This window comes from Streptomyces sp. NPDC090025, from assembly GCF_044748125.1.
Lineage (GTDB): Bacteria > Actinomycetota > Actinomycetes > Streptomycetales > Streptomycetaceae > Streptomyces.
Map to the genome: position 1 here is coordinate 73,388 of NZ_JBIVFL010000007.1, position 110,065 is coordinate 183,452.

Genomic DNA, 110,065 nt, shown 5'->3' on the forward strand with positions numbered 1-110,065 from the left:
GTACTGATCATCCCGATCGGACACCGACGTTGGCGAGGAGGCCCGGACCATGGCCGGAGAGCCGCAGGACGACTGCCTGTTCTGCAAGATCGTGAAGGGTGAGGTCCCGGCGACGATCGTGCGCGAGACGGCGACGACGGTCGCCTTCCGCGACATCAACCCGCAGGCGCCCACCCACGTCCTCGTCATCCCGCGGGCGCACTTCCCGGACGCCGCCTCGCTGGCCGCCGGTGACCCGGCCGCCGCGGCGGACGTGCTGCGCGAGGCCGGGGAGGTCGCGGCGGCGGAGGGCGTCGACGAGAGCGGCTACCGGATCGTCCTCAACACCGGCGCGGGCGCCGGTCAGACCGTCTTCCACGCGCACGCGCACGTCCTGGGCGGGCGCGGCCTCAACTGGCCGCCCGGCTAGCCGGTCCGGGCCGGGTCCCCGCCCAGGGGCGGAGCCCGGTCGGCACCTGAACGGAGTTGTTCCCCTTGTCCGTACGCGAACTGGTCGTCCTCGGCACGGCCAGCCAGGTCCCGACCCGGCACCGCAACCACAACGGCTACCTGCTGCGCTGGGACGGCCAGGGCATCCTCTTCGACCCGGGCGAGGGCACCCAGCGCCAGATGCTCCGCGCCGGCGTCGCCGCGCACGACCTCAACCGCATCTGCGTCACGCACTTCCACGGGGACCACTCGCTGGGCCTGGCCGGGGTGATCCAGCGGATCAACCTCGACCAGGTCCCGCACCCGGTCACCGCGCACTACCCGGCGAGCGGCCAGCGCTTCTTCGACCGCCTGCGGTACGCCACCGCCTACCGCGAGACCGTCCAGCTGACCGAGGCCCCGGTCGCCGCCGACGGCCCGCTCGCCGTCGACCCCAGCTACACCCTGGAGGCCCGGCGCCTCTCCCACCCCGTCGAGTCCTTCGGCTACCGCCTGGTCGAACCCGACGGCCGCCGCATGCTCCCCGAACTCCTCGCCGCGCGCGGCGTCACCGGCCCCGACGTGGGCCGCCTCCAGCGGGAGGGCGCCGTCGGCGACGTCCGCCTGGAGGACGTGAGCGAGGTGCGGCGGGGGCAGCGGTTCGCCTTCGTCATGGACACCCGGCTGTGCGACGGCGTGTACGGGCTCGCCGAGGGCGCCGACATGCTCGTCATCGAGTCCACCTTCCTCGACGAGGACGTCCAGCTCGCCGTCGACCACGGCCACCTGACGGCGGGCCAGGCGGCCGGGGTGGCCCGGGAGGCCGGCGTCCGCCACCTGGTGCTGACGCACTTCTCGCAGCGGTACGGGGACCCGGAGGAGTTCGCGCGGCAGGCGCGGGGGGCGGGGTTCGAGGGGGAGCTGACGGTGGCGTCGGATTTGGCGCGGGTGGGGTTGCCGCGGCGGTGAGGGGGGTTGGGGCCGGTCTTTGAGGGGTGCGGGTGGTGGGTGCGGGGTGCGCCTGCGGCGGGCCTTCCCCCACCCCGCCCCTTCCCGAAACCGGGGCTCTGCCCCGGGCCCCGGGCGGCGGGGCTGCGCCCCGGCCGTGGGGCTTGCGAGGGTGCCCGCCTGGCCCCCGGCCTCCGGGCCGGGTGCGTCGCCCGGGCCCTCGTATTCGGGGCCCGCACCGTGCCGGGGGCTGCGCCTCCCCCGCGGGTGGGCTTGAGCGGGCACCCGCCAAGCGCCTGGGCCCCGGCCTCCGGCTCCCGGCCGGGCCCTGGCCCTTCGGGCCCTGGCCCTTCGGGCCCTCGGGCGCCCGCCAGGGGCGCCCCGCCCCGGGGTCTGGGGGCTTGCCCCCAGTTTCGGGAAGGGGCGGGGTGGGGAAAGGGCCCGCCGCAGGCGCGCCCCGCCCCCCCACCCGCACCCACCACTCGCCCCGCACCCCCTACTGCCGCCCCCCACCCCGCGCCAGCCGGAACGACGACCTCGTCATCCGCAGGCGCGCCGCCCGCCCCAGCGTCACCGGGGCGATCGGCTGTTCCGGGGCGCCCAGGTCCGGGATCGGGCTGAGGAGTGGGGCTGTGGTGGAGGCCAGGAGGGCCGTCGGGGCGCCGCCGCGGCGGCGGGTGGTGCCGGGGACCAGGGGGCGGCCGGAGGTGTGGCGGGCGACGGCCGTCATCGGGGCGGCGACCAGCAACAGGAGGGCGCAGAGGGTGACGCCCATGCCGGGGTAGCCGACCGCCTCGGAGAGGAGACTGCCGGTGAGCGGGCCGCAGGCCACGCCGAGGGAGGACGCCGAGCCGACCAGGACGGCCCACCGGCCGCGCGGGTCGAGCGAGGCGGCCAGGCCCAGCAGGTAGGAGAGCACGACGGGGTACACCGCGTTCCAGGCGATCTCACCGGTCGCGAACGCCGTCGCGTCCTCCGCCGCCGAACTCAGCAGCACGCACCCCGCGATGAGCACCGTGCCCACCCCGATCGGCACCGCGCGCCCCAGCCGCGCGCCCAGCGCCCCCGCGCCGATCACGCCGACCAGGCCCGCGCCGAGCGCGACGGCGAAGACCAGCCCGAGGGCCACCTCGGTCAGCCCCGCCTGGGTGAGGCCGATGCGCCCGCTGACGCCCCACAGCGCGTTCTGCGCCATCGACCAGAGGAACAGGGTCCCGGCCAGGACCGCGCCGGGGCGCGCGTGGGGGAGCGGGGAGGGGGCGGGCGTGGCCGCGGGGGCGACGGTGAGGTCGCGGATCGCGGAAGCGTCCGGCAGCCAAGCCGTCAGCGGCGCCACGAGCACCGCCGCGCCCGCGATCGCCGCGAACGGCAGCGCGTGGCCGCCGCCCAGGTGCGGCAGGGTCAGGTACAGGGCGCCCGCCGCCGCCGACACGGACAGCAGGCCGAGCGACGCGGCCCGGTGCGGGTCGGGGCGGCCCGCGATGCCCGCGGCGGCGACCGCCGTGGCCGTACCGGAGCCGAAGCCGCCGACGATCGCGCCCGCCACGACCAGCGGGACGGTGTCGGACGCCGCGGCGGTGCCGTAGCCGAGGAGCATCAGGAGGAGGCCGAGCCGGGCCGCCCGGCGCGGGCCGATCCGGTCCACCCGGGCGGCGAGCGCGAAGCCCGCCGACGCCGAGCCGAGCAGCAGGATCGAGCCGACCAGACCGGCCTGGGCCGGACCGAGGCCGAGGCCGGCGGAGAGCCGCCCGACGACGGTCGGCAGCAGGTACGGGGCGAGGTATCCGGCCGTGAAGAGGGCGACCAGGGAGACGAGTGCCCCCAGGGCACGCGAAGGGCGCGGCGACATGGGCGTTCCAGGGACTGAACAGGGAAATGAGATGGGCGCCCGATGAACCACGGGGTCGCGGCACCATGTGTATCAAGCGACGGACGGGGCGGAGAAGGCGCTATCCCCCGATTCGCCCTGTGATCTGGGTCACTATTAGTCTGGAAGTGGTTTGCGGTTGGATCTGCTGGGTACCCGAGGCGAACTCGTCGCGTCTCACCGGCCGCTGTCCGCCCCTTCGGGCACACTGTCCGCACCGCACCACTCGTGCACCCACGCACCGCGCACCACCCGCACCACCGCACCACGACCGGGGAGCTGCCGTGACCGAACGCGACGACGTCGTCGACCCCCTGCTGCGGCTGCGCGAGCCCACCGACCCCGAGTGCGACGTGTTCCTCACCGGCACCGTCTTCCTCGACATCATCTTCACCGGGCTCGACAGCGCTCCCGTGCGCGGCACCGAGTCCTGGGCCCGGGGCATGGGTTCGAGCCCCGGCGGCGTCGCCAACATGGCCACCGCGCTCGCCCGGCTCGGCCTGCGCACCTCGCTGGCCGCCGCCTTCGGTGACGACCACTACGGCGAGTACTGCTGGGACGCCCTCGAACAGGGCGAGGGCATCGACCTCTCGCTGTCCAGGACCGTCGCCGGCTGGCACTCCCCGGTCACCGTCTCGATGGCCTACGAGGGCGAGCGCACGATGGTCTCGCACGGCCACGCCGCCCCGCCCGCCGAGGCCGAGGACGCGGCCCCGCCCGCCTACCCGCCGCACGCCCGCGCCGCCGTCGCCTCCCTGGTGCCGGGCCACGGCGAGGAATGGGTCGCCCGGGCCGCCAGGTCGGGCGCCAAGGTGTTCGCCGACGTCGGCTGGGACGACACCGGCCGCTGGGACCTCGCCGGGCTCACCGACCTGGAGCACTGCGAGGCGTTCCTGCCGAACGCCGCCGAGGCCATGCGCTACACCCGTACCGAATGCCCCAGGGCCGCCGCCCGGGCGCTCGCCGACAAGGTCCGCTACGCCGTCGTCACCCTCGGTTCCGAGGGCGCCTACGCCGTCGACGGCGCCACCGGCGAGACCGCCGAGGTCCCCGCCATCCAGGTCTCCGCGCTCGACCCGACCGGCGCCGGTGACGTCTTCGTCGCCGGATTCGTCACCGGCACCCTCGCCGACTGGCCGCTCGCCGACCGGCTCGCGTTCGCCGGACTGACCGCCGCCCTCTCCGTACAGGAGTTCGGCGGTTCGCTGTCCGCGCCGACCTGGGGCGAGATCGCCGCCTGGTGGCAGCACGTCCAGGGGCACGAGTGCCAGGACCCGGCCGCCCTGCGTGCCCGCTATGCCTTCCTGGAGCGGCTGCTGCCCGTACCGGCCCGCCCCTGGCCGCCCCGCCGGGCCGTCCCCACCATCGGCTTCCGGCCCGCCCCGACGCCCTGACGCCCGCCCCCGGGACGCCCTCCCGTACCGCCCGCCAAAAAGCATTCAGCGTTGTCGGGGTCGAGTCGTAGGCTTGGAAGCCGAGAGGTTGTCGAGCAGCGAGAACCCCGCAACGGGAGGTATGTGCAGGCCCAGTGCCGGCCCATGACTCAGACACCCACAGCCCGCGATGGAGCGCCCCGCGACGGGGCGCCGGGACAGGCCCGCGCCCACTTCACCGTCCCCGCCAAGCACCCGATGGTGACCGTTCTCGGTTCCGGTGACGCACTGCTGCGCGTGATCGAGCGGTCCTTCCCCGACGCGGACATCCACGTCCGGGGCAACCAGGTCAGCGCGGTCGGCGAAGCGGCGGAAGTCGCGCTGATCCAGCGCCTGTTCGACGAGATGATGCTGGTGCTCCGCACCGGTCAGCCGATGACGGAGGACGCAGTGGAACGCTCGATCGCCATGCTCAGGGCGAGCGAGAACGGCAACGCGGAGGACGGCGAGGGCGAGACCCCCGCCGAGGTGCTCACGCAGAACATCCTCTCCAGCCGCGGTCGCACGATCCGCCCCAAGACCCTCAACCAGAAGCGCTATGTCGACGCCATCGACAAGCACACGATCGTCTTCGGCATCGGCCCCGCCGGCACCGGAAAGACCTATCTGGCCATGGCCAAGGCGGTCCAGGCCCTGCAGTCCAAGCAGGTCACCCGGATCATCCTGACCCGGCCCGCGGTCGAGGCCGGTGAGCGGCTCGGCTTCCTGCCCGGCACGCTCTACGAGAAGATCGACCCCTACCTGCGCCCGCTCTACGACGCCCTGCACGACATGCTCGACCCCGACTCCATCCCCAAGCTGATGGCCAGTGGGACGATCGAGGTCGCGCCGCTGGCGTACATGCGCGGACGCACGCTCAACGACGCCTTCATCATCCTCGACGAGGCGCAGAACACGAGCCCCGAGCAGATGAAGATGTTCCTCACCCGCCTCGGCTTCGACTCGAAGATCGTCATCACCGGTGACGTCACCCAGGTCGACCTGCCGAACGGGACGAAGAGCGGTCTGCGCCAGGTCCAGGACATCCTGGAGGGGGTCGACGACGTGCACTTCTCGCGGCTCACGTCCCACGATGTCGTACGGCACAAGCTCGTCGGCCGTATCGTCGACGCGTACGAGAAGTACGACAGCGCCAACGCCCGCGCCGACGAGCAGCAGCGCACCGGCCGCAAACGGAAGTAGAAGCAGCAGCACATGTCGATCGACGTCAACAACGAGTCCGGAACCGAGGTCGACGAGCAGGCGATCCTCGACATCGCCCGCTACGCGCTCGCGCGGATGCGCATCCACCCGCTCTCCGAGCTCTCGGTGATCGTCATCGACGCCGACGCCATGGAGCAGCTCCACATCCAGTGGATGGACCTGCCGGGCCCGACGGACGTCATGTCCTTCCCGATGGACGAGCTGCGTCCGCCGGCGAAGGACGACGAGGAGCCGCCGCAGGGGCTCCTCGGCGACATCGTGCTCTGCCCCGAGGTCGCCAAGAGGCAGGGCGACGAGGCCCCGACGCAGCACTCCATGGACGAGGAGCTCCAGCTCCTCACCGTCCACGGAGTGCTGCACCTCCTCGGCTACGACCACGAGGAGCCGGACGAGAAGGCCGAGATGTTCGGCCTGCAGGCCGCCATCGTGGACGGCTGGCGCGCGGAGAAGGGCCTCACCGGCCCGTCCCCGGCGCCGACCGTCTCCTGACCCGCCCCGGCCGGTCGCCGTCATGAACGCACAACTGATCCTCGGCGCGGTCGCCCTGGTCGTCGTCGCCTGGCTCGCCGCCTGCGCCGAGGCCGGCATCGCCCGCGTCTCCAGCTTCCGCGCCGCCGAGGCCGTCCGCTCCGGGCGGCGCGGCGCCGAGAAGCTGGCCCAGGTCGCCGCCGACCCCACCCGCTATCTCAACGTGGCGCTCCTCGTGCGCGTCGCCTGCGAGATGGCGGCCGGGGTCCTCGTCACCTACGCCTGCCTCGAAGCCTTCCCGGAGACCTGGGAGGCGCTGCTCGTCGCCATCGCCGTCATGGTGCTCGTGTCGTACGTCGCCGTAGGCGTCTCGCCGCGCACCATCGGCCGCCAGCACCCGCTGAACACGGCGACCGCCGCCGCGTACGTGCTGCTGCCGCTGGCCCGGATCATGGGCCCCATCCCGCAGCTGCTCATCCTCATCGGCAACGCGCTCACCCCCGGCAAGGGCTTCCGCAAGGGCCCGTTCGCCTCCGAGGCCGAGCTGCGCGCGATGGTCGACCTCGCCGAGCAGGAGTCCCTGATCGAGGACGACGAGCGCCGCATGGTGCACTCCGTCTTCGAGCTCGGCGACACCCTGGTGCGCGAGGTCATGGTGCCGCGCACCGACCTGATCTGCATCGAGCGCTACAAGACCGTCCGTCAGGCCCTCACCCTCGCGCTGCGCTCCGGCTTCTCGCGCATCCCGGTGACCGGGGAGAACGAGGACGACATCGTCGGCATCGTGTATCTGAAGGACCTGGTCCGCAAGACCCACATCAACCGGGACGCCGAGGCCGACCTGGTGTCCACCGCGATGCGCCCGGCGGCCTTCGTGCCCGACACGAAGAACGCCGGTGACCTGCTGCGCGAGATGCAGCAGGAGCGCAACCACGTCGCCGTCGTCATCGACGAGTACGGCGGCACGGCCGGGATCGTCACCATCGAGGACATCCTGGAGGAGATCGTCGGCGAGATCACCGACGAGTACGACCGGGAGCTGCCGCCCGTCGTGACGCTCGGCGAGGACCGCTACCGGGTCACCGCCCGGCTCGACATCGGCGACCTCGGCGAGCTCTACGGCTTCGGCCCCGACGAGTACGACGACGAGGACGTGGAGACCGTCGGCGGGCTGCTCGCCAAGGCCCTCGGCCGGGTGCCGATCGCCGGGGCCAAGGCCGTCGTCGAACTGCCGGACGGCCGGACCCTGCGGCTCACCGCCGAGTCCACGGCCGGCCGCCGCAACAAGATCGTCACCGTGCTCGTCGAGCCCCTGACGAAGACCGACGGACCGGACGACACCCCCGGGGAGCGTGCCGAAAGATGACGCCCGAGCAGCTGCGCGCGTTCTGCCTGGACTTCAACGACGCGAGCGAGGAGTTCCCGTTCGGTCCCGAGGTCTCGGTCTTCAAGGTGGCGGGGAAGGTGTTCGCGCTGTCCTGGCTGGACGCCCGGCCGCTGCGGATCAATCTCAAGTGCGACCCCGATGACGCCGTACGGCTGCGCGAGGAGCATCCCGCGATCACCCCCGGCTATCACATGAACAAGCGGCACTGGAACACGGTGGTCGTGGGAGAGCTCCCGGACCGGATGGTCCGGGAGCTCGTCGAGGACTCGTACGACCTCGTCGTGGCGGGTCTGCCGAAGGCGGTACGGCTCCGCCTCGACCGGCCCTGAGGGCGCCGCCACCCCTGGGGCGCCGGCGGCCCTGAGCCACCGGCCGCCCCGGGTCACCTGCGGCGCAGCCCCAGGGCCACCACGACGCCCGCGCCCAGCAGGATCGCCGCGTCGAGGGCGAGGACCGTGCGGACACCCCCGTACAGGCTCCCGCCCGTCGTCGCGAGCACCCCGAGCAGCGGGATGCCGATGGTGATGCCGACCTGCTGGGTGGTGGTCACCAGACCGGTGGCCAGACCCTGCTCCTCGTCCGGCACACCGGAGGTGACGGTCACGCCGTACGCGATGATCGCGCCCAGGTGGCACATCGAGGCCAGCGAGACGAAGACGGCGGCGATGATCGCGCCCGAGGTGGCGCCGATGCCCAGGATCGCCGCCGTGAGCAGCCCCTGCCCGAACAGTGAGACCACCAGGGTGCGGCGGGCGCCGAAGCGGCCGATCACCTTCGGGGCGAACGAACCGGCGAGCACCGACAGGACGCCCTGGACACCGAAGACCAGACCGGTGAGGAAGCCCGACAGGCCCAGCGTCTCCTGCAGGTACAGGGTCAGGACGAACACGACCGTCGACATCATGGAGAAGGTGACGAGACCGCCCAGGTTGCCGAAGGCGACCGTGCGCCGCTTCAGCATCGGCAGCGACACCAGCGGCGCGGCGCTGCGGGACTCCACGATCACGAACGCGGTCAGCAGGGCCACCCCCGCGACCAGCGTCACCAGGACGTCCGCGCCGCCGAAACCGCGCTCGGCCGCCGTCGACAGGGCGTAGATCAGCGAGAGCAGACCGCCGGTGACGGTCACCGCGCCCGGCACGTCCAGCTTCGGGCGCTCCGGAGTGCGGGACTCCGGCAGCAGACCCGGCGCCAGCGGCAGCACGATCACGCTGAACAGGGTGAGCAGCGCCATCGTGGAACGCCAGCCCAGGGCGTCGGTCATGACCCCGCCGAGGACCATGCCGACCGTGAAGCCCAGCGACAGCAGCGTGCCGGAGATGCCGAGCGCCCGGTCGCGCTGCGGGCCCTCGGGGAAGGTCGTGGTCAGCAGCGACATGCCGGTCGGCACGATCATCGCCGCGCCCAGGCCCTGCAGGGCGCGCCCGGTGAGGAAGGAGGCCGGGTCCCAGGCGAGGGTGGCGAGCAGCGAGGCCGCGCCGAACAGCGCGAGGCCGGTCAGGAACAGCTTCTTGCGTCCGTACAGGTCGCCGATCCGGCCGGCGAGCAGCAGGAAGCCGCCGGACGGCAGGGCGAAGGCGGTGACCGCCCACTGCAGGGCGGCCGGGCTGAGGCCGAGGTCGGCGCCGAGCACCGGCAGCGCCACGTTCAGGACGGAGAAGTCGAGCGCCACCATGAACTGGGCGGCGCACAGCACGATCAGGATCAGCCGGGCCCGGCCGGTGAGCGCGGGCGGAGCCGGAGCCGGAGCGGGAGAAGGCGCGGGAGCGGGGGACGGGGAGTTCTGCGGGGCGGCCGGGGGTGCGGCCTGGGAGGACACGGTTGCCATGGCCACGACTCTGCTGGCCCGGGAACAACCGTGGGGAGCGGGAACTTATCCTGTTGGTCGTACCACCAGGCATCCAGGGGGAGGAAGCACGTGGCCACCGCGCTTGAGAGCACCGACGCCAAGAGCCACCGACTGGCCGAGCTCCGCGAGTTCCTGATGAGCCGCCGGGCCCGGGTCAGCCCGGCCGAGGCGGGCCTCCCGGACGGCGGCGCCCGGCGCCGCACCCCGGGCCTGCGGCGCGAGGAGGTCGCCGTGCTCGCGGGGGTCGGGGCCTCCTGGTACCAGTGGCTGGAGCAGGGCCGCGACATCACCGTGTCGCCGCAGGTCCTCGACTCGGTGGCGCGGGTGCTGCGGCTCAGCCCGGCCGAGCGGCGCCATCTGTACGCCCTGGCGGGGCTCAACCCGCCCGCGCCGGAGACCGACCCGAAGGCCCGCGACATGTGCGACGGGCTGCGGCGGCTGATCGACGCGTGGATGCCGTTCCCCGCGCACATCATGGACGTGTACTGGAACACGGTGCTCTACAACGACGCGGCGGCGCTGGTGTTCGGGATGCGCCCCGAGACCGTCCAGAACTGCCTGATCTCCTTCTTCACCGACGAGCTCTACCGCTCCCGGATGACCAGTTGGGAGGAGCTGGCGCCGAAGGTGGTCGCCCAGTTCCGGTCCGCCTGCTCGGAGCGCCCCGACGACGAGGGCTTCCGGGCGGTCGTCGAGGAGGCGCGGGAGGCCAGCGAGGAGTTCGCCGAGCTGTGGGAGCGCCGGGACATCCTGCCGGGCGGCCAGAACCGCAAGGAGATGGAGCACCCGCTGGCCGGGACGCTGGTCGTCGAGGCCACCCAACTGCGCGTCCCCGCCCGCCCCGACCTGGTCATCGTGATGCACACGCCGCTGGCGGAGGCGGACACGGCGGCGAAGCTGGAATGGCTGGTCACGCCGGAGGCGCGGCGCGGGGCGATGTACCCGGTGGCGGGCTGACCGTCCGCCGCTCCGGAGATCTTGGCTGTCACTCGCGCCGGATATCCTCCGGCGGCCCGGTCGTTCGCTCGCGCGTTCGTACGGGTGTCCTGTTCGATGTCCCCATCTCCCAGAGGCACTTCACCATGCGCACTCGCATCACCCGCGGCCTCGCCGCGGCCCTCGCCGTCCCCGCCCTCGCGCTGACCGCCGCCTGCGGCGGCTCCGACGGGGCCAAGGACGACACCAAGCCGAAGGCCCCGGCGGGCACGACCGCGGCCGGGACGCCGTCGGCCGCGCCGACCACCAGCGCCGCGCCCGAGGCCACCGGGCCGCTGACGGCCGCCCAGATGAAGGGTGCCCTGCTCGAGCTGAAGGACCTGCCGTCCGGCTGGAAGGGCAGCGCCCACGCCTCCGCCGAGTTCGCGGTCAAGGCCGACAAGGCGGAGTGCCGGCCGCTCGCCGAGGCGCTCAGCGCGAAGATCCCCGGGGCCACGACGGGACCGTCCGCCGACTTCGCACTCGGCAACAACGCGTCCGAACTCAGCGAGTCCATCCAGACCTTCGGCTCCGCCGCCGACGCCACCGCCTTCACCGAGAAGCTGTCCGCCGCGCTCGACTCCTGCACCAGCTTCACCGCCGACCAGGACGGCACCTCGATGAAGACCGGCGTCGAGAAGCTGACCGCCCCGAAGACCGCCGAGGAGGCCATCGCGGTCCGGCTGAAGCTGGCCGTCGCGCCCGGCGTCACGGTCGAGCCGACCGTCCTCGTCGCCCGCCAGGGCAGCGGTCTGATCCGGGTCCTGCACCTCGCCGACAGCGCCAAGGCGAAGGGCGACTTCGACGCGTTCGCGAAGCTCGCGGGCGACAAGCTGGCGAAGGCCGCCGCCCAGGGCTGACCGGACCCCGCCCCGGCCCGGCCCGGGCCCGACCGGACCCCGGCCTATCCTCGGATCATGACACTCAACCGCGAGCACGACGACCTCGGCGCCGAGGACCTCAAGATCATCACGCTGGCCCGCAGCGCCCGCGCCCGCAACGGGGTGCCGGAGGGCGCGGCGGTGCGCGACGAGACCGGCCGGACCTATGTCGCCGGGACCGTGGCCCTGGAGTCGCTCAAGCTCAGCGCGCTGCAGACCGCGGTCGCCATGGCCGTGGCCAGCGGCGCCCAGTCCCTGGAGGCCGCCGCCGTGGTCTCCACCGCCGAGGCCGCGTCGGACGCGGACCGCGCGGCGGTACGGGACCTGGGCGGCCCCGAGACCCCGGTGCTGCTCGCGGGCACCGACGGGCGGCTGCGCTCCGCGGTCACCGCGGGCTGAGCGGTCGGACGACGGCGCCACACCGCGAAGGAGCGGCCGGGGCGGGGGCCGGGATCGAGTGATCCGGCCATCCCCGGGCGGATGAGACACCGGGCCCGGTGCGTGAGACGCGCGCCGGGCCCTTCCCGTACCCCCGTGCGAGGACCCTGGGCACGGCACTTGTGCTCTTGTGAAGAATGCGCATCAATAAGCAGCGACCGGTCCGACGGACCGTCAGATCTCCGCCGTTCTCGCGGAGTCCGCTTGACGCAGCGTCCGCACCCCTGCGTTCTGCATCGGAATCGGAAGGGGTACGACCTCATGAGAAGCAGAAGCAGCTTAGGGATCGTCGCGGTGCTGTCCGGAGCGCTCGCCGCCGCCGGGCTCGCCTTCGCGCCGGGGGCCGCCGCCGTCTCGCCGGGCACGGCGACGGCGACGTACGACTGTGGTTCCTGGGGTGGTGGCGGCGCCACGCTCACCGCCACCCAGAGCGGCACCGCCGCCACGATCACCATCACCTCCGCGGTGAAGACCCCGATCGCGGTCGGCGCCGACCAGATCAACTCCACCTTGACCCTGGCCAAGGCGGGCGGCGGCACCCGGGTGTTCAGCGGCAAGAAGAACCCGGCGCTCGCCGCCAACCAGTCCGTCACCATGGGCCCGCTGAGCGGCACCGTCGCCTCCGGCGACAGCCTCAACTCGTACTTCGCGGGCACCGCGCTCAAGATGGTGATCTTCGGTGTCACGGTGAACTGCGACGCGCTCACCTCGCAGTCCCCCGGCCCCTTCGTGTTCAGCTGATCCGCACCCTCCCGCACGGCCGACCGGCATCGCCACTGGCGGTGCCGGTCGCTGTCGTGAGCTGGGCAAATACCGACATCTACTGATCTTGACAGTATCTGATGGGTCATCAGTCGATGGATTTCGATTCCATTGACTTCTCATCGCCCGCGCCCGTCAATGGCGCCCTCTCATCCCTCAGGAGGGGGCCCACATGGCACTCGCACGCAGCCGCGCGGCGGCCCGAAGACGGCGCCGCTGGACCGCCGGCCTCGGCGCCACCGCGCTCGCGCTCACCGTGGGCGGGGCGTTCGCCGCCCCGGCCGGAGCGCTCTCCACCGCCTCCCAGGCCGTGGAGTTCCAGACCCACTGCATTCCGCCGCCGATCGCCGGGATCCCGCCCATCGACGGCACCACCACGGCCCAGATCACGGTCGACAAGACCGCGCCCAAGGTCGGCGAGACGGTCACGGTCACCTACACGGTCACCAAGCCCGCCGCGTCCAACCCGGTGGACCTCGCCCTCCCGGCCGACATCATGACCCCCAGCGGCAAGGTCGCCCTCACCGGCGCCCAGACCGGCTCGGTCACCGTCACCGGCGAGAAGAAGAACCCGCCGGTCCCCGGCAAGGGCTCCTTCCCGGCCTTCTCCATGAAGGGCACCTTCACGGTCACGTCACCCGGTGCGATCAACCTCTCGCCCGGTGACTACAACATCCACACCAGCTACATCATGGAGCTGGACACCCCCTGCACCGTGACCAACCCGCCCGCGCCCGTCTCCGAGACGGTCACCGCGGCGGCCCAGCCCGGCGCCAACGAGCGGTCCCTCCAGCTCGACAACGCGTCCGGCGCCCCCGGCGTCCGGGTCACCGTCTCGGGCAGCAAGTTCACCCCGCTCACCGAGGTCACCGTCGTCGGCCGGGCCGGTGCCGCCGAGACCGCCGACAAGATGACGGTCACCACGGACAGCGAGGGCGGCTTCGCCGCGCGCCTGAAGGTCAACGACAAGGCGACCTCCGGGATCGTGGCGTACGAGGGCGCGGCCTGGGACCCGGAGAAGGGCGCGGGACCCGTCGCGTACCAGGTCATCGACGACACCCCGACACCGCCGAACAGCCAGAAGATCTCGGCCTCGGTCAAGGCGGGCGAACTGTCGATGACCCAGGCCGGTGACGCCGTGCAGCTCTCGGCGGTCGACTTCGGCCAGGGCGGGGCGGCCACCGGCGCGCTCCAGACGGTGACCGTCAAGGACTTCCGCGGCGGCCCCGCGGGCTGGTCCCTGACCGGCAAGGTCACCGACTTCACCGGCCCGGCGGGCGCGTCCATCGGCGCCGGGAAGTTCAGCTGGACCCCGGCCTGCACCACCAAGGCCGGCAGCCCGAGCACCTGCGTCCCCGGCACGGCCGGGACCGTCGGCGGCACCGGCGCGACCCTCGCGTCGACCTCCAACGGCACCGTCACCGGTGGTGAGTTCACCGTCGACGCGGGTCTCTCGCTGGACGTCCCGGCGTTCAGCGCGCCCGGCTCGTACGCGGGTGTGCTCACGCTGACGCTGTCCTGACCGTGTCCTGACCACGCGCAAGAGAACCGAGCCAAAGGGGTCCGCACCCGTGCCGCGCAAGCCGTACGTCCTCCTGCGACTGCGATCCACCCGATCCACCCGATCCACCCGAACCATCCGAACCATCCGGTTCACCCTTGGCCTCCTGGCCGCCGTGCTGCTGCTCGGCGTCCAGGGGGCTCCCCCCGTCTCCGCGGCCGAGAACGGCGAGTGGGCCGTCTACCCGGCCGCCTCACGGCTCGGCAGCCGCCCGTACTTCTACCTCTCGGCCGATCCCGGCACGACCGTCACCGACAAGGTCACCGTCACCAACAAGACCGCCGCCCCGCTGACCTTCCTGCTCTACGGCGCCGACGCCTACAACACCGAACGCGACGGCGGCTTCGCCGTCCGCACCCGGCAGGAGAAGCAGACCGGCGCCGGAGCCTGGATCAAGCCCGCCCAGGACAAGGTGACCGTGCCGCCCCGGTCCGCCGTCACCGTCCCGTACACCCTCACCGTCCCCGACGACGCCGAGCCCGGCGACCACCCCGGCGCCGTCGTCGCCCTCGACGAGCGGATCGCCAAGGGCGCGGCCGGTGACGTGGCCCTCGGCGTGCAGCGCGCCGTCGGCGCCCGCGTCTACCTGCGGGTCGGCGGCCCCACCGTCCCGGCGCTCTCCGTCGAGGACGTCACCCTCAGCCAGGACCGGCCCCTCGTCCCCGGAGCCGGATCCAGCACCGCCGTCGTCTCCTACACCCTCTACAACCGGGGCAACGTCGCCCTCGACCCCCGGGTCGCCCTCAAGGCCGAGGGGCTGTTCGGCCGCACCCTGCTCAGCCGCGACCTGGACCGGCTGCCGTCGGAGCTGCTGCCCCGGCAGAAGATCCGGCTGACCGCCCGCTGGAACGGTTCTCCGCAGCTCGACTGGGGCAAGGTGACGCTCACCGTCAGCGCCAAGGACGTCCGCGAATCGGCCGGGGTCTCGTTCGTCGCACTGCCCTGGCTGCCCCTGCTCGTGGTCGTCCTCGGGGGCGTCGCGGGGCTGCTCGGACTGCGCGTCCGCAGACGCCGCAGTGCCGAAGGCGGACACTGAGTACGTGAGGCGGGCGCTCATCGGGGACAATGGCCCCCATGAGCGTTCGCACTTCTGCCACCGATGAGAACACCGCCCCCCACCGGGCGGGATTCGCCTGCTTCGTCGGGCGCCCCAACGCGGGCAAGTCCACCCTCACGAACGCTCTCGTCGGACAGAAGGTGGCGATCACCTCCAACCGGCCGCAGACCACCCGGCACACCGTCCGCGGCATCGTGCACCGCCCGGACGCGCAGCTGATCCTGGTCGACACCCCCGGGCTCCACAAGCCGCGCACCCTGCTCGGCGAGCGCCTCAACGACGTCGTCCGCACCACCTGGGCCGAGGTCGACGTGATCGGCTTCTGCCTGCCCGCCGACCAGAAGCTCGGCCCCGGCGACCGCTTCATCGCCAAGGAGCTCGCCGAGGTCCGCAAGACCCCCAAGGTCGCCATCGTCACCAAGACCGACCTGGTCGACTCCAAGGCCCTCGCCGAGCAGCTGATCGCCATCGACCAGCTCGGCAAGGAGCTGGGCATCGAATGGGCGCAGATCGTGCCGGTCTCCGCCGTCGGCAACAAGCAGGTCCAGCTCGTCGCCGACCTGCTCATCCCGCTGCTCCCGGAGTCCCCGCCGCTCTACCCGGAGGGCGACCTCACCGACGAGCCCGAGATGGTCATGGTCGCCGAGCTGATCCGCGAGGCCGCCCTGGAAGGCGTACGGGACGAGCTGCCGCACTCCATCGCGGTCGTCGTGGAGGAGATGCTGCCGCGCGAGAACCGCCCGGCGGACCGGCCGCTGCTCGACATCCACGCCAACGTGTACATCGAGCGGCCCAGCCAGAAGGGCATCATCATCGGCCCCAAGGGCAAGCGCCTGAAGGAGGTCGGGATGAAGTCCCGCAAGCACATCGAGGCGCTGCTCGGGACCCCGGTCTTCCTCGACCTCCACGTGAAGGTCGCGAAGGACTGGCAGCGGGACCCCAAGCAGCTCCGCAAGCTCGGCTTCTGAGCCCCGGCGGCCGGTGCCCGGCTCACCGGGCTCGGCTCACCAGGTCCGGTAGGCGGTGAAGGGGCTCGGTGTGCCGTCGCCCCACCGGGCGGCGACGAACAGGCCGTCGAACCGGAACAGGCCCGTCAGCCCGTCGTTGTCGCCGCCGGTCTCGCTGTCGAAGGTGCGCTCGTCGACCCGCTCACCGGTGGCCGCGTCATAGACGTACAGCTCGTCGAGCCCCTTCCGGGACGTGGTGACGGCGGACACCCGCCCACCGCCCGCGTGCAGGCCGGTGATCTCCCGCCATGGGCCGAAGGACTCCGAGGCCCACACCCGCTTCCCGTTCGCCAGGTCGAACGCGGTGACGCCCACGGAACCGGTGAACAGCTTCCCGTCGGCGACGACCGGCGGACGGGCACTGATGCGGTCGATCTCGGCCCGGACCCGGCCGTCCGCGCCGAAGACCAGATAGCCGTTCACGCCCTGCCCCACGGGCTCGCCGACGTCGAGCACGGTCGGCTCGGCGGAGACGAAGGACAGGCTCGCGTTCGCGGCGACGGGCCGCCGGGCACCGAGCGGGACGACCCATCGGGCCGAGCCGTCGGCCGGGCGGAAGGCTGCCAGTTTCGCCTCGTCCGGGCAGGCGAGGGCGGCGAGCACCCGCTCCCGCGTGACGGCGACCCCACGGGGGTGGCAGCCCTTCGGCACGGCGGCCCGCCAGCGCGGCGCGCCGGTGCGCAGATCGAAGGCGCGCACCCCCGTGCCTTCGCCCGCGGCTCCGATCGTGCCTTCGCCCGTGCCTTCGCCCGTGCCTTCGCCCGTGCCTCCGTCCGTGCCGTCCTCCGCCGGATCGTCGCGGAGCACGGCCAGACCCGCCCCGGCGGCGAGCACGTCGACCTCGTCCTTCGGGTCGGTGGCACCGGCCCGGCGCTCGGTCCGCCACAGCTCGCGGCCGTCCTTCAGATCGATCGCCGCGACGGTGGCGCAGCCCTTGCCGCTCCCGGCACCGCTCCTGCCGGTGCCGCCGCCCGCCATGAGACCGATCAGCGCGACGCCGTCGGCGACCTCGGAGCCGGTGGCGCAGATCTCGGCCCGCCCGGGCACCGCGTACTCCCAGCGACGCTCGCCCGTCCTGGCGTCGAAGGCGGTGACGGCGTCGAAGCGGCTGCGGACGACGGTGTCACCGACGGTCCAGGCCGCGTTGCCGTAGGCGGCGGCGGCCCGGTCGGCCGGGGCGTCCCAGACGCGTTCCATCCCGTCGCCCGGCAGATTGCCCGTGTCGGAGGCGACGCACGAGGCGACGCCCCCGACGAGAGCGAGCGGCACACCGATCAGGACCGACAGCGCGAGCGCCCGGCGGCCCGCCCGTTGCCGGGGCCGGGGCCGGGGCCGGGGTCGTGCGGTCTCGGCCGAGCCTGTCGTCATGCGGATCCCCACCCCCTGCTCGAAGCGTTCGAAGCCTCGTCAGCGTAGGGGATCACCGGTCGTCGGCCCGTGCCCGGCCGGGCCGGGGCCCCGCGCTACGCGCCCTCCTTGAGGAGCCGCGTCACCAGCGCCCGCTGCGCGTCCGTCAGGTCCGGGTCGCAGCAGTGGACCGTACGGTCGTCGACGGTGATCTCGTACGAGAAGCCGTCGGGCACCCCCCGGCCCGCCGGAGCCGCCGGGCCCGCGAGCACGTCGCCCGCCAGGGCGTGCCACTCGCCGGCGTCCTCGCGGCCCGTCGTGTCGACCTCCGCCGACCGCGCAAGGCCCGCGAAGCCGCCGGTGCGCCGCACCCGGATACGCATCTCAGGAAGCCCGCACGCCGACGAGCGACCACGCCTTGAGGACGGCGGCGAGCTCGGCGGCGTCGCCGTAGCGGGCCCGGGCGGCGGTCGCCGTGGCCGTCGCGAACTCGGTGAACCGGGCCTCCTCCGACAGCGTCCCGGCCGTCAGCACGTCGTACCAGATCTGCCCGGCCCGCTCCCACGCGTTCCCGCCCAGCTCGGTCGCGAGCAGGTAGAAGGCGTGGTTGGGGATGCCCGAGTTGATGTGCACGCCGCCGTTGTCGGAGCTCGTACGGACGTAGTCGTCCATCGTCGCGGGCTGCGGGTCCTTGCCGAGGACGTCGTCGTCGTACGCCGTGCCCGGCTCCTTCATGGAGCGCAGCGCCACCGCCCGGTCCACGGCCGGGCCGAGCAGCCCCGCGCCGATCAGCCAGTCGGCCTGGTCGGCGGTCTGGCCGAGCGCGTACTGCTTCACCAGCGAGCCGAAGACGTCGGAGACGGACTCGTTGAGCGCGCCGGACTGACCGAAGTAGGCGAGGTTCGCGGTGTGCTGGGTGACGCCGTGGGCCAGCTCGTGGCCGATCACGTCGACCGGCAGCGTGAAGTCGAGGAACAGCTCGCCGTCCCCGTCGCCGAACACCATCTGCTCGCCGTTCCAGAAGGCGTTGTCGTACTTCTCGTCGAAGTGGACGCTGGCGAGCAGCGGCATCCCGGCGCCGTCGATCGAGTCCCGGCCGTACGCCTTCAGGAAGAAGTCGAAGGTGGCGCCGAGCCCCGCGTAGGCCCGGTTCGCCGTGTTGTCGTCGATCGCCGCCCCGCCCTCCTCGCGCACCCGCACGCCGGGCAGCTCGGTGCCGTGCCGCGCGTCGTACACCGTGCGGTGCGGCTTGCCCGGCGCGGGGGAGTCAGGACCGGCTTCCGCGCCCGGAGCGGCGGCCCTGGCGGTGCGCAGCTCCTGGTCGACGGCGATGGTGCGCGCGGCGGCCGCCGCGAAGGCCGGGTTGTCGGACTCGGCGAGCCGCTTCAGGATGTGCGGCGGGACGATCGCGCAGTGGACGGGGACGATGCCGCCGTGAACGGGACGCGGACGGCGCGGTGACGTGTGGGGAGTCATCCCTGCAATGTGGCACTGCGTGGTGCCGGTGTCACGAGCGGCGACCAGGATTGGCGAAATGGAGTGATGGGTCACCTTTCGGACTTGACGGGTGGGCCGTCCCGCATACTGAAACGGGACGTCCGCCTCCGCCGGGCCTCGGCTACAGTGACGCACATCATGCGTTTCGGGCTGCTTCTCCTTAGCTGCCGCGGCGAGGGCCTGTAGTCGTAGGCCGACCCCCTCCCCGCGGGTTTCGGTGTTGCGTTCGACAGTCGGCCGTCCCCCCTGAGGACCCGAGGAGCCCTACGCATGTCCCAGTCACCCTTCGTCAACCGCCCGACACCCGTCACCACCGCGACGCACCTCCAGCAGCCGTCCGGGATGCCGGTCCACAAGTACGGGCAGTACGAGGCCGTCGAGATCCCCGACCGCACCTGGCCCGAGCGCCGCATCACCAAGGCGCCCCGCTGGCTCTCCACCGACCTGCGCGACGGCAACCAGGCGCTGATCGACCCGATGAGCCCGGCTCGCAAGCGCGAGATGTTCGACCTGCTGGTACGCCTGGGCTACAAGGAGATCGAGGTCGGCTTCCCGTCCTCCGGCGAGACCGACTTCGCCTTCGTCCGCTCGATCATCGAAGAGGGCGCGATCCCGGACGACGTCACCATCTCCGTGCTGACCCAGGCCCGCGAGGACCTGATCGAGCGGACCGTGGAGTCGCTGGTCGGCGCCAAGCGCGCCACCGTCCACCTCTACAACGCGACCGCCCCGACCTTCCGCCGGGTCGTCTTCCGCGGCTCGAAGGACGACATCAAGCAGATCGCGGTCGACGGCACCCGGCTGGTGATGGAGTACGCGGAGAAGCTGCTGGGCCCGGAGACCACCTTCGGCTACCAGTACAGCCCCGAGATCTTCACCGACACCGAGCTGGACTTCGCCCTGGAGGTCTGCGAGGCCGTCTGTGACGTCTGGCAGCCGTCCGAGGGCCGCGAGATCATTCTCAACCTGCCCGCCACCGTGGAGCGTTCGACGCCGTCCACGCACGCGGACCGCTTCGAGTGGATGTCCCGCAACCTGACCCGGCGCGCGTACGTGTGCCTGTCGGTGCACCCGCACAACGACCGCGGCACCGCCGTCGCCGCCGCCGAGCTGGCGATCATGGCCGGCGCCGACCGCATCGAGGGCTGCCTGTTCGGGCAGGGCGAGCGGACCGGCAACGTCGACCTGGTCACCCTGGGCATGAACCTGTTCAGCCAGGGCGTCGACCCGCAGATCGACTTCTCGCAGATCGACGAGATCCGCCGGACCAGCGAGTACTGCAACCAGATGGAGGTCCACCCGCGCCACCCCTACGCGGGCGACCTGGTCTACACCGCCTTCTCCGGCTCCCACCAGGACGCCATCAAGAAGGGCTTCGACGCCATGGAGGCGGACGCCGCCGCCCAGGGCAAGACGGTCGACGAGATCGAGTGGGCGGTGCCCTACCTGCCGATCGACCCGAAGGACGTCGGCCGCTCGTACGAGGCGGTCATCCGGGTCAACTCGCAGTCCGGCAAGGGCGGCATCGCGTACGTCCTGAAGAACGACCACAAGCTGGACCTGCCGCGCCGGATGCAGATCGAGTTCTCCCGGATCATCCAGGCGAAGACCGACGCCGAGGGCGGCGAGGTCACCCCGAAGGCCATCTGGTCGGTCTTCCAGGACGAGTACCTGCCGAACCCGGACAACGCCTGGGGCCGCATCCAGCTGCGCTCGGGCCAGTCCACCTCGGACACCGACGGCACCGACACCCTGAAGGTCGAGGCGGTCGTCGACGGCGTCGACACCGTCCTGACCGGCTCCGGCAACGGCCCGATCTCCGCCTTCTTCGCCGCGCTGCAGGCGATCGGCGTGGACGCCCGCCTGCTGGACTACCAGGAGCACACGATGAGCGAGGGCGCCTCCGCGCAGGCCGCCTCGTACATCGAGTGCGCCATCGACGGCAAGGTCCTGTGGGGCATCGGCATCGACGCCAACACCACTCGCGCGTCCCTGAAGGCGGTCGTCTCGGCGGTCAACCGCGCCGCCCGCTGACGATTTCCTCGCCGCTGCCCCGCACCCTTCCGAGGGTGCGGGGCAGCGGTGCGTTGTGAGGTGCGTCACCCGGCCGGGCCGTTTCATGTTCCCTTAAGGAAGATCCTCCGGACATGCCGGAATCAGCGGTAAATCAGGTGAGTTGACGGCACATCAGGGCCGGGGAGAAAGTCGGCTCGTCCACTCGGACACCACCCTCTTCGCTCCTCTCCGACCTGGAGTTCCGCATGCGCATGCGCACGCCCGCTGCCGTGGCCGCCGTCCTCGCAGTGACCGGGGCAGCCCTCGTCTGGGCCCCCACCGCCTCCGCCACCGGCGCCACGGGCGCGTGCGACACCAACCCGCTGGGCATAGCCGGCCACTACGCCGAGTTCGTCGAGCGGAACTCCACCCGGCACTCCGACTCCGAGGGCGCAGTCGCCGTCGGCGGCGACGCCACCTTCGGCGACCCGGTGGCCCACTCCGGCTTCTCCATCGGCAGCCGCCTCACCGCGGGCGAGCTCGCCGCCCTCCCCGGCGGCCACAGCCTCGTCGTCGGCGGCACCCTCTTCGCCAACCAGGTCGTCCTCGACAAGGGCACCGGCATCGCGGGCAAGGTCGTCGACCGGTCCACCAAGGGCGCCGGCTTCGGCGTCGACGGTGACAAGGTGAAGCAGGGCGCCTCCCCGATCGACTTCGGCAAGGAGTTCGCCTCCCTGCGCGCCCTCTCCAGCGGCTGGGCCGCCGTCCAGCCCAACGGCTCCGTCGGCCGCTCCACCGACTACCAGGGCCTGATGCTCACCGGCACCGACCCCAAGCTGAACGTCTTCGCCGTCGACGCCGCCGACCTGCAGAAGGCCGGAGCCGTCTCCATCAAGGTCCCCACCGGTTCCTCCACGCTCGTCAACGTGCTGGGCGGCTCCTACGACATGAGCACCGCGCCTACGTACGGCGTCTACCTCTGGGACGAGGCCAAGGGCGGCCTGGTGATGGACGACTACGCCGCGGGCAGTGCCTCCTTCAAGAGCGTCCGCTCCAAGCTGCTGTGGAACTTCCCGCAGGCCGAGAGCGTGAAGAAGAACTACACCTCCTGGCCCGGCACGATCTTCGCCCCGCGCGCCACCGTCGAGATGGGCGGCCCGGGCGTCGGACCCGGTCACGTCAACGGCTCCGTGGTGGCCGAAAACCTGCGTACGGTGCCCGGCGCCGAGACCCACCAGATGAACTTCACCGGCTGCCTGCCCACCGGCACCACCCCGGACAAGCCCCCGGTCACCCCCGAGCCGCCGAAGCCCACCCCCACGGACGTGCCGACCAAGCCCGCCACCCCCGGTACCCCCAGCACCCCCGCCACCCCCACGAGCCCCACCAGTCCCAGCGCACCGGAACCGTCGTCCCCGGCCACTTCCTCGCCCTCGCCGTCCTCCTCCGGCTCCGCCGCCGTCCCCGCGCCGTCACCGTCGTCCACCCCGGAGGGTGATCTCGCCACCACCGGCTCGACCTTCGGACCTGGCGCGATGGGCATCGCCGGAGCGGCCGTCCTGCTCGGCGGCGGCTTCCTGGCCTTCGCGAAGCTGCGCAAGCGGGCCTCCTGAGGCCCTCGGCGGCCCGGCGGGTCTCGGCCAGATCGGCGACGTTCTCCTGACGAGGTGCTGACGCCGCATCATCGATGTGGCTAACATCACGCCAACCCGGCAAGGAAGCCGGGCCGTGCAGGGAGGTGCGGCGTGCGGTCAGTGCGGAAGTCTCATGAGCGCGGCTGGGTTCTCTGTGGAATCCGCACCTCCTGGAACACGATCGGCGACGGCGAGTTCTTCTGCGAGGAGTGCGGCGGCGACCGCAACTACCGCCGTCGCACCGGCCGCCGCAGGTTCGCCCTCCTCGGCGTCCCGGTGCTGCCGCGGGGCCACGCGGGCCCGGTCGTGGAGTGCGCGGCCTGCCACAGCCACTTCGGTACGGACGTGCTCGCCCGCCCGACCACGAGCCGGTTCTCCGGGATGCTGCGCGACGCCGTCCACACGGTGGCCCTCGCCGTCCTCGCGGCCGGCGGCACCGGCTCCCGTACCGCCGTGGACACGGCCGTCACGGGCGTCAGGGCGGCGGGCTTCGCCGACTGCACCGCGCTCCAGCTGGTCGAGCTGGTGGAGGCGCTGGCGGCCGACACCGGGCGCTTCCTGCCGGACATCAGCAGCGGGGGAGCGGCGCTCGCCATCGAGCTGCACGAGGCCCTGGAGCCGCTGTCGCCGCACCTGGCCGGATCGGGCCGCGAATCGATCCTGCTCCAGGGCGCCCGGATCGCGCTCGCCGACGGCCCGTACAGCCCGGCCGAGCGGGAGGTCCTGACGACGGTGGGGAACGCGCTGGCGCTCTGTCCCGACGACACGGCACGGCTGCTCGCGACGGCGCGGAAGGTCGGCTGACCGGACCGCGAAACGTGAGGGGCGGGGCCCTGGGACCGGATCATCCGGTCCCAGGGCCCCGCCCCTTCGGTCTGTGTCTGTCTGTCTGTGTCCTCGGCTGCGTCAGGCGAGCTCGACGCCGCTCGCGCGCAGCATGTCCTCGCGCTCGACGATCTTCACGCGCTCGCGGCCCTGCGGCTCGCCCAGCGCCTTCTCGGCGGCGTCGAGGGCGTACCAGCCCTCCCACGTCGTGTACGTGATGCCGCGGGCCTCGAGGAAGGCCACGACCGCGGCCTCGTCCGGGGTCTCCGGGGTGAGCAGCCGCCCGTGGGCGTGGTCGTCCAGGAGGTTGGCCACGGTCTCGTTGGCGTCGCCCTTGGTGTGGCCGATGAGGCCGACGGGGCCGCGCCGGATCCAGCCGGTGACGTAGGTGGAGGCCATGTGGTCGCCGTTCTCCTCGACGACCCGGCCGCCCTGGTCCGGGACGGTGCCGCTGACGGCGTCCCAGGGGAGCTTGGGCAGCTCGTCGGAGAGGTAGCCGACGGCGCGGTAGACGGCCTGGACGTCCCAGTCGGTGGTCTGTCCGGTGCCCTTGACATTGCCGGTGCCGTCCAGCTCGGTGCGCTCGGTGCGCAGGCCGACGACCTGGCCGTCGGCGCCGAGGATCTCGACGGGCGACTCGAAGAAGTGCAGGAACAGCTTGTGCGGGCGGTCGCCGACGTCGCGGATCGCCCAGTTCTCCAGGGTCTTGGCGACCATGTCGGTCTGCTTGTTCTTGCGGCGCTCGGCGATCGAGCCGTCGTCGTAGTCGATGTCCTCGGGGTTGACGATGACCTCGATGTTCGGCGAGTGGTCGAGCTCGCGCAGCTCCATCGGGCTGAACTTGGCCTGCGCGGGGCCGCGGCGGCCGAAGACGTGGATCTCGACGGCCTTGTTGGCCTTGAGGCCGTCGTAGACGTTCGCCGGGATCTCGGTCGGCAGCAGCTCGTCGGCGGTCTTGGCGAGGATCCGGGAGATGTCGAGGGCGACGTTGCCGACACCGAGCACGGCGACCTTCTCGGCCTCCAGGGGCCAGGTGCGGGGCACGTCGGGGTGGCCGTCGTACCAGGAGGCGAAGTCGGCGGCGCCGTAGGAGCCGTCGAGCTCGACGCCCGGGATGCGGAGCTCGCGGTCGGCCATCGCGCCGGTGGAGAAGACCACGGCGTCGTAGAACTCGCGCAGGTCGTCGAGGTGCACGTCGGTGCCGTAGTCGATGTTGCCGAAGAGGCGGACCTGAGGCTTGTCGAGGACCTGGTGGAGGGCGGTGATGATGCCCTTGATGCGCGGGTGGTCGGGTGCGACGCCGTAGCGGATGAGCCCGAAGGGCGCGGGCATCCGCTCGAAGATGTCGATGGACACGCCCGGTTCGGCGGCGGCCTCGGACTTCAGCAGCGCATCAGCGGCGTAGATCCCGGCGGGGCCGGCGCCGACGATCGCGACCCGGAGGGGGCGGGGCATGACGGGTTTCCCTTCGCAAGCGACATCGCGGCGAGGGGTCGCCGCACTTAGGTCACCCTAAATAATCCGCCACGCGAAGCGGTACCCGCCCCCGGTCTATGACCCCATAAGGCCAACTTATGACATCTCAAAGTGGAACCTGGGGTGCTGTTTCAGTGTAGGCGGGCCCCCGGGCGGGCTGCTGGGCGGGCTGGCTATGCGGCCTGGCTCAGCCGGTCGCCGGTGAGGGCGGTGAAGACCGTCCAGACCACCATCACCAGGCCGCAGAGCGCACAGAAGAGGATGAGCGAGCCCACCGCGAGATCGAAGCGGCGCGCGCCCGGATCCTTGTGGGGGTAGGCGTCGGTCGGATCGCCCGGGTCGTGGCTGACCTTGACGTACGGGGCGGAGCTCAGGTGCGGCACGGCGCGGGTGGTGCCCGCCGGGTCGGTGAAGAGGTACGTCCCCGAGCTGGTGGCCGGCCGGGCGAGGACGGTGGTGCCGTGCTTCATCAGGTGCCGCTCGTGGTTCCACGCGCCCAGGGTGGGCACGGCGATCCACAGGCCGACGATGGTGATGCCGCCGATCGGCACGAGGAGGGCGATGCCGGCGGCGTCGCCGGCGAAGCCGATGAGCACGGACGCGGCGACGACCGCTCCGGCGAAGCCGAGCATCCACCGCGTGACGCGACGCATGAACCTCTGGCTCCAGGTCGCCCCGCGGGACCGCACGAAGGCGAGGGCGGCTCCGTCGACCTCGGTGCCCGGCTCCGTGTCCGTGGCGAGTTCCGTGAGCAGGGCGTTCACGCCGTCCGCGAGGGCGGTCGCGCGGGGATCGGTCACGTCGTCGAGCCGGTGGAGCACGGGCTCCGCGCCCGCCCGGGCCCGCAGCTCGATGATGAGACAACGCTCCTCGGCGCGGACGCGGGCCATCGCGGCGAAGGGGATGGTGACCTCTTCGTGGGGGCGCTCCAGGATCAGTCCGTCGGAGACGGGCACCACGACGGCGCCCTCGTTCCCCTGGACTATCGGCAGGGCGGAAATGATCGACATGGGGGTGACATTAAGGCGCGCCGATGGAGTCCGGGTGGCCTTGGGGAGGCGCGAGGAAGATCGTCGACCATGGTTACTCCTGGACAGGTGTCCATGTATGGTGGACACCTGTCCATGATGCGTGTGTGATGTACGAGGGTGGGAGAACCCGATGGAGACGACCGCGAACGTTCTGGTGGGCCTGGTGGCCGCGCTGCACGTCTACTTCCTGGTCCTGGAGATGTTCCTGTGGCAGAAGAGGCCCGGTCGCAAGCTCTCCGGCTTCGACGCCGAACTCGCCCGCGCCACCGCCCCGCTCGCCGCCAACCAGGGCCTCTACAACGGCTTCCTCGCCGCAGGACTCGTCTGGGGCCTCGCCGCCGCCGACCCCACGGGCCACCGCGCCCTGATCTTCTTCCTGAGCTGCGTCGTCATCGCCGGCGTCTACGGCGGCCTCACCGCCAACCGCCGCATCCTCGTCGCCCAGGCCGTCCCCGGAGCACTCGCCCTCGGCGCCGTTATGCTGGCCGGATGACCAGCGCGCCCGCCGACCCCCGAGCCGCGCGGACCCGGGCCAAGCTCACCGGGGCGCTGCTCGCCGAGTGCGCCGACCGGCCGCTGGCCGAGGTCAGCGTCGCGGCGGTGGTCCGCCGGGCGGCCGTCGGCCGCGCCACCTTCTATCTGCACTACGCCGATCTGGAAGCGCTCGCGGTGGACGCGTGCGCGGAGGTCGTACGGGAAGCGGTCGACGCCCTGCACGCCTGGCGCGGCACCCCGGACCCCGCGGCCCCGCCCCCGGCGCTGCTCGCCTTCTTCGACCGCATCGCCGCCCAGGCCCCGCTCCACCGCGAACTCCTCGCCCCGGGCGGCGCGGGCCCACTGGGCCGTGTCCTCCACCACGACCTCCGCACCCGCAGCCGCACCGAACGCGCCCTGGCGGGTGCCCCGGAACCGGACCTCATCGCCTCGGCGGTGGCGGCGACCTTCGCGGCGATCCTGGCGGACTGGCTGCACGGCCTGATCGAGGGAGGGCCGGAGGAGATCGCGGGCAAGGTGTGGCGGGTCCTGATCAATGTGCACCGGACGCCGCTGGGCGGGGGTTCCGGGCCCGGGGCGTGAGCACGCGGTGTCAGACGCTTCGGCTCCGCCGCTTGGTCCTGGCGCGGACCCGCTCGCGCAGTTCGGCCTGGTAGAAGGCGGACTTGGCGCCGCCGAGCGCCATGGACTCGCAGATGTCCGCCACCGTCTCGGCGTCGTCGGCGTCTCCCGTGAGTCCGATCTCGAGCAGCCGCCAGAACCCCTCCTGGACCTGGCGCCGGCACTCCTCCTCGGGTCCCGCATCGCAACCCGACACGAACCACAAGGTCTGCAACAGCACCCCACGGGCCAGCGGCGAGAGTTCGCCGGCCAAGGCGGCCATGATCACGCCGACCGTCGGCGGCGTGCAGTCGAACGCGGTGGAGCACTCCTCGACATGGCCTTCGAGCGTGTACCCGATCATGTCCCGGGCCTCCACCGCCGTGATGATCGTTTCGATCATCAGCGGTATGTGCTCGGCGGAGCCCCCGCACCCGCAGGCCAGCGACACCCAATCGACCCGCCGCAGCTCCGCGCGGACCAGCTCACTGACCACCACTCGGACTGCCTTCCCGACCTCATGACCACAGCTCACCGTGCTCCGCCGCGCCCAAACTCCGCCCGCGCGGCCCGAGCCTGCCATCCACCCGCGTCACCCGTCACGCGAGTTCACTCCCGGCCCGGCATGTCGGGGGCGTTGGGTGCCTGTGGCACGCTGCGGCTCATGGATGACGAACTGGTCAGCACACAGACGCCGCAGCGTCGCCTCACCGATCCGGAGGAGGCTCTCGCGCTGCTGGAGCGTGCTGTGCCCGGACTGACCGAGTTGCGTCGGCCGACGCGTGCCGTGATCGACTGGGCCGGTTTCGAGGACGGCCTGGGCACCCGGCTTCCTTCTGATTTCAAGTGCCTCGCGGAGTGGTATCCGATCTTCGACATCGGGGGCTTCCTTCTGGTCCGGCTCCCTGAGCCGGGTGCGGAAGACCGCATTCTGCAGGGCACTCGTGACACCCTTTCCGTGCTTGCCACCGCCTGGCTGGAACCCGGTCTCGGCTTCCAGGTCCACCCGGCTCCTGGTGGGCTGCTCCCCTGGGGGGAGTCGTGCGACAGTGACAAGTTCATGTGGAGTACGACGGGCCCGTCTCCGGAGGACTGGGTCGTCACGGTCGCTACACGCGGCGGGGCGTGGTGGCACTACGGTGGCGGTGCCGTCCAGTTCCTCGCCGAGTACTGCACCGGGGCCTTGGAGCCCTGGGACTTGCCACTGATCGACCTGGAAGTCCTCCCCAGCTGATCCGCGCTCGTGGGAGGCCATCGTGAAGCGACGCGCTCGTCCGGGAGCGCCCTTGAGGCGGTGGTGGAGGGGCCACACTCGGAGAGAGGGCGGCCGGATCGGAACGCCCACCGGCAGCGCTCATGAACCGGGCCCGGACTCCGGCCGTACGAGCGCCCAGACCTGGTACTCGTCGTCCCCGTCCCGCAGCGGCGCCTGCTCACGGAACCCGAGGCGGTGCGGCACGGCCGCGCTCGCGCGGTTGGCGGGCTCGTGGACGACGAGGAGCCGCCGTACCCCCGGCAACAGAAAACCCAGCGGGATCAACGCCCGCGCCGCCCGCGTCGCCAGGCCCTTGCCGGTGGCCGCCGGGTGCAGCCAGTACCCGATCTCGTACGCGTCGGGCGGCGTGTCCTCGTGCTGGTACAGCCCACAGCTCCCGACGATCGCCCCGCCGACCACGATCGCGTACGTGAACCCCGCCCCCTTCTCCCACAGCTCCTCCCGCACCGAGAGGAAGCTCGCCGTCCCGTCCGGACCGTGGTCCTCGGCCCATTCCATCCACGGCCGCAGGTGCTCCACCGACTCGTCGATGACCCGGTTCAACTCCGGGAAGTCGGCGGGCCACTCGAACCGGCGCAGCAGCAGCTCGTCATCGACCTCGACGACGTACGGCGGGACGGACGCGGGTGCGTCGGGGGCGTTCGTCATCCTTATCCCTTCAGACCACCGACGAAGGCGGCCCAGGCGGCGGCGGGCACGAGGAGGGCGGGCCCGGGGTTCTTGCTGTCCCGCACGGGCACGACACCGGGGACGCCGTCGAGAACTTCGACGCAGTCACCGCCCTGGCTGTTGCTGTAGGAGCTCTTGCGCCAGGCCGCGCCGACGAAGTCGTACGAGACTTCGACGCAGTCGCCGCCGTCGCCGTCGCTGTAGGAGCTCTTGAACCAGTGGGCGTTGGTCAGGTCGTACCCGCGCATCGTCTGTAGTCCTCCGCCGCCGACTCGATCAGGGCCAGGGACGCCTCTGGCGACAAGGCGGCGACCCTGAGCAGATCGTAGGCGCGCTGCGTCTGCTGCACCACAGCCGGATCGTCAAGGAGGGTTCCCGAAAACTCCGTCTCTGTGTAGGCCGTTGGAGGCTGGTCCGCGAACTCCATCAGCTTGAGGGTTCCGGTCATCCAGGCGTGTGCTCCCGCGCTGCGCGGCAGCACCGTCAACAGAATGCGTCGATCGCGGATCAGCCTCGCGATGTGGTCGAGCTGTGCAGCTATGACCGACGGGCCGCCGATGGGGGTCAGTACAGCGTTCTCGTGCAGGATTGCCCAGTACTCGGGCGCTGTAGGGTGCATGAGGATTGCGGCTCGCTTGATCCGTGAGGTGACCTTCTCGTCGAGGTACTTCTCCGTCGCGAGTGGGTTGCCGCCGAGCGTCACTGCGCGCGCGTACTCCGGTGTCTGCAGCAGTCCCGGGATGACCAGTGGAGCGAACTCGCAGAGCTTCGTCGCGATCGTTTCGAGCCGCGCGACCTCGTTGAAATAGACGGCGTACGGCGAGCAGTCGATCAGCTTTCGCCACGTCCGTTCGAAAATGCCGCCGGTTTCCAGCACCGTGTCGATTCGCTGCGCCACGTCCAGCTGCGGCTTCCTGATCCCATGCTCGAACAAGCCGATATACGTCCCCGACACGAACACCAGTCTCCCCAGCTCGGCCTGGGTGAGTCCGGCCGCCTCCCGGTGGTCCTTCAGCAGGTCGCCGAAGAACTCCCAGGCTTCCTGTCGTTCGGTCTTGGCCATGGATTAACTCCCGAACACCACAACGTAGTTGTTGGCCTTACGCGTCTGCCGATTCTACGGAGCCGCCTCCATCCTGGACGCGGAACCCAGGAAATGGATTCGGAAAGGATCGCGTTGGTGAAAGAAGAGAACATGCGGCCGCTGGAAACGGATGAGGCGCGAGAGGCGGTGAGGGAATTGCGCGACGCGCTCGGGCGGGCCGGAATCCGCTTGCCCTCGCTCGGGCTCGACGTGGTCACCCTCGCCGCCGAGCCTTCTCGGCCGCTGATCGAGCTGGGGTGCTGCACGGCGGCGACGGCGCGGTTGCTCGCCGTCGCGCTCGGGTTCGCGCCCGCGGCAGGAGACTGACCGAAGGGGGACGCGAATGAAACCGCCCATCGGGGCATACGTCGTCGAGATCACGACCGGGAAGGTCGGCACCGTGATGGGGCACGAGGGGCCCTATCTCCAGCTCCGGCCGATCGGCGGCGGGCGTGAGTGGGACTGCGAGCCGGACGGGGTGCGGGTCGCCACGGTCGCCGAGCGGCTGAGCGCGGCGACGGCGCACGTGAACGCCCGGAGCCGGGGCGAGGTGCCCTGAAGCGCTGAGCGGCCGGGGCGCCGGGCCCGGCCCCGTACCGCTTCGGTCCCGGGGCGCCGGGCCCGGCCCCGTACACCCGATGGTTCCGCCCGCTCCGCGTCCCGCTTCCGGGGCGCGGGGCGGGTCTGTCGGTGCCGTACGCGAGAATGGGACGCATGAGTCTGTTCCGCGACGACGGCATCGTGCTGCGCACCCAGAAGCTGGGTGAAGCGGACCGCATCATCACGCTCCTCACGCGCGGGCACGGGCGGGTGCGCGCCGTCGCGCGCGGGGTGCGGCGGACGAAGTCGAAGTTCGGGGCGCGGCTCGAACCGTTCTCGCACGTGGACGTGCAGTTCTTCGCTCGCGGGAGTGAGCTGGTGGGCCGCGGTCTGCCGCTGTGCACGCAGAGCGAGACCATCGCCGCGTACGGCAGCGGCATCGTCACGGACTACGCCCGCTACACGGCCGGTACGGCGATGCTGGAGACGGCGGAACGGTTCACCGATCACGAGGGCGAGCCCGCGGTGCAGCAGTATCTGCTGCTCGTGGGCGGGCTGCGGACGCTCGCGCGCGGTGAGCACGCGCCGCACCTCATCCTGGACGCGTTCCTGCTGCGCTCGCTCGCGGTGAACGGGTACGCGCCGAGCTTCCAGGACTGTGCAAAATGCGGTCTTCCCGGCCCGAACCGGTTCTTTTCGGTCGCGGCGGGCGGAGTCATATGCGGGGACTGCCGGGTGCCCGGAAGCGTCGTACCCTCTGCGGAGGCCGTAGGGCTGCTCAGCGCGCTGCTCACCGGCGACTGGGCGACGGCGGACGCCTGCGAGCCGCGTCACGTGCGGGAAGGCAGCGGCCTCGTGTCGGCCTATCTGCACTGGCACCTGGAACGCGGGCTGCGCTCGCTGCGGTACGTAGAGAAGAGCTAGGAGATCCATCGACCATGGCCATCGCACGACGCGGAATCCTCGGACGGCAGCGCCGGGAGTACAAGGTTCCGGAGATCCACCCGTCCGGCGCGCGCCCGCCGAAGCTCCCCGCCGAGCTGGTGCCGAACCACGTCGCCTGCGTGATGGACGGCAACGGCCGCTGGGCCAAGGAGCGCGGCCTGCCGCGTACCGAGGGGCACAAGGTCGGCGAGGGCGTGGTGCTCGACGTGCTCAAGGGCTGCCTGGAGATCGGCGTCAAGAACCTCTCCCTCTACGCCTTCTCCACGGAGAACTGGAAGCGCTCTCCCGAGGAGGTCCGCTTCCTCATGAACTTCAACCGTGACGTCATCCGCCGCCGCCGTGACGAGATGGACGAGCTCGGCATCCGGATCCGCTGGGTCGGGCGGATGCCGAAGATGTGGAAGTCGGTCGTCCAGGAGCTCCAGGTCGCCCAGGAGCAGACCAAGGACAACGACGCGATGACGCTGTACTTCTGCGTCAACTACGGCGGCCGGGCCGAGGTCGCGGACGCCGCGAAGCGGATCGCCGAGGAGGTCGCGGCCGGTCGGCTCGACCCGGCGAAGGTCAACGAGAAGACCTTCCAGAAGTACCTGTACTACCCGGACATGCCGGACGTCGATCTCTTCCTGCGGCCGAGCGGTGAGCAGCGCACGTCCAACTACCTGATCTGGCAGAGCAGCTACGCGGAGATGATCTTCCAGGACGTGCTGTGGCCCGACTTCGACCGCCGTGACCTGTGGCGCGCGTGCGTCGAGTACGCCTCGCGCGACCGCCGCTTCGGCGGGGTGGACCCGGCGGACCTCGCCGTCCTCGACAAGCGGTGACCACCGCCGCTGCCTGACGGGCAACGGGCAAGGGGCAACGGGCAAGGGAGAGGGCCCGCACCGGATGTCTCGGTGCGGGCCCTCTCCCGTATCGCCGTATCGCCGTGTCGCCGTGTCGCGTGCCGCCGTGTCGCGTACCGCGTATGTCAGGTCACTTCGCGGCGGCGCAGTCCGCGCAGGTGCCGAAGATCTCCACGGTGTGCGCCACGTTCACGAAGCCGTGCTCGGCCGCGATCGTCTCGGCCCACTGCTCCACCGCCGGGCCCTCGACCTCGACGGCCTTGCCGCAGACGCGGCACACCAGATGGTGGTGGTGGTCGCCGGTCGAGCAGCGGCGGTAGACGGTCTCGCCGTCGCTGGTGCGCAGCGCGTCGACCTCGCCCGCCTCGGCGAGGGACTGCAGGGTGCGGTAGACGGTGGTCAGACCCACGGAGTCGCCGCGGTGCTTGAGCATGTCGTGCAGTTCCTGGGCGCTGCGGAACTCGTCCACCTCGCTCAGCGCCGCCGACACCGCGGCCCGCTGCTTGGTCGAGCGGCCGCGTACGGGGGGTCCTGCCGTTGGCACGGGGGCCTCCTTGATTGCTTGTCTGCCCCCGCCATTCTGCCAGCCCCCCGTCCCCCCGGAGCCTCCCCGACATCTCCCGGATGTCTCCAGGACGTCCGGGGAGCCGGTCTCCCGCCTCAGACGCTCACGTCGTCCGTGGCGCGGCGCGTCGCCGGCACCGTCGCGTCGCAGGCCGCCGCCGCGACCTCCGCCGCCCGCGCGCGGCGCCGGGCGATCGGGGTCGCGAGCGCCGTGAGGGCGATGAAGACGGCGATCGCGAGGAGCACGATCGTCGCGCCCGGCGGCACGTCCTGGTAGTAGGAGGTGACGGTGCCGGACAGGGTGACGCCGGTGCCGATGACGACCGCGAGCGCGAAGGTCGTACGGAACGAGCGCGACAGCTGCTGCGCGGCCGCGACCGGCACCACCATCAGGGCGCTGACCAGGAGCAGGCCGACCACGCGCATGGCGACGGTGACGGTGACGGCGGCGGTGACCGCGATCAGCAGGTTCAGGGCGCGCACCGGGAGACCGGTGACCCGGGCGAAGTCCTCGTCCTGGCTGACCGCGAAGAGCTGACGGCGCAGTCCGACGGTGACCAGGACGACGAACGCGGCCAGGATGCCGATCGCCGTGACGTCCTCGGCGGAGACCGTGGAGAGCGAGCCGAAGAGGAACGAGTTGAGGTTGGCGTTGGAGCCGGTGTCGGAGAGGTTGATCAGCAGGACACCGCCGGCCATGCCGCCGTAGAAGAGCAGGGCGAGGGCGAGGTCGCCGCGGGTCCTGCCGTACGCCCTGATCAGCTCCATCGCGACCGAGCCGACGACGGCGACGGCGGTGGCCATCCAGATGGGGCTGGTGTTGAGCAGGAAGCCGAGGCCGACGCCGGTCATCGCGACGTGGCCGATGCCGTCGCCCATCAGCGCCTGGCGGCGCTGGACGAGGTAGACGCCGATGGCGGGCGCGGTGATGCCGACCAGGACGGCCGCGATGAGGGCCCGCTGCATGAAGGCGAGCTGGAGGATTTCCATGTCAGGTCAGCAGTCCCGTGCGGAGCGGCTCGTCGGCCGCGTGGGGGTGGACGTGGTCGTGGCCGGGCAGCGCGTGCTGGCCGACGGCGCGGGGCGGCGGGCCGTCGTGGACGACGCAGCCGTCGCGGAGCACGACCGCGCGGTCGATCAGGGGCTCCAGCGGGCCCAGCTCGTGCAGCACGAGGAGGACGGTGGTGCCGCCCGCGACCTGCTCGCGCAGGGTCGCGGCGAGGATCTCCTGGCTGGCGAGGTCGACGCCGGCCATCGGCTCGTCCATGATCAGCAGCTCGGGCTCGGAGGCGAGCGCGCGGGCGATCAGGACGCGCTGGTGCTGGCCGCCGGAGAGCGCGGAGACGGAGTCCTTGGCGCGGTCGGCGAGGCCGACGAGCGCGATGGCGTGGTCGACGGCGGCCCGGTCGGCCTTGGTGGGCCAGCCGAACCGGCGGCGGGCCAGCCGGCCGGAGGTGACGACCTCGCGGATGGTGGCGGGGACGCCGCTGGCGGCGGTGGTGCGCTGGGGCACGTAACCGACCCGGGCCCAGTCGCGGAACCGCTTCTGCGCGGTGCCGAACAGCTCGATGGTGCCGCCGGTCAGCGGCACCTGGCCGATGACCGAGCGGACGGCGGTGGACTTGCCGGAGCCGTTGGCGCCGAGCAGGGCGACGACCTCACCGCGACGGACGGTGAGGTCGACGCCGCGCAGCACGGGGCGCGCGCCGAGGGCGGCGGTGGCACCGCGCACCGAGATGACGGCTTCGGTCGCGGTCTCGTCGGCGGGCTGGCCGGCGGCGGTCGCGTCGTCGCTCACGAGGGCGCCTGCGGGTGCGCTCATGATGACCTCCTGCTGCTGCGGATGATGAGTGTGTTGACTGGGTTACGGGTGGGGCGCGGCGTACGAGTGGGGCGCGGTGGGTGTACGGGCGGGGCGTGGGTTGCGGGTGGGGCGCGGGTTACTTCGCGCCGAGCGCCGTCTTGAGGGCGGCCAGGTTGGACCGCATCACCTCGACGTAGTCGCGGCCCTTGGACTTGTCGGTGATGCCCTCCAGCGGGTCGAGCACATCGGTCTTGAGGCCGGTGTCGGTCGCGAGGGTCTTGGCCGTCTTGTCGCTGGCGAGGGTCTCGAAGAAGACGGTGGTGACCTTGTCCTTCTTCGCGATGTCCTGGAGTTCCTTGATCCGGGCGGGGCTCGGCTCGGCCTCGGGGTCGATGCCGGCGATGCCCTCCTGCTCCAGGCCGTAGCGCTCGGCGAGGTAGCCGAAGGCGGAGTGGGTGGTGATGAAGGTCTTGGTGGCGCTGTTCTTCAGGCCGGTCGCGAACTCGGTGTCGAGGTCGCCGAGCTTCTTCACCAGGGCGTCGGTGTTCTTCTTGTAGTCGGCGGCGTGGTCGGGGTCGGCCTTCTCGAAGGCGGCGCCCACGCCCTTGGCGACCTCGGCGTACTTCACGGGGTCGAGCCAGATGTGGGGGTCGGCGGCGGCGTCGCCCTCGGCGCCGTGGTCATGACCCGCTTCCCCGGCGGCGTGGTCGTGGCCTTCCTCGCCGTGACCGTGGTCGTGGCCGACGGCGGTGCCGTGGTCCTCGAGCTTGGTGAGGGTGGCGGCGTCGACGGTGGTCTTGACGCCCGCCTGCTTGATCGCGTCGTCGACGGCGGGCTGGATCCCCTTGAGGTAGAGGATGACGTCGGCCTCGCCGAGCTCGCCGACCTGTCGCGGCTTGAGCTCCAGGTCGTGGGGTTCGACGCCGGGCTTGGTGAGCGTGTCGACGGAGACGTGGTCGCCGCCTATCTGCTCGGCCAGGTACTGCATGGGGTAGAACGACGCGACGACGTCCAGCTTGCCGCCACCGCCCTTGGTGTCGGCGGCGTCCGAGGTGCCGCAGGCCGAGAGGGCGAAGAGCCCGAGCGTGACGGCTCCGGCGACGGCGGTGGTGGGTATCAGGCGTCGTACGTTCATGACACTCATTTTCAACAAAACTGGAAACGGTTGTCAATTGCCGTACGTGTGTCCCCGCGCACTCCGGGGCGAGCGCGAACCGATTTGATAGTGGGGGTGCGGGCGCCGGTAACCTGAAGCATTCGCACTTCGTCGTCGTAATGAAGAGAGCACCGTGGCCGCCGACAAGATCGACACCATCGTCAGCCTGAGCAAGCGCCGTGGCTTCGTCTACCCGTGCAGCGAGATCTACGGCGGCCAGAAGGCCGCCTGGGACTACGGACCGCTGGGTGTCGAGCTGAAGGAGAACATCAAGCGCCAGTGGTGGCGTTACATGGTCACCGCCCGTGAGGACGTCGTCGGCATCGACTCGTCGGTCATCCTGGCGACCGAGGTCTGGGAGGCGTCCGGTCACGTCGCCACCTTCTCGGACCCGCTCACCGAGTGCACCTCCTGCCACAAGCGTTACCGCGCCGACCACCTGGAGGAGGCGTACGAGGAGAAGCACGGCCGCCTCCCCGAGAACGGCCTCGCCGACCTCAACTGCCCCAACTGCGGCAACAAGGGCACCTTCACCGAGCCCAAGCAGTTCTCCGGTCTCCTCTCCACCCACCTCGGCCCGACCCAGGACACCGGCTCCGTCGCCTACCTGCGTCCCGAGACGGCGCAGGGCATCTTCACCAACTTCGGCCAGGTGCTGCAGACCTCGCGCAAGAAGCCGCCGTTCGGCATCGCGCAGATGGGCAAGTCCTTCCGGAACGAGATCACTCCGGGCAACTTCATCTTCCGCACCCGCGAGTTCGAGCAGATGGAGATGGAGTTCTTCGTCAAGCCGGGCGAGGACGAGCAGTGGCACGAGTACTGGATGGAGCAGCGCTGGAACTGGTACACCAGCCTGGGCATGCGCGAGGAGAACATGCGCTGGTTCGAGCACCCGCAGGAGAAGCTCTCCCACTACTCGAAGCGCACCGCCGACATCGAGTACCGCTTCCAGTTCGGCGGCAGTGAGTGGGGCGAGCTCGAGGGTGTCGCCAACCGCACCGACTACGACCTCAACGCGCACTCCAAGGCGTCCGGCACCGACCTGCTCTTCTTCGACCAGGAGGCGCAGGAGCGCTGGACGCCGTACGTCATCGAGCCCGCCGCCGGTGTCGGCCGCACGATGCTGGCCTTCATGCTCGACGCGTACACCGAGGACGAGGCCCCGAACGCCAAGGGCGTCATGGAGAAGCGCACCGTGATGCGCCTCGACCCGCGCCTGGCCCCGGTCAAGGTCGCCGTGCTGCCGCTGTCCCGCAACGCGCAGCTCTCGCCGAAGGCCAAGGGCCTCGCGGCCGACCTGCGGCAGAACTGGAACATCGAGTTCGACGACGCCGGTGCCATCGGCCGCCGCTACCGTCGCCAGGACGAGATCGGCACCCCGTTCTGCGTCACCGTCGACTTCGACACCCTTGAGGACAACGCGGTGACCGTGCGCGAGCGCGACACCATGAAGCAGGAGCGCGTCTCCCTGGATCAGATCCAGGGCTACCTGGGCAGCCGCCTGCTCGGCTGCTGACCCTCGCGGCGCTGAACGAAGCCCCCGGTTCCGAGACTCGGAACCGGGGGCTTCGTCGTGGGCCTGGCGGGCCGCCGCGCCATGCGGCCGAGGCCGTCGCGGCTAAGGGCGCAGGCCGCGCAGCAGCAGCTCGACGACCGACTCGAACTCGGCGTCGATCGCGGGGCGTTGCCACTCCGGGGCGTAGGCCGGGTCGTGGAAGCGGGCGGTCGCGTAGAACAGGGCGCGGGCCGTGGCCTCCGGGTCGGCGGCGGTGAACTCGGCCTCCTGGGTGCCCGCTTCGACGATGGTGCGGAGCTGGCCGACCAGGGTTTCCAGGTGGTGGTCGACCACGCCGCTGTTCTCGTCGATCAGCACGTTGTACGTGGCGAACAGCTCGGGGTCGTCGCCCGCCTTGTGGCGCTTGGCCTCGAAGAGGGTGGCGAACCAGGCGTGCAGTTTCTCCGGCGCGGGCTGCCCGGGGGTGCCGGTCAGCTCGGCCAGGGCCACCTCGGTGCGGGACAGCCAGCGCTCGGTGACCGCCTCGCGGAGCGCGGCCTTGGTGCGGAAGTGGCGGTAGACGCTGCCGTGGCTGACGCCCAGGGCCCGGGCGACGTCGACGACGGTGGCCTTCGCCGGGCCGAAGCGCCGGAGCACCTCCTCGGTCGCTTCGAGGATGCGCTCGGCGGTGAGGGTTTCGGTGGCGGCCATGGAACGACAGTACCTGTCAGGGGGCGCCGGTCAGCGCTCGCTGTCGAGGTCGGCCATCTGCGACTCCGGGTAGCGCGCGCCCGCCACCTCGGCGGTCGGCACGGCGGCCTCGATGGCCGCCAGGTCGGCCGCGTCGAGCCGGATGTCCATGGCGCCGAGGGCCTCCGCGAGCCGGTCCCGGCGGCGGGCGCCGACCAGCGGGACGATGTCCGCGCCGTGCCGCGGGCCCTGGGCGAGCACCCAGGCGATCGCGGTCTGGGCGACGCTCACTCCCTTGGCCTCGGCGACCGCGCGCAGTCGGTCGACCAGCTCCAGGTTGCGGTCGAGGTTGGCGCCCTGGAAGCGGGGCGACATGCCGCGGAAGTCACCGGCCTCGAAGGCGTGGTCGCGGGTGACGTGGCCGCTGATCAGGCCCCGGGACAGCACCCCGTACGCGGTGATGCCGATGCCCAGCTCGCGGGCGGTGGGCAGGATCGTGTCCTCGATGCCGCGGGAGATCAGCGAGTACTCGATCTGGAGGTCGGCGATCGGGGCGACGGCGGCGGCCCGGCGCAGGGTCTCGGCGCCGACCTCGGAGAGACCTATGTGGCGCACGTGCCCGGCCTCGACCAGCTCGGCGATGGCTCCGACGGTCTCCTCGATCGGCACGTCGGGGTCGACGCGGGCGATCCGGTAGATGTCGATGTGGTCGGTGCCGAGCCGCTGGAGGCTGTAGGCCGCGAAGTTCTTCACCGCGTTCGGCCGGCCGTCATAGCCGGTCCAGCCGCCCTCCGCGGTGCGCAGGGCGCCGAACTTGACGCTGGTCAGGGCCTGTTCGCGAGCGGCGGCCGGAGCGCTGCGGAGCGCCTCGGCGATCAGCAGCTCGTTGTGCCCCATCCCGTAGAAGTCGCCGGTGTCCAGGAGCGTGACGCCCGCGTCGAGAGCGGCGTGGATCGTCGCGATCGACTCGGCGCGGTCGGCCTCGCCGTACAGGGCGGACATGCCCATGCAGCCGAGGCCGAGCGCGGAGACCTGCGGGCCGGTGGCGCCCAGGCGGCGGGTGGGGAGGGCGACCGGGGTGGTGGTGAGGGAGGTCATGGGGGTGCTCCTTGCTGAGAGGTCCGCCGGAGGGGCCGGCGGGGTGGCACCTCTCAACCATGGCATGACCGATGACAGATTTCAATATCTGTCACTCCATCGAGGGAAGCCGCAGACTGAGCAGCAGCGTCACCAGCACCACGCCCAGCTGCACCAGCAGCGTCGTGACCAGCGCCGATCCCATCTCCGCTGGCGATCCGCCGAGCGACAGGAACAGCGAGCCGAGGGTGGCCACACCGAGCGCCAGCGCCGACTGCTGCGCCGTCACCATCACCCCGCTGCCCACACCCGCCCGCTCCGCCGGCACCTCCGACAGCACCACCCGGAACAGCACCGGCAGCTGCAAGCCCTGGCCGAAGCCCGCGACCGCCATGCCCGGCAGCAGGTCCCAGCCCGACAGGTCGGGCCAGCCCCGCGCCACCGTCCAGGCGAGCAGCCCGATCCCGGCCGCCTGGATCAGCGAACCCGCCGGAACCACCCGGACACCCCAGCGCCGGACCAACCGCGGACCCGCGAGCGAGGCACCGAAGAAGGCGACGGCCATCGGCACCAGCGCGAGCCCCGCCGCGATCGCGCCCATCGCCAGACCCTGCTGGAGCGCCACCGCGATCACGAACATGAAGCCGCCGAAGCTCAGCGAGAACGGCAGCACCATCGCGAGCCCGCGCCGCAGCGACACCAGACGCAGCAGGCTCGGCGGCACCAGCGGCGTCCCGCCCCTGCGGTCCGCCCGCCGCTCCACCCACCAGAACGCCGCCGCCGCGAACGGGAACACGCCGAGCGTCAGCCACGTCCACAGCGGCCAGCCCGCCGCCCGGCCCTCGGTCAGCGGCGCGAGCAGCGTCACGAGCGCGACCCCGAGCAGCAGCGTGCCGGGCACGTCGACCGGCGCCGGACGGTCCGACCGGGTCTCCGGCACCGCGCGCACCGCGAGCAGCAGACCGGCCACCGCCACCGGCACGTTCACCAGGAAGATCGACCGCCAGCCGGTGCCCGCCACATCGGCGGCCACCAGGACGCCGCCCAGGATCTGCCCGGTCACCATCGCCAGACCCGCGGTCGCCCCGTACAGACTGAGCGCACGGGCGTGCCGGGCACCGGAGGTGGCGGAGTGGATGGTCGCGAGGACCTGCGGCAGCATCAGCGCCGCCGCCGCGCCCTGCGCGATCCGGGCGCCGACCAGCGTCCAGGCGTCCGGGGCGAGCCCGCAGGCCAGCGAGGTGACGCCGAACGCCGCCATGCCCACGAGGAACAGCTTGCGGCGCCCGAAGAGGTCGCCGAGCCGGCCGCCGAGCACGAGCAGCACGGCGTACGAGAGGCCGTAGCCCGCGACGACCAGCTCCAGCATCGCCGGACCGGCGTTCAGATCGTGGTCGATGGTGGGCAGGGCGACATTGACGATGAAGAAGTCGATGAGCGGCAGGGCCGCGCCGAGCAGCACCGTGAACAGGCCCAGCGCGCCGAGCACCGGCCGGGCGTGGTCGACGACCGGGACGGCGGCGGCGCCGACGGCGGCCGAGGGGGCGGACGGGGAGGTTGTCGTAGTCACGCAACCGAGCATCCGCCCGTCTTTAGCCTGGTACCAGAGTCTCCTTATCCTGGTACCAGCACTACCTGGCAATGGGCTGAGCGGCCCGGCATCCTAGGAGCATGAGCGTCATGGTGGCCGAACCCGACATCCGGCGGCACGAGCTCGCCGCCTTCCTGCGCAGCCGCCGCGAGCGGATCAGCCCCGAGCAGGTCGGGCTGCCGCGCGGCATGCGCCGCCGCACCCCCGGGCTGCGCCGCGAGGAGGTCGCCCAGCTCTCCGCCGTGGGCGTCACCTGGTACACGTGGCTGGAGCAGGCCAGACCGATCCAGGTCTCCCCGCAGGTCCTGGACGCCCTCGCGAGCGCCCTGCTGCTCGACCCCACCGAGCGCGCCCACCTCTTCTCGCTCGCCGAACAGGCCGACCCGCACCCCGACACCCCGTGCCCCACGGTCACCCCCGCCATGCGCGCCCTGCTCGACCAGCTGGAGCCGATCCCGGCCGCCGTCCAGAACGGCCGCTACGACTTCCTCGCCTACAACCGCACCTTCGGGCGGCTCTTCCGCGACCTGGACGCGCTGCCCCGCGAGGACCGCAACAGCCTCTGGCTCGCCTTCACCGACGACGCCTTCCGGTCCACCGTCGCCGACCTGCCCGAGGTCCTGAACTCGCTCGCCGGGAAGCTCCGTGCCGCCATGGCCGAGCACCTCGCCGAACCCGCCTGGAAGGCGCTCCTGCACCGGCTCCAGGAGGCGTCCCCCGAATTCCGCCGGATCTGGGCCCGGCACGACGTGGTCGACCAGTCCAGCAGGGTCAAGCTGATCGACAACGCCCTGGTCGGACTGTTGCGCCTGGAGCACAACAACCTCTGGCTCGGCCCCACCTCAGGGCCCCGGCTCGTCACCTACGTGCCCGTCGATGAGGCCAGCAGGGCCGGGGTCGAGCGCCTTCAGGGGCTGATCCTGGCCGAGGAGAGCGCTCGCCACACCGCGCATACCGGTCAGGCCGACGGAGCCCGGCCGGTCGTCGCCGTCGGCTGACGGCCGTCCTCGGCCTCAAGACGGCGGGCGGTCCGCTCCGCCGTCCGCTGCGCCCACGCCCCGCTGGTCAGCGCGCCCGCGAGCAGCACGCACAGACCGCAGCCGGTGACGATCCAGTACACCGGCTTGCTGGCGGCCACGAACCCTTCGAGGGCCGCCCCGGTCCCGCCGTGGTGGTACGCGGTCGAGGCCAGGCCCGCCGACAGCACCGCGCCCGCCACCGCGACCCCCAGCGTCTGCCCGATCTGCCGGCTGGTGGAGGCCACCGCCGCCGCCACCCCGGCCTGCGCGCGGGGCATCCCGGACACGGCGGTGTTCGTGATCGGCGCGTTCACCAGGCCGAAGCCGATGCCGAACACCACGTACCCGGTGAACAGCAGCACCGTGCTGGTCTCCGCGTGGAAGGCGGCGAACAGCAGCGCGCCGGCCGCCATCGCCGTCCCCGCGAGCAGCAGCGAGGGCCGTGGCCCGCGGGCGCCGACCAGCCGCCCCGACAGCGGCGCGAAGACGAAGGTCATCGCCGCCATCGGCAGCATGTAGAGCCCGGCGTGGAGCGCGGAGAGCCCCCGCACGTCCTGGAGGTACAGCGTGTTCATGAACAGGAACGCGCCGAGCGCGGCGAACGCGCACACCGCGATCACCGTCGCCCCGCTGAACGGCGCGCTGTGGAAGAACCGCAGGTCGATCAGGGGCTCACGGCGCCTCGGCTCGTAGACGAGCACCCCGATCAGGGCCAGCACGGCGATCCCGGCGAAGACCGGATCGGTCTCGATGATCGCGTACGTGAGCGAGCCGAGCAGCACCGTCACCAGGACCTGGCCCACCGGGTCGGGGCGCCGGGGTCGGGGCGCCCGGGACTCGGGGACGTAGCGCAGGGTCAGGACCAGGGCGGTCAGCCCGATCGGCAGATTCACCCAGAAGATCGCCCGCCAGCCCACCGACTCCACGAGCAGCCCGCCCACCAGCGGGCCCATCGCCATCGAGACACCGACCACCGCACCCCACACCCCGATCGCACGCGCGCGTGCCGCCGGTTCCGTGAAGGTGTTGGTGATGATCGACATGGCGACCGGGTTGAGCATCGAGCCGCCCACCGCCTGCACCATCCGGAACGCCACGAGGGTCTCCAGGCTGGGCGCCAGGGAGCAGAGCAGCGAACCGAGCACGAAGAGCACGAGGCCGATGGTGAAGACCTTGCGGCGGCCGATCCGGTCCGCCGTCGAGCCCGACAGCATCAGCAGCGACGCGAGCACCAGGGTGTAGGCGTCGATCGTCCACTGCAGGCCGGAGACCGAGGCGTGCAGCTCGCGCTGCATCGAGGGCAGCGCCACGTTCAGAGCCGTGTTGTCCAGGCTGACGATCAGCAGGCTCATGCAGCAGATCGCGAGGACGAGCTGCTGCCTGCGGCGGGTGAGCTCGGGCATAGCGGGATCGTACGGCTGACGAAACGGTGGTGCAGTGCGGGACAATGGGCGAATGACCGTGTTCTCTCCTCTCGCCATCGGGCCGCACATCGTGCAGCCGCCGGTGGTGCTCGCGCCGATGGCGGGCATCACCAACGCTCCCTTCCGCACCCTCTGCCGTGAGTTCTCCGGCGGCAAGGGCCTGTTCGTGAGCGAGATGATCACGACGCGGGCGCTGGTCGAGCGCAACGAGAAGACGATGCAGCTGATCCACTTCGACGCGAGCGAGAAGCCGCGGTCGATCCAGCTGTACGGCGTGGACCCGCAGACCGTCGGCAAGGCGGTCCGGATGATCGTCGACGAGGACCTGGCCGACCACATCGACCTGAACTTCGGCTGCCCGGTCCCCAAGGTGACCCGCAAGGGCGGCGGCTCCGCCCTGCCCTACAAGCGGCCGCTGCTGCGGGCGATCCTGCGCGAGGCCGTCGGCAACGCGGGCGCCCTGCCGGTCACCATGAAGATGCGCAAGGGCATCGACGACGACCACATCACCTACCTGGACGCGGGCCGGATCGCCGTCGAGGAGGGCGTCACCGCGATCGCCCTGCACGGCCGCACCACCGCGCAGCACTACGGCGGCGTCGCCGACTGGGACGCCATCGCGCGGCTCAAGGAGCACGTGCCGGAGATCCCGGTGCTCGGCAACGGGGACATCTGGTCGGCCGACGACGCGCTGCGGATGATGCGGGAGACCGGCTGCGACGGCGTCGTCGTGGGCCGCGGCTGCCTCGGCCGCCCCTGGCTCTTCGGCGACCTGGTCGCGGCCTTCGAAGGTACGGGCGACTACGCCGAGCCCGGGCTCCGCACGGTCGCGGACGTGATGGTGCGGCACGCCCGGCTGCTCGGCGAGTGGATCGGCGACGAGGCACGCGGTGTCATCGACTTCCGCAAGCACGTGGCCTGGTACCTGAAGGGCTTCTCGGTCGGCTCCGAGATGCGCAAGCGGCTCGCCATCACCTCGTCCCTGGACGAACTCTCCGCTCAGTTGAGCGAGCTCGACCTGGACCAGTCGTGGCCGACCGGCGCGGACGGGCCGCGCGGCCGCACCTCCGGGAACAACCGGGTCGTGCTGCCGGACGGCTGGCTGAAGGACCCGTACGACTGCGCCGGGGTCAGCGAGGAAGCCGAGCTGGACACCTCCGGCGGCTGAGCCGGTACGGGCCGGGGGCCGGGCCCGGGCCGAGGCCGGGGCGGGGCGGGGCGCCGGGGTCACCCCTGGGTTGTCACCCTGGGGTGTACAGCGGGGTCGCGGATTGTCACCTGTGGGCCAATGGCACGGCCGGTCGCTCTGCGTAGTTTTGGATCCCAGGTCGTGACGCACCGTCGCGACACGGAACCCGATCCGAGGACACGTACATGCGACGCACCCTGCCGGCCGCCGCGGCCCTGGCCCTCACCGCGACGATCACCGCACTGCTCCCCACCGTCTCCGCCCACGCGCAGACCGGAAGCCCGGCCGCACAGCCCGTCCAGGCCGCGGCCTCCGCGGTCACGCCGGGCGTCCCGGCGGCCGAAGGGCACGAGCTGCCCGCGCCCACCGGGCGGCTGCCGACAGGGGTGACCACCCTCCATCTGACCGACCGGGACCGGCCCGACCCCTGGGTGCCGGAGGAGCGCCGGGAGTTGATGGTGTCGCTCTGGTACCCGGCGGTGCTGCCGTCCGCGATCCGGGCCCCGTACATGTCGGAGGCGGAATCGAAGGTCTACGTCGAGTCGATCCTGCGGGACATGAACGGCGGGGAACTGCCCGCAGACCCGCCGCTCCCGATGGACCTCTTCCACACCGTGCGCACCCACTCCACGGTCGACGCCCTGCCGCTGCCCACCCCGCGCGGGCTGCCCCTGGTCATACTCTCGCCCGGGTTCGGGATGCCCCGGGCGACGCTCACCGGTCTGGCGGAGGAGCTGGCCTCGCGGGGCTACGCGGTGGCGGCGGTGGGCCACAACCACGAAGCGCACGGCACCGGCCTCCCGGACCGGACCACCGACTGCGTGCCCTGTGCCCGGCCGGACTTCCCGAAGGTCGGCGCGGTGCGGGCCGAGGACGTGTCGTTCGTGCTGGACGAGCTGACCGCACGGGGCCGGACGCCGGGGCGCGGGGTGCGGCTCGACGCCGGGCGGGTGGCCATGGTCGGGCACTCGGCCGGAGGGTTCAGCACCATACCGGCGATGCTCCGGGACGCCCGGATCAAGGCCGCCGTCGACATGGACGGCAACTTCCACTTCCCCAACGACACGCCCCTGGACCGCCCGCTGCTGCTCCTCGGCAGGCCGAGCCACGTCCCGGGCGGCCCCGACACCAGCTGGGACCGGGACTGGCCCGAATTCACTGGCTGGAAGCGGTGGCTGACCGTCGACGCGACCGCTCATCTGTCCTTCACCGACATGGCGCCGCTCGGCAAGAGCGTGGGCATACCGATGCAGCCGATGGACGGCGACCGGGCCGACCGGGTGGTGCGGGCGTATGTCGGGGCGTTCCTGGACACCCACCTCAGGGGCCGTCCCTCGGCCCTGCTCGACGGTCCCGACCCGCGCTTTCCCGAGGTGCGTTTCCATCGGTCCGAGGGAGCTTCCTGAGGGCGCGACCAGCCCCGAAACGTGCTCATCTGAGCAGGGCGTCGGTCCGGATCGTGGAAACGGGGTCTTCTCGAGCGAGTGATTCTCGCCACCCTTGATAGGGGTGCTGCTCAGATGAGCAGTTTCCGGACCCTTCTCCCGCTTGAAGGGTGGCACGGAGTGCCATGCAATTTGCTTTCAAGAGTTGAACACAACTGCTCGATTGTGCGCTCATGTGAGCGGCGAATGCCTCCATTGGGTCAAGCGGTCTTCGGGGTCTGAAAGCGGAAGCTACTCGACAGTTACTTTCGATGTGCTGGCGGACGGGTGGTTAAGACCGAGTGACCGGTAGGCGTACCTCCCCAGACGCCTTCGATCTGGGTATGTTCCTCGCCGTCAGGGCAGCCAACCGAGTCGTCGAGGAGTCGGGACCCGTGTCGGAAAACAATGATCAGAAGTTCGTGTACGACTTCACCGAGGGCAACAAGGACCTGAAGGACCTGCTCGGTGGCAAGGGTGCGAACCTGGCCGAGATGACCAACCTCGGTCTCCCGGTTCCCCCCGGCTTCACGATCACGACCGAGGCGTGCAAGACGTACCTCGACAGCGGTTCCGAGCCGGCCGCGCTCCGCGACGAGGTCAGCGCGCACCTCGACGCCCTGGAGCGGCGGATGGGCAAGAAGCTCGGCCAGGCGGACAACCCGCTGCTGGTCTCCGTCCGTTCCGGCGCCAAGTTCTCGATGCCCGGCATGATGGACACCGTCCTCAACATCGGCCTGTCCGACGCCTCCGTGCTCGGCCTCGCCGCCCAGGCGGACAACGAGCGCTTCGCCTGGGACTCGTACCGCCGGCTCATCCAGATGTTCGGCAAGACCGTCCTCGGTGTGGAGGGCGAGCACTTCGAGGACGCCCTCGACGCCGCCAAGGACGCCAAGAAGGTCACCAGCGACACCGACCTCGACGCCGCCGACCTCAAGACGCTGGTCGAGAAGTTCAAGGCGATCGTGAAGGCCGACACCGGCCGGGACTTCCCGCAGGACCCGCGGGAGCAGATGGATCTGGCCATCAAGGCCGTGTTCGACTCCTGGAACGGCGACCGCGCCAAGCTCTACCGCCGACAGGAGCGCATCCCGCACGACCTCGGCACCGCGGTCAACGTCTGCTCCATGGTCTTCGGCAACCTCGGGCCCGACTCGGGCACCGGCGTCGCCTTCACCCGCGACCCCGCCTCCGGCCACCAGGGCGTCTACGGCGACTACCTGCAGAACGCGCAGGGCGAGGACGTCGTCGCCGGTATCCGCAACACCGTGCCGCTCGCCGAGCTCGAGTCCATCGACAAGGCGTCGTACGACCAGCTGATGCAGATCATGGAAACCCTCGAGACGCACTACAAGGACCTGTGCGACATCGAGTTCACCATCGAGCGCGGCCAGCTGTGGATGCTGCAGACCCGGGTCGGCAAGCGCACCGCCGGTGCCGCCTTCCGGATCGCCACCCAGCTCGTCGACCAGGGGCTGATCGACGAGGCCGAGGCCCTGCAGCGGGTCAACGGCGCGCAGCTCGCCCAGCTGATGTTCCCGAAGTTCGACGAGCACGCCAAGGTCGAGCAGCTCGGCCGCGGCATCGCCGCCTCGCCGGGCGCCGCCGTCGGCAAGGCCGTCTTCGACTCGTACACCGCGGTCAAGTGGTCCCGGTCCGGCGAGAAGGTCATCCTGATCCGCCGCGAGACCAACCCCGACGACCTGGACGGCATGATCGCCGCCGAGGGCATCCTCACCTCCCGCGGCGGCAAGACCTCGCACGCCGCCGTCGTCGCCCGCGGCATGGGCAAGACCTGTGTCTGCGGCGCCGAGGAGCTCGAGGTCGACACCAAGCGCCGCCGGATGACCACCGCCTCCGGCGTGGTCATCGAGGAGGGTGACGTCGTCTCCATCGACGGCTCCACCGGCAAGGTGTACATCGGCGAGGTACCCGTCGTACCGTCCCCGGTCGTCGAGTACTTCGAGGGCCGGATGCACGCCGGGGCCGACGACGCCGACGAGCTGGTGCAGGCCGTCCACCGGATCATGGCCTACGCCGACCGGGTCCGCCGCCTGCGGGTCCGCGCCAACGCCGACAACGCCGAGGACGCCGCCCGCGCCCGCCGCTTCGGCGCCCAGGGCATCGGCCTGTGCCGCACCGAGCACATGTTCCTCGGCGAGCGCCGCCAGTACGTCGAGCGGCTGATCCTCGCCGACACCGACGAGGAGCGCGAGGAGTCGCTGAAGGCGCTGCTGCCGCTGCAGAAGAAGGACTTCGTCGAGCTGTTCGAGGCGATGGACGGACTCCCGGTCACCGTCCGCCTGCTCGACCCGCCGCTGCACGAGTTCCTGCCCGACATCACCGAGCTCTCGGTGCGCGTCGCGCTCGCCGAGGCCCGCAAGGAGCCGCACGAGAACGACCTGCGGCTGCTCCAGGCCGTGCACCGGCTGCACGAGCAGAACCCGATGCTGGGTCTGCGTGGCGTCCGGCTCGGCCTGGTCATCCCCGGTCTGTTCACCATGCAGGTCCGCGCCATCGCCGAGGCCGCCGCGCTGCGCGTCGACGCCAAGGGCGACCCGCGCGCCGAGATCATGATCCCGCTGGTCGGCACGGTCCAGGAGCTGGAGCTGGTCCGCGAGGACGCCGAGAAGGTCATCGCGGAGGTCCAGGCGGAGACCGGCGTCGAGCTGACGCTGGCCCTCGGCACCATGATCGAGCTGCCCCGCGCCGCGGTGACCGCCGGTCAGATCGCCGAGGCCGCCGAGTTCTTCTCCTTCGGCACCAACGACCTCACCCAGACGGTCTGGGGCTTCTCCCGGGACGACGTGGAGGCCAGCTTCTTCACCGCGTACCTGGAGAAGGGCATCTTCGGCGTCAGCCCGTTCGAGACCATCGACAAGGACGGCGTCGGCGCCCTCGTCCGCCAGGCCGTCGAGGCCGGCCGGGCCACCCGCCCCGACATCAAGCTCGGCGTCTGCGGCGAGCACGGCGGCGACCCGGAGTCCGTGCACTTCTTCCACGAGGTCGGCCTGGACTACGTGTCCTGCTCGCCGTTCCGGATCCCGGTGGCGCGGCTGGAGGCCGGTCGCGCGGCGGCCGGTTCGAAGGGCAGCGACAGCCGCTGATCACCGCGGCCCGGTGTTCGCACAGCGAACACCGGGCGAAGACCACCGGAGCCGTCGTTCGTCCCCGACCCTCATACCGATGGACGGCGGCTCCGGTTCGCAGGAGAACGGGGCGGACACCTTGTGCGGAGGTGTCCGCCCCGTCGTATTTCGTCCCCCGGGCACTGTTGCATGATCGTTGGGGAAATGTGAGTTCCTGTTCAACTCGCCGATCGAAGCCGCCGGATTGACCCATCGAATTATTGGTCGTTGAACATTCCGAACTTTCGCAAAGAATGAGACGGGCGCGACCCCCGGATCCCCACCCGGAGGCCGCGCCCATTACTCTTGCCGGGCAGGTGAGCCGCAACCCTCGCCGACCGCCGCCGGACGCGCCAAAGCCCCCCACGGTCTTCGCCGCGTCACCTCGGTCCTGAAGGTTTCCCGCCCGACGGAGGACAGCTTTTCGGTTTCCGGCCGTTCGCCGCGAGGCTTTTCAAGTGTGGCTGAAACACCCTGGTAACGTGCAGTGATGGTGTGCATACTCGTCGTCGGGGGTGGTTGCGAGTGCACAGGTGGGGGTTCCATGCTGCGGATTCATTTCACCGGAAACGACTTGGCGGGCGTGCGGATGGCCGCCCAGCCGGATGTTCTGTGGGAAACGATTCTCAGTTTTCACCGTTTACGGGACCGGCGCGGCTCCGTCATCTACGGAGAATGGCGGTCCGAAGCGCGTATACGACTGGGCGGCGAGACCCGCATGCTCGCGGCGCTCGTCCCGAGCCGCGGCTATTTCCCCGACTTCCTCACCCCGCCCCAGGGCATCCTCGGCCTCGACGAGGGGCTTGACGCGATCCGGGCGACCCCGGAGGAGCGACTGCGCACCGAGCTCTCGCTGATCGGCGCCGTCCGCTCCGGACGCCCCGCCGTCCCCTCCGCCCTGCGGACCCTCGCCGACGGCGGCACCGCCGGCACCGCGTCCCTCGGCCGCCTCCTCACCGCCCTCGGCGCCTACCACCGGTCGGCCGTCGAACCGTACTGGTCCCACATCCAGGCCCGCGTCGAGGCCGACCGGGCCCGCCGCGGCCGCGCTCTCCTCGACGGCGGCGCCGACGAACTCCTCGCCTCCCTGCCGCCGATGCTGCGCTGGCGCAGCCCCGTCCTGGAAGCCGACTACCCGGTCGACCGGGACGTGTGGCTGGACGGACGCGGACTGCTGCTCCAGCCCTCGTTCTTCTGCCGGGGCACCCCCGTCGTGCTCCGCGACCCCGAACTCCCGCCGGTCCTCGTCTACCCGATCACCCACTGCGAGGCGCCGACCGTGCGCGCCCCCGGCCTCCCGTCGCTCGCCAAACTCGTCGGCCACACCCGCTCGGCCGTCCTCGACGCCATCGGCGACGGCGGCACCACCAGCGAACTCGCCCGCCGGGCCGGAGTGTCGCTCGCCTCCGCCAGCCAGCACGCGGGCGTCCTGCGCGACGCGGGACTCGTGGCCACGCTGCGCACCGGCAACGCCGTCCTGCACACCCTGACGCCGCTGGGCGCCGCCCTCCTGGGCCGCGGCGGCACCCAGGGCCGCGCCGAACCGAGCCGCTGCTACGCGCACGCCGCGCCCGCCGCGCACGCCAGGAACGGACCTGTGACCTCGTAGCGGGGAGCCGAGAGCAGGGAGCCGGGAGCCGGGAGCAGGGCACCGGGGGACCTTCGGCACTGGGGGAGGGGGCCGGACGGGGGCAGGCTGAGAGGCATGCGTGCCACCCCCGCCGACCCGTCCGACCGCGCCTCCGCCGACCGAACCGACCGAACCGACCGAACCGACCGAGCCGAGAGCGCCGACCGAGCCGATCGAACCGAGGGCGTCGACCGAGCCGAGGGCGCCGAGGGCGCCGAGCGGATCGAGGGCGCCGTCGGCGCCGGGCGCGGGCTGCCCGATGTCGGGTCCCGCGCCGATCTCGACACCGTCCTGCGGCGGTTCTACGGGGCCGCCTTCGACGACCCGCTCATCGGGCCGTTCTTCACCGAGATCGCCGGCACCGACCTGGAGGTCCATCTGCCGCGCATCACGGACTTCTGGGAGCGCGCCCTGTTCCGTACCGCGGAGTACCGACGCGACGCCTTCGCGCCGCACGCCGTCCTGCACGCGGCACGGCCGCTCACCGCCGCCCACTTCGGGCGCTGGGTGCAGCTCTGGCACGCCACCCTCGACGGCCGCCACCAGGGCCCGCTCGCCGACCGCGCCAAGGCGCAGGGCGAGCGGATCGCCCTCGCCATGCTCAAGCGCCTCGGCGGGCGCGCCGCCGACACCGCCGCGCCCGCCGGGACCGGCGGCAGCGGCGGCTTCGTGCCGCTCGCCGCGCTCACCCTGCGCTCCGCCGCCTGACGCGCGAGAATCGCCGAGGGCTCGCAAGCCCCCAGGGCGATCCGCGAGCATTCGAAAGATTTTCGAAGAGACGTCCGATCGGCCGATGAGTTCCGGGCGGCCCGCCCGTCTGTACTCACGAAAGCGCCGACACCGCGGGTGACGGAACGACGAACGACGGAAGTGAGTACGCCATGGCTCCGCAGATGATCTTCGTGAACCTGCCGGTGAAGGACCTGGACGCCAGCAAGCGCTTCTACGAGCAGCTCGGCTACACGATCAACCCGCAGTTCAGCGACGAGACCGCCGCCTGCGTCGTGATCAGCGAGACGATCTTCGCGATGCTCCTCACCGAGGAGAAGTTCCTGACCTTCACCGCGCCCGGCAAGCAGATCTCCGACGCCACCAAGAACACCGAGGTGCTGATCACGCTGAGCGCCGAGAGCCGTGAGAAGGCCGACGAGCTCGCCGAGCGGGCGCTGGCCGCCGGTGGCAGCCCGGCCAAGGAGACGATGGACCTCGGCTTCATGTACGGGCGTTCCTTCGCCGACCTGGACGGCCACCACTGGGAGGTCTTCTGGATGGACCCGGCCGCCGCGCAGGGCGAGGCGCCGCAGGGCTGAACCGCCCCACGGCGCCCCGGCGCCCCCGGCGCCGCGCCCCCGGGTCACTGTCTCCGGGCCAGTGTCCCCGGGTCACTGTCTCCGGGCCAGTGTCCCCGGGTCAGTGCCTCCGGGCTCAGGCGGAGACGCCGCCGTCGATCACCAGGTCGGTGCCGACGGCGGAGCCCGCCGCGTCCGACGCCAGGTACAGCACCGCCGCGGCCACCTCCGCAGCCGAGGAGATCCGGCCGAGCGGCGACTGCTCCTTCATCCGGACCGCCCGCTCCGCCTCCGTCTCGCCCGGGTGGAGCGACATCGTGGACTCCGAGGCCCCCGGGCTCACCGCGTTGATCCGGATCCCCTCCGCGATGTGGTCGAGGGCGGCGGCCCGGGTGAGCGCGGACACCGCCGCCTTGGAGACCTGGTAGCCGAAGACGCCCGGGACGCGGACGTGGGCACCGAGGTTGGACGCGACGTTGACGATCGCCCCGCCGCCGTGGCCGCGCATGTGGGCGATCTCCGCCTGGAGGGCGTGCAGGACCCCGGTGACGTTGATGTCGAGCAGCGTCTGCCAGTCGTCGAGCGGGAAGTCGGCGGCGCTGTGGCCGCCCCGGAAGACCCCCGCGTTGTTGACGGCCACGTCGAGCCCGCCGAACTCCGCCACGGTCGCGCCGACCAGCCGGTGCGTGTCCGCCGCGTCGGCGACGTCGGCGGTGAAGGCGCGGGCGGTGCCGCCCGCCGCCTCGATCAGGGCCACCGTCTCGTCGAGGGTCGCCGCGGTACGGCCGGCCACGGCCACCCGGGCCCCCTCGGCGGCGAACTCCTGGGCGATGACACGGCCGAGCCCGGAACCGGCCCCGGTGACGAGGACGACGCGGTCGGTGAAGCGCTGGGGCTGGGACATTGTGAACTCCTTGAGCAGGGTGATCATGAGAATCGGTGGGTCTGGTGGGTCTGGTGGGTGCGGGGGGCTGCGGGGTCGCTGGGTGATCAGCGGGTACGGGCGGACCTGAGCGCCGGTACGGCCAGGGCGGCGAACGCGGCGGCCGTCGCCGCGAGCGAGGCGCCGTCCGAACCGAGCGTCAGGACGGCGGCGAAGACCACGGTCGGCCCGAGCTCCATCGCGGTGTTCAGGACCCCGCCCGCCAGCCCCGCCCGCTCCGGCGGCACCCCGTCGGTGATCAGCACGCCCGCCCCGGCGAAGGACAGCGCGGCACCCGCCGGGAGCAGGAGCAGGCCGGGGAGCAGCCCGTACGCGTACGGCGTCGCCGGATCGAAACCGGTGGCCGCGAGCAGCGCCAGGCCGAGCGCCCCGGTGCCGAGCCCCGCGGCGGTCGTGCGCCCGGCCCCGTACCGCTGGATCAGGGGTCCGGCGAACCGGCCCGAACCGACCAGGACGACCGCGAAGGGCACGAACGCGCCCGAGGTCAGCAGGGCGGACCAGCCGCGGTCCTGCTGGAGGGCGAGCGAGAGGAGCACGAAGACCGAGGCGGTGCCGGAGGCGCTGATCGCGACGGCGGCGAGACCGACGGCCCGGCGGCCGTCGCGGAGGAAGCCCGGCGGCAGCAGCGGATCGGCGGCGCGCCGCTCGACCAGCCCGAACCCGGCGAGCAGCAGCAGTCCGAGGAGCAGCGGGACCAGGACGGCGGGGGAGCCCCAGGACTCGGCGTCGGTGAGCACGAGACCGTAACTGGCCAGCGTGATGCCGCCGGTGGCGAGCAGCGCACCCGGCAGGTCGAGCCCGCGCCCGCCCGGGGTCGCGGGGGTGGTGGGCAGGAGGCGCGGGGCCAGGGTGAGCGCGAGCAGCGCGACGACGACCGGGACGGCGAAGCTCCAGCGCCAGGAGACGACGGCCGAGATCACCCCGGAGAGCAGATTGCCCGCCGTCGCGCCGAGCACCGAGAGGCCGCCCCAGGTGGCCATGGCCCTGCCGTACGCGGCGGGCGCCGGGTACAGGGCCCGCAGCACCGCCATCCCGGCGGGCGCGACCAGCGCGGCCCCCACGCCCTGCGCGAACCGGGCGGTGAGCAGCGCCTCGTACCCGGGGGCGAGCGGCGCGAGCGCGGAGGCGGCGCCGAAGACCACGAGCCCGGCGGTCAGGGCCCGGCGCCCGCCGAACCGGTCCGCGATCCGGCCGCCGAACAGCAGCAGGCCCGCGAAGGTCAGTCCGTAGGCAGCGCTCAGGAGGATGAGGTCGGCCCGGTCCAGGCCGAGTTCGGCGCCGATCCGGGGGAGCGGCACCGCGAGCGACGCCAGCGTGAAGATCAGCGTCATCTGGACGGCGCCGAGCAGCGCGAAGCCGCGGACGGGAGAGGCGGGTGAGGCGGTGCCGCCTTCTGCGGGTCTCGTGGGCGTGGCTGTGGCTGTAGCTGTAGCTGTAGCTGAAGGCGCGGGTGCGGGTGCGGGCGCGGTCATGGAGTCCCCCTAGATCTAGACCGATCGTTCTCGAATAAGGGCCGAAAGGAGGGGCACCGTGAGGTGCCCCTGAAAACGGAAGCGCGTGGGTGGTTCAGTGAGTGGCTCAGTGGGTGGTTCAGTCGAGCAGGGTCAGCGCCTGCTCCGCCGCGTCCTGGACCAGCGCCGGGTTGCTGGACGCCTTGCCCACCACCCGTACGCCCTGCAGGACGACGAGCAGCAGCCGGGCCAGCGCCCGCGGGTCGCGGTCCTCGGGCAGCTCGCCCTGGGCCCTGGCCCTGACCAGGGAGCTGTGGAGCAGCGTCTCCACGTACTCCCAGCTCAGCTCCACCCGGCGGGCCACGGCCGGGTCGCGGGCGGCGAGTTCGGCGGCCGAGTTGGTGATCAGGCAGCCGCTCCTGCGGGTCTCCTCGGCCGCCGCCTGTCCCGCGTACCTCCGCACCAGGGCGCGCACGCCCGGCAGGGCGGGCCCCGGCGCGGACAGCTCCTCCATCAGGGCCGGGTCGCGGCTCTCCAGGTAGCGCTCGACGGCCCGCATGTAGAGCTCGTGCTTGCTGCCGAAGGTGGCGTAGACGCTGGCGCGGGCGATGCCGAGGTGGGCCACGAGGTCGGCCATCGAGGTCGCCTCGTAGCCCCGCGCCCAGAACAGCTCGAGAGCTGCGTCCAGCGCGGCGTCGGGATCGAATTCCTTGGTCCTGGCCACGGAAGGACTGTAAGCCTTTCCAGACCGATCGGTCAAGAATGATCGGTCAAGATTCATCGGCCATGAGCCACCGGCCCTGATTCACCGGTCAAGAATCAGGAGGTGGTCGTTCTGACCGGATAGACCGTCAGCGTCACGTCGTCCGCGTCCAGGCACCGGCCCGTCGCCAGATCGAAGCGCTGCTTCAGGAGCGGCGACGCCACGAACGGCCGACCCTCCGCCGAGCCCATCAGGCCGCGGGACAGCACCTGCGCCCCCGTGAACGGGTCGCGGTTGTCGATCGCGTACGCGCGGCCCGCCCGGTCCCGGAACACCGCCGCCTGGCGTCCGTCCGGCAGCAGCGCCGCCACGCCCCGGCCGGGCGTCAGCCGCCGCGCCTCGCAGACCGGCAGCCAGGTGCCGTCGGCCGGGGACAGTTCGAGCGCCGGCTGCGCCGACAGGTCGTGAGGCATCACTGCAGGACTCCTTCGCGGGTGCCGATGGTCAGGACCGTCAGGTCCGGCTTGATCTGGTCGCGCTCCGGCACGAACCGCACCGACGGGTCCGGCGCGTCCGGCGCGTTGACGAAGGACACGAACCGCCGCAGCCGGTCCGGGTCGTCCAGGGTCGCCGCCCACTCGTCCTGGTACCCGGCGACGTGCGCCGCCATCAGCGCCTCCAGCTCCTCGCACAGCCCCAGCGAGTCGCGGACCACCACCTCGCGCAGATGGTCGAGCCCGCCGTCCAGCCGCTCCAGCCACACCGAGGTGCGCTCCAGCCGGTCCGCCGTGCGGATGTAGAACATCAGGAACCGGTCGATCAGCCGGATCAGTTCGGCGTCCGACAGGTCCTGCGCCAGCAGATCGGCGTGCCGCGGGGTCGCGCCGCCGTTGCCGCCGACGTACAGGTTCCAGCCGTTGGCGGTGGCGATCACCCCGAAGTCCTTGCTCTGCGCCTCCGCGCACTCCCGCGCGCAGCCCGACACCGCCGACTTCAGCTTGTGCGGGGCGCGCAGCCCCCGGTAGCGCAGTTCGAGCCGGATCGCCATCCGCACCGAGTCCTGCACCCCGAACCGGCACCAGGTCTGCCCCACGCAGGACTTCACCGTGCGCAGCGCCTTCCCGTACGCGTGCCCCGACTCGAAGCCCGCGTCCACCAGGCGGGTCCAGATGCCGGGCAGCTGGTCCACCCGGGCGCCGAACAGGTCGATCCGCTGACCGCCGGTGATCTTCGTGTAGAGCCCGAAGTCACGGGCCACCTCGCCGATCACGATCAGCTTCTCCGGGGTGATCTCGCCGCCCGGGATGCGTGGCACCACCGAGTACGAGCCGTTGCGCTGCATGTTGGCGAGGAAGTGGTCGTTGGTGTCCTGCAGCGCCGCCTGCTCGCCGTCCAGGATGTAGCCGTCCGCGCCGATCGCGGGCGCCAGCGACGCCAGGATCGACCCCACCGTCGGCTTGCACACCTCGCAGCCCTCGCCGCCCTTCGCCGCCGGGCGCCCGTGCGAGTCGAGCAGCGCCGCGAAGCTCGTCACCCGCAGCGTGCGGGCGATCTCGTACAACTCGCTCCTGCTGTACGGGAAGCAGCCGCACAGGCCCTGGTCCGCCGCGTCCCCGGCCGGCAGCAGCTTCTCGATCACCTTCACGCAACTGCCGCAGCCGGTCCCCGCCTTGGTGCACTTCTTCACCTCGGACAGCGTCGCGCACTGCGCGATCGTGTGCTTGGTGACGTTGTGGCAGGAGCAGATGACGGCGTCGTCCGGCAGCGCCGCGGGACCCAGCGCCACCGGCGCGCCGACCCCCGCGGGCAGCACCAGCTGCTCGGCCGGGACCGGCAGCCTGCCGCCCGTCAGCGGGCGCAGCAGGCCGTACGCATCGGCCTCGCCGACCAGCACACCGCCGAGGAGCACGCCCTCGGCCGTCATCACGAGCTTCTTGTAGACGCCCGAGCGGGAGTCGGAGTAGACCACGTCGAGACAGTCGTCGGCGGTGCCGTGGGCGTCGCCGAACGAGGCGACGTCGACGCCGAGCAGTTTGAGCTTGGTGGAGGTGTCGGCGCCCGTGAAGGTGGGTGCGGGCCCAGGGAGCGGGGTGGCGGTCCGCGCCGCCCCGGCGATCGCCGCCGCCGCCGTCTGCGCCATCTCGTAGCCCGGCGCCACCAGGCCGTACACCCGGCCGTCCACCGCCAGCGCGCACTCGCCGATCGCGAACACCGCCGGATCGGCCGTACGGCACCGCTCGTCCACCGTGATCCCGCCGCGCTCGCCCACCGGCAGCCCGCAGTCCCTGGCCAGCTGGTCCCGGGGGCGTACCCCCGCCGAGAACACCACCAGATCCGTGGCGAGTTCGGAACCGTCCGACAGGCGCATCCCCGTCACCGCGCCGTTCTCCGTCAGGACCTCCTGCGTGCCGGTCCCCGTGTGCACCGTCAGGCCCATCCGCTCGATGGTCCGCAGCAGCGCCGCGCCACCGCCCTCGTCGACCTGCACCGGCATCAGACGCGGCGCGAACTCCACCACATGGGTGTCGAGTTCCAGGCCCTTCAACGCCCCCGCGGCCTCCAGGCCGAGCAGCCCGCCGCCGACCACCGCGCCGGTCGTCGCCGTCCTCGCGTACTCCTCGATCGCGAGCAGGTCCTCGATCGTCCGGTACACGAAGCAGCCCCGGGCGTCCCGGCCCGGCACCGGCGGCACGAACGGGTACGAGCCGGTGGCCAGTACCAGCGTGTCGTAGGCCAGTACCTCCCCGCTGCTCGTGGTGACCGTACGGGCCGCCCGGTCGACGGCCTGTGCCGCCTCGCCCAGGCGCAGCTCGAGGCCGTGCCGGGCCATGAAGTCCGGCTCGGGAAGCGTCAGTTCTTCCGGGGTGCGGCCGGAGAAGTACGAGGTGAGCTGGACCCGGTCGTAGGCCGGCCGCGGCTCCTCGCAGAGCACCACGACCCGGGCCCACGCGGTGACGCCCCGCTCCGCGAGCGCCTCCAGGAAGCGCTGGCCGACCATGCCGTGGCCGACCAGGAGGACGGTCGGCCGGGCGGGCGTGGTGGTGGCGGGCGTGGGGAGGGCGGTGGGGGTGGCCGTCATCTCAGGAGCCTCCGTCGTGGGTGAGCAGGTGGAGCGGCGGGGTGGTGTCGGGGAGGGGTTCGTCGCTCTCCCAGGCGTGGGCGAGGGCGCCGATGGCGGCGAGGTCGCCGAGGAGGACGCCGCCGACGAGGTGGTCGTCGCGGAGGACGAGCTTGCGGTAGGTGGGGTGGTGGGGGTGGGAGTGGTCGGTGAGGTGGATGACGTCGTCGCCGGGGGTGGGGGTGGTGCGGCCGAAGGTGGCGAGGTCGAGGGCGGTGGTGGCGGTGCGGGTGGCGCTGGCGGTGCTGGTGCTGGTGCTGGTGCTGGTGAGCGTGAGGCGGGTGAGGGCGCGGGTGCCGGTGTAGCGGGGGCGCGGGCCCGGGGACGGGGCGGGGGACGGGGCGGGGTGGGGGGTGGGTCCGGGGGGGGGGGGGGGGGGGGGGGGGGGGGGGCGGGGGGGCGCCCCCCCCCCCCCCCCCCCCCTCCGTGCGGGGTGTGCGCCGTTTCGCTCGGCGGTGGTGCGGGGGCCGACGGTTCACCTCTCAGTGGTTCACATGCCGGCGGTTCACATGTCGGTGGCGATGATCTTCTCGATGTTGCGCTCGGCGAGCGCGGTGATGGTGACGAACGGGTTGACGCTGGTGCTGCCGGGGATCAGCGCGCCGTCGATGACGTACAGGCCGTTGTAGCCGCTCAGCCTGCCGTAGTTGTCGGTGGCCTCGCCGAGGACGGCGCCGCCGAGCGGGTGGTACGTGAGGTGGTCGCCCCAGATCTTGTACGCGCCGAAGAGGTCGGTCCGGTAGATCGTCCCCTCCTTGGAGTTGATCTTGTCGAAGATGGTCTTGGCCGCGTCGATGGAGGTCTGCTTCCAGGCGCGGTCCCAGTTGAGGTCGACGCGTCCGGCGGCGGCGTTCCAGTTGAACTCGGCCCGGTGCGGGGTCCTGGTGATGGAGAGGTAGAAGGACGCGTAGGTCTCGATGCCGGTGGGCAGCGGGGCGACCTCGGCGAAGGCTCCGCCGGCGTCCCAGTTGTCGATGCCCGCGGTGGGCATCGAGGACTGCAGCTTGCCGGTGGCGTCCCACATGTGGTTGGCCCGGCCGCACATGACGTTTCCGTTGTCGCCCCAGTTCTTGCCGACCCGGTCGTTGAGGGCGGGGAGCGCCCCGGTGGCCCGGAGCTTGGTGAGCAGCTTGCTGGTGCCGACGCTGCCCGCGGCGAAGAAGACCTTGTCGGCGGTGACGGTCTTGGTCTCGACGGTGGTGCCGGTGGTGTCGATCCGCTCGATGACGACGGTGTAGCCGCCACCGGCGGCGGGGGTGACGGTGGTGACCTTGTGGAGCGGCGAGATGGCGACCCGGCCGGTCTCGGCGGCGCGGGCGAGGTAGGTCTTCTGCAGGCTCTTCTTGCCGTGGTTGTTGCCGTAGATGACCTCGGCGTCCAGGGCGGACTTGGGTACGGCCCCGGCGGCCTCCTGCTTCATGTAGTCCCAGTCGTAGACGTTGGGCACGAAGACGAAGGGGAACCCGGAGCGCTGGGCGTGCTTGCGGCCGACGCGCGCGTACTGGTAGCAGTCGGCGCTCTCCCACCAGGACTGGTCCACGGCGGTGACGCCGAGTCCGGTGTTGGCGCGCGGGTAGTAGGTCGCGTACATCTCGGCGGGGTCGACGGTCGGCAGCAGCGTCGGGAAGATCTCCCGGCGCGGGGTGACCGCCATGCCGCCGTTGACGAGCGAGCCGCCGCCGACGCCGCGGCCCTGGTAGACGGTGATGCCCGCGAAGTCCTCGGCGTCGAGGATGCCGGTGTAGCGCGGCACGTCCTTGTCGAGCGGGAAGCCGAGGAAGTTGCTGAGTGGCTGCTTGGTCCGGGTGCGTAGCCAGAACGAGCGGTAGTCGGGCTTGGTGGTGTTGGCGAAGATCTTGCCGTCGGAGCCCGCGGTGTCCCAGGCCATGCCCATCTCGATCATGTGGACGTCGATCCCGGCCTGGGCGAGCCGGAGCGCGGCGACCGAGCCGCCGTAGCCACTGCCGACGACGAGCGCGGGAACCCGGGCGCCGTTGGGGATGGGCGCGCAGACGGCGTTGGCTTCGGCGGGGGTTGCGGCGCTGGCCACCGTGGTGTTTCCGGCGAGCGCCAGGGCGCCAAGAATGGAACCCGTTCCAGTGACGAACCGACGACGGCTCAGACCGCTGGAAGCCGAGGCTGAAAAGGATCTGTCAGTCACGTGATGTTCCTCACCCTAGGAGTGAATGGGAACACGTTCTACTGGTGCGTTCCTGCGAAGTCACGAGAAACCGCCGGGTAACTTACGGCTGAAAAGCGGCGTTTGCGATCACGGCCGGAGTGCGGACATCGACCCCCGACTGTCGAACGCCGATGCGTTCCTGATAAATGTTCACGTCTGGTCGTCGCCTCGCCGCCTCCGCGCGCGCGGACCGGACCGGGGGGGTTCCACGCCGTACGGGCTCGCGCGCTGCCGCGCCGCGCCCTCGTCACGCCTGCGCTTCGCCCTGCCCGGCCGTCCGCCGCCCCTGGCCGGGTGCGACGCGGAACGTGAGAGGGAGCGTGTCCATGGGCCGAACCGCCCGTCACAAGGCAGTCCGATGGGGCGCGGGGGTGGTCGCCGCGCTGGCCGTCGCCGCGGCCGCCGTACCGGCCTCGGCCGCGACGTCAGGCGTGCCGTCGACGCGGTCCGCGGACCCCGGTCCGCAGCGGGTCGGCCCGGCGCCCGAGGCGCCCGAGGGCGCGGTCCGCACGGCCGATCCGGCGCCCGGCCAGAAGCTCGGCCTGAGTGTCGTCCTGGCGCCCCGCGACCCGGCCGGGCTCGAACGGTTCGTCACCGAGGTCTCCACGCCCGGCTCCCCGCGCTACCGCGACTACCTCGGTACGGGCGAGTTCGCCAAGGTCTTCGGCGCCGAACCCGGCACCGTCGCGCGGGTCCGTGCCGAACTCACCGCCAAGGGCCTGACCGTGGGCCCGCTGGACGCGGACGGCCTGACGCTGCCGGTCACCACCACCGTGGCCGGTGCGGCCGATGCCTTCGCCACCGGCTTCGACGGCTACCGGATGCCCGACGGCAAGGCCGGGGTCCTCAACACCCGTGCCCCCGCCTTCGACGGGCGGGTCGCGGGCGCGGTGCGCGCGGTGGTCGGGCTCGACACGCTGACCTCGGCGCAGCCGCGGAACTCCGGGATGCGGGGCAGGACCGTGCCGTACTCCGCCGCCGCGCCGGGTGGGGCACAGTCACGGCTCACCGGCGTGACGCCGGGGCTGTGTGCCGGCCTCAAGGACGTGCTCACCCGGGCCGGCCAGGTCGACGGCAGGGACTACTGGAGCGCCCGCGCCCTGGCCGCGCAGTACAACATGGCGAACCAGCCCAACGTGCAGAACGGCACCACCGTCGCGATCTACTCGCTGGAGAACTACGACCCGCGCGCCATCGCGGAGTACCAGCGCTGCCACGGCACCAAGGTGCCGGTGAGCTCGGTCCGGGTGAACGGCGGACCGACCACGCCGGCGGGCAAGGGGGTCGGTGAGGAGACCGCCCTCGACGTGGAGACCGTCATCGGTCTCGCGCCGCAGTCGAAGATCATCGTCTACCAGGGCAAGAACACCTGGGACGAAGGCACCGCCACCTACCGCCGGATCGTCAACGAGAACCGGGCCAAGGTCGTCTCGGTGAGCTGGGGCCTCTGTGAGATCCACACGCCCGAGGCCACCAGGGCCGCCCAGAACCTGATCTTCCAGCAGGCCGCAGCGCAGGGCCAGAGCATCGTCGTCGCCTCCGGCGACATGGGTTCGACCGGCTGCTACCAGCCGGTCGACGAGAACGGCACGCCGGACAAGGAGGTGCCCGACCAGGACCAGCTGGTCGTGGACTTCCCGTCCGCCTCGCCGTACGTGCTCGCCGTCGGCGGCACCACCATGCGCGGCCGGGTGGCCGACCAGACCACCTGGCTCGGTTCCGGCGGCGGTGTCTCCCGGGGGTACTCCGTGCCCACCTCGGGCTTCCAGACCGGGCGGACCGGTGCGGGTTACGGCGACGCCTGCAAGGCCGCGGCGGACACGGCCTGCCGCCAGGTGCCGGACGTGGCGGCCGTCGCCGACCCCGACACCGGCTATCTGATAGCCACCAGCGACGGCTGGGGCGTGATCGGCGGCACCAGCGGCGCCGCGCCGCTGTGGGCCGCGCTCCTCGCGCAGGCGAACCAGGACCTCGCCTGCCAGGCCAACGGCCCGGTCGGCGACGTGCACCGCGCGCTGTACCAGCTGCCGCCGACGGCGTTCCGTGACGTCACCTCCGGCAACAACAACCTCACCCTGTCCGGAAATCACAGCGGCCTCTACGAGGCGGGCGCGGGGTACGACCTCGCCACCGGCCTCGGCACGCCGAACGGGCGCGCGATCGTGTCCGGCCTGTGCCAGGCCGTCGCTCCGTCGGGCGCGAACACCTTCAAGGCGCTCACGCCGAACCGGGCCCTCGACACCCGGTACGGCCTCGGCCGCCCCGGCACCGCTCCGGTGGGCGCCTCGGGCACGGTCAGGCTCAAGGTGACCGGTACCGGCCTCGTCCCGAAGACCGGCGTCAGCGCCGTCGTCATGAACGTCACCGCCACCGCGCCCAGCGGCCCCGGCTTCCTGATCGCCTACCCGAGCGGCACCACCCGTCCGGCCTCGTCGAACATGAACTGGCTGAAGGGCGAGACGGTCGCCAATCTGGTGACGGTCCCGGTCGGCAAGGACGGCTCGGTCGACCTGTTCAACGCCGGTGGCAGCACCGCCCATCTGATCGCCGACATCTCCGGCTACTTCTCGGCCGAGGCGGACGGCAGCACGTACGTCCCCCAGGGCCCCGCGCGCGTCCTCGACACCCGGTACGGCACCGGCCGCCCCGGCACCCAGCCGGTCGCGGGCAAGGGCACCGTGTCCCTGAGGATCGCGGGCGCCGGCGGCGTCCCGGAGACCGGTGCGACGGCCGTGGTCCTCAACGTCACCGCCACGGCGCCCACGTCGCCCGGGCACCTCATCACGTACCCGGGCGGCAGCGTTCGGCCGACCGTGTCGAACATCAACTGGCTCGCCGGCCAGACCCGGCCGAACGCGGTCGTGCTCCCGATCGGCCCGGACGGCACCGTGAACCTGTACAACGCGGGCGGTGGCACGGTGCACTTCGTGGCCGATGTGTTCGGCTACTACACCGCTGGTGCCGAGGGCGGCAGCTTCCACCCGGCGGGCCCGGCCCGGCTGCTTGACACCCGGTACGCGCTGGGCACCACCGGCACCGCCCCGCTCAAGGGCGGCACCAGTCTGGCGCTCAGCCTGGACGACGGGCACACCCTGGCCAAGGCCAAGGCGGTCGTCCTCAACGTCACGACCACCGAACCCAGCTCGGCCGGCTTCCTGACGGTGTGGCCGGACGGCACGGAGCTGCCGAACGCGTCCAACCTCAACTGGACGAGGGGGCGGACGACGGCGAACCTCGTCACCGTCCCCGTGGTCAACGGAAAGATCGCCTTCCGGCCGAACGCCGGAACGGTGCACGTGATCGCCGACCTGTTCGGCTACTACTCCTGATCGTGGGAGCCCTCGGGCCCCGTCCCCGCCGCGCGAGCGCCGGGGGCGGGGCCCTCGGCGTCCCCGGCCGACGAGGTGAGCCCGGCGACCAGCAGTCCGGCGAGCCCGGCCCAGGCCAGCGCGCCCGCCCCGGCCGCCCGCCAGCCCGGTCCGGCCAGGAGCAGCGCGGCGAGCGCTCCGGCGGCGAGCGCCCGGGGGTCGCGGGTGAAGGCGAGCGTACGGCGCGCGCTGCCGGGCGCCGCGTGCTCGCGCAGGGCGAGACGGCAGACCAGGAGTGCGGCCGCGATCGCCGCCGTCAGGGCCAGGATCATCGCGTGCCGCCTCCCGCCGGGTCCGTCCGGGTCGTCGGGGACCAGTGTGGCGCGCGCGGGGTGCGGACGCGCGTCAGGCGGCGAGGAAGGCTTCGATCGCGTCGGCGAGCGCCTTGGGTGCCTCCTCGGGTGCGTAGTGGCCCGCGTCGGGCAGGACCGCGAGCCGGGCGTTGGGGTACCAGCGCAGCCAGGTGGACTCCATGGCCTCCGCGCCGAGCGCCGGGTCGTGGGCGCCGACCACGAGGAGCACCGGCGCGGGGTTGTCCCGGACCCGCTCGTGGAAGTCGGCGCGGGACCAGGAGTCCAGGTAGGCGCGGAAGGCGGTGGCGGACGAGCGGGACAGCGAGCGCTCGACGAGGGTGGCCAGCCAGGTGTCGTCGTGCCGGCCGCCGGTGGTGGTGTCGATGATGGCGCGGCGGTTGGCGGGTTCGTCGGCGGCTCCGGCGAACAGCGCCCAGGTGTCCTCGTCGAGCGGGAACCCGGCCGCCGAGACGGCCGAGATGCCGACGATCGAGCGCACCCGTTCGGGTGCGTCCAGGAGCATGAGCTGGGCGGCCTTGCCGCCCATGGAGTGGCCGACGACGGAGAAGGTGTCCCAGCCGAGGTCGTCGGCGACGGCGAGGGCGTCGGCGGCGACCTCCTCCATCGTGTAGGCCCCGTCGGCGTCGATGGCCTCCCCGTAGCCCCGGCAGTCCAGGAAGGCGTAGCTGCCGGCCCGGTCGTCGAGGTGCTCGCGCAGCGGCGCGAAGGAGGTCCGGTCGCCGAACCAGTTGTGCAGCACCAGCGCGCGGTGCGGCCCGCTGCCCTGTACGTCGTACGGAAGAACCCGCCCGGTCATCCTGCCCCCTGGTCACGATGGGTACGGCGGCGCACGCCCGGCGCGACCGCCTTCGAACTCTCGGACGAGTCTCGCGAGCGGTGCGGGGTGGGGTCAATGCCCCTGGAGAGTGGTGAGAAGGGGCGGGTCACGGGGTAGCGGCCGAAAACGCGGGGCCGCCGGGTCCGGGCTCCGGGAGGGCTCCGGATGCGTGGGCGTTCCGGGCGGGAGCATGCTGGCTGTGTGAGCTCGTACGGCGCGGCAGGCCCGGCCCCGTCGGCCGGGACGGGACCGCCCGGGTCGGCGGCCCGGACCGCCGGGTGGGCTTCGGACGCGCTGGCGGTGGTGCTGTCGGAGTCGGTGCTGCGGGCCGTGGAGGCGGCCGGGGGCTACGCGGGCGGGGTCTATCTGAGGTCGGGCACCACGGGGCTGCTGCGCCTCGCGGTGCTCGCGGGACTGCCGGGGCCGCTGTTCCGCCCGTGGTGGCGGATGCACGCGAATCGTCCGTTCCCGGTGGCCGAGGCGCACCGCTCGGGCCAGCCGGTCCATCTCGGCGACGTCGAGGAGTCGATGCGGCAGTTCCCGCAGCTGGTGGCGAGCCTGCCGTTCCCGTTCGCCTCGCTCTACACCCCGGTGGTGAGCGGCCGGGAGCGGTTCGGGGTGCTCGTCGTGCTGCGGGCGCCGACGCCCGGGGTGCCGGTGCACGGCCAGGACCGCAACCGGATGCTCCAGGAGGCCCGGCGGCTCGGCGGCACGCTCGCCGCGCTCGCCGCGCACGGCACCCGGGTGGAGTGGCCGGGCGAGCCGGTGTCGGTGCAGCTGCCGAGCCGGACCGGGCCGCCGGTGCGGATCGGCTACTTCGACTGGGATCTGGACACCGGCGCGGTCACGGCGGACGCCGGGCTGCGCGACATCCTCGGCGAGGCGGCGCCCTCGCCGTGGACGGTCGAGGCGCTCACCGCCCGGCTGGTGCCCGAGGACGCCTACGCGCTCGGCGCGCTGGCCCGCCAGGCCACCGGGTCGGGGGCGCCCGCGGCGCGCCGGATCCGGCTCAAGGGGCCGGACGGCGGCCTGCACCTCCTTGAGGTGACCGCCCGGCCGATCGGCGCCGGTCAGGACCGGCATGTGCTGACCGGCTCGCTCGTCGACCTCGGCACCGGGCTGCTCGGTTCGGACGCCACCGACCGGCTGCCCCGGGCGATCCTGGCGATCGACCGGCTGGGGCGGATCACCTATGTCAACGAGCGCACCGAGGCGTTGCTCGGGCTGTCGCGCGCCGCGCTGGCCGGGCGGCTGCTGTGGGACGCGGTGCCCTGGTTCGCGCACCCGTACCACGAGGAGCAGTTGCGCGGGGCGCTGCTCTCGGACCAGCCGATCCACTTCCTTGCGCATCCGGGGCGCGGTGAGTGGCTGTCGGTGTCCCTGTTCCCGGGGCGGGACGGGGTCACGCTGGTGCTGGTGCCGGAGAGCGATCCGGCGGCAGCGGCGGACGGGCCGCGGACGGCCTCGGGGCGGGACGCCACCGGTCTCTCGTCGCCGGAGGGGCGGGCGGCCGCCCTGTACCGTCCGGTGGCCCTGGCGATCGCGCTGTCCGAGGCGGTGACGGCCCGCCAGGTGTCGGCGGTGGTCACCGAGGAGCTGCTGCCCGCCTTCGGCGGGCGGCAGCTGGCGATCTATCTGCTGAGCGAGCGGCATCTGTATCTGGCGTGGGAGACCGGCTTCCCACCGGGTTTCCTCGAACCGTTCGACGGGGTCGCGCTCGACGCGCGCGTGCCGGGCGTCGAGACGCTGACGACGGGCCGTCCGCTGTTCTTCGAGTCGATGGACCAGCTGGGCGCGGCGTATCCGAGTCTGCCGCTGGACGCGCACCGGGGCGCGCGGGCGTTCCTGCCGTTGATCGCCTCGGGGCGGCCGGTGGGTTCCTGCATCCTGGGCTTCGACGAGCCGCGCGGGTTCACCGCCGAGGAGCGGACGGTGCTGACCGCCCTGGCGGGCCTGATCGCGCAGGCCCTGGAGCGGGCGCAGCGCTACGACACCGAGTCGGCGCTGGCGCGCGGGCTGCAGGACGCGCTGCTGCCGCACCGGCTGCCGGTGTACCCGGGCGTGGACACGGTCGGCCGGTATCTGCCCGGCACCCAGGGCATGGATGTCGGCGGTGACTGGTACGACGTGGTGGAGACGGGGCGCGGGCGGCTCGCCCTGGTCATCGGCGACGTCCAGGGGCACGGGGTGGCGGCGGCCGCGACGATGGGCCAGTTGCGCAGTGCGGTACGGGCGTTCGCGCTCAGCGGGCACCGGCCGCAGGACGTGGTGCGGGGCACCAACCGGCTGCTGATCGACCTGGACCCGGGGCAGTTCGCGAGCTGTTGCTACGTGGTCCTCGACCCGCTCTCGGGCGAGCTGCAGGCGGCGCGCGCGGGCCATCCGCAGCCACTGCTGCGGCGGGCGGACGGGAGCACGGAGGTGGTGGAACTGGCGGGCGGGGTGGTGCTGGGCGTCGACGACACGGCGAGCTATCCGGTGACGCGGCTGCGCCTTGCGCCGGGCGAGGTCCTCGCGCTGTTCACGGACGGTCTGGTGGAGCGGCCGGGCATCGACATCGACGAGGGCGTCGAGGAGCTCCGTCGTACCTTCGCGTCGACCGGCCGGGCACCGCTCGCGGACACCGCGGACCGGCTGATCCGGGAGGCGCGGCGGGCCACCGACCGGCCCGACGACATCGCGCTGCTGCTCGCGGCCCGGTGGGACGAGCAGCGGCCGGCCGGGTGAGCGGGCACCGTGGCCCGGCGGGCGGGGTGTCACCCGGTCGGACGTGCGGCGCTGGTCGGGCGGGCGGTGTCCGTGGAGGCTGGGCGCACCGGGGGAAGACCGGGACCGACGCCTTCGGGCCGTCCGAGGAGGACATGTGCAGCAGGACAAGCAGCCGGAGTACGGACCTGTGGTGTTCCGTGACCGTGCCGCCGGGTTCGCCTTTCTGACCCGGTCGACGGCGCGCAGCGACCGGACGATCGAGTGGGACGACGGCAACACGTATCCGGTGGTGGACGTGGAGATCTCGTCGGAGAGCCACCCGTTCTACACGGGCAAGGCGCGGACGGTGGACAGCGAGGGACGGATCGCGCAGTTCGAGCGCCGGTACGGCGACCAGGCCGACTGACCTCGCGTGCGCCCTGCGCCCCTGTTGACCGGGGGCGTTGTCAGTGGTGCCTCGTAGGGTGGCTGTCGGACCGGTGGGGAGCCGGTCCGGCGGTCGGTGGCGGTACGGGAGGCATGGGGCGATGCGGGAGCTGTTCCTGACGGAGGCACGGGGGTTCGTGCGGTGGCTCGACCTGCCGGGCGGGGCCGGGCAGGACACGGCCGGGGGCGCGCCCGCGCGGGTGTTCGTGCACGGGCTCGGGTGCACCGGTGCCTCGGACTTCGCGCACATCGCCGTGCATCCGGCGCTGCCCGGGCGGCGCCGTTCGCTCCTGGTGGACCTGCTCGGTTTCGGACTGAGCGACCGTCCGGCCGATTTCGACTACCGGATGGAGTCGCAGGCGGCCGTGGTCGCCCGGATCCTCGACCACGAGGGGCTGACGGGGGTCGAGCTGGTCGGGCACTCGATGGGCGGTGCGGTGGCGATCCGGCTCGCCGCGGCGCGGCCCGATCTGGTGGACCGGCTGGTGGTGGCGGAGCCCAATCTGGCCGCGGGCGGCGGTGCGTTCTCCGGTCCGGTCGCGGCGCAGGACGAGGACGCGTTCGTGCGGGAGGGTTTCGCGGCGATGGTCGCCGGGGCGGACCGGGCGGACTACGCGGCGCGGCTGCGGCTCGCCGATCCGCGGGCGGTGCACCGCAGTGCGGTGGCCCTGGTGGAGGGTGCGGTGCCGTCGGAGGGTGAGCTGCTGGCGGCGCTGCGGCGGCCGAGGGCCTTTCTGGTGGGTGAGCTGAGTCTGCCGGACGCCGACGCGGAGCGGGTGGCGGGCTTCGGGATACCGGTGCTCCCGGTGCCCGGTGCCGGGCACAACATGATGATCGACAACCCGGACGGTTTCGCGCTGGCCCTGGCCCGCGCGCTCGCCTGACGGGACCGTCGGGCGGGACCACCGGGCGGGACCACCGGGCGGGACCACCGGGCGACTCCGGGTGTGCGACCGCCCCCGGCCACGGGTGGCACGGGGGCGGTGGTCGACGCGCGGCGCGAGGGCCGTGCGGTCGGTTCGGGCCTGGGATCAGGCCGCGACGACGCCGGACTTGCTGACGCGGATCTCGGAGGCGGTGGCGCCGGAGCGGGAGCCGAGCGCCTCGATCTGCTTGACGAGCTCCTGGCCCTCGACGACCTCGCCGAAGACGACGTGCTTGCCGTCGAGCCAGTCGGTCACGATGGTGGTGATGAAGAACTGGGAGCCGTTGGTGTTCGCGCCCGCGTTCGCCATCGAGAGCAGGAACGGACGGTCGTGCTTGAGCTGGAAGTTCTCGTCGGCGAACTTCTCGCCGTAGATGCTCTTGCCGCCGGTGCCGTTCTCGTTGGTGAAGTCACCGCCCTGGAGCATGAAGGCGGGGATGACGCGGTGGAACGGGGAACCGGCGTAGCCGAAGCCGTTCTGGCCGGTGGCGAGCTCGCGGAAGTTGCGCGCGGTCTTCGGGACGACCTCGTCGAAGAGGGTGAAGACGATACGGCCGGCGTCCTTGCCGTCGATGGTGATGTCGAAGTAAACGTTGTCGCTCATGGGGACATCCTGTCATTCCCCGGGCACCGCACGCGCACGGGCCACCCCCACCCGGGTGTCGGGGCACAATGACCCGCATGATCGCTGCCGAGAGTGCCGTGCCCGACCTGGTCCGTATCGAGACGCCCCGGCTGCTGCTGCGCCGGTGGCGGTCCTCGGATGTGGCGCCGCTCGCCGCCGTTCAGGCCGACCCCGAGGTGATGCGCTGGATCAGGGACGGCAGCGTGCGGGACGAGGAGGAGACGCGCGCGGGCATCGAGGTGTACGAGGCGTCGTGGCGGGAGCGCGGGTTCGGGCTGTTCGCCGTGGAGGTGCGGGAGACCGGTGAGCTGGCCGGGTTCGCGGGGCTCGCGGTGCCGCATTTCCTGCCGGAGGTGCTGCCCGCCGTGGAGATCGGCTGGCGCCTCGGCCGGGAGTTCTGGGGCCGGGGGCTCGCCACCGAGGCGGCGCGGGCCGCGCTCGACTTCGGCTTCCGGGAGTGCGGTCTCGACCGGATCCTGAGCATCGTCCAGGAGGGCAACACCGCGTCCGAGCGGGTCACCCAGAAGCTCGGCATGCGGCTGGACCGGGAGACGGTCGACCCCGCGACGGGCCGGGCCACCCGGATCTTCGCGATCGACGCCCCGACCGCCGGCTGAGCGCTCCGCCGTATGTGACGGTGCCCCGGGCCGCCCGGGGTGGGTGACACGGGGCACATGAGGTGTCCGACTGCGGGTGCTCCGGGGTCAGGAAAGGCCGCCGGGGAGGGCGACGGGAGCCTCCGGGGTCTTGAGCTTCCCCGCGCCGCCGACGGTGTCGCCGACGAGGTCCGTGACGCCCTGGTCCTCCTGGAGCAGTCCGGTGACACCGTCGGTCACACCGTGGTCGCCCGCCGCGGAGGCGTTCGGGGCCGGGGACACGAGGGCGGTGACGACGCCTGCGGCGAGGGAGGCGATGGCGAGCATGCTGCGCTTCTTCATGCCCTGGTCAACTGCCGGGAGCCGTTGAGGTTACGGCGGCGCCCGAGGGGATTCCGCGCGGACCCGCGTACGCCCCTCGGTGCCGCGCGCCGGTCAGTCCTCGTCCGGGGCGTCCAGGTAGACGGTCACGCCGGTGCGGCGGGCCCGGTCGATCGCGGCGAGGCGCTCGAAGGCGCGCGGGGACATCTCCCGCTGCCATTCAGCGAGCGTGCGCAGCTGGTAGTCGGTGTGTTCCTCGGGGTCCAGGACGATGGAGGCGATCTCGGCGTCGGTCAGCGCGCCGCCGTCGAAGATGAAGCCGATGTCGTTGGCGGGCCAGTCCTCGCCGCGGTGGGTGGTGAAGCAGGCGCCGAGCAGCCGGGGTTCACCGTGGTGGACGAGGCCGGTCTCCTCGTGGCACTCGCGCAGGGCGGTTTCCCAGGGGGTCTCCCCCGGGTCCATGCTGCCGCCGGGCCAGTGCCAGGACTCGGACGCGTGCACGGGCCGGAGCTGGAAGGGGCGGCCGAGGACGTCGGTGAAGTAGAGGCAGGCGTAGGCGGTGGCACGCGGCAGCGTCTCGATGTACTCGGCGGGTGGCAGCCAGGCTTGGGGCATGGGTGGCTCTCTCTCGTCGAGGGCGAAGGGATCACCCCCATCCAAGCGCCCGGAGCCGTCCGGCCGGGGTGCGCGCGCTGGCGTCACCGGATCGTGTGATCACTTCGGTTCAGGAGGTCGACACCAGGCCCGCCTCGTAGGCGAGGATCACGAGCTGGACCCGGTCGCGCGCGTCCAGCTTGGCGAGCAGCCGGGTGACATAGGTCTTCGCCGTGGCCGGGGTGATGTGGAGCTCGCCCGCGATCTCGGTGTTGGAGAGGCCGCGTCCGACCAGGGTGAGCACTTCCCGCTCGCGCTCGGTGATCCGTACCGCGATCCGTGCCTGGGCCGCATCCCGGCCGCCGCCGAGGGGGCCTGGGGCGGCGTCCCGGGACCGGCTGTCGCGGTCGTCGGCGGGGCGGTCGGCGAACTCCTTGATGAGCCGGCTGGTGACGCTCGGGGCGATGAGGCCGTCGCCGGAGGCGACCACACGGACCGCGGCGAGGATGTCGTCCAGGGCCATGTCCTTGACGAGGAAGCCCGAGGCACCGGCGCGCAGCGCGCCGTAGACGTGGTCGTCGTCGTCGAAGGTGGTGAGGACGAGGACCCGGGTGGTGCCGCCGTCGGCGGTGAGCCTGCGGGTGGCCTCCAGTCCGTCCATGCCGGGCATGCGGAGGTCCATGACGACGACGTGCGCGTCGGTCTCCCCGGCGAGCCGGACGGCCTCGGCCCCGTCACCCGCCTCGCCGACGACCTCGAGGTCGGGTGCGTCGGCGATGACCATCTGCAGGGCGGTGCGCACCAGCGGCTGGTCGTCGGCGAGGACGACGCGGATCACGGTGGGGGTGGTGGTGGGCGGTGCGGCCTGGGTCATGAGAGGTGTGCTCCGGAGGGGACGGGAATGCGGGCTTGGACGCGGAAGCCGCCGCCGGGGCGGGGGCCTGCGAGGAGTTCTCCGTGCAGCAGGGCGGCCCGCTCGCGCATCCCGGTCAGGCCGAAGCCCGAGCCCTGGGTGCCGCCGGTGATCCGGGGACCGCAACCCGCGTCGTCGATGATGAGGGAGAGATAGCCGCCGGTGTGGGTGACGATCACCTCGCAGGAGTCCGTGTCGGCGTGCCGGACGACGTTGGTGACGGCCTCCTGCACGATCCGGAAGGCGGAGAGGTCTATCTCCTGGGGCAGTGGGCGGGGTTCGCCGACGGTGCGGATGCCGACCTGGACCCCGGCGGCGGTGGTGGCCTCGGCGAGGCGTCCGAGGTCGGCCAGGCCGGGCAGTTCCGGAAGGTGCGCGACGCGGGCGTCGTCGACGGGTTCGGCGCGGCGGAGCGCGCCGAGGAGGCGGCGGAGCCCGGCGAGGGTCTCGCGGCTGGCCTTCTCGATCTCGCCGAGGGCTTCGCGGGCGCGGTCGGGCTGGGTGTCGATGACCCGGCGGGCGGCACCGGCCTGGAGGGCGACGATGCCGATGCTGTGCGCGACCATGTCGTGCATCTCGCGGGCGATCCGGAGCCGTTCGGCGACCACCGCCTGCTCCGCCCCTCGGGTCCACGCCTGTTCGGCGTGGGCGCGGCCCTGGTGGGTGGAGCGGCCGAGCAGCCAGGCGATGACGGCGGTGAGCGCGACGGCGAGTTCGGCGGTGGTGCCGACGGTCCAGCCGAGCAGCAGCCGGGTGGTGAGGTATCCGGCGAGGGTGCCGAGCGAGAGAAGCAGGGCGATGATGCCGGTGCGGTGGGGGCGAGCGGCGGTGACGGTGCAGAGGGCCACGTCGACGGCGAGGAACTGGGCCAGCGGGATCTCGCCGACGCCGAGGGGGAACGAGGCGGCCGTGGCGGCGAGGAGCAGCAGGCCGACCGCGGTCAGCGGGCGGCGGACGAGCAGGACGCTGCCGCCGAGGGCGAGCAGGGTGGCCAGGGCGAGGGTGGTGATGCCGTCCCAGCGGAAGATGAGGACACCGGCCACGACCTCGGCCTCCGCCTGTCCGGGCAGGCGGATCCGGAGCAGCAGCGTGAACACGAGGCCCGCGGCCCAGGCGAGGGCCGTCCAGCCGCTCGGCGGCAGTCTGCGCAGGAGGGGTGGCGGTGTGGTGGCGGGCATGCGAGTGATCGTAAACGGCGGTGCCGGACGGCACATCTGACCTGGGTCGTACACCCTGGGGTGACAACGGGCGGGGCGATTGTTCTCCGTGGTCGGATGTGGTGGGCAGGGCCGGGGCGGCACCGTGGAGCCATGATCGAAGTCAGGGAGCTCACGAAGCGCTACGGCGCCACCACCGCTGTCAACTCGCTCAGTTTCACGGTCCGTCCGGGACTGGTGACGGGCTTCCTCGGGCCGAACGGTGCGGGGAAGAGCACGACGCTGCGGATGATCCTCGGCCTGCACGCGCCGACCAGCGGTGCGGTGACGGTGTCGGGCGTCCCGTTCCGTGACCGGGCGCGGGGGCTGCGGCACGTCGGCGCGCTGCTCGACGCGGGCGATGTGCACGGCGGGCGGTCGCCCCGGGCGTATCTGGGGGCGCTGGCGCGGAGCAATCGGATACCGCTGTCGCGGGTGGACGAGGTGCTCGCGGAGGTGGGTCTGTCGGCGGTGGCCGGGCGCCGGATCGGCGGGTTCTCGCTGGGGATGCGTCAGCGGCTGGGGATCGCGGCGGCGTTGCTGGGCGATCCGCCGGTGCTGCTGTTCGACGAGCCGCTGAACGGCTTGGACCCGGAGGGCGTGAAGTGGGTGCGCGGGTTGTTCCGGCGGCTCGCGGCCGAGGGGCGCACGGTGTTCGTCTCCAGTCATCTGATGAGCGAGATGGAGCACACGGCGGACGAGCTGGTGGTGGTCGGCCGGGGTGAGCTGATCGCGGCGGAGAGCCTGACCGAGTTCGCGGCGCGCGGCGCGGCGCTGAGTGTCACGGTCGGCAGTCCGGCCGCCGGTGAGCTGAGCCGGCTGCTGCGGGCCGAGGGCGCCGCGGTGACCGTCGTGGACGGCGGGCCGCTGACGGTGACCGGGCTCTCCGCGGCCCGGATCGGCGACCTCGCCGCCGAGCACCGGCTGCCGCTCCATCAGCTCACCACGCGCACGGCCTCCTTGGAGGAGGCGTTCATGGAACTGACCGCCGACAGTGTCGAGTATCTGACGGGAGACGCCCGATGACCGCGCTCACGATTCCCCTGACCGAGCCGCGCGCCCGGTTCCGCGACCTGGTGTCGGCGGAGTGGTTCAAGCTCTGGTCGCTGCGTTCGACGGGCTGGTCGCTGTTCCTGTGCACGCTGGTGGTGGTCGCCTTCAACGTGGGGCAGGCGTGGGACCGCGCCCGCTACTGGACGGCGCTCGACCGGGCGAGCCAGCGGGGGTACGTCGCGGGTGACATGGCGTTGTGGGACGCGTTCACGGGGAACGCGACGATGGTGCTGATGCTGTCGGCGGCGGCGATGGGCGCGATGGCGATCGTCGGGGAGTACAGCAGTGGCTCCGTGCGGACGACGTTCGCGGCGGTCCCGGCCAGACGGTCGGTGATGGTGGCGAAGGTGCTCGTGGTGGGGACGGTGCTGACCGGGTTCGGCGCGGTGGCGGCGGGGGTGTCGTTCTGGGTGACCCAGGCGATCCTGTCGACGCACGGCATCGGGCTCTCGATCGCCCATCCGGGCGCGCTGCGACTGGTGGCGGCGTCGGCGCTGCTCGCGCCGGTGAGCGGTCTGGTGGGGATGGCGCTGGGGACCCTGCTGCGGGCCGGGGCGCCGGCGATCGTCGCGAGCGTGGTGCTGCTTCTGCTGGTGCCCGCGGTGGTGAGCGAGCGGCGGCACTGGTCGGCGGTGCTGGCCCATCTGCAGCCGCAGAGGGCGTGGCGGAGGCTGGGGCAGACCGGTGACTGGGACGTGCCGTTCCCGTGGACGGCGGGCGGGGCCTGGCTGGTGTACGGGATATGGGCGCTGGTGGCGGCCGTGGTGGCGGTGCTCGCGGTGGGGCGCCGGGACCAGTAGCGGTCAGCGGGCGGCGGGGTCCTCCGGGCGGCGGGCGAGGCGCCGCAGCACGAGCTGTTCGTGCACGAGGCGGCCGACGAGGGCGCCGCCGTAGACGACGAAGCCGACGCCGACCAGCCAGGACTGGAGGACGAGGACGGTGCCGAACTGGCCGTAGGTGACGGCGTTGGAGGCGATGAGGGGGGAGAACACGAGGGCGGAGAAGATCCGCAGGCCGAGCAGGCCGAGGGCGGTGAGGACGGCGCCGGGGACGAGGGCCCGCCAGCGGATCCGGCCGCAGAGCAGGAAGCGCTGGGACCACCAGAAGAACAGGAAGGTGCCGACGACGTCGCTGAGGGCGACCAGGGCGGTGACAGCGGCGGAGGAGCGTTCGGGGGTGGGGGTGGTGACGAAGAGGAGCAGGGCGGCGACCAGGACGGCGAGCCAGACGACATGGCGCCACATGGTGTGCCAGCGGGCGGTGGGCAGGTTCCAGACGCGTTCGTAGCCGGTCTGGACGGCCGATCCGAAGGTGACGCCGAAGGCGGCGAGGGCGGCGAGGCCGAAGGCGGTGGTGCGTTGGAGGGCCTGGCCGGGCTGGCCGAAGAGCCGCTCGACCTCCTCCTGGGAGACCTCGGAGACACCGAGGCCCTGGATGAGCCAGCGGGCGAAACCCTGGCCGCTGGCGAGGTCGGCGGCGGCGACCACGATGAGGAGGGGGACGAGGGTGAGGAGGCTGAGCGCGGCGAACCCCATGGCGCGGTGCATGAGTTCCATCTCACGGCCGCGGTTCCAGACGAGTCCGACGGCTGAGTTGAGGACCCGTTCGTGGAGCCGGTGGAACCAGTGGCCGTGCTCGGCGGGGGCACCGTCGTGCGGCGCGCCGGAGGTGGGGGGCATGTTTCGTCGAGTACCCCGCGGACCGGCCGAACCCGCCCGGGATGCCGCCGAACGGGTCAGTCGTGGAGCGGGCGGGCGGCGGGGCCGGGCCGGACGGTGACGTCGAAGGGGGTGAGGACGGCGTGTTCGTCGCCGGTGCAGACGATCTCGACCCGGACGGGGGCGTCGCAGTCGGTGTGGCGGATGTCGAGCGGGGTGCCCGCCTCGTCGGCGGCGTGGTGGTCGCCCCATTGTTTGAGGGCGAGGAGGACGGGCCAGAGGTCGCGGCCCTTGGCGGTGAGGCGGTACTGGGTGCGGGTGCGGGCGCCGGGTTCGCGGTACGGCTCGACGCGGAGGATGCCGGCGGCGACGAGTTTGCGGAGCCGGTCGGCGAGGACGGCCTCGGAGAGTCCGAGGTGGCGGCGGAAGTCGTCGTAGCGGCGGACCCCGTTGAAGGCGTCGCGCAGGATCAGCAGGGACCACTTCTCGCCGACGAGGTCGAGCGCGCGGCGGACCGGGCAGTTCTCGGTGTCGATCTCCAGCCACTCCATCGTCACACTCTAGCCAGCTGACTACGTCATTGACAGCCAGCCGACCGGACATCTAGCTTCGATCATCGAAGTCAGAAAGGGGTGGCGAGCCCCGGGCGGAGGGAATCGGTGATGGAGCGCACACGGACGGTGCACTGGCACGACGCGGGTGACACGGCGAAGGCCGCGGCCGGCATGGCGGGGCTCGATTTCCTGCGCGAGTTCGCCGAGGGGCGGCGGCCGGGACCGCCGATCGGGGCGCTGATGGGCTTCGGTCTCGAGGAGGTCGAGTTCGGCCGGGCGGTGTTCTCGATGGAGCCCGGCGAGGAGCACTACAACCCGATCGGCAGCGTGCACGGCGGGGTCTACGCGACCCTGCTGGACTCGGCGGCCGGCTGTGCGGTGCACAGCACTCTGCCGCAGGGCATGGGGTACACGTCACTGGACCTGTCGACGCGTTTCCTGCGGCCGATCACGATGCACACGGGCAAGGTGCGGGCGATCGGCACCGTGCTCAGCCAGGGCAGGCGTACGGCGATGGCGGAGGCGGGGCTCTACGACGACCAGGACCGGCTGCTCGGGCACGCGACCAGCACCTGCATGCTGTTCCCGCTGCCGACGGCCTGATCCCGGCGTCGTACCGGGGCCGGGTCCTCGGACCGGCTCCGCTGGAATCGGGTTCAGGAGCAGACGAACGGGCGGCCGGTGCGGGTGCAGTGGTCGGGGGCGAGGTCACCGGCGGGGTACGGCGCCCCGGTGGCCTGGAGGGCGGCGCTCACCAGGGTGGCGAGCAGGTCGATGTCGGAGCCGGTGTCCAGCCGGACGGTGGCCCAGCCCGATCCGGCGCGCAGCCGGACCGCGCTGGATCCGAGGAGGGCCGGCCGGAGCCGGGCGATCATGGCACGGGTCAGATGCACCTCGGCCTCGTGTTCGCCGTGGAAGTGCACGATCTGCTGCGTCGCGGTGCGCAGTCCGAGCTCGGCGCCGCACGGTGCGCGGTCGGCGATCAGCGAGGGCCAGCTCATCAGGCGTTCACTGGCGTGCCTGGCTGTGTTCATACGAGGAGCGTGCCGCGCGGGACGGACACGCACAAGCTCCCTGCGTGAATAATCCCGCCCAGGCGTGAAAACCCGTCTACTCCGTTAACGCGGTGGGCCGTTCGCGGCAGCGGGCGGCCAGCAGGGCGACGTCGTCCTCGGCGTGCCGGGCGTCGAGCCGCCGCAGCACTTCCTCGACGACGGCCTCGGGTCCCGAGCCCGGGGGCAGCCGCAGCGCGGCGAGCCGGGCGAGCGAGACATCGATGTCCTCACCCCGGCGTTCGACGAGTCCGTCGGTGAACAGCAGGAGGGTGTCGGCGGGCGCGAGGGTGCGGACCGCGGGCTCGTAGCCGCCGAAGCCGGTGCCGAGCGGAGGCCCGACGGGCAGGTCGACGAGTTCGGCGGAGCCGTCGGCCGCGAACACCACCGGTGGCAGATGGCCCGCGCTGGCGAAGGTGGCGGTGGCGCGGGCCGGGTCGACCTGGATGAGCAGGCAGGTGGCCGGTCGCCGGGCGTCGTCCCCGGCCACCACGGCGTCCAGCTGGCGCAGCACCCGGTGCGGGGGCAGGTCGGTCGCGGCGACCTCGCGCAGGGCGCTCCGGTAGGCGTTCATGTCCACGGCGGCGTCCAGGCCGTGGCCCATGACGTCGCCGACGACGAGCAGGCTCCGGCCGAAGTGCAGCCGGACGGTCTCGAACCAGTCGCCGCCGACCAGGGTGCGGGGTCCGGCGGGCAGATACCGGCCCGCGATCTCCAGGTTGGGGTGCGGGCGGCCGGGCTCGGCCACCAGGGCGCGCTGGAGGTGCAGGGCGGTGGCCTCGGTGGCGGCGAGGTGGTGGGCGTGGCGGAGGTGGACGGCCGCGAGCCGGGCCGCGTGGGCGACCACGGCCGCCTCGTGCGGCGAGAACGCTCCGGCGGCCCGGGCCACCCGCACCCGGCCGAGTTCCGCACCGCCCGGCAGCGCCAGCGGGGCGGCCAGGACGCTCGCCGCACCGGTCCGCTCCCCCGCGGCCGGTGCGGGCGTCACCGGACCGGCGCCATCGCCACCCGGCCCGTCCCCCGGCCCCTCACCCTCCCCCCGTCCGTCCCCCGCGACGGACGCAGGCCCGGACACCGGGCCGTCCGGCAGCGTCTCCTCCAGGAGTCCGGCCTTCCCCGCCGTCACCGTGACGCCCGGGCCCGGTCCTGGGGCGGGGACAGGCCCTTGGCCCGGCACCGGGCCCGGCGCGGGCGCGTCCGGCGGGTCCAGGTCGACGACGGCCGCGTCGGCCACCCGGCGGACCAGGAACTCGGCGAGCTCCGTCGCGATGACGTGTTCGTCGAGCCGGCTGCCGATCTCGGCGGCCGCGTGCTCGAGGGCGTCGAGCCGGGCGAGGACGGCTTCGTGCTCGCCCTCCGGCAACGACCGCTCCCCAGACCGTTCCGACACCGCACCTCCACCAGCGTTCGCCTCTCCCCATTCCATCAGCGGCCCGCTCCCCCCGCGCGCGGCACCCCCCGGACCAGCGCCGGGTCACCCTCCGTGAGGCCGGACGCCGGGGCGGCACCGGGCCCCGAAGCACCGGCCGCGGTACGCCGTTCGGGTGCCGTACGACGTACCGAGCGGTAGGCTGGCGCCTACTGGTGGGTAACCCAAGGGGATTCCAGGGGGAACTGCAATGACGACCGGGCACTTCGGCTCCGTCGACGAGGTCGCCGAGCGCCTCGCCGCCACCGGCTATCTGGCCTCAACGGCCGTGGCCACCACCGTCTTCCTCGCCGACCGGCTCGGAAAACCGCTGCTCGTGGAGGGTCCGGCCGGGGTCGGCAAGACCGAGCTGGCGAAGGCGGTCGCCGAGGTCGCGGGCGCCCGGCTGGTCCGGCTCCAGTGCTACGAGGGCGTGGACGAGGCCCGCGCCCTGTACGAGTGGAACCACGCCAAGCAGCTGCTTCGGATCACCGCGGGCCGCGACGAGGGCTGGGACGAGGCGCGCACCGACATCTTCGGCGAGGAGTTCCTGCTCTCCCGCCCGCTGCTCACCGCCATCCGCTCCCCCGAACCGACCGTGCTGCTCATCGACGAGCTGGACAAGGCGGACGTCGAGATCGAGGGCCTGCTCCTGGAGGTCCTCAGCGACTTCCAGGTCACCGTCCCCGAACTCGGCACGATCACCGCCACCCGCCGCCCGTTCGTCGTCGTCACCTCCAACGCCGGGCGCGAGCTGTCCGAGGCGCTGCGCCGCCGCTGTCTCTTCCTCCACATCGACTTCCCCGAGCCGGACCTGGAGCGCCGGATCGTGCGGGCCAAGGTGCCGGAGCTCGACGAGGCGCTCACCGCCTCGGTGGTCCGCGTGGTCGGCGCGCTGCGGGCCCTGGACCTGCGCAAGGCGCCCTCGGTGGCGGAGACCGTCGACTGGGCCCGCACCCTGCTCGCGCTCGGCGCGGACACCCTCTCCGAGGACGTCGTACGGGACAGCCTCGGCGTCCTCCTGAAGCACCAGGAGGACATCCGCAGGGCGGCCGCGAAGCTCGACCTGGACACGGTGTGACCGCCGTCCCGGACACCCCCCTCCCCGACACGGGCGCGGGCGCCGCGGACCGGGTGCTCGGTCTGGTCGGCGCGCTGCGCGCGCACGGGCTGGTCATCGGCACCGGGGAGACCGTCGACGCGGGCCACGCGCTCACCGCCGTCGGCTTCGACGACCGGGAGCGGATGCGGGAGGCGCTCGCCGCGTCCCTGCTGCACGGGGTCACCGCGCGACGCCTGTTCGACCGGGTCTTCGACCTCTACTTCCCGCTCGTGGCCGGCCTCCCGAACGGCCGCACGGACGGCCTCGCGGAGCAGGCCGGGGGCTTCTCTGAGCAGCCCGCGGACCCGGCGGCCGCGCTCGCCGCGCTGCGCGACCGGCTCGCCGAGGCCCTCGCCGCACCCGAAGCGGACGGAGGTCCGGAAGGCCCCGGCGGGACCGACCGGCTCGACGCGCTCGCCGCCCAGGCCGTGGGGATGCTCGGCGGGTTCGGCGCCACCCCCGGCTCGGACGGCTGGTCCTCGTACCAGACGCTCTCCCGGCTCCGCCCCGAGACCCTGCTGGCCCGGATCCGGGCCGCGCTGCGGCAGCGTGCCGAGGAGTCCGGGCGGGAACCGGAGTTCGCCGACCGGCTGACGGACGACGAGATCCGGCGGCGGATCGAGGCGTTCCGGGAGCGGGTGCGCACCGAGGCACGGCGTCGGGTGGCGGAGCGGCAGGGCCGGGACCGGGTCGCGCGGCGGGCGGTCGCCGTGACGCCGGACCGCGTCGACTTCCTGCTGGCCGGACGGGAGCAGCTGGACGAACTGCGCCGTACGGTACGGCCGCTGGCCCGTACCCTCGCGACCCGGCTCGCGGCCCGCCGGCGCCGGGCGGCACGCGGCGAGATCGATCTGCGGCGCACCCTGCGGCGTTCGCTGGCGACCGGCGGGGTGCCGGTGCGTCCGGTGCTGCGCCGACGGCGCCCCGGGCGGCCCGAGCTCGTGCTGCTCTGCGACGTGTCCGGCTCGGTGGCGGGCTTCGCGCACTTCACGATGCTGCTGGTGCAGGCGCTGCACGACCAGTTCAGCCGGGTGCGGGTGTTCGCCTTCGTCAACCGGGTCGACGAGGTGACCGACCTGGTGGCCAGGGACCGGGCGGACCCGGCGGGTCTGGGCGAGCGGATCCTGGCCGGGGCGACGCTCACCGGCTGGCACGGCCAGAGCGACTACGGCACGGCGCTCGGCGAGTTCACCGAGCGGTACCTGGACGTGCTCGGCCCGCGCAGCGTGGTGTTCGTGCTCGGCGACGCCCGCACCAACCGGAGCGACCCCCGTCTGCCCGCCCTGAAGCTGATCTCCGACCGGTCCCGCGCCGTGTACTGGCTGAACCCCGAGCCGCCCGCCCAGTGGTCCACCGGCGACTCGGTCGCCCACCTGTACGCGGAACTGGTCGACATGCGGCCCTGCCGGAACGCCCGTCAACTCACCGAACTGATCGGGCGGCTCGTCCCGGTCTGAGCGGCCGACCCGCAGCGCCCGGCAGCGTCCGGCGGCGCCCGGCGGCGCCTGGTTCCGGCCTTCGGCACCGAGCGGAATCCGGGCCACCGGGTAGCGTGGCCCCCATGGAACTCATGGGTGAGATCACCGCAGGCCGTCCGCTGCTCGTCCTCGCCGTCAAGGAGGAGGCGCAGCACCTCGACACCGATCTGCCGGTGCTGCTCACGGGCATGGGCAAGGTCAACGCGGCGACCGCCCTCGCGACCGTCCTCGGCCGCGGCCCGCACCCCTCGGAGATCGTCAACCTCGGTACGGCGGGCGCGCTGCGGCCCGGGATGACCGGCACCCATGTGATCGGCACCGTCCTCCAGCACGACCTGGACGGCGCGCTGCTCGCCACCCTCACCGGCGAGACGTACGGCGCGCCGATCACCCTGCCCGCGGGCGGTGACGTGGTGCTCGCGACGGGCGACGCGTTCATCTCGGACGAGGCCGCGCGCGAGCGGCTCGCGGCCCGTGCGGCCCTGGTCGACATGGAGGGCTACGCCCTCGCGACGGCCGCCGCGCTCGCCGGGGTGCCGCTGCGGATCGTGAAGCACGTCAGCGACGAGGCGGGCGAGGGCGCGGCCCGCAGCTGGCGCGAGTCCGTGGCCGAGTGCGCCCGCGCGCTCGCCGACTGGGCGGCCGCGAACACCCCGTACCGCGCCTGACCCCGTACCCCCGACCGGAGTGCACCCGACCAACCTCACGGCGAGCCGGGCACCGTCACGAGCCCGGCCGTACGGCGGGCGCCGGGACCGTCCGGCCGCTCCGCCCCCGCGACGCCCCGGCCTCACTGACCCCAACCTCCCACCCCCACCCCGCCGTTCCTTGACATTCCGGAACCGGCCCTGCCTAAGCTGGGGGCACCCCCCCCTTCCGGGCCCGTGGAGGTCTCCCGTGCACGCACCGCTCACCGCGCAGCAGCGCCGTGGTCGCCGTGCCGTGCGGGCGGGGGCCCTGCTGAGCTGCCGTCGGCATGTCGACTTCTGCCGTACGGCCTCCGCGATCTGTCCTTCCGCGCACCGCTGATCCCCGCCCGGCCGCCGCGCACCCGCGCCGCGGCCGTGGGCCGTCGCATCCCGCGCACCCGCTGACACCCCGACACCGGCACAGGCACAGGCACAGGCATCGGCACGGACACCACCGGCCGCCCGGCGCCGACCCCGCGCCCGGCCCGGCCGCCGTCCTGGCGACTCGCCGTGCCGTCTCGTCGGAACGTCCGCGGCCCGCGGCACCGGCCCTGCCCCGCGTGCTTCGGAAGGACCGTCATGCCCCATCCCGCCCCGCTCCACCTCGCCGTCGAGATCGACGGCGACGGCGCGCACCCGGCCGCCTGGCGCCGGGCCGCGCACGCCCCCGGCGCGCTGCTCACCCCGCGTCGGGTGGCCAAGGTCGCCGCCGTGGCCGAGAACGCCGGATTCACCCTGGTCACGCTGGAGGACGACATCCTGCCGCCCGGATCCGCGGCCGCCGGTGGCCCGGCCGGGCGGCTCGGTGGCGTCGAGCGGGCGGCGTTCATCGCCGCCTCGACCAGCGTGCTCGGAGTGGCCCCGGTGGTCGCCACCAGCTACGCCGAGCCGTTCCACGTCTCCACCCGGCTCGCCTCGCTCGACCATGTCTCGGTCGGCAGGGCGGGCTGGGTCCTCGCGGTGGAGGACACCGCCGGGGCCGCCCGCGCCTGGGGGCGGCCCCGGGTCGAAGGCGTGGCGGCGCTGCGCCGTGAGGCGGTCGACGGCCTGCGGGTCGTACGGGACCTGTGGGACTCGTGGGAGGACGACGCGGTCCTCCGCTCGGTCGCCACCAGCCGCTATCTGGACCGGGCCCGGCTGCACTACGTCGACTTCGTCGGCGAGACCTACCGGATCAAGGGCCCGGCGATCGTGCCCCGCCCGCCGCAGGGCCGCCCCGTGGTCCTCGCCCCGGCCGGACTCGTACCCCGCGAGCTCGTCGATCTGGTCGACGTGGCCCTGGTCGACGGGCCCTCGCCCGCCGCGCTCGGCCGGGCCGCGGCCGACTCGGGGGCTTCGCTGGCCTTCGCCGAGCTGGAGGTGGCCCTGGACACCCCGACCGCGACGGCCGCCGAGCGGATCGCCGATCTGGAGCGCTTCGCCGGGTGGGACTCCGTTCCCGGCCGCCCGCCGGGAAGGCTGCGGCACACCGGTTCCGCCGCCGGACTCGTCGCGCTCCTGGAAGAGCTGAGCGGCGTGGTGGACGGGGTGCGGCTGCGGCCGCTGGTCCTCGACGAGGACCTCTCGGTGCTCTCCCGGCTGGTGCTGCCCGAACTGTTTGCGCGCCGGGTCGCCGCCCGCCCGCTGCCCGGCCGCACGCTGCGCGCCACGCTCGGACTCCGCCGCCCGGACAGCCGCTTCGCCACCGGCCCCGGCGCACCCCGCGTCCCGGGCACCCGCCCCCGCTCCGTCGTATCCGCCGTCACCGCCACCACCACCGCTGCCGCCGCCCCGGAGGGGACCCGATGACCGCCACCGACCCGAACGACGTGCCCCGCCCGGACGCCCAGCTGCACTTCGGGGTGTTCTTCCAGGGCGTCAACCACTGGACGATCTGGTCGCATCCGGAGAGCGGTTCGCAGATCGATCCGGCGTCCTTCCGGCGGCTCGCGCAGACCGCCGAGCACGGTCTGTTCGACGCGTTCTTCCTGGGCGACGGGCTGCGGCTGCGCGAGACCGAGGGGGAGATCCACGAGCTGGACGTGGCCGGGCGCCCCGACGCGCTGACGCAGTTGTCCGCGCTCGCGGCCGTCACCCGCCGCATCGGCCTGGTCGCCACCGTGAACACCACGTTCAACGAACCCACCGACCTGGCCCGGCGGCTCACCGCCCTCGATCTCCTTTCGGAGGGCCGGGCGGGCTGGAACATCGTCACCACCGACAACGCCTGGACCGGCGCCAACTTCCGGCGTGGCGGCTTCCTCGACCACGCCGACCGCTACCGGCGCGCCGAGGAGTTCCTGACCGTGGCCCGGGCGCTGTGGGACGGCTGGGCGCCCGGTGCGGTGTCCGAATCCGTCGACGCCCATGCCTGGGCGGTGCCCGGCACCATCGGCCGGGTGCGGGCGGCGGGCCCGCAGTTCGACGTCGACCTGGTGCCGACGCTGCCGCGCGGCCCGCAGGGCCATCCGGTGATCTTCCAGGCGGGCGATTCGCCGGCGGGCCGTGACTTCGCGGCCCGGGACGCCGAGGTCATCTTCTCCGCGCACGGCGAGGACTTCGACGACGCGCTCGCCTTCGCCGAGGACATCCGGCGCAGGCTGCGGGCGGCCGGGCGGGCCGAGGACGCGCTGCGCATCCTGCCCGGCACCGAGATCATCATCGGCGCGACGGAGAAGGAGGCGGAGGAGAAGCAGCGCTGGATCCGGCGCGAGCAGGTCACTCCGGCGACCGCGCTCGCCATCGCGGGCCGGGTGTGGAACCGCGACCTGTCCGACCGCGACCCCGACGGGCCGCTGCCCGTCGAGGAGCCGGTGGTACGGGAGGACTCCGGCGCCTTCGGCTCGTCACGGATCGCCGATCGCCGGTCGGTGGCCGCGGCGTGGCGGGCGAAGGCCGAGGCTAACGGCTGGTCGCTGCGGGAGGCGGCGATCGAGCTGGGTCCGCAGCGCGGGCACGTCGGCACGCCCGCCGGGCTCGCCGAGAAGTTCGTGCGCTTCGCCCGGCACGGCGCGGTCGACGGGTTCAACATCACCCCGTATCTGATCCCGGACGGGCTCGACGACATCGTGGAGCTGCTGGTCCCCGAGCTCCAGGAGCGGGGCGCGTACCGGACGGCGTACACCGGGAGCACTCTGCGCGAGCATCTGGACCTGCCCGCCGTCGGCTGAAACCGCTCGACCGGCGGTCGAGAGTCTCACCCTGGACCTGAGGTCCAGGGTGAGGGTTCCCCCGTCCGACCCCGTCCGGCCGCGCCCGCCGCCCGCTACCCCAGCGGCAGTTCGAGCACCGCGGGCGCGTCCGGCGACGACGACACCGTGGTCTGCGTCCACACCACCGTCACGTCGCCGTACAGCGGGTCCTTGCTGTCGATGACCAGCATCAGCCGGTGGCCCTCGGCGATGTCGTACGCGGCGGCCTGGAGCCGCCAGGACACCTGGTGCTCCTGTCCCGGCGTCAGGTCGTCGAGGTTCAGCGGCTCATGGGTGATGATGCGGGCGGTGTCGTCCGCGGCCACGTCGAAGAGGTGCGCGACCAGGGTCGCCGAGCGGGCGGTGGAGCGGACGGTGAGGTTGAGGCGCGGGATGCCGCGGACCCGCAGGGCGGCGGCGCCGTCGCCCGGGCCGGTCAGCGGCTCGGTGGCCCAGACCAGGGCGTGCGTCCGGTCGATCTTCCGGGTCTCGTAGACCTTCGGGTTGCCCGCCCATTCGGCGCCGCCGGTCTTCACCAGCTCGTCCATCGCGGTGGCCTCGGTGTCGACGCCGGCGATGAAGGACCGGTCCCAGCGGGCCGCTCCCCCTTCGTCGGCGCCGACCGGACCGCCGTCCGGATCGCCGGTGGACCGGACGGCCAGGCCGCCGTCCGCGCCGCTCGCGCCGCCCGCGGTGAGGGCGAGGATCTCGAACCGCGTGGTCACGTCGGCCCAGTCGGCGTGCGCCTCGCGCACCGCCGGCTCCACGATCACGCTCTTGCCGGTCGGTTCACCGGTGCCCGGGTCGAGCTCGGGCTCCGTGGTGTACGTGAACATGACCTGGTTGCTGACCGCCGGCCAGTCCTCGACGCCGTTGCGCTCGCCCTTGAGGTGGTGGTCGAGCCAGGCGTACGCCTCCGCCATGGGGGCGTTGTCCGCACCGTTCGGGCCGACGATCCCGGCCCCCTCCGGCACCGCGTGGTCGCCGATCCACATGTTGAGCCGCTTGGGCACGGTCAGGCCGTTGAAGGTCTCCAGGGTCTGGTTGGCCGCGAACAGGCTCTCGTGCCAGGTGTTCGAGAAGAAGGTCGGGGTGCCGTTCTCGTTGGTCTGCGCGAGGTACGTCTCCGGGGCCCGGCGGGTGCCCCAGTCGACCACGTCCTCCATGTCACGACCGGCCTGGAACTTGTCCAGGATGTCCAGGGTGTGCGCGTCGAAGCGGTTCTTCTTCAGTCCGCCGGTGAGCTTGAGGAGCGTGTCGACGGCCTTGATGTGCCGGACGCCGTTGTCGTACAGGCTGGTGGCGAGGTTGCCCCAGGTGCTGAGCGCGACGACGGCCTGGACCCGGTCGTCGTGCGCGGCGACGAGCTGGCTGATGCCGGAGCCGTACGACTCGCCCATGAAGCCGATCGCGCTGGGCCCGAAGCGCTCGACCGCGAAGTCGACGACGGCCGAGCCGTCCGCCCAGTCGTTGGGGCCGCCGACGTCGATCTTGCCGGGCGAGGTGGAGGGCAGTCCCTTGATGCCGAGGCCGCGCGGGGTGTAGGCGATGACGTGGTAGCCCTTGGCGGCCAGGGTGAGGTACGCGTACATGAAGAGCGCCCAGCCGAGCGGCTGCCAGCCCGCGGGCAGCACGACGAGCGGGTGCGGGCCGGGGGCGAGCTGGCGGAGGGTGAAGGCGGAGAGCCGGAGGTCGTCGTGGCTCCTGATCCACGGGAACCCGGGCAGCGCCCTGGCCCGCACCTCGGTGACGAGGGCGGCCAGTTCCGGCGGCAGCAGGTCCGTCCTGCTCTCGTCCTCCATGGCGGCGGCGAGGGTCTGTCCGAGGCGGGCGGCCCCGGGGTCGAGCGTGCCGTCCGCGTCCCACAGGCCGTGGACGGCGACCCGGCTGAGGTCGGCCTCCGTGATGGCTTCGCTGATGAACGAGCTGAAGGTGGTGTTGTCGTCCTCGGGCACGTGCACCCGTTCCTCTCGTCTGGTCCGGCGGTCCCGCGCCCGCCGTCCGCATTGCGGACGGCGTGACGCATGGTCAGCAAGACTGGACCATCGGGGACAGAGCCACCAGAGAGCGCATGAAGGGCGCGCGAGACACCCAACCGGGGCAGGAGCGACACCGGTTGCCCGGTTTCGTACGTTTGAAAGGGCCGGGGCCCGTCAGCGTACGGCTCCGAGGGCGGCGGGTCCGGCCGTCGCGGCCGGTTCCGGCGGGCGCACGACGAGCAGCGCGGCCACGTCGTCGTCGAGGCCGTGCGCCCCGTACGCGGCGAGGTCGCGGTGGAGCAGCGGCAGGAGGCGGTCGGCGGGTTCGCGGGCCCAGCCGCGCAGCCGCCGTTCGAGGGGGTAGAACTCGCCCGCGCGGTCGCGGGTCTCGCTGACCCCGTCGGTGAACATGAGCAGCCGGTCGCCGGGGCCGAAGGGGACCTCCTCGATGTGGTGCCGGGAGGCGTACAGGCCGGCGAGGTTGACCGGCAGGGACGGGTCGGTGAAGTCGACCGGCAACACCCCTCCGTCGCGGCGCTGGAGCAGCGGCGCCGGGTGGCCGCAGCTGAGCAGCCGGATCACGTCGGCGTTGTCGGGGAGTTCGATGAGCAGCACGGTGGCGAAGCGTTCGGCGGCGTCGGAGTCGGGGTCCCAGGCGCCGTACTGCTGGAGGCCCTCCTCCAGGCGGTCGGCGAGCACGGCGAGGTCGCGGGCCTCGGTGACGGAGGCGCGGAAGGAGCCGAGCAGCACGGAGGCGGTCTCGACGGCGCCGAGCCCCTTGCCCTGGACGTCGCCGATCATCACCCGGACGGCGCCGGGGACCTGGACCGCCTCGTAGAAGTCGCCGCCGATGCGGGCCTTGGCGGCGGCGGAGACGTAAAGGAGCCGCAGCTCGACCCGGCCGAGGCGGGGCGCGAGGGGGCGCAGCAGCACCCGCTGGACCACTTCGGCGACGGCGGTGACCTCGCGCAGGTCGCGCTCGTAGCGGGTGCGGACCTCGCTGACCCAGACGGCGGCGGCGATGACGGCGGCGAGCACGAGTTCGGCGGCGACGATGTCGGTGGCGGGGTCGCCCTGCGCGACGGCCAGGACGAGCCGCAGTCCGATCGCGAGCAGTCCGATGCCGAGGGTGCCGCGCACGTTCCAGGTGACGGCGGCGAGCGCCGGGCCGATGACGAGCAGCCGGTCGAAGTGCTGCCCCTGCGAGCTGATGAGGTCGGCGACCACCACCAGGGCGAGGGCCAGGAACGGCAGCGAGAGGCCGATGTTGAACTGGGCGCGCGTGCCCGTCGCGGCGGGGCGGCGCTGACCACGGGAAGGCACCTCAGGATCGTACGTTCGGGGCGCCGACGGAAGCGGACGTTCCGCCCCCGCTGGCGTGTCCGCGCCGCCGCGCCTCCCCGTCCGGTCCCGCGCCGTCCGCGCCCTCCTTCGTGTGCTCGCCCGGCAGGCACAGGGCGGCCGGTACGGCGAGCGCGGCGACGGCGGCGAGCACGGGCAGGGCGGCGCCCGAGCCGAGCAGCGGGGTCGCGAGGGCGACCCCGACGACGGGTCCGGTGTTCATCGCGGTCTGCTGGAGGCCGCCGGCCACCCCGGAGTGCTCGGCCGCGGCCCGGCGCACCACCACGGTGGTCGCGGTCGCGAGCAGCACCCCGAACCCGGCACCGGTCAGTGCGGCGGCGGCCCCGGTCGCGAGCGCCGAGCCGGTGACCACCGGCCAGGCGGGCAGCAGCACCCCGGCGGCGAGCAGCCCGGCCGCCGCCGCGGCGACCCGTCGTGCCCCGTGCCGCTTGGCGAGCAGCGCCCCGGCCGGAGCGCCGACGATCACCAGGAGCGCGAGCGGCAGCATCCGCTGCGCGGTGGCGAGCGGGCCGATCCGGAGCGTGTCCTGGAAGAGGTACGTGACCGTGAACAGGGTCCCGGACAGCGCGGCGGACCCCGCGAGCAGCACCCCGAACCCGGCCGCGACCGGCCGGTCGCCGAGCAGACCGGGCGGCAGCAGCGGCCGCGGGGCCCGCCGTTCGTGGCGTACGAGGGCGAGCGCGGCGGCCCCGGCGACGGCGAGGGCGGGCAGGGTGCCGGTCCCGGGTCCGTGGGCGAGGCCCTGGACGAGGGCGGCGAGCGCGAGGGCGAGGAGGGCGGCGCCGGGCAGGTCGAGCGCGGCGAGTCCGCCGTCCCGGCCCCGGGCCGCCGCCCCGGCCGGGCGCGGCGGGTCGGGCAGGGCCAGGCTCAGCAGGGCGATCGCGAGGGTCGGCACCACGCCGAGCAGGAACACCGCGCGCCAGCCGTACGCCTCGACGAGCAATCCGCCGAGCAGCGGTCCGGCCGCCGCGGCCAGCCCGATGGCGCTGGTGCGCACGGCGACCGGCATGCCGAGCCGCTCGGGCGGATAGGTGGCGCGCAGCATCGCGAGGGTGGCGGGCTGGAGCAGCGCCCCGGCCACGCCCTGGAGCACCCGCAGGCCGATCACCCAGCCGATGCCGGGCGCGGCGGCGATCCCGGCCGACGCGCCCGCGAAGCCGAGACAGCCGAGGGCGAAGACCCGGCGGTGCCCGTAACGGTCGCCGAGGCGTCCGGCGAACACCAGCAGGCAGGCGACGGCCACGAGATAGCCGGTGCTGGTCCACTGCACCTGGCCGGGGGCGGCACCGAGGTCCCGCTGGAGCGAGGGCTGGGCGATGGTCAGGACGGTGCCGTCGAGCGCGACGACGGCCGCGCCGAGCACGCCGCAGAGCAGGGCGGCGGAGCGCCGGAACCGGTCGGCGCCGGGTGCGCGGCCGGTCACCTGGCGTCCGCCGGACCGAGGTGGGCGTCGAGCGCGGCGGCGAGCAGCGGCTCGATGTCCTCGGCGCCGGTGGCGAGCGCCAGGCTGCCCCAGCGACGGAGCTGCGCGATGCCGTGCAGGTTGGCCCAGAGCGCACCGGCCGCGTTGACGGGGTCCGCGGTGTCCGGGCGGGCGGTGGCGACCAGGGCGGCGAGGTGCTCGAAGAGCGGCAGGCTGGTGTCGCGCAGGCCGAGCCGACCGCTCGCCAGCAGGTCGTGACGGAACATCAGCTCGTACATGCCGGGCCGGGCGTGGGCGAAGTCGAGGTAGTGGCGGGCGAGCGCGGCGATGCGGTCGCGGGCCGCGCCCGCCGGACCGTCCGCCGGGCCGGGGCCGGCCGTGCGCGCCGAGGCCGGGCCGGGGGCCGGGTCCTGGGCCACCCGGGCCGCCAGTTCGCCGAAGCCCTCGCGGGCGATGGCGGACAGCAGATCGAGATGGGCCGGGAAGTGGCGGCGCGGGGCGCCGTGCGAGACACCGGCGCGGCGGGCGATCTCGCGCAGGGTGAGGGCCTGGACGCCTTCGGCGTCGACGAGGGCGACGCCGGTCCTGACGAGCCGCTCGCGCAGCCCGTCGGAGGCGGCGGGCGCGGGTGGCGCCGGAGCGCTGGGGTCGGTGGGTGCAGTGGGTGCGCTGGGGTCGGTGGGGTCCGTGGGAGCCATGCGCCCTGTCTAGTCGATCTTCGTAGACACTGTCTACCCGTTTTGGACAGTGAAGTAGACAGCGTCTACTCATTCCCTCCCGATCTGGAGGGCCGCCCCCGAGGGCACGTCCGACGGGTCCGTTACACTGGTGATCAGCGAAGGGGAGTAGCCCTGCGAACCGGTCGTCGACACACTGGAACCCCCGGGTTCCCGGTGACCGGGTCCGTGCGGAGAGCGCGGACGGGCGAGACCTTCGGCCAGGCAGTAGCACCGCGCCCGCATTCCGTGGGTGTGGTTCGTCATGCCGGGCCGAGTGGTCCTCCCGTCGCCCACCGAGGCGCCGTGACCGGCCCCGGGCCCGGTCCGAGCAGAGAGCCTCACCGGTTATGCATCTCGACCCCTTGGCGATCGTCACCGCCTTCGGGCTGATCTTCCTCGCGGAGCTTCCCGACAAGACGATGTTCGCGTCGCTCGCGATGGGCACGCGGATGCGTCCGCTGTACGTCTGGTTCGGCACCTCGACCGCGTTCATCGTGCACGTCGCCATCGCCGTCGGCGCGGGCAGTCTGCTCGGGCTGCTGCCCGGCTGGTCCGTCAAGCTCGTCTCCGGTCTGATGTTCACCTTCGGCGCCTTCATGCTGCTGCGCAGCGGCGGGGACGACGACAACGAGGACGACGGCGGCGGCAAGACGGTGACCGGCTTCTGGCCGGTCTACTCGACCGCCTTCATGGCCGTCTTCATCAGCGAGTGGGGCGACCTGACCCAGATCACCACGGCCAACCTGGCCGCCACCAACGGCACCTGGTCCACCGCGATCGGCTCCGCCGCCGCCCTGATGAGCGTCTCGGCGCTCGCCCTGGTCGCGGGCCGGTTCATCGCCAAGCGCGTGCCACTGAAGACCGTCCAGCGGATCGGCGGTCTGTGCATGGCGGCGCTCGCGGTGTGGTCGTTCGTGGAGATCTTCACCGGCTGACCCCGCCCCCGCCACCGGCCGACCCCGGCACCAGCTGCTCCCGCCGCTCGGGACAGCCTGCGGCGGGTCTTGCTGAAGAAATGAATCACTGCTTCACTCCTTCCCATGCCGTACCGCCGCACGCCCGCAGTCCAGGCCCGTCTCGACGCACAGCGCGCCGCTGTCGTCGAGGCGGGCCTCGCGCTGCTCGCCGAGCACGGGTACGCGGGCTGCACGATGGCCGCCGTCGCGGCGCGGGCCGGGATCGCGACCGGCAGCGTCTACCGCCACTTCCCCAGCAAGGCCGAGCTGTCGGTCGAGCTGTTCCGGACGGTGGTACGGCGCGAGGTCGCCGCCGTCTCCGAGGCGGCCGCCCTGGCCACGCACCGCACGGCGGCGGACCGGACCGTGGCCGTCATCGAGACCTTCGCGGGCCGCGCCCTCAAGGCGCCGCGGCTCGCCTACGCACTGCTCGCCGAGCCCGTCGACCCGGCCGTCGACGCCGAACGGCTGGTCTTCCGCCGCGCGTTCCGCGACGTCTTCGCCGACCGGATCGCGGCCGGGGTGCGCAGCGGCGAACTGCCGCCCCAGGACCCGGCCCTGACCGCCTCCGCGCTCGTCGGCGCGGTCGCCGAAGCACTGCTCGGCCCGTTGACGGACGGGGCCCCCGGGCCCGGCACCGTCCCCGCACTGGTCACCTTCACCCTGCGAGCTCTGGGAGTCCCCGATGCCGTCCACGCAGCCGACCGCACCCGCGCCCACGGCCCCGAACACGGCCACGGCCACGGCCACGGCCACGCATGAGATCACCAACCAGGTGCCGCCGCTGACCGGTTACGACGTGTCCGCCGATCCGGCGCTCCTGGAGTCGCTGCGCCGCGAGGGCGCGGGCTGGGCCGAGGCGGAGGTGCGCGAGCTGGGGCTGCGGGCCGGTGGGCCACAGGCCCAGGAGTGGGGGCGGCAGGCCGAGCGCCACTCCCCCGTCCTGCGCACCCATGACCGCTACGGCCACCGGGTCGACGAGGTCGACTTCCACCCGTACTGGCACGAGCTGATGACCGTGGCGGTCGAGCACGGACTGCACGCGGCGCCGTGGGCCGACGACCGGCCGGGCGCGCACGTGGCCCGCGCGGCGAAGGTGTTCGTGTGGGGGCAGGCCGACGCGGGGCACCTGTGCCCGGTGTCGATGACGTACGCGGCGGTGCCCGCGCTGCGCGTGCAGCCGGAGCTCGCCGCCGTCTACGAGCCGCTGCTGACCTCCCCCTCGTACGACTTCGGGCTGCGCGTCCCGGCCGGGAAGCGCGGGATCATCGCCGGGATGTCGATGACCGAGAAGCAGGGCGGCTCGGACGTGCGTGCCAACGCCACCCGCGCGGTGCCGACCGGCGAGCCGGGGACGTACGCGCTGACCGGGCACAAGTGGTTCACCTCGGCGCCGATGTCGGACGTGTTCCTGACCCTCGCCCAGGCCCCGGGCGGCCTTTCGTGCTTCCTGGTGCCGCGGGTGCTGCCGGACGGCTCGCGCAACGCGATCCGGCTCCAGCGGCTCAAGGACAAGCTGGGCAACCGGTCGAACGCCTCCAGCGAGATCGAGTACGAGGGCGCGCTCGGGCAGCTGGTCGGTGAGGAGGGCCGCGGGGTGGCCACCATCATCCGGATGGTGAACATGACCCGGCTCGACTGCGCGATCAGCTCGGCGTCGGTGATGCGCCAGGGCGTGGTCCAGGCCGTCCACCACGCCACCCATCGCAGCGCGTTCGGCGCCCGCCTCGTCGACCAGCCGCTGATGACCAATGTGCTGGCCGACCTGGCCGTGGAGGCGGAGGCGGCGACCGTCGCCGCGCTGCGGCTCGCGGGTGCGGTGGACCGGGCGGCGGCCGGGGACGCCGAGGAGGAGCAGCTGCGCAGGCTCGGGCTCGCGGTCACCAAGTACTGGGTGTGCAAGCGGGCGCCCGCGCACGCGGCCGAGGCCCTGGAGTGCCTGGGCGGCAACGGCTACGTCGAGGACTCCGACCTGCCCCGGCTCTACCGGGAGGCGCCGCTGCCGTCCATCTGGGAGGGCTCGGGGAACGTCGCCGCGCTCGACGTGCTGCGGGCGATCGCCCGGCAGCCCGCCGCCGTGGAGGCGTTCTTCGCCGAGGTGGACCGGGCGGCGGGGGCCGACCGCCGGCTGGACGAGGCCGTCAAGTGGCTCCGCAAGGAGCTGACGGCGCTGCGCCTCGTCGACCCGGACGCGCTCCAGTACGGGGCCCGCCAGCTGGTCGAGCGGCTGGCGCTGGTCCTGCAGGGCTCGCTCCTGGTCCGGCACGGTCATCCCGCGGTCGCCGACGCGTTCTGCGCGTCGCGCCTGGGCGGTGACTGGGGCTTCGCCTTCGGCACCCTGCCGCCGGGTCTTGACACGGCCGCGATCGTGGAGCGGGCCGCGCCGGTGTTCCCCGGGGTCTGAGCCGCTGAGTTCGCGCGGGGCGGGGGCGGCCGTGGCCCCGGCGTGCCAGGCTGGGTGCCGGACGTCCGCCCCTTCGGACCGCACCACGGAGGCATGGGTGAACACGGAACAGCCGACGACGCACACGGGCCAGGGCCGGGAACAGGACAGCGCCCCGGATTCCGGCCCGGATTCCGCCCCGGATCCGGTCACCGCGCAGCTCCGCGCCGAGCTGGACCGGACCGCCGAGAAGGTGGCCGAGCAGGTCGTCGCCTGGCGGCGGCATCTGCACCGGCATCCCGAGCTGCCGAACCGCGAGGAGAAGACGGCGGCCCTGGTCGCCGGGCACCTCCGCTCGCTCGGTCTCGACGAGGTCCGCACCGGCATCGCCGGGCACGGGGTGGTGGGTGTGCTCAGGGGCGGGCTGCCGGGGTCTCGTACGGTGGCGCTGCGCGCGGACATCGACGCACTGCCGGTGAAGGACCTGTGCGGGGTCGACTTCGCGTCGGAGACCGTCGACGCCGACTACCCCGGCGGCCCGTTCCCGGTCTCGCACGCCTGCGGCCACGACTGCCACACGGCGATGCTGATGGGCGCGGCGACGGTGCTCGCCGGGGTGCGCGACCGTCTTCCCGGCACCGTGCTCTTCGTGTTCCAGCCCGCCGAGGAGGGCCCGCCGGTCACCGAGGACGGCGGGGCGCGGGCGATGCTGGCCGCGGGCGCGCTCGCGGATCCGGAGCCGAGCATGGTGTTCGGGATGCACGTCACGCCGTACCCGAAGGGGTACGTGGGCTATCGGGTCGGCAATCAGTACGCGGCCTCCACCCTGGTCCGGATCGTGATCACCGGCAAGCAGGTGCACGGCTCCACGCCGTGGCAGGGCATCGACCCGATGCCCGCGGCCGGGGCGGTCCTCACCGGCATCGGCCAGCTCTACCGGCAGGTCTCGGCGTTCGATCCGGTCACCGTGACCATCGGGCACATCGAGGACGTCGGCCGGTTCAACATCATCGGCCAGACCGTCACGCTGTGGGGCACCGTCCGGTGCGCGGTGGAGTCGGACATGGCGGAGGTCCAGCGGCGCCTCGCGACGCTCGCGGAACACTCGGCCGCCGCGTACCAGGCCACCGCCTCGGTGGAGTTCCTCCAGCCGGTGCCGCCGGTGCACAACTCCGCCGGGTGGGTGGCGGCGGGGCTGCCGGTGTTCCGGCGGGTGGTCGGCGCGGAGCGGGTGGTGGAGACCGGGGCGACCCTCGGGTACGACGACGTGTCCGAGTTCGTGAACGCGTTCGGCGGCCTGTACGTGATGCTGGGCGTCCAGGACGCGACGCTCGACGCGAACGGGGCACCGGTCCCGGCGCCGGGCGGGCGGGGTCTGGTCACCAACCACAACCCGCACTTCTACGCGGACGACGACACCCTGGTGACCGGGGTGCGACTGCACGCGCAGGTGGCATACGCGCACCTGACCGGGGAGTTGGTCATCTGATAGCACCCCCACCGGCGGTTTTTCCGTCCGACTTCACCCGAACGAGTTACTTCTGGTGATCGCGACGGCCGCCCGGCCGCCACCCTGGACCCGTCGGCGGTCTGGAGTGGACAGGGGTGCGGTGTGACGCGGGACGGGACTCGGGGCGGGGCGCGGGACGGTACGCGCGAGGGCGGCGAGGCGTCGGGCGGGGGTGAGGCGGCCGGCGGGAGCGGGGCGGCCGGCGGGAGCGGCCGGGAGGAACAGGCCGTGCTGCTCGTGGCCGGGCTCGCCGATCTCGCGGTGAGCACGCTCGGCACGGCCCTCGGGACCTTACGGGGGCTGCTGCGGCGTTCGGACACGACGCAGTTGGTGGGGGACGCGGAACGGGACCTGAGGGCACGGGGGCGGCTCGCGCTCGACCGGTACGCGACGGTTCCCCCGGCGCATCTGGAGGTGCTGGCCCGGCATGTGCTCGCCCGGCGGGACGGTCCGGTGACGGGCGTCGGCGGGCGGTCCGGCGCGGACCGGGTGCGCGACGATGTCTGAGGGCTGGGACCCGGCCGGTTTCCGTGCCCGGATCGACGCGGTGCTGCACGGTTTCGTCGCCGAGGAGGCGGACCTCCTGGTGGACGTCGACCCGGCGCTCGGGCCGGTCGCCGAACAGGTGGAGACGGCGGTGGCGCGCGGCAAGCGGCTCCGGGCGGCGTTCTGCTACTGGGGCTGGCGCGGCGGCGGGCAGCCGGACAGCGACGCCCTGGTCCGGGCGGCGGCGGCCATGGAGCTGGTGCACGCGGCGGCCGTGGTGCACGACGACCTGGTGGACGACAGCCCGCTGCGGCACGGGCGGCCCACCGCGCACATCGCGCTGCGGTCCGCCGTACCGGATCATCCGGATCCGGCCGGGGCGGCGCGCTCGCTCGCGATGCTGGCCGGGGATCTGCTGATGTCGCTGGCCGGGCAGCTGTTCGCGACCAGCGGGCTGCCCGCCGCGTTCCTCGGCCGGGCCAGGCCGCTGTGGGCGGCGCTCGCGCGGGATCTGGTCGCGGGCGAGTGCCTGGAGATCCTGCACACGGGCGGGGCGCCGGACACGGCGGCCTCGCTGAAGGTGATCCGCTACAAGACCGCCAAGTACACGGTGGAGCAGCCGCTGCTGATCGGCGGCGCGCTCGCCGGGGCCGGGGCCCGGCTCGACGAGGGGTACTCGGCGTACGGGCTGCCGCTCGGCGAGGCGTTCCAGCTGCGGGACGACCTGCTGGGTCTGTTCGGCGACCCGGACCGTACCGGCAAGGCCACCACCGACGACCTGCGCGGCCGCCGCCCCACCGCGCTGCTCGCCGAGACGTGGCGGCTCGCGGACGGGGCGCAGCGCGAGCACCTCACCGGTCTGCTGGCCGATCCCCCCGAAGGAGATGGCGGGGCACGAGAGGGCGGGGGCGGGGCCGGGGGTGACGGGGCCGCGCTTGACGGCGTACGCGCGCTGATGCGCGAGGTGGGGGCTCCGGAGCGGGTCGAGCACATGATCACCGCGCGGGTCGGGGACGCGCTCGGCGTGCTCGACGCCCTCGACGTCCCGGCCGGCACGGCCACCGCACTGACCGCGCTCGCGCACTCGGCGTCCGCCCGGCTGTCCTGACCCGGTTCCTCGTCCCTCTCTCGTCCTCCTCCTGCTCCTGGCTCTCACCGCGAAGGAATCCGCATGATCCCCACCGAGGCATCGCTCGACGCCCTGCGCCTGGCGGGCGACGAGCTCGCCGACGCCACCGTCGCCACCCTGTTCGAGCGGGGCGAGGTCGGCACCTTCAACACCCTGATGCGGTACGTGTCCACGGCCGGCGCCCCGCTGCCGGACGGGCTGCCGGAGGTGGCCCGCGAGTATCTGCACGTGACGAGCGCGCCGCCGAGCTGGGTGGACTGGACGGAGATGGAGAAGGCCCGGCTGTTCTTCGTCGACAACAACGTGCACATCACCACCGCGCTGTCGTTCGCCTCGATGCCCGCCTGCTATCTGGTGCCGCACGTGGCCCAGCTGCTCTCGGCGACGCACGGGCTGAAGTACCCGTCCAAGCGGATGGCGGAGACGGGTCAGTTCACGGTGTACCTGATGCGCCCCGACGCCTTCGAGTCGGGCAGCAGGTTCATCCCGGCGGCGCAGAAGGTCCGGCTGCTGCACGCGTCGATCCGGCACCATCTGCGCCGGGAGAACCGCTGGGACGTCGAGGCGCTGGGGGTGCCGATCTGTCAGGAGGACATGATCGGCGGCCAGATGTTCTTCTCGATGCTGGTCCTCGACAGTCTGCACCGGCTCGGCATCCACATGTCCACGGAGGGCGCGGAGTCCTACTACTACGCCTGGCGGGTGGTGGGCGCGATGCTCGGCGTCGACCAGGACGCCGTCCCGAAGGACCTGGCGGAGGCCCGGCGCTTCCTCGACCTCTACATGCTGCGGCACATGGGTCCCTCGGAGGAGGGCGTGGAGCTGACCCGGCAGCTCATCGAGCTGTACGAGGAGGTGGTGCCGGGCACCTTCTTCGACCCGATCGTGTCGGCGCTGATCCGTCATCTGGTCGGTGACACCTGCGCGGACTGGCTGCGGGTGCCGCGCGGCACCTGGGACACGGTGGTCAAGGCGGTGCCGCAGCTCCTCGGCGTCCTGGAGACGGTCGAGGACAAGTCCCCGCTGGGCGCGTGGGCGCTGGACCGGCTCGGCCAGCTGACCACGGTGTTCGAACTGTCCTCGCTGACCCGCGGCCGGGTGATGCACTACGCGATCCCGGAGCACCTGAGGAAGGACTACGGCCTGTCGACGACGGTGTCACCGAAGCGCCGCTGGAGCCCGCCACCGGCGGTGCTCGATCACTAGGCCCTGGCCCGGGTCCGCAGCACCTCCCTCGCCCCCGTCCCCCGTCCCCCGTCTCAGCTGGTCCAGGGCAGCCGGACCGCCTCCAGCTCCGCGTCCGCGAGCAGTGCCTCGACCAGCGGGCCCGGGCCGCAGACCTTGGTGGCCCAGAGGTCGTAGTCGGTGCAGACGACCCAGGAGCGGTCCGCGGGCCACAGGTTGGAGGGGGTGTAGTAGATGTCCGGGTGGTCGAAGAGGGCCCGGGCGTCGCCCAGGCGGCCGGAGCGGATGTGTTTCTCGTCGTAGTCCCGCGCGATGATCGGGTTGTAGTACGCCAGGCAGGGGGTGTCCGGTCCCTGGGGGCTGTGTTCGGTGAGGAAGCCGATCAGCCGGTCCCAGGTCGGCCGGTCGAGGCTGCCCTCGGCGGGCCACTCGACGGAGCCGGGGCGGATGTCCGCGTCCCTCTCGGAGGGGAAGCAGTTGAAACAGGGGTACGTGTCCGGCGGCACGACGGGGTCCCCGAGGCGGGCGGCCAGTTCCGCCCAGCGCAGCCGCCGCCAGCCGGGGCCGGGGTGCTCGTCGCGGCTCTGGGAGTGGTTGACCGACTCCCCCGCGTTCTCCCCGCGCTCGTACATGCCGCCGAGCACCCAGGCGGCGTCGGGCCGCCGGGGTGCCTCGAAGCCGGTGAGGCCGTCCTCCTGGGTGAGCTCGGCGAGCCAGTCGGCCGTGGAGGCGGGCGCGAGGGGCCATCGGGTGAGGACGTCGTCGGACATCCGGCCAGCCTACGGGCCCGGGTCGGCACGGCTTCGGCGGCCCGGTCACGGGGCGCCGAGTTGCGGAGCGTCGAGTTGCGGGGCGGGCGTCAGCCACAAGGCTGGGGGTAGGGGGGACCGGTCCGTCGGCCGCCCCGGCCGCACCGCTCACAGGGAGCCACGATGCAGGAGTCCGCGCCGCTCGACCTCACCGCGCTCGCCGAGGAGCACCTGGCCAAGGCCCGCGCCGCCGCGCACGGCCGGAGCGCGCATCTGGTGATGCACGACGGGGTGCTGCGGCAGAGCGTGATCGCCCTGATCGCGGGCGCGGCCCTGGACGAGCACAACGCGCCCCCGGCGGCGAGCCTCCAGGTGCTGCGCGGCCGGGTCCGTCTGACGGCGGCGGGGCGGGCGCAGGAGCTGGCGGCGGGCGGGCTGCAGATGATCCCGAAGGAGCGGCACGGCCTGACGGCGCTCGACGACTCGGTGGTGCTGCTGACCGCCGTGAACGACTGACCGGCCGGGGCGCCTGAGGGTCCCCCGAGCCGCTCCCCCGGCCAGCTCACTCCACCTTGTCGAGGTCCTGCGCGTAGTACTCGACGGCCGCCCGGTACTTCCGTACAGAAGGGTCCGTGCTGGTCTCCGCGAGCAGCTGGAGCAGCAGGCGTACGGAGTCGTGGTGGTCGCCCGTGTTGTACAGGGCCATCGCGAGGAAGGCGCGCAGGGCGCCGTCGTCGGGGAACTCCTCGGTGCCGCGGCGCAGGGTGGCGACCGCGTCGGCGTAGCGGCCGAGGGTGCGGTAGGTGCTGCCGAGGCCGAGCAGGGTGCCCCTGCGGTCCTCCGCCGAGAGCGCGGACGGGGTGCCGGCGGCGAGGGCACGTTCGTAGTGGGGGACGGCGTCAGCCTCCAGACCGAGCACGTCGTGGGCCCAGGCGGTCTGGTACGCCACTTCCGCGTCGTCCGGGAAGCGCGCGGCGAGAGCGAGGAGGCGGTCCTTCGCCTCCTCGCGGTGGCCGGCCGTGCGCAGCGCGACGGCGGTGGACAGTGCGGCGGACCGTTCGGCCGAGTCTGCGGCGGACAGCGTGGTGGAGCGTTCGGCGGACGGCTCGGTGGGCCTCGCGGGGTCCCGTTCCTCGGTGCTCATCGCGGCATTCTCGCAGGTCGCCGAGGGGGCGGTACGGCTGGTCGCCAGGTCGTGGCGCGCCATAGCGGTACGGGGTGTTTGTGGCCTCCGGGCCCATAGAGGCGGGCCGGATCGTGGCTCTAGCCTCCGCGAAATCCCCACCGTTGTCCCCACCGTTCGAGCCGCGACGGAGTCGCCATGCACCTGACCTCTCCTGCCACTCCCCCTCCAGCCCCACTCGCCCCACCGGCCTCGGCGTCGTCCCGGCCGCGCCGCCGCCGCCGACGCCCCCTCGCGGCGCTGCTCACCGCCGCCGCGTCGGCCCTCGCCGCCGTCCTGGTGCTCGCCGTGGCGCCCGCGCCCCCGGCCGAGGCCGCGGCGCCCGCCCCGGTGCCGGGCGCCCTCGGCCCGTACGACATCGGCGCCGTGTACACGGCGGGTGTCTCCTCGGGCGGCTACATGGCCACCCAGCTGCACGTGGCCTACTCCGGGACGGTGTCCGGTTCGGCGGCCTTCGCCTCGGGGCCGTACGACTGCGCCCAGAACAGCCTGCCGACCGCGCTGAACGCGTGCATGAACACCACCCAGGACCTCCAGGCGGCCCGCCTTGAGCAGAACCTGCGGGACCGGTCGGCGCAGGGGCAGGTGGATCCGGTCGCCAACCTCGCCGGGGATCCGGTGTACGTGTTCAGCGGGACCGGCGACAGCACCGTGCGGCAGCCGGTGGCGACCGCGCTCGCCGATCTGTACGGCCGGTTCGGCGCCACGGTCCGCTACAACCGGTCCACCGCCGCCGGGCACGCCTGGATCAGCCCGCTCGGGCCCAACGGGTGCGCGGTGACCCAGAATCCGTGGATCAACGACTGCGGCTTCGACGCGGAGGCGGAGTTCCTCGGCCATCTGCTCGGCTCGGTGGCACCGCCCGCCGCCACGCCCTCGGGCCGTCTGATCCGCTTCGACCAGAACGCCTATGTGCCGGGCGGTTCGGCGGCGGCCGTGTCGATGGACGACAACGGCTTCGCGTACGTCCCGGCCTCGTGCGCGCAGGGCGCGCGCTGCTCGCTGATGGTGGCGCTGCACGGCTGCAAGCAGGGGTACGGCTACCAGGGTTTCGGCACCCGCTTCGTCGAGAACGCCTATCTGAACGAGTACGCCGACACCAATGCCATGGTGGTGCTCTATCCGCAGGCGGCGCCGACGGCGACGCTGGAGAACCCCAACGGCTGCTGGAACTGGTGGGGTTATCTCGGCGACTCGGCGTACGCGCGGCACGGCGGCAAGCAGATCGAGGCGATCATGGGCATGGTCCGGGCGCTGCGCGGCGGCGGCACCACACCGCCGCCGACCGGGGGCGGGTCGGTGACGCTGCCCAGCGTGGACGCGCAGGACGGCTATGTGAAGGCGGCGGCCGACGGTTCGGGCCCGGCCGTCGGCACCCTTGAGGACCTGTACGGCTTCGCGCTCGGCCGGGGCACGGACGGCAAGGTGAACCGGACGCTGCTGTCGTTCGACACCTCGCGGATCCCGGCCGGGAAGGAGATCACCCGGGCGTTTCTGACGGTGAACCGGTCGAGCGGCGCGGGTGACCCGTGGGGCTCTCCCACGGGCAACCAGCTCCTCGCCGACGTCCGTTCGGGCTGCTTCGGCGGCTGCGCGGTCGAGCCTGCCGACTGGTCGGCGGCGGCGACGGTGCCGGGCGCGGCCCGGATCGGCGCCTTCACGTCGGGTGGCGCGGTGTCCACGGACCTGTCGGCGGCGGCGCTCGCCGCGCTCGACCGGACCGGGACCACCCAGGTCCGGCTCGGTTTCGCGACCGCGCCCGCCGGGACGGCGTACCTGTTCGTCAATCAGGCGGCGCCGGTGACGCTGACGGTCGAGTACCGCTAGGACCCCGGTAGTAACCGGCTCGGTGGGGCGGCGGGCGGGCACGGTCGCCGCCCCACCGGGACCGCCCGCCGGGTCCGCGCCACCGGAACCGCTCCATCGGGTCTGCGCCGCCCGGCGGCCGGGTGCCTGTTACGTTGCCCGAATGCGGCAATTGTCCTCATTCGATCCGCGGGCGCTCGTCGGCCGGGCGGCGAAGCTCGGCGGTCGGCTGCGCCCCTGGCGGCGGCGGGCCCCGGACACCGTCACCCTGCCGGAGGACGAGGACGCCGGGCGGGAGCGGCTGCGCGAGCTCGCCGCGCTGCTCTGCGAGCTGGGCTCGGAGCTGCTGCGGGCCGGGGAGCGGACCGCCGAGGTGGAGCGGACCCTGCACGACATCGCCGCCCGCTACGGCAACCGGGCCCGCTGTTTCGTGGTGCCCACCGGCCTGTTCGTACGGGTCGGGGGCGGGCCCGACGGGCGGGGCGGGGAGCTGGACTTCGCCCCGGTCGAGGGGCCCGATCTGCGCCTGGACCAGGTGGAGACGCTGCAGTCGCTGGTGGAGCGGCTGCTCGCGGAGGAGCTGCCGTTCGACGACGTACGGGCGGCGCTGCGCGCGATGCGGACCCAGCCGGAACGGTTCAGCCCGGCGGCGGCCGTGTTCGGCTACGTCCTGCTGACCGTCGGGCTCGGGGTGATCCGGCACGCCACGGTCGCCTCGGTGATCGGGTACGCGGTGCTCGGCGCGGGCGTGGGCGTGCTGCGGCTGTTCGGGGACCGGCTGCCGGCCGCCCGCTCGGCGCTCCCGGTGGTCGCGGCGGCGCTGGTGACGGCGGCCTCGCTGCGCTGGGCGGGCCCGGTCCTGCACGAGCAGCCCACCCTGCTCTACATCCCGCCGCTGATCGCCTTCCTGCCGGGCGCCGCGCTCACCCTCGGCGTCATCGAACTCGCCACCGGCGCCGCCCTGTCGGGCATCGCCCGGCTGGCCGGTGCGGTGAACGTGCTGCTCCTGCTGGCACTCGGCATCCTGGTCGGCACCCAGATCCTGGAGCAGCGGCGGGTCGGCAAACCGCCGTCGGAGGCGCTCGGGGCGTGGGCTCCGTGGGTGGGGGTGCTGCTGCTCGGCTTCGGCTTCCTGCTGTACTTCTCGGCGCCGCCCCGGGTCACCGGCTGGCTGCTCGCGGCGCTGCTCGCCGAGCGTCTGGTGCAGTCGGCGGCGAGCGAGGTGGCCGGGGCGACGTTCGGCGCGTTCACGGCGGGGGTGCTGCTTCCGCCGATGGCGGCCTGGATCGAACGCCGGGCGCACACTCCCGACCAGGTGGTGTTCCTGCCCTGCTTCTGGCTGCTCGTGCCGGGTGCGGTGGGCCTGACCAGCGTCTCCGAGATCATCATGGAGGGCGCGTCCGCGAGCGCTCTGTCCAGCCTGGTCGACACGATCGTGACGGTGGCGGCGATCGCCCTCGGTGTGCTCGTCGGCGCGGGGCTCCAGCGCAGGCCGAGTCTGCGGCTCGGCGAGCCGGTGCCCGCGTCGCCGTTCGACCCGGTGGTGGGGGCGGGTCTCCCCGAAGGGGAGCCGGGGACGGCGGAGGGGACCGGTCCGGAGCAGGAGCCGACAGCGACGGCGGAGACCGGCCCGGTTCCCGAGGGCGGCCCGGGCCTGGACGCGGGTCCCGGCGGCCCGGCCGGTAGCGGCTGAGGCGGTGCCGGCCGGGCGCCGTCACCCGTACGGACCCGGCCGGCTTGCCTGCCGTACGAGCGGGGCGAGGATCGGGAGCACACATGATCACGCGCCCGAGGGGGAGCCGTATGGACCCGCAGCAGCAGCCGTCGCCCTACGGGCCGCCGTCGACCTGGGAGACGCCCCGGCCGTCGCGGCTCGACGCCGCCCGGCTCTGGTCGGGCGGGGTGATGACGGCGGTGGTCGCCGCGCTGATGGCCGTGGTCGGTGTGCTGCTCGTCCGGGGTGTGCTCGGCATCGCGGTGTTCGCGCCGGAGGGTGACGGGGCGATGGGGGACGCGTCGACCGGGCTGCTCGCGGGCGGCGCCGCGGTCGCCGCGCTGGCCGCGACGGCGCTGCTGCACCTGCTGATCCTGGGCACTCCGCAGCCCGCCCGGTTCTTCGCCTGGATCGTGGGACTCGCGACCATGGTGATGGTGCTGCTGCCGTTCACGACCGGGCTTCCGCTCGACGCGAAGATCGGTACGGCCGTGGTCTATCTGGCGATCGGCGTCACGATCGCCTCCCTGCTCTCCGCCGTCGCGCGCGGCGCGGTCCGTACGGACTAGCGGAGCCGCCCGGCGCCACCTGGCCGCCCCATTCGAGGGTGACCCAGAGACTGGCGCTGCCGGTGCCCTGGACGACCAGGGCGGTCAGCTTCCCGCTCTCCAGGCCGAGTTGGCAGCCGAACTCGACGGTGGCCCGGTCGGGTGCGGCCCGGTGCAGGGCGTCGCCGATCTGGGCGGCGAAGGAGGACAGCGCGGCGGTGACGCCGGAGAGGTCCGGGAGCCGCCCGCCGATGCCCTCCAGGTCGTCGTCCGGGCCCCCGCGTTCCCCAGAACCGCCGGGACCACCGGGTCCGCCTGGGCCACCGGGTCCGTCGCCAGGTCCGTCGAGCGGTTCGGCCTCCACGTACAGGACGCCGCCCGTGGCGAGGGCGACCCGGGTGAGCTCGGTCATGGCCTGTTCTCCCTTCCTCGTGTCAGAGGGCGGGGCGCAGCGCGCCCTCCGCCGTGCCGGTTCCGGCGACGGCCGGGCCGAGGGCACTGCCCTCGCGCCACTCGGGCCAGCTGAGGTTCCAGTCGCCGAAGCCGTTGTCGAAGGGCGTCATCTCCTCGCCGTACCCGTTGACCACCCGTACGAGATCGCCCTCGCGGACGGTGTCGAAGAACCAGGCGGCGTCGTCGGTGCTCATGCCGGTGCAGCCGTGGCTGACGTTCTCGCTGCCCTGCGAGTCGAGGGACCAGGGCGCGGCGTGCAGATACTCGCCGCTCCACGTCACCCGGGTGGCCCAGCGCACCTTGAGGTCGTAGAAGTCGCCGCTGCCCCGGGCGATGCCGATGGAGTCGCCGCGCATCCGGACGGTGGCCTCCTTGCCGAGGACCACCTTGATGCCGCCGCGGGTGCGGTAGCCCGCCTTGCCGGTGGTGACGGGGATGCTGCGCACCGCCCGGCCGTCGCGGTACACGGTGAGGGTGTGCTGGGCGACGTCGGTGACGGCCTCGATCCGGTCCCCGGTGCGCAGGGTGAGCGGCTCGGTGGGGCCGCCGTACAGGTGGTCGGTGACGCGGACGCCGTCGAGCGCGGCGCGCACCCGGACCGTGGCGTGGGCGGGCCAGTAGGCGCGCGGCCGGTAGTGGAGGGTGGTGGGCGAGACCCAGTGCCAGGCGCCCTCGACGCGCGGTTCGGAGCTGACGTGCAGGGCGCGTTCGACGGTGCGGCGGGCTTCGGTGTCGGTGGCCGGGACCGGGTGGCTCAGCTCGGCGGTGAGCGGCTGGCCGACGCCGTACGTGCCCTCGCCCGGGCCGAGTTCGACGCCGAGCCGGTCGCCCTCGGGCGCGGCCGGGGTGCGCAGCGCGAGCCGGGCCCGGTGCAGCAGGTGCCGTCCGCCGTCGGCGCGTTCGACGGCGACGCGGGCGGTGTAGCGGCCGTCGGCGGGGAGCGGCGCGGTGCTGGTCCAGTGGCTGCCGTCGGGGCTGACCGCGCCCGCGATCCGGTGTCCCTCGTGGTCGGTGACGGTGACGTCGGTGAAGCGGCCGGGACCGCGCAGCGCGAGGTCGAGCGGGCCGCTGTCGGTCCTGGTGAGGTCGAGTGGGCCGGTCCTGCCGTCGAGGAGGGCGGTGCGGCGGGCCGTGGTGCAGAGGCCGCCGGTGGTGGGGCAGGCGCCGACCGAGACCTGGAGCGCGCCGGAGGCGCCGGTCCGGCCGACCGCGCCGCGCGCCGGGGCCGCGCCGACGGCGGGCGGCTGGGCGGCCTGGAGCGCGAGCACGGCGCCGACGGCCACGGTCAGCGCGCTCCACCCGGCGAGGTTCCTGGTGCTCCGGCCGCCGCTGTTGCTGGTGCTCGTTCGGTTCCTGGACGGCATGTCGGACGCCCACCCCTTCTCACCCGGGTCTGACCTCGTCTGATGCGGCGCGCGCCGATCGTCGCGCCGTCGCTGCATCAAAACGGATCGGGGGCGGAAAAGATGATCAACCGACCGGGCGTGGCGTCCGACTGGTCCGTGAGACGACTCGAACGCACCAATGCGGGCGACGGCCCGGGCATCGGCGGGCGCGCCGCCGCGCGCACCGACGCGCCACCGCTCAGCGGGGCACCTCGGGCAGCTCCTCGCCGGTCTCCAGGAGGGACTTGAGGCTGGAGACCAGCGCCGGCCAGCCCTCCCCCACCAGCGCCCGGATGGTGCCGCCCGGCACCAGGTCGTCGTGCACGACGGTGAGCTTGACCATGTCACCGGCCGGTTCGATGGCGTACGTGACCTTGGAGCGGCCCTCCTCGACCAGCCGTACGTACGTCTCGTCCTCGATCCCGGCCGCCTGCGCCCAGGCCGGGGTGAAGGTGTGCCAGCTGTACGAGAGGAGACGACCGGGCTCGGCGGCGAGCACCCGCTGCTCGGGGTCGACGGTGGTGCGGCCGCCCTCGTCCCACACCATGGGCGAGCCCACCGCCCAGTCGGTCTCGAACGTCACCCCCCAGTAGCGGCGGGTGAACTCGGGTGCGGTCAGTGCCTGCCACAGCAGGTCGGGCGTGGTGCGGATGTACGTGACGTACACGTACGCGCCGCTGTCACCGTCGTGGCTGTCCATCGGAGCCTGCTCCCTCTCTGCCGTGGGAGCGGGTACGCCCCTCGGCACCAGGATGTGCCCGGTCCCCCGGTCGCGCACGCGCTCCGCCGCACGGGGCCGCCATCCGGTGCCGCCATCCGGCGCTTCACCAGGTGTTTCGCGGGTGAACATGATCCTCGGCAGCCGATCGGCGGACTGCTAGTTTGTCCGGATGTCTCTCAAGCACGCGGTCCTGGCGGCCCTCCTGGAGGGTGAGGCGTCGGGGTACGACCTGGCCAAGCTCTTCGACGTGTCCGTGGCGAACTTCTGGGCCGCCACACCGCAGCAGCTCTACCGGGAGCTCGACCGGCTCTTCGAGGCCGGCCTCATCGCGGCCCGGGTGGTGGAGCAGGAACGCCGCCCCAACAAGCGTGTGTTCACCCTGACCGACGCGGGCCGCGCCGACCTGGTCGCGTACACGGGGCACCCGCCGAGGCCGACGGCGGTCCGGGACGAGCTGATGGTGCAGGTGCAGGCGTGCGACACCGGGGACATGGCGGCGGTGCGGGAGCACGTACGGGAGCGGATGGAGATCGCCGGGGAGAAGCTGGCGCGCTACCGGCGGCTGCGCGACCGGATGCTCGACGGCCGGGACGAGACCGCGTATCTGCGCGAGAGCGACCGGGTGGGGCCGTATCTGACGTTGCTGCGCGGGATGGCGTTCGAGGAGGAGAACGTGCGGTGGGGCGAGCGCGCGCTGGTCGTGCTCGGGGAGCGGGCGGAGCGGGGCGCGGCGGCCGTCCGCGGCTGACGGCGGGGACCGCGGGGGTCGCGGGAACCTCGGGGGAACCGACGGTGTGACGGGCGTGCCTACCGTGCGGTAGCGTCCGCGGCTATGAACGTCGGTGACATCGTCGAGGACTTCACCCTTCCGGATGAAACAGGGGAGCAGCGGTCCCTGTCCGGGCTGCTGGCCGAGGGCCCGGTCGTGCTCTTCTTCTATCCTGCGGCGCTCAGCGCCGGTTGCACCGTCGAGGCGTGCCACTTCCGGGATCTCGCGGGCGAGTTCCAGGCCGCGGGGGCGCGCCCGGTCGGCATCAGTTCGGACGAGGTGGCGCGGCAGCGGGAGTTCGCCGCGCGCCACTCGCTCGGCTACCCGCTGCTCTCCGACACCTCGGGTGAGATAAGGGAGCGGTTCGGCGTGAAGCGCGGTTTCGCGCTGGTGCCGACGAAGCGGGTCACGTTCGTCATCGACCAGGACCGCAGGGTCCTGGAGGTGGTGCGCAGCGAGCTGCGGATGAGCGCCCACGCCGACCGCGCGCTCGCCGCGCTGCGGGCCCGTACCGCCTGATCGTTCGCGGTCCCGGCCGTTCGGGGCACTCGCCGCTCGTCAGCCGCCGAGCAGCCGGGCCTTGGCCGCGGCGAACTCCTCGGGGGTCAGCAGCCCTTGCTGGGCGAGTTCGCCGAGCCGGGTGAGCTGGTCGGTGATCGAGGGGGCCGCCGCCGGTACGGGGCCGGGCGGCGGGGCGACCGGCTGCTGGGCCGTCGGCTGCGGGGGCGGCGGGAGCGGCTGCGCCTGCTGGGCCTGGAGGTCGGCGATGGCTTCCTCCTGGTCCTGTTCGCGGCGGGCGTTGCGGGCGGAGCTGCGGCCCGCGGCGTACGCGGCTCCGCCGACGAGCGCGCCGCGCAGCAGCGGGGCTCCGGCGGGCCGGACGACCGGGCGGGCGAGGGGGCGACGGCGCATGAACATCCGGGTCAGTTCCTTCCGGCCGCGGCGACGGCCTCGCGGTAGGCGGTGTGGGCCTCGGCGACGATCTCCGGCGGGATCGGCACCCGGCCCGCGATCCGGCCGTCGACCGCGCGGATCGCCTCGGCCGCCCGGGCCGCCCAGACGTGCTCGACCAGCAGCATCAGCGCGCAGCTGCCGGGTTCCAGGGTCTCCGCCACCTCGGCGGCGTCCTCGGGGCCGAGGAGATTGGCCTCGGGGCCGATCTCGGCGACGGCGTCCTCGTACTCCTCGTACTCGACGAGTTCGGAGCTGCCGACCGTGCCGTCGGCGGCCTTGGTCACGACGAGTGAATCGATCAGCCGTACCTGGCCCGCCCGGCGCAGATCGGCGATGGCGGTCACGGCGGTGACGGTGAGCCGTTCCCCCGGGAAGGCGAGCACCAGACATTCCACGGGCCCCATGGGACTCCCTCTCGTGCATGCGGACGCAGTCGTTCCGCCCATCCGAACACGGTCCGCGCCGGGCCGCACCCCGGACGGCGTACGACATGCGAGGTCCCGGTGGGTGAACGAGACTCGCTCCGAGGCGAGGCCGCCCAGGCCCCGCCGGGAACGGAGTTTCGGCATGGACGACTACCCCCTGCTCAACCTCTTCTGGACGATGCTCTGGTTCTTCCTCTGGATCATGTGGCTGTTCCTGCTCTTCAAGATCGTCACGGACATCTTCCGCGACCATGAGCTGGGCGGCTGGGGCAAGGCGGGCTGGCTGATCCTCTGTGTGGTGCTCCCCTACATCGGCGTGCTGATCTATGTGATCGTGCGCGGCCAGGGCATGAGCAAGCGGGACGCCAAGCAGGCCAAGGACACCGAGGCGGCGATCCAGGACTACATCCGCAAAACGGCGGGCACGGCGCCCGGCGACGGGAAGGGCAGCGGCGTGGACGAGCTGGCCCGGCTCGCCGAGCTGAAGGACAAGGGCGCCATCACGCCCGAGGAGTTCGAGAAGGCGAAGGCCAAGGTCCTCTCCTGACCGCTCCGCGGGGCGAGGAGGAGGCACCGGCCCGGCTGTCCCGGTCACTGCTGCGCGAGGCGGTGGCCGAGCCGGGCCGGCTGCCCGAACTGCTCGCCGCGTTCGCGCCGCGCCGCCTGGGTCCGGGAGCCGGACGGGCGGCGCGGCGGCTGCGTGCGGACGGGACGGACCCCGCCGCCGCGCGGGCCCGGGTGGTGGCGCGGGGCACCAGGGCGGCGGCGGCCGAGGGTACCTTCGTGGGCGGGCCGTTCCTGCTGCTCGTCCCGTTCGCGTTCTGCGCGGCCCTGCTCTCGCAGGCGCGCACGGTCCTCGAGCTGGCGGCGCTCGCGGG

At 72.9% G+C, this 110,065-nt stretch carries 107 protein-coding genes (1 of these 107 only partly in view); 60 read left to right on the forward strand and 47 right to left on the reverse strand.

Annotation, left to right across the window (positions count from 1 at the left end; translation table 11 throughout):
* Window positions 1–49 precede the first annotated feature (49 nt).
* Together ACIPXM_RS18220 and ACIPXM_RS18225 are read left to right on the forward strand one after the other, a co-directional pair.
* Window positions 50–409 (forward strand): histidine triad nucleotide-binding protein, encoded by a 360-nt coding sequence (locus ACIPXM_RS18220; RefSeq protein ID WP_401656351.1) that lies wholly within the window; start codon window positions 50–52, stop codon window positions 407–409.
* Between the two features lie 65 nt (window positions 410–474).
* On the forward strand, window positions 475–1,377 hold the full coding sequence (locus ACIPXM_RS18225) for a ribonuclease Z (protein WP_401656353.1): 903 nt from the start codon (window positions 475–477) through the stop codon (window positions 1,375–1,377).
* Window positions 1,378–1,852: 475 nt separating this feature from the next.
* Here the strand turns inward: ACIPXM_RS18225 and ACIPXM_RS18230 are convergent, their stop codons facing one another.
* Window positions 1,853–3,205, reverse strand: coding sequence for an MFS transporter (locus ACIPXM_RS18230; RefSeq protein ID WP_401656355.1), 1,353 nt, complete (start codon window positions 3,203–3,205; stop codon window positions 1,853–1,855).
* A 302-nt stretch (window positions 3,206–3,507) separates the two neighbouring features.
* Here ACIPXM_RS18230 and ACIPXM_RS18235 point away from each other — a divergent pair, with 302 nt between their 5' ends.
* From ACIPXM_RS18235 to ACIPXM_RS18255, 5 genes are all read left to right on the forward strand, one after another.
* Complete coding sequence (locus ACIPXM_RS18235; protein WP_401656357.1) at window positions 3,508–4,617, forward strand: carbohydrate kinase family protein; 1,110 nt, start codon at window positions 3,508–3,510, stop codon at window positions 4,615–4,617.
* 144 nt (window positions 4,618–4,761) lie between these two features.
* Window positions 4,762–5,838 carry a PhoH family protein gene (locus tag ACIPXM_RS18240; protein WP_401656359.1) on the forward strand — a complete coding sequence of 359 codons (1,077 nt, stop codon included), beginning with the start codon at window positions 4,762–4,764 and terminating at the stop codon, window positions 5,836–5,838.
* Window positions 5,839–5,850: 12 nt separating this feature from the next.
* Complete coding sequence (gene ybeY / locus ACIPXM_RS18245; RefSeq protein ID WP_401656361.1) at window positions 5,851–6,348, forward strand: rRNA maturation RNase YbeY; 498 nt, start codon at window positions 5,851–5,853, stop codon at window positions 6,346–6,348.
* Between the two features lie 22 nt (window positions 6,349–6,370).
* Window positions 6,371–7,693 (forward strand): hemolysin family protein, encoded by a 1,323-nt coding sequence (locus ACIPXM_RS18250; RefSeq protein ID WP_401656363.1) that lies wholly within the window; start codon window positions 6,371–6,373, stop codon window positions 7,691–7,693.
* A complete protein-coding gene (locus tag ACIPXM_RS18255; RefSeq protein WP_401656365.1) occupies window positions 7,690–8,043 on the forward strand; it encodes an MmcQ/YjbR family DNA-binding protein in 354 nt (117 codons plus the stop codon). The genes ACIPXM_RS18250 and ACIPXM_RS18255 overlap by 4 nt, the downstream gene beginning before the upstream one ends.
* A gap of 53 nt (window positions 8,044–8,096) precedes the next feature.
* On the opposite strand, the gene ACIPXM_RS18260 is transcribed toward ACIPXM_RS18255, so the two are convergent.
* Window positions 8,097–9,542 carry an MFS transporter gene (locus tag ACIPXM_RS18260; protein WP_401656367.1) on the reverse strand — a complete coding sequence of 482 codons (1,446 nt, stop codon included), beginning with the start codon at window positions 9,540–9,542 and terminating at the stop codon, window positions 8,097–8,099.
* 90 nt (window positions 9,543–9,632) lie between these two features.
* On the opposite strand from ACIPXM_RS18260, the gene ACIPXM_RS18265 reads away from it, so the two are divergent.
* The 7 genes from ACIPXM_RS18265 to era all read left to right on the forward strand — a co-directional run bounded on the left by ACIPXM_RS18265 (window position 9,633) and on the right by era (window position 16,205).
* Complete coding sequence (locus ACIPXM_RS18265) at window positions 9,633–10,520, forward strand: helix-turn-helix transcriptional regulator (protein WP_401656369.1); 888 nt, start codon at window positions 9,633–9,635, stop codon at window positions 10,518–10,520.
* Between the two features lie 125 nt (window positions 10,521–10,645).
* Window positions 10,646–11,398, forward strand: coding sequence for a hypothetical protein (locus ACIPXM_RS18270; RefSeq protein WP_401656371.1), 753 nt, complete (start codon window positions 10,646–10,648; stop codon window positions 11,396–11,398).
* Window positions 11,399–11,455: 57 nt separating this feature from the next.
* Window positions 11,456–11,818: a cytidine deaminase gene (locus tag ACIPXM_RS18275; RefSeq protein WP_401656373.1), complete on the forward strand. Its 363-nt coding sequence runs from the start codon at window positions 11,456–11,458 to the stop codon at window positions 11,816–11,818.
* Window positions 11,819–12,118: 300 nt separating this feature from the next.
* The gene (locus ACIPXM_RS18280) at window positions 12,119–12,598 is read left to right on the forward strand and encodes a hypothetical protein (protein WP_401656375.1); all 480 of its coding nucleotides are present in this window, start codon (window positions 12,119–12,121) and stop codon (window positions 12,596–12,598) included.
* Window positions 12,599–12,791: 193 nt separating this feature from the next.
* Window positions 12,792–14,141, forward strand: coding sequence for a beta-xylosidase (locus tag ACIPXM_RS18285; protein ID WP_401656377.1), 1,350 nt, complete (start codon window positions 12,792–12,794; stop codon window positions 14,139–14,141).
* Window positions 14,142–14,256: 115 nt separating this feature from the next.
* Window positions 14,257–15,216: a WxL protein peptidoglycan domain-containing protein gene (locus tag ACIPXM_RS18290; protein ID WP_401656914.1), complete on the forward strand. Its 960-nt coding sequence runs from the start codon at window positions 14,257–14,259 to the stop codon at window positions 15,214–15,216.
* A gap of 29 nt (window positions 15,217–15,245) precedes the next feature.
* On the forward strand, window positions 15,246–16,205 hold the full coding sequence (era, locus tag ACIPXM_RS18295) for a GTPase Era (protein WP_401656379.1): 960 nt from the start codon (window positions 15,246–15,248) through the stop codon (window positions 16,203–16,205).
* A 36-nt stretch (window positions 16,206–16,241) separates the two neighbouring features.
* Here the strand turns inward: era and ACIPXM_RS18300 are convergent, their stop codons facing one another.
* From ACIPXM_RS18300 to ACIPXM_RS18310, 3 genes are all read right to left on the reverse strand, one after another.
* A complete protein-coding gene (locus tag ACIPXM_RS18300) occupies window positions 16,242–17,612 on the reverse strand; it encodes a PQQ-binding-like beta-propeller repeat protein (protein ID WP_401656381.1) in 1,371 nt (456 codons plus the stop codon).
* 95 nt (window positions 17,613–17,707) lie between these two features.
* Entirely contained in the window at window positions 17,708–17,974 is a 267-nt protein-coding gene (locus ACIPXM_RS18305; RefSeq protein WP_401656384.1) for a protealysin inhibitor emfourin, read from the reverse strand.
* 1 nt (window position 17,975) lies between these two features.
* Window positions 17,976–19,067: a M4 family metallopeptidase gene (locus ACIPXM_RS18310; RefSeq protein ID WP_401656386.1), complete on the reverse strand. Its 1,092-nt coding sequence runs from the start codon at window positions 19,065–19,067 to the stop codon at window positions 17,976–17,978.
* A 291-nt stretch (window positions 19,068–19,358) separates the two neighbouring features.
* Here ACIPXM_RS18310 and leuA point away from each other — a divergent pair, with 291 nt between their 5' ends.
* The 3 genes from leuA (at window position 19,359) to ACIPXM_RS18325 (ending at window position 23,521) form a co-directional block, all read left to right on the forward strand.
* A complete protein-coding gene (gene leuA / locus ACIPXM_RS18315) occupies window positions 19,359–21,122 on the forward strand; it encodes a 2-isopropylmalate synthase (protein WP_401656388.1) in 1,764 nt (587 codons plus the stop codon).
* Window positions 21,123–21,349: 227 nt separating this feature from the next.
* Window positions 21,350–22,696: a choice-of-anchor A family protein gene (locus ACIPXM_RS18320; protein ID WP_401656390.1), complete on the forward strand. Its 1,347-nt coding sequence runs from the start codon at window positions 21,350–21,352 to the stop codon at window positions 22,694–22,696.
* A 132-nt stretch (window positions 22,697–22,828) separates the two neighbouring features.
* Window positions 22,829–23,521, forward strand: coding sequence for a TerB family tellurite resistance protein (locus ACIPXM_RS18325; protein ID WP_401656392.1), 693 nt, complete (start codon window positions 22,829–22,831; stop codon window positions 23,519–23,521).
* Window positions 23,522–23,623: 102 nt separating this feature from the next.
* Here the strand turns inward: ACIPXM_RS18325 and ACIPXM_RS18330 are convergent, their stop codons facing one another.
* Window positions 23,624–24,997 carry an FAD-dependent oxidoreductase gene (locus ACIPXM_RS18330; RefSeq protein ID WP_401656394.1) on the reverse strand — a complete coding sequence of 458 codons (1,374 nt, stop codon included), beginning with the start codon at window positions 24,995–24,997 and terminating at the stop codon, window positions 23,624–23,626.
* A 194-nt stretch (window positions 24,998–25,191) separates the two neighbouring features.
* On the reverse strand, window positions 25,192–26,028 hold the full coding sequence (locus tag ACIPXM_RS18335) for a hypothetical protein (RefSeq protein WP_401656396.1): 837 nt from the start codon (window positions 26,026–26,028) through the stop codon (window positions 25,192–25,194).
* Between the two features lie 151 nt (window positions 26,029–26,179).
* Between ACIPXM_RS18335 and ACIPXM_RS18340 the strand changes: the two genes are divergently transcribed.
* Both ACIPXM_RS18340 and ACIPXM_RS18345 read left to right on the forward strand, forming a co-directional pair.
* Window positions 26,180–26,542 carry a DUF1304 domain-containing protein gene (locus ACIPXM_RS18340; protein WP_401656398.1) on the forward strand — a complete coding sequence of 121 codons (363 nt, stop codon included), beginning with the start codon at window positions 26,180–26,182 and terminating at the stop codon, window positions 26,540–26,542.
* The gene (locus tag ACIPXM_RS18345) at window positions 26,539–27,126 is read left to right on the forward strand and encodes a TetR/AcrR family transcriptional regulator (RefSeq protein ID WP_401656400.1); all 588 of its coding nucleotides are present in this window, start codon (window positions 26,539–26,541) and stop codon (window positions 27,124–27,126) included. The genes ACIPXM_RS18340 and ACIPXM_RS18345 overlap by 4 nt, the downstream gene beginning before the upstream one ends.
* 10 nt (window positions 27,127–27,136) lie before the next feature.
* Here ACIPXM_RS18345 and ACIPXM_RS18350 read toward each other — a convergent pair whose 3' ends face one another.
* A complete protein-coding gene (locus ACIPXM_RS18350) occupies window positions 27,137–27,547 on the reverse strand; it encodes a hypothetical protein (protein ID WP_401656402.1) in 411 nt (136 codons plus the stop codon).
* A gap of 261 nt (window positions 27,548–27,808) precedes the next feature.
* On the opposite strand from ACIPXM_RS18350, the gene ACIPXM_RS18355 reads away from it, so the two are divergent.
* Window positions 27,809–28,378: an SMI1/KNR4 family protein gene (locus tag ACIPXM_RS18355; protein ID WP_401656404.1), complete on the forward strand. Its 570-nt coding sequence runs from the start codon at window positions 27,809–27,811 to the stop codon at window positions 28,376–28,378.
* Between the two features lie 120 nt (window positions 28,379–28,498).
* On the opposite strand, the gene ACIPXM_RS18360 is transcribed toward ACIPXM_RS18355, so the two are convergent.
* Genes ACIPXM_RS18360 through ACIPXM_RS18370 form a run of 3 tightly spaced genes read right to left on the reverse strand, consistent with a single transcriptional unit; the run spans window position 28,499 to window position 30,152 of the window.
* Window positions 28,499–29,068, reverse strand: coding sequence for a GNAT family N-acetyltransferase (locus ACIPXM_RS18360; protein WP_401656406.1), 570 nt, complete (start codon window positions 29,066–29,068; stop codon window positions 28,499–28,501).
* Between the two features lie 2 nt (window positions 29,069–29,070).
* The gene (locus ACIPXM_RS18365) at window positions 29,071–29,337 is read right to left on the reverse strand and encodes a DUF397 domain-containing protein (protein WP_401656408.1); all 267 of its coding nucleotides are present in this window, start codon (window positions 29,335–29,337) and stop codon (window positions 29,071–29,073) included.
* The gene (locus tag ACIPXM_RS18370; RefSeq protein ID WP_401656410.1) at window positions 29,319–30,152 is read right to left on the reverse strand and encodes a Scr1 family TA system antitoxin-like transcriptional regulator; all 834 of its coding nucleotides are present in this window, start codon (window positions 30,150–30,152) and stop codon (window positions 29,319–29,321) included. The genes ACIPXM_RS18365 and ACIPXM_RS18370 overlap by 19 nt, the downstream gene beginning before the upstream one ends.
* 117 nt (window positions 30,153–30,269) lie before the next feature.
* On the opposite strand from ACIPXM_RS18370, the gene ACIPXM_RS18375 reads away from it, so the two are divergent.
* From ACIPXM_RS18375 to ACIPXM_RS18390, 4 genes are all read left to right on the forward strand, one after another.
* A complete protein-coding gene (locus tag ACIPXM_RS18375; RefSeq protein WP_401656412.1) occupies window positions 30,270–30,500 on the forward strand; it encodes a hypothetical protein in 231 nt (76 codons plus the stop codon).
* Window positions 30,501–30,516: 16 nt separating this feature from the next.
* The gene (locus tag ACIPXM_RS18380) at window positions 30,517–30,732 is read left to right on the forward strand and encodes a hypothetical protein (protein WP_401656415.1); all 216 of its coding nucleotides are present in this window, start codon (window positions 30,517–30,519) and stop codon (window positions 30,730–30,732) included.
* 155 nt (window positions 30,733–30,887) lie between these two features.
* Window positions 30,888–31,637, forward strand: a complete 750-nt coding sequence (recO, locus tag ACIPXM_RS18385) for a DNA repair protein RecO (RefSeq protein WP_401656417.1) — start codon at window positions 30,888–30,890, stop codon at window positions 31,635–31,637.
* A 20-nt stretch (window positions 31,638–31,657) separates the two neighbouring features.
* Complete coding sequence (locus ACIPXM_RS18390; protein WP_401656916.1) at window positions 31,658–32,482, forward strand: isoprenyl transferase; 825 nt, start codon at window positions 31,658–31,660, stop codon at window positions 32,480–32,482.
* Window positions 32,483–32,633: 151 nt separating this feature from the next.
* Here ACIPXM_RS18390 and ACIPXM_RS18395 read toward each other — a convergent pair whose 3' ends face one another.
* The 4 genes from ACIPXM_RS18395 to ACIPXM_RS18410 form a co-directional block, all read right to left on the reverse strand.
* The gene (locus tag ACIPXM_RS18395) at window positions 32,634–33,047 is read right to left on the reverse strand and encodes a Fur family transcriptional regulator (protein WP_401656419.1); all 414 of its coding nucleotides are present in this window, start codon (window positions 33,045–33,047) and stop codon (window positions 32,634–32,636) included.
* A 116-nt stretch (window positions 33,048–33,163) separates the two neighbouring features.
* The gene (locus ACIPXM_RS18400; protein WP_401656421.1) at window positions 33,164–34,057 is read right to left on the reverse strand and encodes a metal ABC transporter permease; all 894 of its coding nucleotides are present in this window, start codon (window positions 34,055–34,057) and stop codon (window positions 33,164–33,166) included.
* Window position 34,058: 1 nt separating this feature from the next.
* Window positions 34,059–34,889 carry a metal ABC transporter ATP-binding protein gene (locus tag ACIPXM_RS18405; protein WP_401656423.1) on the reverse strand — a complete coding sequence of 277 codons (831 nt, stop codon included), beginning with the start codon at window positions 34,887–34,889 and terminating at the stop codon, window positions 34,059–34,061.
* 118 nt (window positions 34,890–35,007) lie between these two features.
* Complete coding sequence (locus tag ACIPXM_RS18410) at window positions 35,008–36,006, reverse strand: metal ABC transporter substrate-binding protein (RefSeq protein ID WP_401656425.1); 999 nt, start codon at window positions 36,004–36,006, stop codon at window positions 35,008–35,010.
* A gap of 154 nt (window positions 36,007–36,160) precedes the next feature.
* Between ACIPXM_RS18410 and ACIPXM_RS18415 the strand changes: the two genes are divergently transcribed.
* Window positions 36,161–37,543, forward strand: coding sequence for a glycine--tRNA ligase (locus ACIPXM_RS18415; RefSeq protein WP_401656427.1), 1,383 nt, complete (start codon window positions 36,161–36,163; stop codon window positions 37,541–37,543).
* A 102-nt stretch (window positions 37,544–37,645) separates the two neighbouring features.
* On the opposite strand, the gene ACIPXM_RS18420 is transcribed toward ACIPXM_RS18415, so the two are convergent.
* The 3 genes from ACIPXM_RS18420 to ACIPXM_RS18430 all read right to left on the reverse strand — a co-directional run bounded on the left by ACIPXM_RS18420 (window position 37,646) and on the right by ACIPXM_RS18430 (window position 40,871).
* Window positions 37,646–38,233, reverse strand: a complete 588-nt coding sequence (locus ACIPXM_RS18420) for a TetR family transcriptional regulator (protein ID WP_401656429.1) — start codon at window positions 38,231–38,233, stop codon at window positions 37,646–37,648.
* A gap of 30 nt (window positions 38,234–38,263) precedes the next feature.
* Window positions 38,264–39,310 carry an aldo/keto reductase gene (locus tag ACIPXM_RS18425; RefSeq protein WP_401656431.1) on the reverse strand — a complete coding sequence of 349 codons (1,047 nt, stop codon included), beginning with the start codon at window positions 39,308–39,310 and terminating at the stop codon, window positions 38,264–38,266.
* Window positions 39,311–39,401: 91 nt separating this feature from the next.
* Complete coding sequence (locus ACIPXM_RS18430; protein WP_401656433.1) at window positions 39,402–40,871, reverse strand: MFS transporter; 1,470 nt, start codon at window positions 40,869–40,871, stop codon at window positions 39,402–39,404.
* Window positions 40,872–40,969: 98 nt separating this feature from the next.
* Between ACIPXM_RS18430 and ACIPXM_RS18435 the strand changes: the two genes are divergently transcribed.
* Window positions 40,970–41,878, forward strand: a complete 909-nt coding sequence (locus tag ACIPXM_RS18435) for a helix-turn-helix transcriptional regulator (protein WP_401656918.1) — start codon at window positions 40,970–40,972, stop codon at window positions 41,876–41,878.
* On the opposite strand, the gene ACIPXM_RS18440 is transcribed toward ACIPXM_RS18435, so the two are convergent.
* Window positions 41,839–43,302, reverse strand: coding sequence for an MFS transporter (locus ACIPXM_RS18440; protein WP_401656435.1), 1,464 nt, complete (start codon window positions 43,300–43,302; stop codon window positions 41,839–41,841). The genes ACIPXM_RS18435 and ACIPXM_RS18440 overlap by 40 nt on opposite strands.
* 52 nt (window positions 43,303–43,354) lie before the next feature.
* Between ACIPXM_RS18440 and dusB the strand changes: the two genes are divergently transcribed.
* The 6 genes from dusB (at window position 43,355) to ACIPXM_RS18470 (ending at window position 52,004) form a co-directional block, all read left to right on the forward strand.
* On the forward strand, window positions 43,355–44,491 hold the full coding sequence (gene dusB / locus ACIPXM_RS18445) for a tRNA dihydrouridine synthase DusB (RefSeq protein WP_401656437.1): 1,137 nt from the start codon (window positions 43,355–43,357) through the stop codon (window positions 44,489–44,491).
* Between the two features lie 206 nt (window positions 44,492–44,697).
* Entirely contained in the window at window positions 44,698–45,918 is a 1,221-nt protein-coding gene (locus tag ACIPXM_RS18450; protein WP_401656439.1) for an alpha/beta hydrolase family protein, read from the forward strand.
* A gap of 413 nt (window positions 45,919–46,331) precedes the next feature.
* Complete coding sequence (gene ppdK, locus ACIPXM_RS18455) at window positions 46,332–49,043, forward strand: pyruvate, phosphate dikinase (protein ID WP_401656441.1); 2,712 nt, start codon at window positions 46,332–46,334, stop codon at window positions 49,041–49,043.
* Window positions 49,044–49,608: 565 nt separating this feature from the next.
* Window positions 49,609–50,673: an ArsR/SmtB family transcription factor gene (locus tag ACIPXM_RS18460; RefSeq protein WP_401656443.1), complete on the forward strand. Its 1,065-nt coding sequence runs from the start codon at window positions 49,609–49,611 to the stop codon at window positions 50,671–50,673.
* 96 nt (window positions 50,674–50,769) lie between these two features.
* Complete coding sequence (locus ACIPXM_RS18465; protein ID WP_401656445.1) at window positions 50,770–51,402, forward strand: group III truncated hemoglobin; 633 nt, start codon at window positions 50,770–50,772, stop codon at window positions 51,400–51,402.
* Between the two features lie 173 nt (window positions 51,403–51,575).
* The gene (locus tag ACIPXM_RS18470; RefSeq protein ID WP_401656447.1) at window positions 51,576–52,004 is read left to right on the forward strand and encodes a VOC family protein; all 429 of its coding nucleotides are present in this window, start codon (window positions 51,576–51,578) and stop codon (window positions 52,002–52,004) included.
* 115 nt (window positions 52,005–52,119) lie between these two features.
* On the opposite strand, the gene ACIPXM_RS18475 is transcribed toward ACIPXM_RS18470, so the two are convergent.
* The 6 genes from ACIPXM_RS18475 to ACIPXM_RS18500 form a co-directional block, all read right to left on the reverse strand.
* A complete protein-coding gene (locus tag ACIPXM_RS18475; protein WP_401656449.1) occupies window positions 52,120–52,887 on the reverse strand; it encodes an SDR family NAD(P)-dependent oxidoreductase in 768 nt (255 codons plus the stop codon).
* Between the two features lie 86 nt (window positions 52,888–52,973).
* The gene (locus ACIPXM_RS18480) at window positions 52,974–54,398 is read right to left on the reverse strand and encodes an MFS transporter (RefSeq protein WP_401656451.1); all 1,425 of its coding nucleotides are present in this window, start codon (window positions 54,396–54,398) and stop codon (window positions 52,974–52,976) included.
* A 118-nt stretch (window positions 54,399–54,516) separates the two neighbouring features.
* Entirely contained in the window at window positions 54,517–55,101 is a 585-nt protein-coding gene (locus ACIPXM_RS18485; protein ID WP_401656453.1) for a TetR/AcrR family transcriptional regulator, read from the reverse strand.
* Window positions 55,102–55,196: 95 nt separating this feature from the next.
* On the reverse strand, window positions 55,197–55,553 hold the full coding sequence (gene nirD, locus ACIPXM_RS18490; protein ID WP_401656455.1) for a nitrite reductase small subunit NirD: 357 nt from the start codon (window positions 55,551–55,553) through the stop codon (window positions 55,197–55,199).
* The gene (gene nirB, locus ACIPXM_RS18495) at window positions 55,553–58,159 is read right to left on the reverse strand and encodes a nitrite reductase large subunit NirB (protein ID WP_401656457.1); all 2,607 of its coding nucleotides are present in this window, start codon (window positions 58,157–58,159) and stop codon (window positions 55,553–55,555) included. The genes nirD and nirB overlap by 1 nt, the downstream gene beginning before the upstream one ends.
* A 544-nt stretch (window positions 58,160–58,703) precedes the next feature.
* The gene (locus ACIPXM_RS18500) at window positions 58,704–60,359 is read right to left on the reverse strand and encodes a GMC oxidoreductase (RefSeq protein ID WP_401656459.1); all 1,656 of its coding nucleotides are present in this window, start codon (window positions 60,357–60,359) and stop codon (window positions 58,704–58,706) included.
* A gap of 347 nt (window positions 60,360–60,706) precedes the next feature.
* Here ACIPXM_RS18500 and ACIPXM_RS18505 point away from each other — a divergent pair, with 347 nt between their 5' ends.
* Window positions 60,707–63,709 (forward strand): protease pro-enzyme activation domain-containing protein, encoded by a 3,003-nt coding sequence (locus ACIPXM_RS18505; protein ID WP_401656461.1) that lies wholly within the window; start codon window positions 60,707–60,709, stop codon window positions 63,707–63,709.
* Here ACIPXM_RS18505 and ACIPXM_RS18510 read toward each other — a convergent pair.
* Window positions 63,700–64,020, reverse strand: a complete 321-nt coding sequence (locus tag ACIPXM_RS18510; protein WP_401656463.1) for a hypothetical protein — start codon at window positions 64,018–64,020, stop codon at window positions 63,700–63,702. The two genes, ACIPXM_RS18505 and ACIPXM_RS18510, sit on opposite strands and share 10 nt — an antisense overlap.
* A gap of 73 nt (window positions 64,021–64,093) precedes the next feature.
* A complete protein-coding gene (locus tag ACIPXM_RS18515; protein ID WP_401656465.1) occupies window positions 64,094–64,858 on the reverse strand; it encodes an alpha/beta fold hydrolase in 765 nt (254 codons plus the stop codon).
* Between the two features lie 186 nt (window positions 64,859–65,044).
* Between ACIPXM_RS18515 and ACIPXM_RS18520 the strand changes: the two genes are divergently transcribed.
* The 3 genes from ACIPXM_RS18520 to ACIPXM_RS18530 all read left to right on the forward strand — a co-directional run bounded on the left by ACIPXM_RS18520 (window position 65,045) and on the right by ACIPXM_RS18530 (window position 68,898).
* Complete coding sequence (locus ACIPXM_RS18520; protein WP_401656467.1) at window positions 65,045–67,606, forward strand: SpoIIE family protein phosphatase; 2,562 nt, start codon at window positions 65,045–65,047, stop codon at window positions 67,604–67,606.
* Window positions 67,607–67,742: 136 nt separating this feature from the next.
* On the forward strand, window positions 67,743–67,994 hold the full coding sequence (locus ACIPXM_RS18525) for a type B 50S ribosomal protein L31 (RefSeq protein WP_401656470.1): 252 nt from the start codon (window positions 67,743–67,745) through the stop codon (window positions 67,992–67,994).
* Window positions 67,995–68,115: 121 nt separating this feature from the next.
* The gene (locus tag ACIPXM_RS18530; RefSeq protein WP_401656472.1) at window positions 68,116–68,898 is read left to right on the forward strand and encodes an alpha/beta fold hydrolase; all 783 of its coding nucleotides are present in this window, start codon (window positions 68,116–68,118) and stop codon (window positions 68,896–68,898) included.
* Between the two features lie 147 nt (window positions 68,899–69,045).
* On the opposite strand, the gene ACIPXM_RS18535 is transcribed toward ACIPXM_RS18530, so the two are convergent.
* A complete protein-coding gene (locus ACIPXM_RS18535) occupies window positions 69,046–69,543 on the reverse strand; it encodes a peptidylprolyl isomerase (protein WP_401656474.1) in 498 nt (165 codons plus the stop codon).
* A 77-nt stretch (window positions 69,544–69,620) separates the two neighbouring features.
* Here ACIPXM_RS18535 and ACIPXM_RS18540 point away from each other — a divergent pair, with 77 nt between their 5' ends.
* Entirely contained in the window at window positions 69,621–70,181 is a 561-nt protein-coding gene (locus ACIPXM_RS18540) for a GNAT family N-acetyltransferase (RefSeq protein ID WP_401656476.1), read from the forward strand.
* An 87-nt stretch (window positions 70,182–70,268) separates the two neighbouring features.
* On the opposite strand, the gene ACIPXM_RS18545 is transcribed toward ACIPXM_RS18540, so the two are convergent.
* The 4 genes from ACIPXM_RS18545 to ACIPXM_RS18560 form a co-directional block, all read right to left on the reverse strand.
* Window positions 70,269–70,502: a hypothetical protein gene (locus tag ACIPXM_RS18545; protein ID WP_401656478.1), complete on the reverse strand. Its 234-nt coding sequence runs from the start codon at window positions 70,500–70,502 to the stop codon at window positions 70,269–70,271.
* Between the two features lie 93 nt (window positions 70,503–70,595).
* Window positions 70,596–71,096, reverse strand: a complete 501-nt coding sequence (locus ACIPXM_RS18550) for an NUDIX domain-containing protein (RefSeq protein WP_401656480.1) — start codon at window positions 71,094–71,096, stop codon at window positions 70,596–70,598.
* Window positions 71,097–71,205: 109 nt separating this feature from the next.
* A complete protein-coding gene (locus ACIPXM_RS18555; protein WP_401656482.1) occupies window positions 71,206–71,949 on the reverse strand; it encodes a response regulator in 744 nt (247 codons plus the stop codon).
* Window positions 71,946–73,166, reverse strand: a complete 1,221-nt coding sequence (locus tag ACIPXM_RS18560) for a sensor histidine kinase (protein WP_401656484.1) — start codon at window positions 73,164–73,166, stop codon at window positions 71,946–71,948. The genes ACIPXM_RS18555 and ACIPXM_RS18560 overlap by 4 nt, the downstream gene beginning before the upstream one ends.
* Window positions 73,167–73,298: 132 nt before the next feature.
* Here ACIPXM_RS18560 and ACIPXM_RS18565 point away from each other — a divergent pair, with 132 nt between their 5' ends.
* Window positions 73,299–74,210, forward strand: coding sequence for an ABC transporter ATP-binding protein (locus tag ACIPXM_RS18565; protein WP_401656486.1), 912 nt, complete (start codon window positions 73,299–73,301; stop codon window positions 74,208–74,210).
* A complete protein-coding gene (locus ACIPXM_RS18570) occupies window positions 74,207–75,037 on the forward strand; it encodes an ABC transporter permease (RefSeq protein WP_401656488.1) in 831 nt (276 codons plus the stop codon). The genes ACIPXM_RS18565 and ACIPXM_RS18570 overlap by 4 nt, the downstream gene beginning before the upstream one ends.
* A 3-nt stretch (window positions 75,038–75,040) precedes the next feature.
* On the opposite strand, the gene ACIPXM_RS18575 is transcribed toward ACIPXM_RS18570, so the two are convergent.
* Both ACIPXM_RS18575 and ACIPXM_RS18580 read right to left on the reverse strand, forming a co-directional pair.
* Window positions 75,041–75,916: a YhjD/YihY/BrkB family envelope integrity protein gene (locus ACIPXM_RS18575; protein WP_401656490.1), complete on the reverse strand. Its 876-nt coding sequence runs from the start codon at window positions 75,914–75,916 to the stop codon at window positions 75,041–75,043.
* A gap of 56 nt (window positions 75,917–75,972) precedes the next feature.
* Window positions 75,973–76,446: a winged helix-turn-helix transcriptional regulator gene (locus ACIPXM_RS18580; protein WP_401656492.1), complete on the reverse strand. Its 474-nt coding sequence runs from the start codon at window positions 76,444–76,446 to the stop codon at window positions 75,973–75,975.
* 111 nt (window positions 76,447–76,557) lie between these two features.
* Between ACIPXM_RS18580 and ACIPXM_RS18585 the strand changes: the two genes are divergently transcribed.
* On the forward strand, window positions 76,558–77,052 hold the full coding sequence (locus tag ACIPXM_RS18585) for a PaaI family thioesterase (protein WP_401656494.1): 495 nt from the start codon (window positions 76,558–76,560) through the stop codon (window positions 77,050–77,052).
* Window positions 77,053–77,105: 53 nt separating this feature from the next.
* Here the strand turns inward: ACIPXM_RS18585 and ACIPXM_RS18590 are convergent, their stop codons facing one another.
* On the reverse strand, window positions 77,106–77,483 hold the full coding sequence (locus tag ACIPXM_RS18590) for a luciferase family protein (protein WP_401656496.1): 378 nt from the start codon (window positions 77,481–77,483) through the stop codon (window positions 77,106–77,108).
* Between the two features lie 76 nt (window positions 77,484–77,559).
* Window positions 77,560–78,891, reverse strand: coding sequence for a PP2C family protein-serine/threonine phosphatase (locus tag ACIPXM_RS18595; protein ID WP_401656498.1), 1,332 nt, complete (start codon window positions 78,889–78,891; stop codon window positions 77,560–77,562).
* A 229-nt stretch (window positions 78,892–79,120) separates the two neighbouring features.
* Between ACIPXM_RS18595 and ACIPXM_RS18600 the strand changes: the two genes are divergently transcribed.
* The 5 genes from ACIPXM_RS18600 (at window position 79,121) to ACIPXM_RS18620 (ending at window position 85,327) form a co-directional block, all read left to right on the forward strand.
* Window positions 79,121–79,990: an AAA family ATPase gene (locus ACIPXM_RS18600; protein ID WP_401656500.1), complete on the forward strand. Its 870-nt coding sequence runs from the start codon at window positions 79,121–79,123 to the stop codon at window positions 79,988–79,990.
* A complete protein-coding gene (locus tag ACIPXM_RS18605) occupies window positions 79,987–81,468 on the forward strand; it encodes a VWA domain-containing protein (protein ID WP_401656502.1) in 1,482 nt (493 codons plus the stop codon). Before ACIPXM_RS18600 ends, ACIPXM_RS18605 begins: the two co-directional genes overlap by 4 nt.
* Window positions 81,469–81,572: 104 nt before the next feature.
* Window positions 81,573–82,157, forward strand: a complete 585-nt coding sequence (locus ACIPXM_RS18610) for a nucleosidase (protein WP_401656504.1) — start codon at window positions 81,573–81,575, stop codon at window positions 82,155–82,157.
* Between the two features lie 600 nt (window positions 82,158–82,757).
* Entirely contained in the window at window positions 82,758–83,966 is a 1,209-nt protein-coding gene (locus ACIPXM_RS18615) for an LLM class flavin-dependent oxidoreductase (RefSeq protein ID WP_401656506.1), read from the forward strand.
* Window positions 83,963–85,327 carry an NtaA/DmoA family FMN-dependent monooxygenase gene (locus tag ACIPXM_RS18620; RefSeq protein ID WP_401656508.1) on the forward strand — a complete coding sequence of 455 codons (1,365 nt, stop codon included), beginning with the start codon at window positions 83,963–83,965 and terminating at the stop codon, window positions 85,325–85,327. The genes ACIPXM_RS18615 and ACIPXM_RS18620 overlap by 4 nt, the downstream gene beginning before the upstream one ends.
* A gap of 95 nt (window positions 85,328–85,422) precedes the next feature.
* Here ACIPXM_RS18620 and ACIPXM_RS18625 read toward each other — a convergent pair whose 3' ends face one another.
* From ACIPXM_RS18625 to ACIPXM_RS18640, 4 genes are all read right to left on the reverse strand, one after another.
* The gene (locus ACIPXM_RS18625; protein WP_401656510.1) at window positions 85,423–87,303 is read right to left on the reverse strand and encodes an alpha/beta fold hydrolase; all 1,881 of its coding nucleotides are present in this window, start codon (window positions 87,301–87,303) and stop codon (window positions 85,423–85,425) included.
* A 198-nt stretch (window positions 87,304–87,501) separates the two neighbouring features.
* The gene (locus ACIPXM_RS18630) at window positions 87,502–88,650 is read right to left on the reverse strand and encodes a PP2C family protein-serine/threonine phosphatase (protein WP_401656512.1); all 1,149 of its coding nucleotides are present in this window, start codon (window positions 88,648–88,650) and stop codon (window positions 87,502–87,504) included.
* A 1-nt stretch (window position 88,651) separates the two neighbouring features.
* The gene (locus ACIPXM_RS18635) at window positions 88,652–90,112 is read right to left on the reverse strand and encodes an MFS transporter (RefSeq protein WP_401656514.1); all 1,461 of its coding nucleotides are present in this window, start codon (window positions 90,110–90,112) and stop codon (window positions 88,652–88,654) included.
* Window positions 90,109–90,810 carry a TetR/AcrR family transcriptional regulator gene (locus ACIPXM_RS18640; protein ID WP_401656516.1) on the reverse strand — a complete coding sequence of 234 codons (702 nt, stop codon included), beginning with the start codon at window positions 90,808–90,810 and terminating at the stop codon, window positions 90,109–90,111. The genes ACIPXM_RS18635 and ACIPXM_RS18640 overlap by 4 nt, the downstream gene beginning before the upstream one ends.
* Window positions 90,811–91,178: 368 nt before the next feature.
* On the opposite strand from ACIPXM_RS18640, the gene ACIPXM_RS18645 reads away from it, so the two are divergent.
* The 7 genes from ACIPXM_RS18645 (at window position 91,179) to ACIPXM_RS18675 (ending at window position 98,501) form a co-directional block, all read left to right on the forward strand.
* The gene (locus ACIPXM_RS18645) at window positions 91,179–91,766 is read left to right on the forward strand and encodes a TMEM165/GDT1 family protein (protein ID WP_401656518.1); all 588 of its coding nucleotides are present in this window, start codon (window positions 91,179–91,181) and stop codon (window positions 91,764–91,766) included.
* Between the two features lie 105 nt (window positions 91,767–91,871).
* On the forward strand, window positions 91,872–92,549 hold the full coding sequence (locus ACIPXM_RS18650) for a TetR/AcrR family transcriptional regulator (protein ID WP_401656520.1): 678 nt from the start codon (window positions 91,872–91,874) through the stop codon (window positions 92,547–92,549).
* Window positions 92,473–94,191: an acyl-CoA dehydrogenase family protein gene (locus ACIPXM_RS18655; RefSeq protein WP_401656522.1), complete on the forward strand. Its 1,719-nt coding sequence runs from the start codon at window positions 92,473–92,475 to the stop codon at window positions 94,189–94,191. The genes ACIPXM_RS18650 and ACIPXM_RS18655 overlap by 77 nt, the downstream gene beginning before the upstream one ends.
* Window positions 94,192–94,288: 97 nt before the next feature.
* Window positions 94,289–95,659: a M20 family metallopeptidase gene (locus ACIPXM_RS18660; protein WP_401656524.1), complete on the forward strand. Its 1,371-nt coding sequence runs from the start codon at window positions 94,289–94,291 to the stop codon at window positions 95,657–95,659.
* A 249-nt stretch (window positions 95,660–95,908) separates the two neighbouring features.
* Window positions 95,909–96,187: a polyprenyl synthetase gene (locus ACIPXM_RS18665; protein ID WP_401656526.1), complete on the forward strand. Its 279-nt coding sequence runs from the start codon at window positions 95,909–95,911 to the stop codon at window positions 96,185–96,187.
* Window positions 96,180–97,274 (forward strand): polyprenyl synthetase family protein, encoded by a 1,095-nt coding sequence (locus ACIPXM_RS18670; protein WP_401656528.1) that lies wholly within the window; start codon window positions 96,180–96,182, stop codon window positions 97,272–97,274. The genes ACIPXM_RS18665 and ACIPXM_RS18670 overlap by 8 nt, the downstream gene beginning before the upstream one ends.
* 63 nt (window positions 97,275–97,337) lie before the next feature.
* On the forward strand, window positions 97,338–98,501 hold the full coding sequence (locus tag ACIPXM_RS18675) for an oxygenase MpaB family protein (RefSeq protein ID WP_401656531.1): 1,164 nt from the start codon (window positions 97,338–97,340) through the stop codon (window positions 98,499–98,501).
* A 53-nt stretch (window positions 98,502–98,554) separates the two neighbouring features.
* Here ACIPXM_RS18675 and ACIPXM_RS18680 read toward each other — a convergent pair whose 3' ends face one another.
* A complete protein-coding gene (locus ACIPXM_RS18680) occupies window positions 98,555–99,250 on the reverse strand; it encodes a hypothetical protein (RefSeq protein WP_401656533.1) in 696 nt (231 codons plus the stop codon).
* 162 nt (window positions 99,251–99,412) lie between these two features.
* Between ACIPXM_RS18680 and ACIPXM_RS18685 the strand changes: the two genes are divergently transcribed.
* Entirely contained in the window at window positions 99,413–99,745 is a 333-nt protein-coding gene (locus ACIPXM_RS18685; protein ID WP_401656535.1) for a cupin, read from the forward strand.
* A 46-nt stretch (window positions 99,746–99,791) separates the two neighbouring features.
* On the opposite strand, the gene ACIPXM_RS18690 is transcribed toward ACIPXM_RS18685, so the two are convergent.
* The gene (locus tag ACIPXM_RS18690; RefSeq protein ID WP_401656537.1) at window positions 99,792–100,373 is read right to left on the reverse strand and encodes a tetratricopeptide repeat protein; all 582 of its coding nucleotides are present in this window, start codon (window positions 100,371–100,373) and stop codon (window positions 99,792–99,794) included.
* A gap of 177 nt (window positions 100,374–100,550) precedes the next feature.
* On the opposite strand from ACIPXM_RS18690, the gene ACIPXM_RS18695 reads away from it, so the two are divergent.
* The 3 genes from ACIPXM_RS18695 (at window position 100,551) to ACIPXM_RS18705 (ending at window position 104,501) form a co-directional block, all read left to right on the forward strand.
* On the forward strand, window positions 100,551–102,239 hold the full coding sequence (locus tag ACIPXM_RS18695; RefSeq protein ID WP_401656539.1) for a poly(3-hydroxybutyrate) depolymerase: 1,689 nt from the start codon (window positions 100,551–100,553) through the stop codon (window positions 102,237–102,239).
* A gap of 142 nt (window positions 102,240–102,381) precedes the next feature.
* Entirely contained in the window at window positions 102,382–103,911 is a 1,530-nt protein-coding gene (locus ACIPXM_RS18700) for a threonine/serine exporter family protein (protein WP_401656541.1), read from the forward strand.
* Between the two features lie 110 nt (window positions 103,912–104,021).
* Window positions 104,022–104,501, forward strand: a complete 480-nt coding sequence (locus ACIPXM_RS18705; RefSeq protein WP_401656543.1) for a DUF6069 family protein — start codon at window positions 104,022–104,024, stop codon at window positions 104,499–104,501.
* Here ACIPXM_RS18705 and ACIPXM_RS18710 read toward each other — a convergent pair.
* The 3 genes from ACIPXM_RS18710 to ACIPXM_RS18720 all read right to left on the reverse strand — a co-directional run bounded on the left by ACIPXM_RS18710 (window position 104,446) and on the right by ACIPXM_RS18720 (window position 107,018).
* On the reverse strand, window positions 104,446–104,892 hold the full coding sequence (locus ACIPXM_RS18710; protein WP_401656545.1) for a CU044_2847 family protein: 447 nt from the start codon (window positions 104,890–104,892) through the stop codon (window positions 104,446–104,448). The genes ACIPXM_RS18705 and ACIPXM_RS18710 overlap by 56 nt on opposite strands.
* Before the next feature lie 22 nt (window positions 104,893–104,914).
* Window positions 104,915–106,297 (reverse strand): Ig-like domain-containing protein, encoded by a 1,383-nt coding sequence (locus ACIPXM_RS18715; protein WP_401656547.1) that lies wholly within the window; start codon window positions 106,295–106,297, stop codon window positions 104,915–104,917.
* A 220-nt stretch (window positions 106,298–106,517) separates the two neighbouring features.
* Complete coding sequence (locus tag ACIPXM_RS18720; protein WP_401656550.1) at window positions 106,518–107,018, reverse strand: SRPBCC family protein; 501 nt, start codon at window positions 107,016–107,018, stop codon at window positions 106,518–106,520.
* A gap of 190 nt (window positions 107,019–107,208) precedes the next feature.
* Between ACIPXM_RS18720 and ACIPXM_RS18725 the strand changes: the two genes are divergently transcribed.
* The gene (locus ACIPXM_RS18725) at window positions 107,209–107,787 is read left to right on the forward strand and encodes a PadR family transcriptional regulator (protein WP_401656552.1); all 579 of its coding nucleotides are present in this window, start codon (window positions 107,209–107,211) and stop codon (window positions 107,785–107,787) included.
* Window positions 107,788–107,871: 84 nt separating this feature from the next.
* Window positions 107,872–108,327, forward strand: coding sequence for a peroxiredoxin (locus ACIPXM_RS18730; RefSeq protein WP_401656554.1), 456 nt, complete (start codon window positions 107,872–107,874; stop codon window positions 108,325–108,327).
* Between the two features lie 39 nt (window positions 108,328–108,366).
* On the opposite strand, the gene ACIPXM_RS18735 is transcribed toward ACIPXM_RS18730, so the two are convergent.
* Together ACIPXM_RS18735 and ACIPXM_RS18740 are read right to left on the reverse strand one after the other, a co-directional pair.
* On the reverse strand, window positions 108,367–108,726 hold the full coding sequence (locus ACIPXM_RS18735; RefSeq protein WP_401656556.1) for an SHOCT domain-containing protein: 360 nt from the start codon (window positions 108,724–108,726) through the stop codon (window positions 108,367–108,369).
* Window positions 108,727–108,731: 5 nt separating this feature from the next.
* Window positions 108,732–109,166, reverse strand: coding sequence for a DUF6325 family protein (locus ACIPXM_RS18740; RefSeq protein WP_401656558.1), 435 nt, complete (start codon window positions 109,164–109,166; stop codon window positions 108,732–108,734).
* A 163-nt stretch (window positions 109,167–109,329) separates the two neighbouring features.
* On the opposite strand from ACIPXM_RS18740, the gene ACIPXM_RS18745 reads away from it, so the two are divergent.
* Window positions 109,330–109,734, forward strand: a complete 405-nt coding sequence (locus tag ACIPXM_RS18745; protein WP_401656560.1) for an SHOCT domain-containing protein — start codon at window positions 109,330–109,332, stop codon at window positions 109,732–109,734.
* Between the two features lie 62 nt (window positions 109,735–109,796).
* A protein-coding gene (locus ACIPXM_RS18750; protein WP_401656562.1) for a hypothetical protein crosses the window boundary here: on the forward strand, window positions 109,797–110,065 show its start. 601 nt of this gene lie beyond the right edge of the window; the window shows 269 of its 870 coding nt (coding positions 1–269); it begins with the start codon at window positions 109,797–109,799; the stop codon falls past the right edge of the window.

Excerpts from the sequence above, each read along its gene's own strand:
- ACIPXM_RS18275 (WP_401656373.1), top strand. The coding sequence starts at position 11,456 with ATGACACTCAACCGCGAGCACGACGACCTCGGCGCCGAGGACCTCAAG.
- ACIPXM_RS18545 (WP_401656478.1), bottom strand. The coding sequence starts at position 70,502 with ATGAAGAAGCGCAGCATGCTCGCCATCGCCTCCCTCGCCGCAGGCGTC.
- ACIPXM_RS18505 (WP_401656461.1), top strand. The coding sequence starts at position 60,707 with ATGGGCCGAACCGCCCGTCACAAGGCAGTCCGATGGGGCGCGGGGGTG.
- ACIPXM_RS18425 (WP_401656431.1), bottom strand. The coding sequence starts at position 39,310 with ATGACCTCCCTCACCACCACCCCGGTCGCCCTCCCCACCCGCCGCCTG.
- ACIPXM_RS18600 (WP_401656500.1), top strand. The coding sequence starts at position 79,121 with ATGACGACCGGGCACTTCGGCTCCGTCGACGAGGTCGCCGAGCGCCTC.
- ACIPXM_RS18335 (WP_401656396.1), bottom strand. The coding sequence starts at position 26,028 with ATGTCGATCATTTCCGCCCTGCCGATAGTCCAGGGGAACGAGGGCGCC.
- ACIPXM_RS18365 (WP_401656408.1), bottom strand. The coding sequence starts at position 29,337 with ATGCGCGGGTACGACCTGACCAACGCCCACTGGTTCAAGAGCTCCTAC.
- recO (WP_401656417.1), top strand. The coding sequence starts at position 30,888 with ATGAGTCTGTTCCGCGACGACGGCATCGTGCTGCGCACCCAGAAGCTG.
- ACIPXM_RS18680 (WP_401656533.1), bottom strand. The coding sequence starts at position 99,250 with ATGTCCGACGACGTCCTCACCCGATGGCCCCTCGCGCCCGCCTCCACG.
- ACIPXM_RS18370 (WP_401656410.1), bottom strand. The coding sequence starts at position 30,152 with ATGGCCAAGACCGAACGACAGGAAGCCTGGGAGTTCTTCGGCGACCTG.
- ACIPXM_RS18400 (WP_401656421.1), bottom strand. The coding sequence starts at position 34,057 with ATGGAAATCCTCCAGCTCGCCTTCATGCAGCGGGCCCTCATCGCGGCC.
- ACIPXM_RS18690 (WP_401656537.1), bottom strand. The coding sequence starts at position 100,373 with ATGAGCACCGAGGAACGGGACCCCGCGAGGCCCACCGAGCCGTCCGCC.
- ACIPXM_RS18260 (WP_401656367.1), bottom strand. The coding sequence starts at position 9,542 with ATGGCAACCGTGTCCTCCCAGGCCGCACCCCCGGCCGCCCCGCAGAAC.
- ACIPXM_RS18440 (WP_401656435.1), bottom strand. The coding sequence starts at position 43,302 with ATGCCCGAGCTCACCCGCCGCAGGCAGCAGCTCGTCCTCGCGATCTGC.
- ACIPXM_RS18540 (WP_401656476.1), top strand. The coding sequence starts at position 69,621 with ATGATCGCTGCCGAGAGTGCCGTGCCCGACCTGGTCCGTATCGAGACG.
- ACIPXM_RS18340 (WP_401656398.1), top strand. The coding sequence starts at position 26,180 with ATGGAGACGACCGCGAACGTTCTGGTGGGCCTGGTGGCCGCGCTGCAC.
- ACIPXM_RS18450 (WP_401656439.1), top strand. The coding sequence starts at position 44,698 with ATGCGACGCACCCTGCCGGCCGCCGCGGCCCTGGCCCTCACCGCGACG.
- nirD (WP_401656455.1), bottom strand. The coding sequence starts at position 55,553 with ATGCCTCACGACCTGTCGGCGCAGCCGGCGCTCGAACTGTCCCCGGCC.
- ACIPXM_RS18710 (WP_401656545.1), bottom strand. The coding sequence starts at position 104,892 with ATGACCGAGCTCACCCGGGTCGCCCTCGCCACGGGCGGCGTCCTGTAC.
- ACIPXM_RS18480 (WP_401656451.1), bottom strand. The coding sequence starts at position 54,398 with ATGACCGCGCCCGCACCCGCACCCGCGCCTTCAGCTACAGCTACAGCT.
- ACIPXM_RS18410 (WP_401656425.1), bottom strand. The coding sequence starts at position 36,006 with ATGAACGTACGACGCCTGATACCCACCACCGCCGTCGCCGGAGCCGTC.
- ACIPXM_RS18715 (WP_401656547.1), bottom strand. The coding sequence starts at position 106,297 with ATGCCGTCCAGGAACCGAACGAGCACCAGCAACAGCGGCGGCCGGAGC.
- ACIPXM_RS18720 (WP_401656550.1), bottom strand. The coding sequence starts at position 107,018 with ATGGACAGCCACGACGGTGACAGCGGCGCGTACGTGTACGTCACGTAC.
- ACIPXM_RS18280 (WP_401656375.1), top strand. The coding sequence starts at position 12,119 with ATGAGAAGCAGAAGCAGCTTAGGGATCGTCGCGGTGCTGTCCGGAGCG.
- ACIPXM_RS18475 (WP_401656449.1), bottom strand. The coding sequence starts at position 52,887 with ATGTCCCAGCCCCAGCGCTTCACCGACCGCGTCGTCCTCGTCACCGGG.
- leuA (WP_401656388.1), top strand. The coding sequence starts at position 19,359 with ATGTCCCAGTCACCCTTCGTCAACCGCCCGACACCCGTCACCACCGCG.
- ACIPXM_RS18255 (WP_401656365.1), top strand. The coding sequence starts at position 7,690 with ATGACGCCCGAGCAGCTGCGCGCGTTCTGCCTGGACTTCAACGACGCG.
- ACIPXM_RS18645 (WP_401656518.1), top strand. The coding sequence starts at position 91,179 with ATGCATCTCGACCCCTTGGCGATCGTCACCGCCTTCGGGCTGATCTTC.
- ACIPXM_RS18465 (WP_401656445.1), top strand. The coding sequence starts at position 50,770 with ATGCGTGCCACCCCCGCCGACCCGTCCGACCGCGCCTCCGCCGACCGA.
- ACIPXM_RS18585 (WP_401656494.1), top strand. The coding sequence starts at position 76,558 with ATGGAGCGCACACGGACGGTGCACTGGCACGACGCGGGTGACACGGCG.
- ACIPXM_RS18420 (WP_401656429.1), bottom strand. The coding sequence starts at position 38,233 with ATGGCCGCCACCGAAACCCTCACCGCCGAGCGCATCCTCGAAGCGACC.
- ACIPXM_RS18435 (WP_401656918.1), top strand. The coding sequence starts at position 40,970 with ATGGTGGCCGAACCCGACATCCGGCGGCACGAGCTCGCCGCCTTCCTG.
- ACIPXM_RS18640 (WP_401656516.1), bottom strand. The coding sequence starts at position 90,810 with ATGGCTCCCACGGACCCCACCGACCCCAGCGCACCCACTGCACCCACC.
- ACIPXM_RS18345 (WP_401656400.1), top strand. The coding sequence starts at position 26,539 with ATGACCAGCGCGCCCGCCGACCCCCGAGCCGCGCGGACCCGGGCCAAG.
- ACIPXM_RS18330 (WP_401656394.1), bottom strand. The coding sequence starts at position 24,997 with ATGCCCCGCCCCCTCCGGGTCGCGATCGTCGGCGCCGGCCCCGCCGGG.
- ACIPXM_RS18695 (WP_401656539.1), top strand. The coding sequence starts at position 100,551 with ATGCACCTGACCTCTCCTGCCACTCCCCCTCCAGCCCCACTCGCCCCA.
- ACIPXM_RS18250 (WP_401656363.1), top strand. The coding sequence starts at position 6,371 with ATGAACGCACAACTGATCCTCGGCGCGGTCGCCCTGGTCGTCGTCGCC.
- ACIPXM_RS18230 (WP_401656355.1), bottom strand. The coding sequence starts at position 3,205 with ATGTCGCCGCGCCCTTCGCGTGCCCTGGGGGCACTCGTCTCCCTGGTC.
- ACIPXM_RS18270 (WP_401656371.1), top strand. The coding sequence starts at position 10,646 with ATGCGCACTCGCATCACCCGCGGCCTCGCCGCGGCCCTCGCCGTCCCC.
- ACIPXM_RS18675 (WP_401656531.1), top strand. The coding sequence starts at position 97,338 with ATGATCCCCACCGAGGCATCGCTCGACGCCCTGCGCCTGGCGGGCGAC.
- ACIPXM_RS18650 (WP_401656520.1), top strand. The coding sequence starts at position 91,872 with ATGCCGTACCGCCGCACGCCCGCAGTCCAGGCCCGTCTCGACGCACAG.
- ACIPXM_RS18700 (WP_401656541.1), top strand. The coding sequence starts at position 102,382 with ATGCGGCAATTGTCCTCATTCGATCCGCGGGCGCTCGTCGGCCGGGCG.
- ACIPXM_RS18565 (WP_401656486.1), top strand. The coding sequence starts at position 73,299 with ATGATCGAAGTCAGGGAGCTCACGAAGCGCTACGGCGCCACCACCGCT.
- ACIPXM_RS18620 (WP_401656508.1), top strand. The coding sequence starts at position 83,963 with ATGACCGCCACCGACCCGAACGACGTGCCCCGCCCGGACGCCCAGCTG.
- ACIPXM_RS18685 (WP_401656535.1), top strand. The coding sequence starts at position 99,413 with ATGCAGGAGTCCGCGCCGCTCGACCTCACCGCGCTCGCCGAGGAGCAC.
- ACIPXM_RS18655 (WP_401656522.1), top strand. The coding sequence starts at position 92,473 with ATGCCGTCCACGCAGCCGACCGCACCCGCGCCCACGGCCCCGAACACG.
- ACIPXM_RS18745 (WP_401656560.1), top strand. The coding sequence starts at position 109,330 with ATGGACGACTACCCCCTGCTCAACCTCTTCTGGACGATGCTCTGGTTC.
- ACIPXM_RS18550 (WP_401656480.1), bottom strand. The coding sequence starts at position 71,096 with ATGCCCCAAGCCTGGCTGCCACCCGCCGAGTACATCGAGACGCTGCCG.
- ACIPXM_RS18320 (WP_401656390.1), top strand. The coding sequence starts at position 21,350 with ATGCGCATGCGCACGCCCGCTGCCGTGGCCGCCGTCCTCGCAGTGACC.
- ACIPXM_RS18305 (WP_401656384.1), bottom strand. The coding sequence starts at position 17,974 with ATGCGTATCCGGGTGCGGCGCACCGGCGGCTTCGCGGGCCTTGCGCGG.
- ACIPXM_RS18360 (WP_401656406.1), bottom strand. The coding sequence starts at position 29,068 with ATGACGAACGCCCCCGACGCACCCGCGTCCGTCCCGCCGTACGTCGTC.
- nirB (WP_401656457.1), bottom strand. The coding sequence starts at position 58,159 with ATGACGGCCACCCCCACCGCCCTCCCCACGCCCGCCACCACCACGCCC.
- dusB (WP_401656437.1), top strand. The coding sequence starts at position 43,355 with ATGACCGTGTTCTCTCCTCTCGCCATCGGGCCGCACATCGTGCAGCCG.
- ACIPXM_RS18520 (WP_401656467.1), top strand. The coding sequence starts at position 65,045 with ATGCGTGGGCGTTCCGGGCGGGAGCATGCTGGCTGTGTGAGCTCGTAC.
- ACIPXM_RS18470 (WP_401656447.1), top strand. The coding sequence starts at position 51,576 with ATGGCTCCGCAGATGATCTTCGTGAACCTGCCGGTGAAGGACCTGGAC.
- ACIPXM_RS18725 (WP_401656552.1), top strand. The coding sequence starts at position 107,209 with ATGTCTCTCAAGCACGCGGTCCTGGCGGCCCTCCTGGAGGGTGAGGCG.
- ACIPXM_RS18670 (WP_401656528.1), top strand. The coding sequence starts at position 96,180 with ATGTCTGAGGGCTGGGACCCGGCCGGTTTCCGTGCCCGGATCGACGCG.
- ybeY (WP_401656361.1), top strand. The coding sequence starts at position 5,851 with ATGTCGATCGACGTCAACAACGAGTCCGGAACCGAGGTCGACGAGCAG.
- ACIPXM_RS18530 (WP_401656472.1), top strand. The coding sequence starts at position 68,116 with ATGCGGGAGCTGTTCCTGACGGAGGCACGGGGGTTCGTGCGGTGGCTC.
- ACIPXM_RS18615 (WP_401656506.1), top strand. The coding sequence starts at position 82,758 with ATGCCCCATCCCGCCCCGCTCCACCTCGCCGTCGAGATCGACGGCGAC.
- ACIPXM_RS18705 (WP_401656543.1), top strand. The coding sequence starts at position 104,022 with ATGGACCCGCAGCAGCAGCCGTCGCCCTACGGGCCGCCGTCGACCTGG.
- ACIPXM_RS18285 (WP_401656377.1), top strand. The coding sequence starts at position 12,792 with ATGGCACTCGCACGCAGCCGCGCGGCGGCCCGAAGACGGCGCCGCTGG.
- ACIPXM_RS18570 (WP_401656488.1), top strand. The coding sequence starts at position 74,207 with ATGACCGCGCTCACGATTCCCCTGACCGAGCCGCGCGCCCGGTTCCGC.
- ACIPXM_RS18310 (WP_401656386.1), bottom strand. The coding sequence starts at position 19,067 with ATGACTCCCCACACGTCACCGCGCCGTCCGCGTCCCGTTCACGGCGGC.
- ACIPXM_RS18610 (WP_401656504.1), top strand. The coding sequence starts at position 81,573 with ATGGAACTCATGGGTGAGATCACCGCAGGCCGTCCGCTGCTCGTCCTC.
- ACIPXM_RS18580 (WP_401656492.1), bottom strand. The coding sequence starts at position 76,446 with ATGGAGTGGCTGGAGATCGACACCGAGAACTGCCCGGTCCGCCGCGCG.
- ACIPXM_RS18740 (WP_401656558.1), bottom strand. The coding sequence starts at position 109,166 with ATGGGGCCCGTGGAATGTCTGGTGCTCGCCTTCCCGGGGGAACGGCTC.
- ACIPXM_RS18460 (WP_401656443.1), top strand. The coding sequence starts at position 49,609 with ATGCTGCGGATTCATTTCACCGGAAACGACTTGGCGGGCGTGCGGATG.
- ACIPXM_RS18535 (WP_401656474.1), bottom strand. The coding sequence starts at position 69,543 with ATGAGCGACAACGTTTACTTCGACATCACCATCGACGGCAAGGACGCC.
- ACIPXM_RS18590 (WP_401656496.1), bottom strand. The coding sequence starts at position 77,483 with ATGAACACAGCCAGGCACGCCAGTGAACGCCTGATGAGCTGGCCCTCG.
- ACIPXM_RS18575 (WP_401656490.1), bottom strand. The coding sequence starts at position 75,916 with ATGCCCCCCACCTCCGGCGCGCCGCACGACGGTGCCCCCGCCGAGCAC.
- ACIPXM_RS18355 (WP_401656404.1), top strand. The coding sequence starts at position 27,809 with ATGGATGACGAACTGGTCAGCACACAGACGCCGCAGCGTCGCCTCACC.
- ACIPXM_RS18430 (WP_401656433.1), bottom strand. The coding sequence starts at position 40,871 with ATGCTCGGTTGCGTGACTACGACAACCTCCCCGTCCGCCCCCTCGGCC.
- ACIPXM_RS18300 (WP_401656381.1), bottom strand. The coding sequence starts at position 17,612 with ATGACGACAGGCTCGGCCGAGACCGCACGACCCCGGCCCCGGCCCCGG.
- ACIPXM_RS18220 (WP_401656351.1), top strand. The coding sequence starts at position 50 with ATGGCCGGAGAGCCGCAGGACGACTGCCTGTTCTGCAAGATCGTGAAG.
- ACIPXM_RS18510 (WP_401656463.1), bottom strand. The coding sequence starts at position 64,020 with ATGATCCTGGCCCTGACGGCGGCGATCGCGGCCGCACTCCTGGTCTGC.
- ACIPXM_RS18350 (WP_401656402.1), bottom strand. The coding sequence starts at position 27,547 with ATGATCGAAACGATCATCACGGCGGTGGAGGCCCGGGACATGATCGGG.
- ACIPXM_RS18515 (WP_401656465.1), bottom strand. The coding sequence starts at position 64,858 with ATGACCGGGCGGGTTCTTCCGTACGACGTACAGGGCAGCGGGCCGCAC.
- ACIPXM_RS18555 (WP_401656482.1), bottom strand. The coding sequence starts at position 71,949 with ATGACCCAGGCCGCACCGCCCACCACCACCCCCACCGTGATCCGCGTC.
- ACIPXM_RS18735 (WP_401656556.1), bottom strand. The coding sequence starts at position 108,726 with ATGTTCATGCGCCGTCGCCCCCTCGCCCGCCCGGTCGTCCGGCCCGCC.
- ACIPXM_RS18380 (WP_401656415.1), top strand. The coding sequence starts at position 30,517 with ATGAAACCGCCCATCGGGGCATACGTCGTCGAGATCACGACCGGGAAG.
- ACIPXM_RS18560 (WP_401656484.1), bottom strand. The coding sequence starts at position 73,166 with ATGCCCGCCACCACACCGCCACCCCTCCTGCGCAGACTGCCGCCGAGC.
- ACIPXM_RS18730 (WP_401656554.1), top strand. The coding sequence starts at position 107,872 with ATGAACGTCGGTGACATCGTCGAGGACTTCACCCTTCCGGATGAAACA.
- ACIPXM_RS18240 (WP_401656359.1), top strand. The coding sequence starts at position 4,762 with ATGACTCAGACACCCACAGCCCGCGATGGAGCGCCCCGCGACGGGGCG.
- era (WP_401656379.1), top strand. The coding sequence starts at position 15,246 with ATGGCCCCCATGAGCGTTCGCACTTCTGCCACCGATGAGAACACCGCC.
- ACIPXM_RS18405 (WP_401656423.1), bottom strand. The coding sequence starts at position 34,889 with ATGAGCGCACCCGCAGGCGCCCTCGTGAGCGACGACGCGACCGCCGCC.